Origin of the sequence: Streptomyces sp. NBC_01689 (genome assembly GCF_036250675.1) — a bacterium.
Lineage (GTDB): Bacteria > Actinomycetota > Actinomycetes > Streptomycetales > Streptomycetaceae > Streptomyces.
In genome coordinates this window covers 3,741,999-3,855,957 of sequence record NZ_CP109592.1, presented here as the reverse complement: position 1 = coordinate 3,855,957, position 113,959 = coordinate 3,741,999, and the positions used below count along the sequence as shown (strand labels likewise).

106 protein-coding genes, 1 tRNA gene and 2 pseudogenes (1 of these 109 running past the window's edge) are annotated in these 113,959 nt (G+C 71.2%); 58 read left to right on the top strand and 51 right to left on the bottom strand.

Going from position 1 to position 113,959, the window contains the following annotated elements:
* Window positions 1–11: 11 nt before the first annotated feature.
* Genes OG776_RS16215 through OG776_RS16205 form a run of 3 tightly spaced genes read left to right on the top strand, consistent with a single transcriptional unit; the run spans window position 12 to window position 3,408 of the window.
* Complete coding sequence (locus OG776_RS16215) at window positions 12–998, top strand: carbohydrate ABC transporter permease (protein ID WP_148010393.1); 987 nt, start codon at window positions 12–14, stop codon at window positions 996–998.
* Window positions 995–1,852 (top strand): carbohydrate ABC transporter permease, encoded by an 858-nt coding sequence (locus OG776_RS16210; protein ID WP_148010394.1) that lies wholly within the window; start codon window positions 995–997, stop codon window positions 1,850–1,852. The genes OG776_RS16215 and OG776_RS16210 overlap by 4 nt, the downstream gene beginning before the upstream one ends.
* A gap of 8 nt (window positions 1,853–1,860) precedes the next feature.
* Window positions 1,861–3,408 (top strand): glycoside hydrolase family 3 protein, encoded by a 1,548-nt coding sequence (locus tag OG776_RS16205; RefSeq protein ID WP_148010395.1) that lies wholly within the window; start codon window positions 1,861–1,863, stop codon window positions 3,406–3,408.
* 218 nt (window positions 3,409–3,626) lie between these two features.
* Here the strand turns inward: OG776_RS16205 and nagB are convergent, their stop codons facing one another.
* Window positions 3,627–4,412 (bottom strand): glucosamine-6-phosphate deaminase, encoded by a 786-nt coding sequence (gene nagB, locus OG776_RS16200; RefSeq protein WP_148010396.1) that lies wholly within the window; start codon window positions 4,410–4,412, stop codon window positions 3,627–3,629.
* A gap of 392 nt (window positions 4,413–4,804) precedes the next feature.
* On the opposite strand from nagB, the gene OG776_RS16195 reads away from it, so the two are divergent.
* Window positions 4,805–5,875: an SIS domain-containing protein gene (locus tag OG776_RS16195; RefSeq protein WP_148010397.1), complete on the top strand. Its 1,071-nt coding sequence runs from the start codon at window positions 4,805–4,807 to the stop codon at window positions 5,873–5,875.
* 431 nt (window positions 5,876–6,306) lie between these two features.
* Entirely contained in the window at window positions 6,307–7,773 is a 1,467-nt protein-coding gene (locus tag OG776_RS16190; RefSeq protein ID WP_148011046.1) for a sensor histidine kinase, read from the top strand.
* A 242-nt stretch (window positions 7,774–8,015) separates the two neighbouring features.
* Here OG776_RS16190 and OG776_RS16185 read toward each other — a convergent pair whose 3' ends face one another.
* The gene (locus OG776_RS16185; RefSeq protein WP_006380970.1) at window positions 8,016–8,273 is read right to left on the bottom strand and encodes a WhiB family transcriptional regulator; all 258 of its coding nucleotides are present in this window, start codon (window positions 8,271–8,273) and stop codon (window positions 8,016–8,018) included.
* Between the two features lie 317 nt (window positions 8,274–8,590).
* Entirely contained in the window at window positions 8,591–9,559 is a 969-nt protein-coding gene (locus OG776_RS16180) for a diacylglycerol/lipid kinase family protein (protein WP_148010398.1), read from the bottom strand.
* Window positions 9,560–9,754: 195 nt separating this feature from the next.
* On the opposite strand from OG776_RS16180, the gene OG776_RS16175 reads away from it, so the two are divergent.
* Window positions 9,755–10,210 carry a hypothetical protein gene (locus tag OG776_RS16175; protein ID WP_148010399.1) on the top strand — a complete coding sequence of 152 codons (456 nt, stop codon included), beginning with the start codon at window positions 9,755–9,757 and terminating at the stop codon, window positions 10,208–10,210.
* A 244-nt stretch (window positions 10,211–10,454) separates the two neighbouring features.
* Here the strand turns inward: OG776_RS16175 and OG776_RS16170 are convergent, their stop codons facing one another.
* The 3 genes from OG776_RS16170 to OG776_RS16160 form a co-directional block, all read right to left on the bottom strand.
* Window positions 10,455–11,645, bottom strand: coding sequence for an RNA polymerase sigma factor SigF (locus OG776_RS16170; RefSeq protein ID WP_329321317.1), 1,191 nt, complete (start codon window positions 11,643–11,645; stop codon window positions 10,455–10,457).
* Window positions 11,642–12,055, bottom strand: coding sequence for an anti-sigma regulatory factor (locus OG776_RS16165; RefSeq protein ID WP_054228129.1), 414 nt, complete (start codon window positions 12,053–12,055; stop codon window positions 11,642–11,644). Before OG776_RS16165 ends, OG776_RS16170 begins: the two co-directional genes overlap by 4 nt.
* Before the next feature lie 258 nt (window positions 12,056–12,313).
* Window positions 12,314–12,574 (bottom strand): UBP-type zinc finger domain-containing protein, encoded by a 261-nt coding sequence (locus OG776_RS16160; protein WP_148010401.1) that lies wholly within the window; start codon window positions 12,572–12,574, stop codon window positions 12,314–12,316.
* A gap of 61 nt (window positions 12,575–12,635) precedes the next feature.
* Between OG776_RS16160 and OG776_RS16155 the strand changes: the two genes are divergently transcribed.
* Entirely contained in the window at window positions 12,636–14,231 is a 1,596-nt protein-coding gene (locus tag OG776_RS16155; protein ID WP_148010402.1) for a Na+/H+ antiporter, read from the top strand.
* Window positions 14,232–14,256: 25 nt separating this feature from the next.
* Here the strand turns inward: OG776_RS16155 and OG776_RS16150 are convergent, their stop codons facing one another.
* From OG776_RS16150 to OG776_RS16140, 3 genes are all read right to left on the bottom strand, one after another.
* A complete protein-coding gene (locus tag OG776_RS16150) occupies window positions 14,257–15,219 on the bottom strand; it encodes a 1-aminocyclopropane-1-carboxylate deaminase/D-cysteine desulfhydrase (RefSeq protein WP_443077270.1) in 963 nt (320 codons plus the stop codon).
* Window positions 15,220–15,275: 56 nt separating this feature from the next.
* Window positions 15,276–15,866, bottom strand: a complete 591-nt coding sequence (locus OG776_RS16145) for an N-acetylmuramoyl-L-alanine amidase (RefSeq protein ID WP_329321314.1) — start codon at window positions 15,864–15,866, stop codon at window positions 15,276–15,278.
* 148 nt (window positions 15,867–16,014) lie between these two features.
* Window positions 16,015–16,248 (bottom strand): hypothetical protein, encoded by a 234-nt coding sequence (locus tag OG776_RS16140; protein ID WP_148010405.1) that lies wholly within the window; start codon window positions 16,246–16,248, stop codon window positions 16,015–16,017.
* A gap of 287 nt (window positions 16,249–16,535) precedes the next feature.
* Between OG776_RS16140 and OG776_RS16135 the strand changes: the two genes are divergently transcribed.
* The 4 genes from OG776_RS16135 (at window position 16,536) to OG776_RS16120 (ending at window position 20,282) form a co-directional block, all read left to right on the top strand.
* Entirely contained in the window at window positions 16,536–17,942 is a 1,407-nt protein-coding gene (locus tag OG776_RS16135; protein WP_148010406.1) for a family 2B encapsulin nanocompartment shell protein, read from the top strand.
* Between the two features lie 128 nt (window positions 17,943–18,070).
* Complete coding sequence (locus OG776_RS16130) at window positions 18,071–19,117, top strand: family 2 encapsulin nanocompartment cargo protein polyprenyl transferase (protein WP_148010407.1); 1,047 nt, start codon at window positions 18,071–18,073, stop codon at window positions 19,115–19,117.
* A 196-nt stretch (window positions 19,118–19,313) separates the two neighbouring features.
* The gene (locus OG776_RS16125) at window positions 19,314–19,943 is read left to right on the top strand and encodes a GNAT family N-acetyltransferase (protein WP_148010408.1); all 630 of its coding nucleotides are present in this window, start codon (window positions 19,314–19,316) and stop codon (window positions 19,941–19,943) included.
* Window positions 19,944–20,009: 66 nt separating this feature from the next.
* Window positions 20,010–20,282: a hypothetical protein gene (locus tag OG776_RS16120; RefSeq protein WP_148010409.1), complete on the top strand. Its 273-nt coding sequence runs from the start codon at window positions 20,010–20,012 to the stop codon at window positions 20,280–20,282.
* A 148-nt stretch (window positions 20,283–20,430) separates the two neighbouring features.
* On the opposite strand, the gene OG776_RS16115 is transcribed toward OG776_RS16120, so the two are convergent.
* Both OG776_RS16115 and OG776_RS16110 read right to left on the bottom strand, forming a co-directional pair.
* Window positions 20,431–21,204, bottom strand: a complete 774-nt coding sequence (locus OG776_RS16115) for a YoaK family protein (RefSeq protein WP_148010410.1) — start codon at window positions 21,202–21,204, stop codon at window positions 20,431–20,433.
* Window positions 21,205–21,468: 264 nt separating this feature from the next.
* On the bottom strand, window positions 21,469–22,035 hold the full coding sequence (locus OG776_RS16110; protein WP_329321309.1) for a TetR/AcrR family transcriptional regulator: 567 nt from the start codon (window positions 22,033–22,035) through the stop codon (window positions 21,469–21,471).
* An 86-nt stretch (window positions 22,036–22,121) separates the two neighbouring features.
* On the opposite strand from OG776_RS16110, the gene OG776_RS16105 reads away from it, so the two are divergent.
* Together OG776_RS16105 and OG776_RS16100 are read left to right on the top strand one after the other, a co-directional pair.
* The gene (locus OG776_RS16105; RefSeq protein ID WP_148010412.1) at window positions 22,122–23,042 is read left to right on the top strand and encodes an SDR family oxidoreductase; all 921 of its coding nucleotides are present in this window, start codon (window positions 22,122–22,124) and stop codon (window positions 23,040–23,042) included.
* Between the two features lie 187 nt (window positions 23,043–23,229).
* Entirely contained in the window at window positions 23,230–23,562 is a 333-nt protein-coding gene (locus OG776_RS16100; protein ID WP_148010413.1) for a DUF952 domain-containing protein, read from the top strand.
* 46 nt (window positions 23,563–23,608) lie between these two features.
* Here the strand turns inward: OG776_RS16100 and OG776_RS16095 are convergent, their stop codons facing one another.
* The 4 genes from OG776_RS16095 to OG776_RS16080 form a co-directional block, all read right to left on the bottom strand.
* Complete coding sequence (locus OG776_RS16095; RefSeq protein WP_329321306.1) at window positions 23,609–24,424, bottom strand: VOC family protein; 816 nt, start codon at window positions 24,422–24,424, stop codon at window positions 23,609–23,611.
* 109 nt (window positions 24,425–24,533) lie between these two features.
* Window positions 24,534–25,391 carry a hypothetical protein gene (locus tag OG776_RS16090; protein ID WP_329321304.1) on the bottom strand — a complete coding sequence of 286 codons (858 nt, stop codon included), beginning with the start codon at window positions 25,389–25,391 and terminating at the stop codon, window positions 24,534–24,536.
* A gap of 662 nt (window positions 25,392–26,053) precedes the next feature.
* Entirely contained in the window at window positions 26,054–26,470 is a 417-nt protein-coding gene (locus OG776_RS16085) for a VOC family protein (protein WP_148010415.1), read from the bottom strand.
* Window positions 26,471–26,509: 39 nt separating this feature from the next.
* Window positions 26,510–26,938: a helix-turn-helix transcriptional regulator gene (locus OG776_RS16080; protein ID WP_329321302.1), complete on the bottom strand. Its 429-nt coding sequence runs from the start codon at window positions 26,936–26,938 to the stop codon at window positions 26,510–26,512.
* Between the two features lie 130 nt (window positions 26,939–27,068).
* Between OG776_RS16080 and OG776_RS16075 the strand changes: the two genes are divergently transcribed.
* The 4 genes from OG776_RS16075 (at window position 27,069) to OG776_RS16060 (ending at window position 30,679) form a co-directional block, all read left to right on the top strand.
* Complete coding sequence (locus OG776_RS16075; protein ID WP_148010416.1) at window positions 27,069–27,698, top strand: hypothetical protein; 630 nt, start codon at window positions 27,069–27,071, stop codon at window positions 27,696–27,698.
* A gap of 101 nt (window positions 27,699–27,799) precedes the next feature.
* Window positions 27,800–28,039 (top strand): ferredoxin, encoded by a 240-nt coding sequence (locus OG776_RS16070; RefSeq protein WP_148010417.1) that lies wholly within the window; start codon window positions 27,800–27,802, stop codon window positions 28,037–28,039.
* Complete coding sequence (locus OG776_RS16065; protein WP_329321299.1) at window positions 28,029–29,423, top strand: NAD(P)/FAD-dependent oxidoreductase; 1,395 nt, start codon at window positions 28,029–28,031, stop codon at window positions 29,421–29,423. Before OG776_RS16070 ends, OG776_RS16065 begins: the two co-directional genes overlap by 11 nt.
* 23 nt (window positions 29,424–29,446) lie before the next feature.
* Window positions 29,447–30,679, top strand: a complete 1,233-nt coding sequence (locus tag OG776_RS16060; RefSeq protein ID WP_329321297.1) for a cytochrome P450 — start codon at window positions 29,447–29,449, stop codon at window positions 30,677–30,679.
* A gap of 209 nt (window positions 30,680–30,888) precedes the next feature.
* On the opposite strand, the gene sodN is transcribed toward OG776_RS16060, so the two are convergent.
* On the bottom strand, window positions 30,889–31,284 hold the full coding sequence (gene sodN / locus OG776_RS16055) for a superoxide dismutase, Ni (protein ID WP_023546844.1): 396 nt from the start codon (window positions 31,282–31,284) through the stop codon (window positions 30,889–30,891).
* A gap of 144 nt (window positions 31,285–31,428) precedes the next feature.
* Between sodN and sodX the strand changes: the two genes are divergently transcribed.
* Window positions 31,429–31,863, top strand: coding sequence for a nickel-type superoxide dismutase maturation protease (gene sodX / locus OG776_RS16050; protein ID WP_148010420.1), 435 nt, complete (start codon window positions 31,429–31,431; stop codon window positions 31,861–31,863).
* Here the strand turns inward: sodX and OG776_RS16045 are convergent.
* Window positions 31,767–32,396 carry a CGNR zinc finger domain-containing protein gene (locus OG776_RS16045; RefSeq protein ID WP_148010421.1) on the bottom strand — a complete coding sequence of 210 codons (630 nt, stop codon included), beginning with the start codon at window positions 32,394–32,396 and terminating at the stop codon, window positions 31,767–31,769. The genes sodX and OG776_RS16045 overlap by 97 nt on opposite strands.
* 110 nt (window positions 32,397–32,506) lie before the next feature.
* On the opposite strand from OG776_RS16045, the gene OG776_RS16040 reads away from it, so the two are divergent.
* Window positions 32,507–33,295, top strand: a complete 789-nt coding sequence (locus OG776_RS16040) for a class I SAM-dependent methyltransferase (RefSeq protein ID WP_148010422.1) — start codon at window positions 32,507–32,509, stop codon at window positions 33,293–33,295.
* 248 nt (window positions 33,296–33,543) lie between these two features.
* On the opposite strand, the gene OG776_RS16035 is transcribed toward OG776_RS16040, so the two are convergent.
* From OG776_RS16035 to OG776_RS16025, 3 genes are read right to left on the bottom strand one after another with little or no spacing between them, the layout of a single operon-like run.
* Window positions 33,544–34,305: an amino acid ABC transporter ATP-binding protein gene (locus OG776_RS16035; protein WP_148010423.1), complete on the bottom strand. Its 762-nt coding sequence runs from the start codon at window positions 34,303–34,305 to the stop codon at window positions 33,544–33,546.
* Window positions 34,302–35,267 carry an amino acid ABC transporter permease gene (locus OG776_RS16030; RefSeq protein ID WP_148010424.1) on the bottom strand — a complete coding sequence of 322 codons (966 nt, stop codon included), beginning with the start codon at window positions 35,265–35,267 and terminating at the stop codon, window positions 34,302–34,304. The genes OG776_RS16035 and OG776_RS16030 overlap by 4 nt, the downstream gene beginning before the upstream one ends.
* Window positions 35,268–35,295: 28 nt before the next feature.
* On the bottom strand, window positions 35,296–36,255 hold the full coding sequence (locus tag OG776_RS16025) for an ABC transporter substrate-binding protein (RefSeq protein WP_148010425.1): 960 nt from the start codon (window positions 36,253–36,255) through the stop codon (window positions 35,296–35,298).
* Between the two features lie 539 nt (window positions 36,256–36,794).
* On the opposite strand from OG776_RS16025, the gene OG776_RS16020 reads away from it, so the two are divergent.
* The 4 genes from OG776_RS16020 (at window position 36,795) to OG776_RS16005 (ending at window position 40,199) form a co-directional block, all read left to right on the top strand.
* The gene (locus tag OG776_RS16020) at window positions 36,795–38,042 is read left to right on the top strand and encodes an NAD(P)-dependent malic enzyme (RefSeq protein WP_148010427.1); all 1,248 of its coding nucleotides are present in this window, start codon (window positions 36,795–36,797) and stop codon (window positions 38,040–38,042) included.
* Between the two features lie 281 nt (window positions 38,043–38,323).
* On the top strand, window positions 38,324–39,289 hold the full coding sequence (locus tag OG776_RS16015; RefSeq protein ID WP_148010428.1) for a zinc-binding dehydrogenase: 966 nt from the start codon (window positions 38,324–38,326) through the stop codon (window positions 39,287–39,289).
* A 134-nt stretch (window positions 39,290–39,423) separates the two neighbouring features.
* Window positions 39,424–39,633, top strand: coding sequence for a helix-turn-helix domain-containing protein (locus tag OG776_RS16010; RefSeq protein ID WP_148010429.1), 210 nt, complete (start codon window positions 39,424–39,426; stop codon window positions 39,631–39,633).
* Window positions 39,633–40,199 carry a Clp protease N-terminal domain-containing protein gene (locus tag OG776_RS16005; RefSeq protein ID WP_148010430.1) on the top strand — a complete coding sequence of 189 codons (567 nt, stop codon included), beginning with the start codon at window positions 39,633–39,635 and terminating at the stop codon, window positions 40,197–40,199. The genes OG776_RS16010 and OG776_RS16005 overlap by 1 nt, the downstream gene beginning before the upstream one ends.
* 131 nt (window positions 40,200–40,330) lie before the next feature.
* Here the strand turns inward: OG776_RS16005 and OG776_RS16000 are convergent, their stop codons facing one another.
* From OG776_RS16000 to OG776_RS15970, 7 genes are all read right to left on the bottom strand, one after another.
* The gene (locus tag OG776_RS16000) at window positions 40,331–41,422 is read right to left on the bottom strand and encodes a PadR family transcriptional regulator (RefSeq protein WP_148010431.1); all 1,092 of its coding nucleotides are present in this window, start codon (window positions 41,420–41,422) and stop codon (window positions 40,331–40,333) included.
* A 1-nt stretch (window position 41,423) separates the two neighbouring features.
* The gene (locus tag OG776_RS15995) at window positions 41,424–42,326 is read right to left on the bottom strand and encodes a DUF4097 family beta strand repeat-containing protein (RefSeq protein ID WP_187285692.1); all 903 of its coding nucleotides are present in this window, start codon (window positions 42,324–42,326) and stop codon (window positions 41,424–41,426) included.
* 386 nt (window positions 42,327–42,712) lie between these two features.
* The gene (locus tag OG776_RS15990) at window positions 42,713–42,898 is read right to left on the bottom strand and encodes a DUF6104 family protein (protein WP_010061466.1); all 186 of its coding nucleotides are present in this window, start codon (window positions 42,896–42,898) and stop codon (window positions 42,713–42,715) included.
* A 137-nt stretch (window positions 42,899–43,035) separates the two neighbouring features.
* Window positions 43,036–46,857 (bottom strand): multifunctional oxoglutarate decarboxylase/oxoglutarate dehydrogenase thiamine pyrophosphate-binding subunit/dihydrolipoyllysine-residue succinyltransferase subunit, encoded by a 3,822-nt coding sequence (locus OG776_RS15985; RefSeq protein ID WP_148010433.1) that lies wholly within the window; start codon window positions 46,855–46,857, stop codon window positions 43,036–43,038.
* Window positions 46,858–47,139: 282 nt separating this feature from the next.
* Window positions 47,140–48,240, bottom strand: a complete 1,101-nt coding sequence (locus OG776_RS15980) for a HAMP domain-containing sensor histidine kinase (RefSeq protein WP_148010435.1) — start codon at window positions 48,238–48,240, stop codon at window positions 47,140–47,142.
* 40 nt (window positions 48,241–48,280) lie between these two features.
* Window positions 48,281–49,018 (bottom strand): response regulator transcription factor, encoded by a 738-nt coding sequence (locus OG776_RS15975; RefSeq protein ID WP_148010436.1) that lies wholly within the window; start codon window positions 49,016–49,018, stop codon window positions 48,281–48,283.
* A gap of 113 nt (window positions 49,019–49,131) precedes the next feature.
* Window positions 49,132–49,809 carry a spermidine synthase gene (locus OG776_RS15970; RefSeq protein ID WP_148010437.1) on the bottom strand — a complete coding sequence of 226 codons (678 nt, stop codon included), beginning with the start codon at window positions 49,807–49,809 and terminating at the stop codon, window positions 49,132–49,134.
* 397 nt (window positions 49,810–50,206) lie between these two features.
* Here OG776_RS15970 and OG776_RS15965 point away from each other — a divergent pair, with 397 nt between their 5' ends.
* From OG776_RS15965 to OG776_RS15955, 3 genes are all read left to right on the top strand, one after another.
* The gene (locus OG776_RS15965; RefSeq protein WP_315986907.1) at window positions 50,207–51,211 is read left to right on the top strand and encodes a rhomboid-like protein; all 1,005 of its coding nucleotides are present in this window, start codon (window positions 50,207–50,209) and stop codon (window positions 51,209–51,211) included.
* Between the two features lie 327 nt (window positions 51,212–51,538).
* Window positions 51,539–53,962: an endopeptidase La gene (gene lon / locus OG776_RS15960; RefSeq protein ID WP_329321276.1), complete on the top strand. Its 2,424-nt coding sequence runs from the start codon at window positions 51,539–51,541 to the stop codon at window positions 53,960–53,962.
* 382 nt (window positions 53,963–54,344) lie between these two features.
* Window positions 54,345–54,836 carry a MarR family winged helix-turn-helix transcriptional regulator gene (locus tag OG776_RS15955; protein WP_329321274.1) on the top strand — a complete coding sequence of 164 codons (492 nt, stop codon included), beginning with the start codon at window positions 54,345–54,347 and terminating at the stop codon, window positions 54,834–54,836.
* A gap of 759 nt (window positions 54,837–55,595) precedes the next feature.
* Here OG776_RS15955 and OG776_RS15950 read toward each other — a convergent pair.
* Window positions 55,596–56,384, bottom strand: a complete 789-nt coding sequence (locus OG776_RS15950) for a protein phosphatase 2C domain-containing protein (protein WP_148010440.1) — start codon at window positions 56,382–56,384, stop codon at window positions 55,596–55,598.
* 393 nt (window positions 56,385–56,777) lie between these two features.
* Here OG776_RS15950 and OG776_RS15945 point away from each other — a divergent pair, with 393 nt between their 5' ends.
* From OG776_RS15945 to OG776_RS15920, 6 genes are all read left to right on the top strand, one after another.
* Complete coding sequence (locus tag OG776_RS15945; RefSeq protein ID WP_329321272.1) at window positions 56,778–59,738, top strand: sensor histidine kinase; 2,961 nt, start codon at window positions 56,778–56,780, stop codon at window positions 59,736–59,738.
* Window positions 59,735–60,238 (top strand): roadblock/LC7 domain-containing protein, encoded by a 504-nt coding sequence (locus OG776_RS15940; protein ID WP_187285693.1) that lies wholly within the window; start codon window positions 59,735–59,737, stop codon window positions 60,236–60,238. Before OG776_RS15945 ends, OG776_RS15940 begins: the two co-directional genes overlap by 4 nt.
* Entirely contained in the window at window positions 60,235–60,642 is a 408-nt protein-coding gene (locus OG776_RS15935) for a DUF742 domain-containing protein (protein ID WP_148010441.1), read from the top strand. The genes OG776_RS15940 and OG776_RS15935 overlap by 4 nt, the downstream gene beginning before the upstream one ends.
* Window positions 60,623–61,303: a GTP-binding protein gene (locus OG776_RS15930; RefSeq protein WP_261994638.1), complete on the top strand. Its 681-nt coding sequence runs from the start codon at window positions 60,623–60,625 to the stop codon at window positions 61,301–61,303. Before OG776_RS15935 ends, OG776_RS15930 begins: the two co-directional genes overlap by 20 nt.
* 24 nt (window positions 61,304–61,327) lie before the next feature.
* Entirely contained in the window at window positions 61,328–62,581 is a 1,254-nt protein-coding gene (locus OG776_RS15925; protein WP_148010442.1) for a styrene monooxygenase/indole monooxygenase family protein, read from the top strand.
* A 263-nt stretch (window positions 62,582–62,844) separates the two neighbouring features.
* Window positions 62,845–64,485 carry a multicopper oxidase family protein gene (locus OG776_RS15920; protein ID WP_329321268.1) on the top strand — a complete coding sequence of 547 codons (1,641 nt, stop codon included), beginning with the start codon at window positions 62,845–62,847 and terminating at the stop codon, window positions 64,483–64,485.
* 103 nt (window positions 64,486–64,588) lie between these two features.
* On the opposite strand, the gene OG776_RS15915 is transcribed toward OG776_RS15920, so the two are convergent.
* The 4 genes from OG776_RS15915 to OG776_RS15900 all read right to left on the bottom strand — a co-directional run bounded on the left by OG776_RS15915 (window position 64,589) and on the right by OG776_RS15900 (window position 68,214).
* Entirely contained in the window at window positions 64,589–65,914 is a 1,326-nt protein-coding gene (locus OG776_RS15915) for a C40 family peptidase (protein WP_329321266.1), read from the bottom strand.
* Window positions 65,915–66,016: 102 nt separating this feature from the next.
* Window positions 66,017–66,325, bottom strand: a complete 309-nt coding sequence (locus tag OG776_RS15910; protein WP_148010444.1) for a hypothetical protein — start codon at window positions 66,323–66,325, stop codon at window positions 66,017–66,019.
* A gap of 25 nt (window positions 66,326–66,350) precedes the next feature.
* The gene (locus OG776_RS15905; protein ID WP_148010445.1) at window positions 66,351–67,076 is read right to left on the bottom strand and encodes a TetR/AcrR family transcriptional regulator; all 726 of its coding nucleotides are present in this window, start codon (window positions 67,074–67,076) and stop codon (window positions 66,351–66,353) included.
* A gap of 193 nt (window positions 67,077–67,269) precedes the next feature.
* Complete coding sequence (locus OG776_RS15900; protein WP_148010446.1) at window positions 67,270–68,214, bottom strand: AurF N-oxygenase family protein; 945 nt, start codon at window positions 68,212–68,214, stop codon at window positions 67,270–67,272.
* A 138-nt stretch (window positions 68,215–68,352) separates the two neighbouring features.
* Here OG776_RS15900 and OG776_RS15895 point away from each other — a divergent pair, with 138 nt between their 5' ends.
* Together OG776_RS15895 and OG776_RS15890 are read left to right on the top strand one after the other, a co-directional pair.
* Window positions 68,353–69,459, top strand: a complete 1,107-nt coding sequence (locus OG776_RS15895) for a ferritin-like domain-containing protein (RefSeq protein WP_148010447.1) — start codon at window positions 68,353–68,355, stop codon at window positions 69,457–69,459.
* A gap of 129 nt (window positions 69,460–69,588) precedes the next feature.
* Window positions 69,589–69,820 (top strand): annotated as a pseudogene (locus OG776_RS15890) (ADP-ribosylglycohydrolase family protein); the annotation flags it as partial.
* Window positions 69,821–69,920: 100 nt separating this feature from the next.
* Here the strand turns inward: OG776_RS15890 and OG776_RS15885 are convergent.
* The 7 genes from OG776_RS15885 to OG776_RS15855 form a co-directional block, all read right to left on the bottom strand.
* Window positions 69,921–70,718, bottom strand: a complete 798-nt coding sequence (locus OG776_RS15885) for a TIGR03943 family putative permease subunit (protein WP_329321263.1) — start codon at window positions 70,716–70,718, stop codon at window positions 69,921–69,923.
* A complete protein-coding gene (locus OG776_RS15880) occupies window positions 70,715–71,785 on the bottom strand; it encodes a permease (RefSeq protein ID WP_261994640.1) in 1,071 nt (356 codons plus the stop codon). Before OG776_RS15880 ends, OG776_RS15885 begins: the two co-directional genes overlap by 4 nt.
* Window positions 71,786–71,934: 149 nt before the next feature.
* The gene (locus tag OG776_RS15875) at window positions 71,935–73,392 is read right to left on the bottom strand and encodes a penicillin-binding transpeptidase domain-containing protein (protein ID WP_148010448.1); all 1,458 of its coding nucleotides are present in this window, start codon (window positions 73,390–73,392) and stop codon (window positions 71,935–71,937) included.
* A 19-nt stretch (window positions 73,393–73,411) separates the two neighbouring features.
* Window positions 73,412–74,884 (bottom strand): FtsW/RodA/SpoVE family cell cycle protein, encoded by a 1,473-nt coding sequence (locus OG776_RS15870; protein WP_329321261.1) that lies wholly within the window; start codon window positions 74,882–74,884, stop codon window positions 73,412–73,414.
* Between the two features lie 108 nt (window positions 74,885–74,992).
* The gene (locus OG776_RS15865; RefSeq protein ID WP_187285694.1) at window positions 74,993–76,378 is read right to left on the bottom strand and encodes an ATP-binding protein; all 1,386 of its coding nucleotides are present in this window, start codon (window positions 76,376–76,378) and stop codon (window positions 74,993–74,995) included.
* 143 nt (window positions 76,379–76,521) lie between these two features.
* Window positions 76,522–77,343: a hypothetical protein gene (locus OG776_RS15860; RefSeq protein WP_329321259.1), complete on the bottom strand. Its 822-nt coding sequence runs from the start codon at window positions 77,341–77,343 to the stop codon at window positions 76,522–76,524.
* 211 nt (window positions 77,344–77,554) lie between these two features.
* Entirely contained in the window at window positions 77,555–78,061 is a 507-nt protein-coding gene (locus tag OG776_RS15855) for a protein-tyrosine phosphatase family protein (protein WP_148009840.1), read from the bottom strand.
* Window positions 78,062–78,158: 97 nt separating this feature from the next.
* On the opposite strand from OG776_RS15855, the gene OG776_RS15850 reads away from it, so the two are divergent.
* Window positions 78,159–78,962: an NERD domain-containing protein gene (locus OG776_RS15850; RefSeq protein WP_329321257.1), complete on the top strand. Its 804-nt coding sequence runs from the start codon at window positions 78,159–78,161 to the stop codon at window positions 78,960–78,962.
* A gap of 58 nt (window positions 78,963–79,020) precedes the next feature.
* Here OG776_RS15850 and OG776_RS15845 read toward each other — a convergent pair whose 3' ends face one another.
* Window positions 79,021–80,298: an ATP-binding protein gene (locus OG776_RS15845; RefSeq protein WP_148009842.1), complete on the bottom strand. Its 1,278-nt coding sequence runs from the start codon at window positions 80,296–80,298 to the stop codon at window positions 79,021–79,023.
* A gap of 482 nt (window positions 80,299–80,780) precedes the next feature.
* Window positions 80,781–81,662: a non-homologous end-joining DNA ligase gene (gene ligD, locus OG776_RS15840; protein ID WP_329321254.1), complete on the bottom strand. Its 882-nt coding sequence runs from the start codon at window positions 81,660–81,662 to the stop codon at window positions 80,781–80,783.
* A gap of 156 nt (window positions 81,663–81,818) precedes the next feature.
* Between ligD and ku the strand changes: the two genes are divergently transcribed.
* Complete coding sequence (gene ku / locus OG776_RS15835; protein WP_443077269.1) at window positions 81,819–82,991, top strand: non-homologous end joining protein Ku; 1,173 nt, start codon at window positions 81,819–81,821, stop codon at window positions 82,989–82,991.
* An 88-nt stretch (window positions 82,992–83,079) separates the two neighbouring features.
* On the opposite strand, the gene OG776_RS15830 is transcribed toward ku, so the two are convergent.
* On the bottom strand, window positions 83,080–84,843 hold the full coding sequence (locus OG776_RS15830) for a beta-ketoacyl-[acyl-carrier-protein] synthase family protein (RefSeq protein WP_329321250.1): 1,764 nt from the start codon (window positions 84,841–84,843) through the stop codon (window positions 83,080–83,082).
* 1,496 nt (window positions 84,844–86,339) lie between these two features.
* A complete protein-coding gene (locus OG776_RS15825) occupies window positions 86,340–86,741 on the bottom strand; it encodes a PPOX class F420-dependent oxidoreductase (RefSeq protein ID WP_261994642.1) in 402 nt (133 codons plus the stop codon).
* Window positions 86,742–87,111: 370 nt separating this feature from the next.
* Between OG776_RS15825 and OG776_RS15820 the strand changes: the two genes are divergently transcribed.
* Window positions 87,112–87,474 (top strand): hypothetical protein, encoded by a 363-nt coding sequence (locus OG776_RS15820; protein ID WP_410093204.1) that lies wholly within the window; start codon window positions 87,112–87,114, stop codon window positions 87,472–87,474.
* 139 nt (window positions 87,475–87,613) lie between these two features.
* Here OG776_RS15820 and OG776_RS15815 read toward each other — a convergent pair whose 3' ends face one another.
* Window positions 87,614–87,850, bottom strand: coding sequence for a hypothetical protein (locus tag OG776_RS15815; RefSeq protein WP_148010451.1), 237 nt, complete (start codon window positions 87,848–87,850; stop codon window positions 87,614–87,616).
* 1,166 nt (window positions 87,851–89,016) lie between these two features.
* Here OG776_RS15815 and OG776_RS15810 point away from each other — a divergent pair.
* On the top strand, window positions 89,017–90,702 hold the full coding sequence (locus tag OG776_RS15810; protein WP_329326446.1) for an AIPR family protein: 1,686 nt from the start codon (window positions 89,017–89,019) through the stop codon (window positions 90,700–90,702).
* A 429-nt stretch (window positions 90,703–91,131) separates the two neighbouring features.
* Here the strand turns inward: OG776_RS15810 and OG776_RS15805 are convergent, their stop codons facing one another.
* Complete coding sequence (locus tag OG776_RS15805) at window positions 91,132–91,962, bottom strand: DUF7687 domain-containing protein (RefSeq protein ID WP_329326445.1); 831 nt, start codon at window positions 91,960–91,962, stop codon at window positions 91,132–91,134.
* 68 nt (window positions 91,963–92,030) lie between these two features.
* Complete coding sequence (locus tag OG776_RS15800; RefSeq protein WP_329326444.1) at window positions 92,031–92,255, bottom strand: helix-turn-helix transcriptional regulator; 225 nt, start codon at window positions 92,253–92,255, stop codon at window positions 92,031–92,033.
* 29 nt (window positions 92,256–92,284) lie between these two features.
* Here OG776_RS15800 and OG776_RS15795 point away from each other — a divergent pair, with 29 nt between their 5' ends.
* Entirely contained in the window at window positions 92,285–93,166 is an 882-nt protein-coding gene (locus OG776_RS15795; protein ID WP_329326636.1) for a DNA adenine methylase, read from the top strand.
* A 383-nt stretch (window positions 93,167–93,549) separates the two neighbouring features.
* Here the strand turns inward: OG776_RS15795 and OG776_RS15790 are convergent, their stop codons facing one another.
* From OG776_RS15790 to OG776_RS15775, 4 genes are read right to left on the bottom strand one after another with little or no spacing between them, the layout of a single operon-like run.
* Window positions 93,550–93,927, bottom strand: coding sequence for a hypothetical protein (locus tag OG776_RS15790; RefSeq protein WP_329326443.1), 378 nt, complete (start codon window positions 93,925–93,927; stop codon window positions 93,550–93,552).
* Window positions 93,924–94,277 (bottom strand): hypothetical protein, encoded by a 354-nt coding sequence (locus tag OG776_RS15785; RefSeq protein ID WP_329326442.1) that lies wholly within the window; start codon window positions 94,275–94,277, stop codon window positions 93,924–93,926. The genes OG776_RS15790 and OG776_RS15785 overlap by 4 nt, the downstream gene beginning before the upstream one ends.
* Window positions 94,271–94,699 carry an ATP-binding protein gene (locus OG776_RS15780; RefSeq protein ID WP_329326441.1) on the bottom strand — a complete coding sequence of 143 codons (429 nt, stop codon included), beginning with the start codon at window positions 94,697–94,699 and terminating at the stop codon, window positions 94,271–94,273. The genes OG776_RS15785 and OG776_RS15780 overlap by 7 nt, the downstream gene beginning before the upstream one ends.
* Before the next feature lie 46 nt (window positions 94,700–94,745).
* Entirely contained in the window at window positions 94,746–95,153 is a 408-nt protein-coding gene (locus OG776_RS15775; RefSeq protein WP_329326440.1) for an NUDIX hydrolase, read from the bottom strand.
* Between the two features lie 107 nt (window positions 95,154–95,260).
* Between OG776_RS15775 and OG776_RS15770 the strand changes: the two genes are divergently transcribed.
* The 12 genes from OG776_RS15770 (at window position 95,261) to OG776_RS15715 (ending at window position 103,868) form a co-directional block, all read left to right on the top strand.
* Window positions 95,261–96,046 carry a GntR family transcriptional regulator gene (locus OG776_RS15770; RefSeq protein WP_129813870.1) on the top strand — a complete coding sequence of 262 codons (786 nt, stop codon included), beginning with the start codon at window positions 95,261–95,263 and terminating at the stop codon, window positions 96,044–96,046.
* 156 nt (window positions 96,047–96,202) lie between these two features.
* Window positions 96,203–96,559 carry an SCO3933 family regulatory protein gene (locus OG776_RS15765; protein ID WP_329326438.1) on the top strand — a complete coding sequence of 119 codons (357 nt, stop codon included), beginning with the start codon at window positions 96,203–96,205 and terminating at the stop codon, window positions 96,557–96,559.
* On the top strand, window positions 96,559–97,935 hold the full coding sequence (locus tag OG776_RS15760) for an FtsK/SpoIIIE domain-containing protein (protein ID WP_329326436.1): 1,377 nt from the start codon (window positions 96,559–96,561) through the stop codon (window positions 97,933–97,935). The genes OG776_RS15765 and OG776_RS15760 overlap by 1 nt, the downstream gene beginning before the upstream one ends.
* A gap of 84 nt (window positions 97,936–98,019) precedes the next feature.
* A complete protein-coding gene (locus OG776_RS15755; RefSeq protein WP_329326435.1) occupies window positions 98,020–98,640 on the top strand; it encodes a DUF2637 domain-containing protein in 621 nt (206 codons plus the stop codon).
* Between the two features lie 12 nt (window positions 98,641–98,652).
* A complete protein-coding gene (locus OG776_RS15750; RefSeq protein WP_030673588.1) occupies window positions 98,653–98,844 on the top strand; it encodes a mobile element transfer protein in 192 nt (63 codons plus the stop codon).
* A 15-nt stretch (window positions 98,845–98,859) separates the two neighbouring features.
* Window positions 98,860–99,054: a hypothetical protein gene (locus tag OG776_RS15745; RefSeq protein ID WP_329326434.1), complete on the top strand. Its 195-nt coding sequence runs from the start codon at window positions 98,860–98,862 to the stop codon at window positions 99,052–99,054.
* Window positions 99,055–99,079: 25 nt separating this feature from the next.
* Complete coding sequence (locus OG776_RS15740) at window positions 99,080–99,325, top strand: SpdD protein (RefSeq protein WP_329326432.1); 246 nt, start codon at window positions 99,080–99,082, stop codon at window positions 99,323–99,325.
* A gap of 162 nt (window positions 99,326–99,487) precedes the next feature.
* Window positions 99,488–100,780 (top strand): replication initiator, encoded by a 1,293-nt coding sequence (locus tag OG776_RS15735; RefSeq protein ID WP_329326430.1) that lies wholly within the window; start codon window positions 99,488–99,490, stop codon window positions 100,778–100,780.
* Window positions 100,777–100,971 (top strand): helix-turn-helix transcriptional regulator, encoded by a 195-nt coding sequence (locus OG776_RS15730; protein ID WP_329326429.1) that lies wholly within the window; start codon window positions 100,777–100,779, stop codon window positions 100,969–100,971. Before OG776_RS15735 ends, OG776_RS15730 begins: the two co-directional genes overlap by 4 nt.
* Complete coding sequence (locus OG776_RS15725; protein WP_329326428.1) at window positions 100,968–102,341, top strand: tyrosine-type recombinase/integrase; 1,374 nt, start codon at window positions 100,968–100,970, stop codon at window positions 102,339–102,341. The genes OG776_RS15730 and OG776_RS15725 overlap by 4 nt, the downstream gene beginning before the upstream one ends.
* A 109-nt stretch (window positions 102,342–102,450) precedes the next feature.
* Window positions 102,451–103,311 (top strand): nuclease-related domain-containing protein, encoded by an 861-nt coding sequence (locus OG776_RS15720; protein WP_329326427.1) that lies wholly within the window; start codon window positions 102,451–102,453, stop codon window positions 103,309–103,311.
* A 110-nt stretch (window positions 103,312–103,421) separates the two neighbouring features.
* A complete protein-coding gene (locus OG776_RS15715) occupies window positions 103,422–103,868 on the top strand; it encodes a hypothetical protein (protein ID WP_329326425.1) in 447 nt (148 codons plus the stop codon).
* A gap of 219 nt (window positions 103,869–104,087) precedes the next feature.
* Here the strand turns inward: OG776_RS15715 and OG776_RS15710 are convergent.
* Window positions 104,088–104,159 (bottom strand) — tRNA-Arg (locus tag OG776_RS15710).
* A gap of 233 nt (window positions 104,160–104,392) precedes the next feature.
* On the opposite strand from OG776_RS15710, the pseudogene OG776_RS15705 reads away from it, so the two are divergent.
* The 7 genes and pseudogenes from OG776_RS15705 to rho form a co-directional block, all read left to right on the top strand.
* Window positions 104,393–104,836, top strand: a pseudogene (locus OG776_RS15705) (response regulator); the annotation flags it as partial.
* Between the two features lie 698 nt (window positions 104,837–105,534).
* Window positions 105,535–106,677, top strand: a complete 1,143-nt coding sequence (nrtL, locus tag OG776_RS15700; RefSeq protein ID WP_329321212.1) for an ArgS-related anticodon-binding protein NrtL — start codon at window positions 105,535–105,537, stop codon at window positions 106,675–106,677.
* 7 nt (window positions 106,678–106,684) lie between these two features.
* Window positions 106,685–108,076, top strand: a complete 1,392-nt coding sequence (lysA, locus tag OG776_RS15695; protein ID WP_148010468.1) for a diaminopimelate decarboxylase — start codon at window positions 106,685–106,687, stop codon at window positions 108,074–108,076.
* A 408-nt stretch (window positions 108,077–108,484) separates the two neighbouring features.
* Entirely contained in the window at window positions 108,485–109,783 is a 1,299-nt protein-coding gene (locus tag OG776_RS15690; protein WP_148011057.1) for a homoserine dehydrogenase, read from the top strand.
* 6 nt (window positions 109,784–109,789) lie between these two features.
* Complete coding sequence (gene thrC, locus OG776_RS15685; protein WP_329321209.1) at window positions 109,790–110,848, top strand: threonine synthase; 1,059 nt, start codon at window positions 109,790–109,792, stop codon at window positions 110,846–110,848.
* 390 nt (window positions 110,849–111,238) lie between these two features.
* Window positions 111,239–112,168, top strand: coding sequence for a homoserine kinase (gene thrB / locus OG776_RS15680; RefSeq protein ID WP_329321207.1), 930 nt, complete (start codon window positions 111,239–111,241; stop codon window positions 112,166–112,168).
* A 388-nt stretch (window positions 112,169–112,556) separates the two neighbouring features.
* A protein-coding gene (gene rho / locus OG776_RS15675) for a transcription termination factor Rho (protein WP_329321205.1) crosses the window boundary here: on the top strand, window positions 112,557–113,959 show its 5' portion. The gene runs 676 nt beyond the window's last position; only the first 1,403 of its 2,079 coding nucleotides appear in the window; the start codon lies at window positions 112,557–112,559; its stop codon lies beyond the right edge, outside the window.

Genomic DNA, 113,959 nt, shown 5'->3' with positions numbered 1-113,959 from the left:
AGGAGCGCGCGATGAGTGCCGCAGAGACGACCACCCCGACCAAGGCGCCACCGGCGCGGCAGGCATCGCCACCGGCGGCCCCCACGGCGCCACGCAGGAGGCGGGCTCCCGGCGGATCCGCCACCCCCTGGGCCCTGCTCGCCCCCTGTCTGCTGATTCTCGCGCTGGTCATGGGCTACCCCCTGGTCCGGCTCGTCACCCTGTCCTTCCAGAAGTTCGGCCAGTCCCAGCTCTGGGGCTTCCAGCCGGCCGAGTCGGTCGGCTTCGACAACTTCACCAAGGTGCTCGGCGACGGCGAGTTCTGGACGGTCGTCCTCCGTACGATCGTCTTCGCCGCCGGGTCCGTGATCCTCACGATGGTCGCGGGCATGCTCATCGCGCTGCTCCTCCAGCGCGTCTCCGGCTGGGTCAAGGCGCTCGTCAACATCGTGCTCGTGGCCAGCTGGGGCATGCCGATCATCGTGGCCACCACGGTCTTCAAGTGGCTCTTCGACTCGGACTACGGCGTCTTCAACGCCCTGCTGAGCAAGCTGCCGGGCGTCGACATGGTCGGCCACAACTGGTTCGCCAGCGGACCGCAGGGCCTGGCCGTGATCATGCTGCTGGTGGTGTGGGGCGCGGTGCCCTTCGTCGTCATCACCCTCAGCGCGGGACTCACCCAGGTGCCCAAGGAGCTGGAGGAGGCAGCCCGCCTGGACGGCGCCGGCCCCTGGGGGGTCTTCCGGTTCGTGACGCTCCCCATCCTCAAGCCGATCGTCGTGATGCTGACGACGCTCTCCGTCATCTGGGACATGGGCGTGTTCCCGCAGGTCTTCGTGATGCGCGGCGGCCACCCCGAGGCCGAGTTCCAGCTGCTCACCACCTACTCCTACGACCGCGCCTTCGTGGTCAACGACTATGCCCAGGGGTCGGCGATCGCCCTGCTGACCGTCCTGCTCCTGCTCGGCGTGGTCGCCGTCTACATGCGCCAGATGCTCAAGATCGGAGAGGTCGAATGAGCGCCGTCGCCCCGTCGAGGCGTACGTCCCCCGGACCCCGCAGGTCCAAGCTCGGCTGGAACGTCCTCGGCCTGCTCGTCTTCGTCACCGCGGGCTTCCCGGTCTACTGGATGCTGAACACCGCGTTCAAGCCCGCGAAGGACGCCATCGACCCGGATCCGAGCCTGTTCCCCACCGGGCTGACGCTCGACAACTTCCGCCGCGCGCTGGACATCGCGGACTTCTGGGGCCCGGTCGGCCGCAGCCTCGTCGTGTCCCTCGCGGTCGTCGTCATCGGTGTCGTGGTCGGCATGCTCGCGGCGCTGGCCATCTCCCGCTTCGCCTTCCGCGGCCGCAAGATCGTGATCGTCGGCATCCTGGCCGTCCAGATGATCCCGCTGGTCGCCATGATCATCCCGGTCTTCCTGCTGCTCAACGACCTCGATCAGTACGACAAGCTTTCCGGCCTGATCATCACCTATCTGACCTTCATCCTGCCGTTCACGGTGTGGACGCTGCGCGGCTTCATCGTCAACATCCCGAAGGAGCTGGAGGAGGCGGCCATGGTCGACGGCTGCTCCCGCACCGGCGCCTTCGTGCGGGTGGTCTTCCCGCTCCTGGCCCCCGGCATGGTCGCCACCTCGGTGTACGCCTTCATCCAGGCGTGGAACGAGTACCTGTACGCCCTCATGCTGATGAGCCAGAAGAACCAGACCGCCACTGTCTGGCTCGGCAACTTCACCACCAAGCACGGCACCGAGTACGCCCCGATGATGGCCGGTGCCACCATGATGGCGGTACCGATCGTCGTGCTCTTCCTCATCGTCCAGCGCAAGATGGCCGCGGGGCTGACCGCGGGCGCCGTGAAGGGATAACGCCCCCGATGACGACACTCGCCAGCGGAACAGCCGCGTCCAACGCGGACAAGGATGACCTCGCACGCGACGCGCTGACCGTCCTGCAGCCGGGCTTCACGGGGACCACGGCCCCCGACTGGCTGCTGCGCCGGCTCGGGGAAGGCCTGAACTCCGTCGGCCTCTTCGGCCGGAACATCGTCTCGCCCGGACAGCTGGCCGCCCTGACGGCCCAGTTGCGCGCGGAGCGCGACGACGTCCTCGTGGCCATCGACGAGGAGGGCGGCGACGTCACGCGGCTGGAGGTCCGGACCGGCTCCTCCTATCCCGGCAACCACGCGCTGGGCGCGGTGGACGACGTGGAGCTGACCCGCGAGGTGGCCTCGGCGCTCGGCCGGCGCCTGGCGGCCTGCGGGGTGAACCTCAACTGGGCCCCGTCCGCGGACGTGAACTCCAATCCCGGCAACCCGGTCATCGGCGTACGGTCGTTCGGCGCCGACACCGATCTGGTGGCCCGGCACACCGCCGCCTACGTCACCGGCCTGCAGTCCGCCGGCGTCGCGGCCTGCACCAAGCACTTTCCCGGGCACGGCGACACGGCGGTCGACTCGCACCACGCCCTGCCCCGCATCGACGCGGACCTCCCGGTCCTGCAGGCACGCGAGCTCGCCCCGTTCCGGGCCGCGATCGCCGCGGGCACCCGGGCGGTGATGAGCGCGCACATCCTGGTCCCGGCGCTGGACCCGGACCGCCCGGCCACGCTCTCCCGCCGCATCCTCACCGGTCTGCTCCGCGAGGAACTGGGCTACGAGGGACTCATCGTCACCGACGGCATGGAGATGCAGGCCATCGCCGCGACGTACGGCATCGAGCGGGGCAGCGTCCTCGCCATCGCGGCCGGCGCGGACGCGATCTGCGTGGGCGGCGGCCTCGCGGACGACGAGACGGTACGACGGCTGCGCGACGCGCTCGTCTCGGCGGTCCGCACCGGCGAACTGGCCGAGGAGCGCCTCGCGGACGCGGCGGCCCGGGTGCGGGCACTGGCCCGCTGGACGAGCGCCGCGTCGGGCCGGGACGCGCGGGGCGCGGGTGCCGCGGGCGGGACGCAGGACGTGAGCCGCGAGGACGACACCGCCGGGATCGGCCTCATCGCCGCCCGCCGCGCGCTGCGGGTCACCTCCTCCGCACCGTACGTCCCGCTCGACGGCGCCCCCTACGTGGCCGCGCTCACGCCGGTCGCGAACATCGCGGTCGGGGACGAGACGCCCTGGGGCGTCGCCGCCGAACTGGCCCGGCTGGTGCCCGGAACCGAGACCGGCGGCTTCACCGGCGACGACACGGCCGCCCGGGTCCTGGCCGCCGCGGGTTCCCGGCGGATCGTCACCGTCGTCCGTGACGAACACCGGCACCCGTGGATGGCGACGGCCCTCGACACCCTGCTCGCCGCCCGCCCCGACACCGTTGTCGTGGAGATGGGCGTGCCGCAGGCGCCGCCCCGGGGCGCCCCGCACATCGCGACCTACGGCGCGGCCCGCGTCTGCGGACGGGCCGCGGCGGAGGTCATCGCCGGGGCGTAGGGCCTTTCTTCCGGCTCGGGCCCACGGCGTCTTTCCGGGCGGCCCGAGCGGGGTCCGGCGACCCCGGCACGATCCGGAAGACGGGCCCTCGGGCCGCCGCGGGGGAGCGGCCGGCCCCGGCCCGCGCACATGAAGGCGCCGGGCCCCTGTTGTCGGACAGGGGCCCGGCGCCTTCGAGTGCCGGGCAGACGAGACTTTGCGGATACGGCCTAAGGCCCCTAGATGCCCTGCCAGTCCGGCTTGTTCGCGAAGGTGTGCCGGAAGTAGTCCGCGAGCTTCAGCTCGGACGCCGCCGCCTCGTCCACGACGACCGTGGCGTGCGGGTGGAGCTGGAGCGCCGAGGCGGGGCACACCGCGGCGACCGGACCCTCCACGGTCGCGGCGACCGCGTCCGCCTTGCCCTCGCCGGTGGCGAGCAGCACCAGGTGCCGGGCCTCCAGGATCGTGCCGATGCCCTGCGTGATGACGTGGTGCGGCACCTGCTCGATGTCGCCGTCGAAGAACCGGGCGTTGTCGACCCGGGTCTGCTCGGTCAGCGTCTTGATCCGGGTCCGCGAGGCGAGCGAGGAGCACGGTTCGTTGAAGCCGATGTGCCCGTCCGTCCCGATGCCGAGGATCTGCAGGTCGACACCGCCGGCCGAGGCCAGCGCCCTGTCGTAGGCCTCGCAGGCGGCCTGGACGTCCTGTGCCGCGCCGTCCGGTCCCATGAACGCGGCCATGTCCAGGCCGAGCGGCTCCAGCACCTCGCGGCGCAGCACCGACCGGTAGGACTCGGGGTGGTCGGCGGGGAGCCCCACGTACTCGTCGAGCTGGGCGATCCGGGCCCGCGAGGCGTCCACGGCGCCGGAGCCGACACGCGCCGCGAGCGCCTCGTAGATGGGCAGCGGGGTCGATCCGGTGGCCACGCCGAGCAGGGCGTCGGGCTTGCGCAGCAGCAGATGCGCGATGGCCTCGGCGATCAGCTCGCCGCCCGCCTTGGCGTCCGGGACGATGACAACTTCCACGCTGGGCCTGCCGATCTGGGGAGGGGCTCGCCGGGAACCGAAGGGAACACGTGTGGTGTAGACCAATCTAGCAAAGATGACCCGCCCATGGTCGTGGGCGGGCGCGCGTGGCCGCACCGCCGACACGCGGGCCGCCGGGACCGCACCCGCCCGGCGCGCGGACGCGCCCAACACACCAGGCCCGCCCGGCCGATCCGCCCCGGTCCGCGATGAGATGCTGACACCGGACCGCGGTCACGCCACCACCCCGGTGACGGACACCGCACCCACGACGGCACCGGGACGCACGTCCCGGCACTCCCGCACCCCGTCACTCCGTCGGTCCCGCTCCGCGCCCGCCCCGCGCACCGGCCCCGGTCGACCCGTACGGCCGGACGTCCTCAGGAGGCACCATGACCGCCCCCGTCCCGGACTCCCCGACCGACCTCCCGGGTCGGATCATGGCCCGGGAGATGGCCGAACAGCCCGCCGTGCTGCGCCGCATCCTGGAGACCGGCGCGCCGCGCATCCAGGAGGTGGCCCGGCTGGTCGCCGCCCGCGCGCCGCGCTTCGTGCTGCTCACCGCCCGCGGCACCTCGGACAACGCGGCCCTCTACGCCAAGTACCTGCTGGAGATCCGGCTCGGCCTGCCGTGCGGGCTCACCTCGATGTCGACGACCACCGCGTACGGCGCGCGGCCCGATCTCACCGACGTCCTGGTGATCACCGTCAGCCAGTCCGGCGGCTCCCCGGACCTGGTGGCCTCGACCCGGGCCGCCCGCGAGGCCGGCGCCGTCACGGTCGCGGTGACCAACAACCCGGACTCCGCGCTGGCCGGAGTCGCCGAGTACCACGTCGACATCATGGCCGGACCCGAGAAGGCCCTGCCCGCCACGAAGACGTACACGGCCTCCCTCCTCGCCCTCTATCTGTTCGTCGAAGGACTGCGCGGCGGCGACGGAGCGGCGGCGGAGGTGCTGCCCGGCCACGCGGCCCGGCTGCTCGCCAGGCAGGACGAGATCAGGACCCTCGCCTCCCGCTACCGGTTCGCCGACCGCATGGTGATCACCTCCCGCGGATACGGGTATCCGACCGCGAAGGAGGCCGCCCTCAAACTGATGGAGACCAGCTACATCCCGGCCCTGTCCTACTCGGGTGCCGACCTGCTGCACGGCCCCCTCGCCATGGTGGACAACATCTCCCCGGTCATCGCGGTGGTCACCGACGGCAGGGGCGGCGAGGCGCTGCAGCCCGTCCTCGACCGGCTGCGGGCACGCGGCGCCGACCTCGTCGTCATCGGCCCCGCCGCCCAGGTGGAGCAGGCCTCGGCCGGGTTCGTGCTGCCCACCGAGTCGGTGGCCGAGGAGGTCCAGCCGATCCTGGAGATCCTTCCGCTCCAGCTCCTGGCCTACGAGGTGACCATCGCCCGTGGCCAGGACCCCGACGCCCCGAGGGCCCTCGCGAAGGTGACGGAGACCCACTGAACCGCCGGCCCGGCCCGGTCCCCGCATGCGCCGAAGCGGCCCCCGCCGGGGGCGGAAGCGGGCTACGCTGCGGGGTGGACGCTGTGGGAAGTCCGACGAGGTGACACGAACAAACATCCGTCGGCTCATGGACGCGAGAACGTGGTCTAGTCCACAATGTTCGGGTAGGGCGTCCGCCGCTCGCGGCGTCACGCCGTCAACTGAAAATGCCTCCGTCTTCCCCGCACAGGAAGACGGACCGAGGAACCGGTGCTCTCTGCCCTGACTGCTCCGGGTCCTCTCCATCGGCCGACCGGGACCGCACACCCCGTGGCCGTTGCTGCTCCGGGCTGCGGTGCCGGGAGGGTTGAGGGTCCCTCCCAGGCGCCGCGGCCCGCGGGTGTCTTCGGGCCCCGGCCGGGCCCACGGGTACGCTCGCACCTGTGCCCTCCATGAACGACCTCGTACGCCAGCACACCGCTCTCGGTGCCTCCGATCTCGAGTGGCTGCATCTGCTGGTCTCGGAGTGGCAGCTGCTCTCCGACCTCTCCTTCGCCGACCTCGTCCTGTGGGTCCCCACCCGGGACGGCACCCGCTATGTCTCGGTCGCGCAGATGCGTCCCAACACCGGCCCGACCTCGTACCAGGACGACATGGTGGGCCATCTGGTCCCGCGGGGCCGCCGTCCGCTGCTGGACGCCGCGCTCGACGAGGGCCGCATCGTGCGCGAGGGCGACCCCGAATGGCGGGAGGAGGTGCCGGTGCGGGTCGAGTCCATTCCGGTGCGAAGGGAGGGACGCGTCCTCGGGGTCATCGCGCGCAACACCAATCTCCTCACCGTGCGTACGCCGAGCCGGCTGGAGCTGACGTACCTCCAGAGCGCCTCCGACCTCGCCCAGATGATCGCGGCCGGCTCCTTCCCGTTCCCCGACCAGCAGGTCGACATGGACGCCTCGCCGCGCGTGGGCGACGGACTGATCCGCCTGGACGCGGAGGGCATCGTGCAGTACGCGTCGCCGAACGCGCTGTCCGCCTACCACCGGCTGGGGCTCGCCTCCGACCTGGTGGGCCACAACCTCGGCACCACCACCTCCGAACTCGCCCCGTCCCGCGGGCCGGTGGACGAGGCGCTGGCCAAGGTCGCGAGCGGCTGGGCACCCCGGGAGTTCGAGATCGAGAGCGCCGAGGGAGTGATCCAGCTGCGGGCGATCCCGCTGAAGCCCAAGGGCACCCGGGTCGGTTCCCTCGTGCTGCTCCGCGACGTCACCGAACTGCGCCGCCGCGAAAGGGAGTTGATCACCAAGGACGCGACCATCCGGGAGATCCACCACCGGGTGAAGAACAACCTCCAGACGGTGGCCGCGCTGCTGCGGTTGCAGGCCCGGCGCATCGAGTCGGAGCGCGGCCGGGAGGCCCTGGAGGAAGCCGTCCGGCGGGTCGGATCGATCGCGATCGTGCATGAGACGCTGTCTCAGAACCTGGACGAGCGGGTGGAGTTCGACGAGATCGCCGACCGGGTGCTCGCGATGGTCGCCGAGATCTCGCCGGGCAAGGTCACCGGCCGTCGCACCGGGCGCTTCGGGGTCCTCGACGCGGAGGTGGCGACACCGCTCTCCATGGTCCTCACCGAGATTCTGCAGAACGCGCTGGAGCACGGCTTCCGTGAGGGCGACCGGGGCACGGTCGAGGTCTCGGCGGTCCGGGGCGGCACCACGAAGGAGACCCGTCTGCTGGTCACCGTCCAGGACGACGGGGTCGGTCTGCCGGAGGGCTTCGACCCGCACCGCTCGGGCAACCTCGGCCTCCAGATCGTACGGACCCTGGTGGAGGGCGAGTTGGGCGGCACGTTCGACATGGTGCCGGCCCCGGAGCGCGGCACCCAGGTCATCCTGGACATCCCGGTGCGGGCGGCCAAGTAGGACGCGGTCCGCATCCCGGCGGCGCGGCGGCCGGCCGCGGGCCGGGGCGCAGCGCGCGCGACAGAGGCCCCGGACCTTGCGGTCCGGGGCCTCTGCTCACGTTGCGATGGGGGTACCCCCTGCTCGAACACGGTCGAGGGTACGGGGGGAGCATCGGGGGTACTGCGCGCTGCGGCTCGGGGGCGGGAGATGCGTACGCGCTGTACGCGCCGCCAAGCTCAGGCTCGTTGCGGGGTGGGGTGTCAGGCGGTGGCCTGACGAGCCCGGTTGCGGGCGGCGCGGCGCTTCATCGCACGACGCTCGTCCTCGCTGAGGCCACCCCAGACGCCGGAGTCCTGGCCGGACTCGAGCGCCCACTGCAGGCACTGCTCCATGACGGGGCAGCGGCGGCAGACGGCCTTGGCTTCCTCGATCTGCAGCAGCGCAGGACCGGTGTTGCCGATGGGGAAGAAGAGCTCGGGGTCTTCCTCGCGGCAAACGGCGTTGTGACGCCAGTCCATGGCTGCTACCTCTCCTTGGTATTACATGCACGGTGCTTGTGAATGTGAACGCTTTCACGAATCCCTCAACAAGTGAAGGGCCGACTACCAGACGCACTGGTGTGGTCCTTGATTTGAGGAGGGGTTCTGGCGCTCTGTGGGGCCGATGTTGCGGGCCGTCCCGAGCGCCACGTAGAGACTCGCAAACCTCAGCGGCGGATACAACCCCTTCCGGAAAGTTTTTTTTGATTCCTCGGTGTCGACTAGGTCACAGCCGTACTTCCATGGGGTGGACCCTGGTCTAAACGTTCGAGTGAAAGGACTTTGAGCCCTTCCACTCACACAATCACACGCAGTGCACGGCGTACGCCTGTGAACGTCACGCTCGTACGCAGTCCCAGGTGGTCGCCGTCCATCTGGAGGGGGAGCGGCACCTTCGAATGCAAGGTGAAGTCGGTCAGGTCATGCAGGGACAAGGCGTGCTTTCCCCGTGGGCCGCGCTCGGGGGACGAAGTGAGCAACTGGGTGGCATACCGGGCGACCGCGCTCGTCGACATCCGGCTGAGGCCCAGTACGTCGAGCCCGGTATCGAACGAGGCCTTAGGCGAGGCGTACACCGGACGATTGCCGAGAAACGTCCAGGGCGAGGTGTTGCAGATGATGGACAGGACGAGATCGGTGACCGGGTCCTCGCCGGGGCGGTCCAGGGTGATCGTTCCGTGCCTGCGGTGAGGTTCGTCCAGAAACTGACGTACCACCTGGCGCAAATACAGCGCGTGCGTGGAGCGCTTGCCGCGTTCCCGCTGCTGCTCGACCCGGCCGATCACCCCGGCGTCGAAGCCGAGCCCCGCACAGAACGTGAACCACCGGGAGGGGACGGACTCGTCCTCGGTGCCGGGGGTTCCCGCGGCGAGACCGAGGCCGACCGTGCGCTCGCGGCTCTCCCGCAGCGCGTCCAGGAGGGCGCCGGTCGCCTCGACCGCGTCGTTGGGGAGGCCGAGGGCGCGGGCGAAGACGTTGGTGGAGCCGCCGGGGACCACGGCGAGGCGGGGGAGGCGCTCCAGCTCGGGCCCGTTGTGCAGCAGTCCGTTCACCACTTCGTTCACGGTGCCGTCGCCGCCGAGGGCGACGACCAGTTCTATGTCCTCGCCCTCCGCGGCCTGCCGGCCCAGGTCCCGGGCGTGCCCGCGGTACTCGGTCGTGACCACTTCGAGCTTCATCTCGCTCGCCAACGCGTGGATCAGGACATCGCGCGTGCGCGCACTTGTGGTGGTTGCCGCCGGATTGACCACGAGAAGTGCACGCATGCGATGCAGCGTACCTACCGTGCGGTACTCGTCCCAGACCGAGGTAGGGATCGGGTAAGAGATGAGGGCGTGAGTCTCGACACGGAGAGGGAACGCGGAAACGGGGTACGGAGGTGCGGGCGGGGCGACGCCGACGGGGCGCCGGACGGTCCGGGGGCCGGTCGTGCGCAGGAGGCCGGCGGCTACCCTTCAGAGGTGAGCGCTGAGCAGACCCCCGCCCCCGACGCGTCGACCGAGCAGTCCCGTCCCGGACGGCTGACCGCCGCGGCGGCGCTGGCCGCGCTGGAGGGACTCGCCCTCGCCGCGGGCGGTGTCTACCTGTTGGCGCAGGGGCTCACCGGGTCACCGGACGACCGGCGGGGCGCCGTCACGGGAGGCGTGACGCTGATCGTGCTCGCGCTGCTGCCGCTGCTGGCGGCGCGCGGACTGCTGCTGCGCCGCAGATGGAGCCGGGGCCCCGCGGTCATCACCCAGATCCTGGCCCTGCCCGTCGCCTACAACCTGCTCCAGGCCGACAGTGTCGCGATTCCGGCGGGCATCGTCCTTGCGGTGGTCGCGGTCGCGGGCCTGGTCCTGCTGGTCAGTCCGTCGACGACGGCGGCACTCGGCATCCGCGGCCCCGGCGGCGCGGAGGAGCCCCCGCGGCGCTGACGGCCCGCGGCCCGCGCGGGAGGTGTTCCTCCATGTCGGTGCGGGCGGCGGTGGTGCCGGGCGCGTCCATCGGGCGGTGCCCCCCTCGGACGGCGGCCCCGGGGCGTGCTCCGGTCCCGCGGCGGGGCCGGTCCGTTCGGCGGTGCCGCGGCTGACGCCGGGAGCCCGGCGCCACTGGTTGGCCGGGCACCGGGTGGTGCCGGGAGGCCGCGGCGCGGCAGGCCGCCCCGCGGGGCGGGCCGGCCTACTCCTCCACCAGCAGCTTTTCGCGGAGTTGCGCGAGGGTGCGGGCCAGGAGGCGGGAGACGTGCATCTGGGAGATGCCCACCTCCTGGGCGATCTGCGACTGCGTCATGTTGCCGAAGAAGCGAAGAAGCAGGATCCGCTTCTCCCGCGGCGGAAGGTCCTCCAGCAGCGGCTTCAGCGACTCCCGGTACTCGACACCCTCCAGCGCCTCGTCCTCGGCGCCGAGCGTGTCGGCGACCGCCGGCGACTCGTCGTCCGTGTCGGGAACGTCCAGCGAGAGCGTGGAGTACGCGTTCGCGGACTCCAGCCCCTCCAGGACCTCTTCCTCGGAGATGGCCAGCTTCTCGGCGAGCTCGTGGACCGTGGGTGAACGCCCGTGCTGCTGGGAGAGTTCCGCGGTCGCCGTGGTGAGCGCGAGCCGCAGTTCCTGCAGCCGGCGCGGCACACGGACCGCCCACCCCTTGTCCCGGAAGTGCCGCTTGATCTCACCGACCACCGTCGGGGTCGCGTACGTCGAGAACTCGACGCCGCGCTCCGGGTCGAACCGGTCGACCGACTTGATCAGGCCGATGGTGGCGACCTGGGTCAGGTCGTCCAGCGGCTCCCCGCGGTTGCGGAAGCGGCGCGCGAGGTGCTCGACGAGCGGAAGGTGCATGCGGACCAGCTGGTTGCGCAGCTCCGCGTACTCGGCGCTGCCGTCCGGCAGCTTGCGCAGCTCGATGAACATCGCCCGCGCCCCGCTGCGGTCCTGCGGGTCCTTCGGGTCGTGCTGGATCTGCTGGACGCTCGGTCCGTGCTGAGTGGCCTGCCCGCTCTGCGCGTTCTGCGCAGCCGACTTGTCGTGTTGTTCTTGCTCGCTCATAGTCCCGCCCGTCACCAGCCGCCGCCCTTCCGAGGACGTGCTCCGCGCGGCACCCTCCGGATCCCGTTGCCCGTCGTCCCGGCCGGGGAGCTGCTCCTGTCCGTCCCCGTCGACCGGCGCGTCCCCCGCGTTCCCGGCTTCGTCCGGGCCGGGGGGATCCCCGGCCCGGGAGGCTGTGCCGTCGTCCGGGTGCGGCCGGGCCTGCTCGGGGATGCCGTCGGCGCCCTCCGCCACGCGCCGGGGCGCGTCGAGGCCGTCGGCGCGCCCGGCGGGAAGCCCCCGTGTGCCGCGCTCTTCGTCCCGCACCGGCCCGTCCCCGTCCTTCACGCCGGCCCGGGTCCCGCGCCGCGCTGTTTGTAGAGGCTGATCGAAACGGTCTTGTCCTCGGCGACGGTGGAGTCGACCTTGCCCGCGAGCGCCGAGAGCACGGTCCACGCGAACGTGTCCCGTGACGGAGCGTGACCGTCGGTGGTCGGAGCGGAGACCGTCACCTCGAGCGAGTCGTCGATGAGCCGGAAGACGCAACTGAGCACCGAACCGGGAACGGCCTGCTGCAGCAGGATCGCGCAGGCCTCGTCCACCGCGATGCGCAGGTCCTCGATCTCGTCGAGGGTGAAGTCCAAACGGGCCGCGAGGCCGGCCGTGGCCGTGCGCAGCACCGACAGGTAGGCACCCGCGGCGGGCAGCCGGACTTCCACGAAGTCCTTCGTCGCGGGCTCGCCTGCGATCTGGGACACCCTCACCTCCAAGGTGGTACAAGCTCATTCGAGCTCTTTCGGGGCCGAGGGTCGCCCCCCGGGGTAACGCGCCAGGTGTTCAGCGGTGACGCTACCGCGCTCCCGACTTTCCTGTCCTGGGGACCCCACCCCTTGCTGTCACTCATAGTAAGCCTATGAGTACGGACAGTGGCTAGGGGTCTGCGGGCCCAAATAGGAAGAGCGCGCGCCGGGTTGACGTACCCAGGCGTCAGACGGTCGAACCGTCCCGACGGCGGGTCACGCCAGTACGTGGTCGACGAAGCACCAGCGCCAGCTCTCACCGGGCTCGAACGTTCGCATCACGGGGTGTCCCGTCTCCTTGAAATGCTCTGTCGCGTGCCGCAGCGGCGAGGAGTCGCAGCAGCTGAGGTGCCCGCATTCCAGGCACAGGCGCAGCTGTACCGGATGTGTGCCCGCGGCGAGACACTCCAGGCACGTGTCGCTCGTGGGATCGGGTTCGGGGTGCGGCAGCGCGTCGGCATGCGTGCACTGTTTCATGATTGCCAGGTTACGTCGGGCGTGCGGGATGCCGCGCGAAAACGAGGGCGGGCGGACGAGGATGCACGTATTGCCACTGCTGTTGCTGGTCGCGGGAAGCGCCGCGGTCGCCGGGGCGGCCCGGCGCACTCCGGTGCCGGCGCCGCTGCTGCTCGTCGCCGCCGGCCTCGTCGTCGCCTACGTCCCCGGGGTGCCCGGATACGAACTCGACCCCGATGTCGTCCTCCCGCTGCTGCTGCCCCCGCTGCTGTACACGGCCGCCACCGACAGTTCGTACCTCGACCTGCGGGCGCATCTGCGGCCCATCGCGCTGCTGTCGGTCGGGTACGTGCTCTTCGCGACGCTGGCCGTCGGCTGGGTCACCTATCTGATCGTGCCGGGTCTGCCGCTGCCCGCGGCGCTGGTGTTCGGGGCGGTGGTGGCGCCGCCGGACGCGGTCGCTGCCACCGCGGTGGCGCGCCGGGTGGGGCTGCCCTCGAAGATCACCACGATTCTGCAGGGCGAGTCGCTGGTCAACGACGCGACCGCGATCACCGCCTACAAGGTGGCCCTGGCGGCCGCCGTCGGCGAGGGCGCGACGTGGACGGGCGGCATCCGTGAGTTCCTGGTCGCGGCGGTCGGCGGCGTGCTCGTCGGCCTCGTGCTGATGATGCCGATCCACTGGCTGCGCACGCACCTGAGCGAGGCGCTCCTGCAGAACACCCTCTCCCTGCTGATCCCCTTCGTCGCGTACGGGATCGCCGAGCAGGTGCACGCGTCCGGGGTGCTCGCCGTGGTCGTCGTCGCGCTCTACCTCGGACACCGGGCCTGGGAGGTCGACTTCGCGACCCGGCTCCAGGAGGAGGCCGTCTGGAAGATGGTCGCGTTCGTCCTGGAGTCGGCCGTGTTCGCGCTGATCGGCCTGCAACTCCCGGTCGTCCTCAAGGGCCTCGGCCCGTACGAGGGGCTCAGCGCCGCCTGGTACGCGGTGGCCGTCTTCCTGGTGGTGGTGGCGGCCCGGTTCGTATGGGTGTATCCCGCCACCTTCCTGCCGCGGATCCTCTCCTCGCGCGTCCGGGAGCGGGAGGAGAACCCCACCTGGAAGGCTCCCTTCGTCATCGGCTGGGCCGGGATGCGGGGCGTGGTGTCGCTCGCCATCGCCTTCTCGATCCCGCTCACGGTGGACGGCGGCGAGCACTTCCCCGAGCGCAACCTCCTGCTCTTCCTCACCTTCACGACCGTCATCGCCACCCTGGTCGTCCAGGGGCTGAGCCTGCCGCCGCTGATCCGCCTCCTGAAACTGCCCGGCCGCGACCCCCAGGCCGAGACGCTCGCCGAGGCCAACGCCCAGGCCCAGGCGTCCCGGGCCGCCGAACAGCGCCTCGACGAGCTGCTCGCCGACGAGCGCAACGCCCTGCCGCCGCCGCTCGCCGACCGGCTCCGCTCGGTCCTGGAGCGCCGCCGCAACGCGGTCTGGGAGCGGCTCGGCGCGGTCAACCCGGTGACCGGTGAGACCGCCGACGACACCTACCGCAGGCTGTCCCGCAAGATGATCAGCGCCGAGCGCGAGGTCTTCGTGCGGCTGCGCGACCACCGCTACATCGACGACGAGATGCTGCGCACGCTGCTGAGACGGCTGGACCTGGAGGAGGCGGCGGCCTACCGGGAGGCGGCGTGAGGCCTCCGCGGCGCCCGTGCCCGGGTCACCCCGGCGGCGCCCCGGTGATCACCGCCGCGACGGTCGTGCCCGGTGCGAACGCCCCCTCCTCGGCCAGGGCGACAAGTCCGTACAGCATCTTGGCGACATAGAGACGTTCGACGGGCAGACCGTGGCGCCGCTCGAAGTCCTCGGCGAAGAGGTCGAGTTCGGACGTGGTGCGCGCGTAACCGCCGAAGTGGAAGCGGTCGTCGAGGGACCAGGTGCCGCGGCGGCCGCCGAAGGCGGCTTCCTGGAGGGCCTGTACCTCCGCTTCCAGGAAGCCGCCCTTGAGGACGGGGACGCCCAGCGCCCGCTGGTCGCCCGCGAGACCGGCGGCCAGGCCCGCGAGGGTGCCGCCCGTCCCGCAGGCGAGGGCGACGACATCGGCGCGGCCGCGCAGTTCCGTGCCGAGCTTCCGGCAGCCGTGCACGGCGAGGGCGTTGCTGCCGCCCTCGGGGACGACGTAGGCGTCCCGGGCGTCCGCGGCGCGCAGGATCGCGGCCAGGGTCCGCGGCTCGGCCTTCCGGCGGTAGGTCGGCCTGTCGACGAAGTGCAGCCGCATCCCGTCCGCGGCGCACCGGGCGAGGGAGGGGTTGAGGGGGCGGCGGGCCAGTTCGTCGCCCCGGACCACGCCGACGGTCGGCAGTCCGAGGAGACGGCCCGCGGCGGCGGTGGCCCGGAGATGGTTCGAGTACGCGCCGCCGAAGGTCAGCAGGGTGCGGCCGGCCGCGGCGCGCAGGTTCGGTGCCAGCTTGCGCCACTTGTTGCCGATCAGCTCCGGGTGGATCAGATCGTCCCGTTTGAGCAGCAGCCGGACGCCGTGGCGCGCGAAGCGTCCGTCCGCGACCGGGCGCAGCGGCGAGGGCAGCCGGGGCCGCAGTCCGGCCGGGTCGGGCGTTTCCGGGACGTCCGGGACGCCGGGCACGGTGGGGGCGCCCGGAACGCCGGGGCCGTCGGGGCTGGTCACCCCACCATTGTCGGACAGCCGTACGGGAATCCGGGCGACCGGCGAACGCGTGTGCGTCATTTCAGGCGGTCGCGGACCCGCGCTCTCATCGAGGCCATCGTGAAACCGCGCGGATCGATCTTGCCCGGCTGCCACTCCAGGTGGCCGATGACCGAGCGCTCCGTCCAGCCGTGGTGGCGGCAGATCGCGGCCGCGACCTTCTCGATCGCCTCCAGCTGGACCTCGGGCCAGGGGTCCTTGCCGTTGCCCAGGTTCTCGCACTCGAAGCCGTAGAAGTGACGGTTGCCGTCGGTGTTCGCCTCGTTGTCCACCGGGAGCGCCTTCTCGGCGATCACGGCACGCAGCACGTCGTCGTCGCCCAGGCCCGCGTGGTTGACCCGCCCGTAGCCCACGAGGTGCACGACGCCGTCCTTGGTGATGACGCCGTGACACAGCGGGCCCGGCAGGTCGGCCCGACCCGCGCGGCAGAGGCCGATGGTGCGCTCGTCGCCCGCGGACGCCGTGTGGTGGATCATCACCCCGTACACCGGGCCCCACGGCCCCTTGTGGTTGCGGTTGTGCTGTTCCCACTCGCCGACCTCGACGACGGTGAGGCCTTCCCTCCTGAGCCGGTCCAGGAAACCGGCCGCGGACATGGGTGGAGCCATGACCGCCTCCTTCGCGCTGTACGCCGGCCACCGGACGCGGCCGTCTCGTACCGCCGCTTCTACCCGGAAGCGGAGGGTCCGGGTGAGCCGTTCGTACAGCGTGCGAGCCGATCCGGTCAGGGCCGGGCGCGCACCGGGGAAGCGCCGTTCAGGAGCGCAGGAACGCGTCCCCGTTCGCCGCGATGTGGCTCTCCAGGGCCTGGAGGGCCTGCTGCGTCGCCTCGGGGGACCCGCTGCCGCGCCGCTCCGCGTAGTACGCCGCGCCGAGTCTCTTGAGGAGGTCGGCACCCGCGCGCTGCGCCTGCACCTCGTCCAGCTTCTGCTTGCCCTGCGTGAGCCCCCGCTGCGCCTGTTCCTTGGCGCGGTCCAGGAAGCCTGCCATCGCCGTCTCCTGTCGTCGTCCGTCGAAATGTCAAACGGTTGGCCTGAATGCGGAGTTCCCGGACACGGCGACGCGAGGCTGTTCGACGGTGCGGGCCCCGTTGTTCGAGAACGCGGCACCGCCGATCCGGAGGTCAGGGCTCCGCCCGGTTCGCCCGCTCGGCAAAGTGCGCGTCTCTGCCCAATCGGACGTGATCCATTCCCCCTCATTCGTGTAATAGCACCGGCACGCTCCGTGATGGAAGGCTGAGCGACGCAGATCAGCGCATGACCGGGAGGGCAATTTTCATGTCGGTAGGCGAAGAGGTCCGTTCGGGTCAGGGCAGGCCGCAGCAGAGTCTCGGCACATCGGCCGCGCGGAACCTGGCCACCACCACCAAGTCCGCACCCCAGATGCAGGAGATCAGTTCACGGTGGCTGCTGCGCATGCTCCCGTGGGTGAACGTGCAGGGTGGCACGTACCGCGTGAACCGGCGGCTCAGCTACTCCGTGGGTGACGGCAGGGTGACGTTCGTGAAGACGGGTGACCGCGTCCAGGTCATCCCCGCCGAGCTCGGCGAGCTGACCGTCCTGCGGTCCTACGAGGATCAGGAGGTGCTCGGCGAGCTCGCCCAGCGCTGCCAGCAGCGGGAGTTCGCGCCGGGGGAGGTGCTCGCCTCGTTCGGCAGTCCGTCCGACGAGGTGTTCCTGCTCGCGCACGGCAAGGTCGAGAAGATCGGTACGGGGCCCTACGGCGACGACGCGGTCCTCGGTGTCCTCGCCGACGGCGCGTACTTCGGCGAGCAGGCGCTCATCGACCCGGACGCCATCTGGGAGTACACGGCCCGCGCCGTCACCGCGGTCACCGTGCTCGCGCTGCCCCGTCAGGACCTGGAGCAGGTCGCGGAGCGCTCCGAGTCGCTGCGCACCCACCTCCAGCAACTGCGGTCGATCCCGGAGCAGCGCACCAACAGGTACGGCGAGAAGGAGATCGACCTCGCCGCCGGCCACACCGGAGAGGAGGACATCCCCGGCACCTTCGTGGACTACGAGGCCGCCCCGCGCGAGTACGAACTGAGCATCGCCCAGACGGTACTGCGCCTGCACACACGGGTCGCGGACCTCTACAACCAGCCGATGAACCAGACCGAGCAGCAACTCCGCCTGACCGTCGAGGCGCTGAAGGAGCGCCAGGAGCACGAACTCATCAACAACCGGGAGTTCGGACTGCTCAACAACTGCGAGTACGACCAGCGGCTGCAGCCGCACGACGGCGTCCCGAGCCCCGACGACCTCGACGAACTGCTCAGCCGCCGCCGCGGCACCAAGCTGCTGCTCGCCCACCCGCGCGCGATCTCCGCGTTCGGCCGCGAGTGCAACAAGCGCGGGCTCGTGCCGGAGAGCGTCGAGGTCGCGGGCAACCGCATCCCGACCTGGCGCGGCATCCCGATCTTCCCGTGCAACAAGATCCCGGTCAGCGACGCCCGTACGACCTCGATCATCGCCCTGCGCACCGGGGAGGCCGAGCAGGGCGTCATCGGGCTCCAGCAGGCCGGCATCCCGGACGAGATCGAGCCGAGCATGTCGGTGCGCTTCATGGGCATCAACGAACAGGCGATCATCTCCTACCTGGTGACGGCGTACTACTCGGCAGCGGTCCTCGTCCCGGACGCGCTCGGCATCCTGGAGAACGTCGAGATCGGCCGCTGGCGGTGACCTCCCCGACCCCGGCCACCGTGTTCACGCCCGACCGGACGGGCAGACCCGGGAGACCGAAGCACCAGCAAGGCGCGGCCGGGTCGCCCGACGGGCGGAGTTCTCCCGGCTCCACGGACGGGAGGCCCATGCGACAACAGGCTCCGCCGACCACGCCCGACGGGCCGGAGGCGGCGGGCATCCTGGAGCGCGCGCGGGCGTCCGTCGACCCCGAGCTGCGCGGGGCCGTCGACTCGCTGCCGGGTTCGATGCGCCGGGTCGCGCTCTACCACTTCGGCTGGGAGCACGCGGACGGCACCCCGGCGGCGGGGAACGCGGGGAAGGCGATCCGCCCCGCGCTCGTCCTCACCGCCGCGGGGGCGCTCGGCGGGCAGCAGGCACCGGCCCTGCGGGCCGCCGCCGCCGTGGAGCTGATCCACAACTTCACCCTGCTGCACGACGACGTCATGGACCGGGACACCACCCGCAGACACCGGCCCACCGCGTGGACCGTGTTCGGCGACGCCGCCGCGATCCTCACGGGGGACGCCCTGCAGGCGCTCGGCCAGCGGCTGCTCGCCGAGGACCCGCATCCGGCGTCGCGGGCGGCCTCCGCGCGGCTCGCGGCCTGCGTCGTGGAGCTGTGCGAGGGGCAGTGCACCGACACGGCCATGGAGAGCCGTGCCCCCGGCGAGGTCACCCTGGACGAGTGTCTCGCCATGGCCGAGGCGAAGACGGGCGCGTTGCTCGGCTGCGCCTGCGCGATCGGAGGGCTCTACGCGGGAGCGGACGAGGAGGACGTCGAGGCGCTGGACGCGTTCGGCCGGGAGGCCGGGCTCGCCTTCCAGCTGATCGACGACGTGATCGGGATCTGGGGGGACCCGGGCCGTACCGGCAAGCCGGCCGGCGCGGACCTCATCTCCCGCAAGAAGTCCCTGCCCGTGGTGGCCGCGCTCGGCTCCGGCACCCCGGCGGCGACGGAACTCGCCGAGCTGTACGGAGTTCCCTACGAGGAAGGGGAGTTGGAGCGCACGGTGCTGGCAGTGGAGCGGGCGGGGGGCCGCGACTGGGCCCAGCTCCAGGCCGCCGACCGGATGTCCCGGGCGATGCACGAACTCTCCCGGGCGATTCCCGACCCGGAGGCCGCGGGCGGTCTCCTGGCCCTGGCGGAGTTCGTCACGCGGCGCAGTAACTGAAGGCGCCTCGGGACGGTTGAAGACCCCGGGGCCACCGGGACCGTACGGCACCTGACCTCCGTACGGTCCCGGGCCCCGGCCGGGGCGGATCCCGCGCATCCCCACGGTGCGCGGGGTCCGCCCCTCTGCCGTGCGTGATCCCCGCTAGGCTGCGACGGCTGTACGGCCAGGGGCGGTCGAGGCGAAGGGGCGGGACATGGGAGTGGCGATACGGACGGCGGGCGAGGGCGATCGCGAACGGGTCGTCCACCTGCTCCACGAGGCGTTCCGGGACGACCCGGTGAGCCGCTGGGTCTTTCCGGACGCGGCGCACCGCGAGGAACGGCACCCCCGGCTGATGGCGGCGTTCGCCGACATCGTGTTCGCCGAGGGCCGTGTCGACATCACGGAGGACGGTGCGGCCTGCGCGCTGTGGCTGTCGGTGCCCGCCGCGGACGAGCACACCGGGGGCGACCCCGCGGAGGACGACGGTCCGGTCCAGCTGCGCGAGGCCGTGGACCCCGACAACGTACGGGTCGAACTGGTGGGCAGGCTCACCGCCGGCGTCCACCCCGTGGGCGGTGCCCACGAGTACCTCTGGATGATCTCGGTGGCACCGGAGCGCCAGGGCGAGGGCCTCGGCGGCGCGCTCGTCGGGTCCGTCCTCGACCGCTGCGACGAGGAGGGCCTCCCCGCCTACCTGGAGGCCAGCAACGAGCGCAGCCGCGCGCTCTACGCGCGGCTCGGGTTCGGTGACCTGGGCCGCCCCCTCGAACTGCCGGACGGTCCCCGCATGTGGCCGATGTGGCGGGAGCCGGGGGCGGGGCGAGCGGCCACGGGGGCGTAGCCCGCGAGGCCACGGCCGCGCGGCCGTGCGTGGGCGCGCGGCCGGGTCGCGTCCTACCCTGAAGGCATGGGCACCGATGAGCATGTCTGCCCCTCCTGCGGGCAGCCGGTCGCCACGGTCGTGCGGCGCCACAAGACACTGGGCGCGGTCGTCCCCGTCTGGGGTCCCGGCCCGTGCCGCAACCCGCGGTGCGAGGCGTGCGCGGAGTCCGTGTCCGACCCGCGGACACGCGAGGTCCGTGACGCCGGCACGTCCCGGTGGCCCCGCGATCCCCGCGATCCCGGGCAGAGCGCCGGACTCCGGCGGGCGGCGGCGGAGCGGACCACGGAGAACTCCTGACCCGTGCGGGCACGTGGACCTGAGGATCAGGCCGACCGGGGCGCCGGGCCGTGCCCGGACCACGGCTGAGGAACGCTGGGGGACCGGAACGCCGCCGTGTCCCGCCGTCCTCCATGTCCCCGGCGGGCCCGCGGCGGTGCCGCTTCCGTCAGGAGGGAGGCGGCGCGGGAGACCGGCGCCGGAGCGGTCCGTCATGGACACCCGACAGCGCCAGTGCCATGACCACCGCCGCCACGGCGAGGAACGCGCAACCTGTGCCCCACCGCGCCGCGAGCGTGCCCAGGGTCCCGCCGACGAACATGCCGCCGATGGTCGCGGTGAGGCGGGTGCGCGCGAGCCGTCGCAGCCGGCCTTGCTCGCCGTCCGGAACGCGTGGCGCGGTGGCCACGTCCGCGACCAGCTGGACCAGGGACATCTGGAGGAGGAGCGTCGGCATACCCGGCACCGCCACACGCAGCACGACGGCGGACCTCACCCCCATGGCGAGGGCGACCAGCGCGAGGGCGACCAGATCGGGACCGTGGGCGGACGGGCCGGTGCCGCGCCGCAGCAGGGACTGGGTCCCCGCGACGGCGAGGAGGACGCCTTCGGTGGCCAGCGCGGCCGGGAACCAACGGCGTCCCCGTGCGAGGAGCGCCCGGATCCCGTAGGCGGCCGTGGCCACGCCGAAGGCGAACGTCACGAGCGCGACGGCCGGCCGGACCACCGAGACCGGCCCGGACCCGGCCAACGCGAAGGTCAGGAACAGCACGTTGCCGGTCTCCAGCGCGGCGAACACATGGCCCATGGTCAGGAAGGTGATCGCGTCGACCGCTCCCGCGACCACGGTGAGCACCGTCATGATCACGGTCGTGCGGAGCTCGGCGCGGTCGACGGGTACGGGCGCGGAGGCGGACGCGGGGCCGGAGGAGCTTTCGGACATGGGCAAGTCTCAGCAGATTCGTGGCCCGAGAGGTCGGCCCCGACGCGACACGCGGGGGAGTCCCGCCGTCTGCCGCAGCCGCAGGCGTGGGCGAAGCCGCAGCCGTGGGTCGGGGCGGGGGTGAAGCCGAAGTCGGCGACGGGGGCGCCGGCACCCCGGCACCCAGGCGGTGCGCTCCCGGCCGAGGCCGGTCAGGAGGCGAGTCGGCCGGCAGGCCGTGGCCCGATCCCGACGGGAGGGTCTGCCCGATCTCGACGGGAGGGTCTAGCGGCCCGCGGTCACGGCCTTCAGCTCGGCCAGCGACTCCCGTAGCAGCGGAGCCATCCCGCGTTCCTCGCCGGCGACGATCCAGCGCTCGAAGCCGACCTTGAAGACGGCGACCCCGGCCTCGGCGGTCAGGCTCGCGGCGGGCTCCGTGACGCCGCGCCCGCGCAGGGCACCGGCGAGCGCGGCTGCCATCGAGGCGAGCTTGATCAGCTCACGCTCCCGGAGTTCCGGGTTGGCCATGATCACCGCGTGTCGTGCGCGCGCGAAGTCGCGGCGGTCGGCGAACGTCCCGGCGAGCGCGTCGAGCCCCGCCGACAGCGCGTCGATGGGCGGGGCGGCCTCCGGGGCGTCGGCGACCGCCCGGACGAACAGCTCCTGCAGCTCGCCGGAGCCGGCGAACAGCACCTCGCGCTTGTCGGCGTAGTGACGGAAGAAGGTGCGTTCCGTGAGCCCGGCCCGCCGGGCGATCTCGGCGACCGTGGTCTGTTCGAAGCCGCGCTCGCTGTAGAGCTCCAAGGCCGCCCCCGCCAGGCGTCCGCGCGCGTTCGGCTCCCATCTACCCATGCGCAGATCCTACGTGATGACAGCAACTGACATCGGGTGTTAGCGTTGATGACAGTAACTGACATCAATGGGTCTGGGGTTTCTCCATGCGTATCTTCGTGACCGGCGCGTCCGGCTGGATCGGTTCCGCCGTCGTTCCCGAGCTGACCGGCGCGGGACATCAGGTCGTCGGGCTCGCCCGCTCCGAGGCCTCCGCCGACGCGCTCACCGCGGCCGGCGCCGAGGCCGTCCGCGGCACCCTCGACGATCTCGACGTACTGCGCGAGACGGCCGCGGCGTCGGACGGGGTGATCCATCTGGCCTTCAAGCACGACGTCGCCTTCAGCGGCAGTTTCCAGGAGGCCGCCGAGGCCGACCGCCGCGCCGTCGACGCCCTGGGCGACGCCCTCGCGGGCACCGACCGGCCCTTCGTCCTGGCCTCCGGAGTGGTCGGCCTCGCCGCCGGGCGGACGGCCACCGAGCGGGACATGCCGCCCATCGACGGCTCCCCGATCTCGATCCGGATGGCCACCTCCCAGGCGGTGCTCGCCCTGGCCTCGCGGGGGGTGCGCTCGTCCGTGGTGCGGCTCTCCCCGACCTGCCACGGGGACGGCGACAACGGTTTCATGGCGGCCCTGGTCGCCATCGCCCGTGCCAAGGGCGTGTCCGGCTACCTCGGTGACGGCACCAACCGCTGGCCGGCCGTCCACCGGCTGGACGCGGCACGGCTGTTCCGCCTGGCGGTCGAGAAGGCCCCGGCCGGATCGGTGCTGCACGGTGTCGCGGAGCAGGGCGTGGAGCTCCGGGCCGTCGCGGAGGTGATCGGCCGTCACCTCGGCCTGCCGGTGACCGCCGTGGCGCCCGGGGACGCGGCCGGGCACTTCACCTGGCTGGCGTCCTTCCTGGGCGTCGACTCGCCCGCCTCCCACGCCCTCACCAGCGAGCTGGTCGGCTGGGAGCCGGTCCACCCCGGCCTCCTGGAGGACCTCGACAAGGGCCACTACTTCGCCGCCGCCACCCCCGCCTGACCGGCCGTGCGCTTGTCGGTCGCGTGCCTGACCGGCCGAGCGCCTGACCGGTCGCGCGGGTGCGGGCCCCGGCACGGCGGGCGTGCGGCGCCGTGCCGGGGAACGCGTCCGAGGGGGCCGGGTGCGGGCCGGCCGGCGGACGTGAGGTGGAGCCGGGGGCGCGGGCCGGACGCCGTAGCGTGGGGGCATGTCAGAACCCCTGTTGCACCTCACCGAGCGCTCGCTGTGGGACGCGGCCCGGACGTCCGGCGCGTACGAGATGTCGACGCGCGGCCGCACCCTCGCGGAGGAGGGCTTCATCCACTGTTCGACGCGGGCCCAACTCCCGCGGGTCGCCTCCTTTCTGTACGGGACCTACGAGGGCCCCGACGACCTGGTCGTCCTGGTCGTGGACGCCGGACGGCTGGAGGTCCCGGTGCGGTACGAGGCGGTGAAGCCCGGCGGGGAGGAGTACCCGCACGTCTACGGGCCGATCCCGGTCCCGGCGGTGGTGGACGTGGAGGTGTGGCGGTCGGCCTAGACGTCCCGGCGTCCAGGTGGTCACGGCGTCCTGGCCGTCGAGGTGTTCAGGACGCTGCCGGCGTACCGGGTCCGTCCTGGCCGGGAGCGGTGGTCCGGACGGGGAGCCCGCCGGTGTGCGGGTCGCGGCCCGTCAGGCAGTAGACGCCGCCGGCCGGGTCCCGCATCACGGTCCAGCGCGTGCCACGGCCGACAGGAGTGGCGCCGAGACTCTCGTGGTGGGCGCGGACGGCCTCGACGTCCGAGCAGGCGAGGTCGAGATGGGCCGAGGTGGGGCGCTCGGTACCGAGGCGCTGCACGAGGACGCGGACGGGCAGCGTGGCGGGCGGCCCGATCACATGGAACTCCGGCAGCGAGCCGGGGTGCGAGTCCCATCCGGTGAGCCCGCTCCAGAAGGCGACCTCCGCCTCGTAGCGCGAGGGCGCCACGTCGACGCACACCTGGTCGAGGCGGCTGGTCACGCCGCCGTGCCCCTCGACCACGGGCGGCCGTACCGCTTCCCCCTGCCAGGGGACCGCGCAGAACGGCAGTCCGCCGGGGGAGCGCAGCACGGCCCATCCGCCTGCGTCGGCGGTCCCGTGGTCGGCCACGGTCCGCGCGCCGAGCCGCAGGGCCGACGCCACCAGCGCCGCGACGTCCCCGACGGCCAGGTCGAGGTGCGCGCCGCCCGCGCCCTCCTCGACGCCCTGCGCCTTGAGGCAGGCGTCGGACCCGCCCGGCAGCAGGGTCACGAACTCGTCCTGGCCGCCGCGCGGCGCGGACGGCACGGTTCCGGTGACGGAGGTCCAGAAGTCGAGGGCCGGTCCGAAGTCCTTCGTGGGCCGGTCGATGAAGGCGTGGGTCCAGCGGATCGGTTCGGGCATGCTGCGGTTCCCCTGTCGGACGGCACGGACTCGCGCGGACGGTCGGGAGGGCACGGAGGGTCAGGGCACGGGGGGTCAGGGCACGGACGGTTCCGGCGCTCGGAGCGGCTCAGCCGGTACCGGCGGCGCCCGGCGCGGTCTCCCGCCCGATGAGTCCGCGCAGCGACGTCGTCATCCGGGCGACGAAGGCATCTCGCGCGGCGGGGGCCAGGACGTCCAGCGAGAGATACGGGTTGAGGTCCTCCAGTTCGACGAGGAGCAGCTCGCCGTCCGGTGCCCGGCAGGCGTCGACGCGCTGGATGCCGTACGCGATGTCGTTCCAGTCGACGAAACGCTGCGCGAACTCCCGGTCCCGCTCGGTCGCCTCGTACGGCTCCAGGTCCCACCGCCGGTCCGGGCAGGGTGCGTACAGGGCGTACTGGAAGGTGCGGTCGACGAAGTAGAAGGACACCTCGTAGCGGAAGTCGACACGGGGCTGGACGAGACGGTCCTCGTACGACAGTCCGGCGAGCCGGTCGCGCGTCACGAACTCCAGGCCTATCGAGTCCGCCCCCAGCTTCGGCTTCACCACGTACGTGCCGACGTCCGGCAGCCGGTGCAGGTCCGCCGCGCGGTCGACGGTGGGGATGACCGGGAATCCGGCCGCGGTGAGGTCGAGCAGGTACTGCTTGCCGGCCATGTCCCCCTTGCCGGTGAGCTGGTTGTAGACGCGCACGCCGTCCGCGAGCGCCCGGTGCCGGAAGGCGTCGTAGGCCGCCTGGTGATGCAGCACCGGCCCGCTGTTGCGCACGACCACGGCGTCGAAGCCGGCCATCAGCGCGGCCGCGTCCAGCGGATGGCACACGGCGATGTCGAAGTCCTCGCGCAGCCGGGAGGTGAGGAACACGTCCTCGTCGCCGTACCGCCGTCCCTTGGCCGGGTAGGCCAGGTCGCTGACGTAGAGGACGCGGGAGCGCGCGGACGGCATGGATGTCTCCTGACGGGCGGGACGACGTGGCCGACGCAACGGTAACCGGAGCTGGATTCCCCGTCCCGGGGCCCCTGGACGGGCCCCGTCCCGGACCCCGGGATGGGTCCCCGGACCGGCCCCGGCCACGGGAATCAGGGCTGTGCGCCGGCCGCGTGCATCCGGATACGTGCATCCGGGCCGTGCGCGGTCGCGGGCAAACCGGTCACGGCCGTCGGGGCTGTGCGCCCTGCCGCGGGCCCCCGGTCACAGGCTCCGGCCATGGGCATCCGGCTGCACCCGGCCCCGGATGTCCGGGCCGTACTCCTAGCCGCGGGTACCCGGGGCACGGGCATCCGGTCGCGGGCATCCGGGCCACGTGCCCGGTCAGGGGCGAGCCGGTCGACGGCACTCGGCCACCGGCATGCGGGCCCCACCCGGCCCCGGATGTCCGGGCCGTGCGCCCAGCCACGGGCCCCAGGATGCGGGCATCCGGGCCGTGCAGCCGGCCACCGTGCCCCCGGCTCAGGGTGCCCGAGGACAGGCCCCGGGCCAGAGGTACCCCGGGGCACGCAGCCCCCGGGCGCGGGCACCGGCTCCCCGGGCAGAGGCACAGCCACCGGCACCGGAAGCCGCGAGGCGGGACCCCGCCCGTCCGCGGTGAGCCGGGTGCGGTGCCGTGGTCAGGCCGCGGGGCGTTCCTTGAAGCGGAGGAGGTTGCCCGCCGGGTCGCGGAACGCGCAGTCGCGGGCGCCCCACGGCTGGTCGGTCGGCTCCTGGAGGACCTCCGCGCCGGACGAGCGGACCCGCTCGTAGAGGGCGTCGCAGTCGGTGGTCGAGAAGATGACCCCGCGCAGGATGCCCTTGGCGAGCATCTCGATCATGGCCTGTTTGTCGGCGGGGGAGGCGTCCGGGCTCGCGTCCGGCGGCTCCAGGACGATCTCCACGTCCGGCTGGAGCGGCGAGGACAGGGTCACCCAGCGCATCCCCTCGAACCCGACGTCGTTGCGGACTTCCAGGCCCAGGACGTCCCGGTAGAAGGCGAGTGCCTTGTCGTGGTCGTCCACGGCGATGAAGCACTGGGAAAGTTTCAGGTCCATGCGCTCAGGCTATAAGCGCCGGCCGCCGGGTGGAGGGGTCTACAGGCGCGTCGCCGGTTCGCCCGCGTCCGGCGTCCGGCGGCGGGAGGGGCGGGTCAGGCGGCGCACCACGCAGGGCGGGACGGGGGCGCCGTGGTCGTGCGGGCGGGCCCGGTACGCGCTGGGCGTCTCCCCTACCAGCTCCGTGAACCGGGAGCTGAAGGAGCCGAGCGAGGTGCAGCCCACGGCGAGGCAGACCTCCGTGACCGTCAGGTCGCCGCGTCGCAGCAGGGCCTTGGCCCGCTCGATCCGGCGGGTCATCAGATAGGCGTACGGCGTCTCCCCGTACGCCGCGCGGAAGCTGCGCTGGAAGTGGCCGGGGGACATCAGCGCCGTACGGGCGAGCGCGGCGATGTCCAGCGGCTCCGCGTACTCACGGTCCATCCGGTCGCGTGTCCGGCGCAGCCGGACCAGGTCCTCGACGGTCACCCCTTCAGGATGGCACGGCCCACCGACAGCGGACAGGGCCGTCACCCCCGCGGGGTGCCCCCGGTGGCGGGCGGGCACGCGCGCCTGCTTGCTGGACCGAGAGGGGAACCCGGAAGGAGCGCGGGCGACGATGGAGCCGAAGGAAGAGCGGCTGCGGACACCGCGGGCCGCCGGCATGGCCGGCGCGGTGTTCGCGGTGCTGCTGGCGACGGCGATCGTGCTGGTGCGGATCTCGGTCCCCACCGGGAACCCGCCCGGCCCGCGGATCGACCCGGACAAGCGGTGGGCGGTGCAGGCGGCGCTGGAGATCCTGCCCTTCGCGGGCATCTTCTTCCTGTGGTTCATGGGCGCCGTGCGCGCGCATGTCGCCGAAGGCGAGGACAGGTTCGTCGCCACCGTCTTCCTGGGCAGCGGGCTGATCTTCGTCGCGACGATGTTCGGAGCCGGTGCGGCGGCGGGCACCGTCCTGGACGACGTCCGGTCCGACTTCGGGCGCTACTTCGCGTACACGATGATGACGACGTACGCGCTCCGGGTGGCGGCCGTGTTCGTCTTCACCACCTCCACCATCGGACACCGCCTCGGCGTCCTGCCACGGCCCCTCGCCTACCTGGGCTATCTCGTGGGCCTGGTCCTGCTCGTCACGGCATCCTCCGTGCCCTGGACCGAACTGGTCTTCCCGGCCTGGGCGCTGATCGTCAGTCTCCACATCCTCCGCGTCGGCCTGCGCGAACCGCGCGGCCCGGGAAACCCACGGTGACCCCCGTCGTCCCGTCGGACGCCCCGGCGAGCGGGTCCGCGCCCTCTCGCGCATGCTGAGTGTCGAGGGGGCGGACGGGGTCACGGAAAGGCTGTTCCTCGGTGAGACTTGTCGTCGATCTCAACCGCTGCCAGGGCTACGCGCAGTGCGCGTTCCTCGCTCCCGACGTGTTCGCCATGCACGGCGACGAAGCGCTGCTCTACGACCCGCACGCCGAGGAGGAGCGGCGCGAGGACGTGGCGCGTGCCGTCGCGGCCTGCCCCGTCCAGGCCATCGTCGTGGACGCGGACGACCGGGACGAGACGCCCCGAGCCGTACGGGAGGCCACCGGTGAGCGGTGACGGATCCCTCGACCGGCTCAAGCGCGACGGCCGTGTCGTCGTCGTGGGCGCCTCGCTCGCGGGGCTGCGGGCCGCGGAGACCCTGCGCGAGAAGGGCTTCGCCGGCTCCCTGACGATGGTCGGGGACGAGCCCTACGAGCCCTACGACCGGCCCCCGCTGTCCAAGCAGGTCCTGCTGGGGCGGGCGACGCCGGACCACACGTCCCTGCCCCGGCGCCGCGCGCTCGACGCGCGGTGGCGTCTCGGGGTCGCCGCCAGCGGTCTCGACATGGCGGCCCGCCGGGTACGGCTGGCCGACGGCGACGAGGTGGAGTACGACCGGCTGCTGATCGCCACCGGCGTGCGGGCCAGACCCTGGCCGAAGGAGAGCGAGGCGGAGCTCGACGGCGTCTTCGTCCTGCGCACCCGCGACGACGCGGCCGGACTGGAGCGCGCGCTCGCGCGAAACCCCCGCCGGGTGCTCGTCGTCGGAGCCGGGTTCACCGGCTCCGAGATCGCCTCCGCCTGCCGGGAGCGGGGGATCGCGGTGACCGTGGCCGAACGGGCCGCCGCTCCCCTGGTCGGCGCGCTCGGCGGCGTCGTCGGCCAGGTCGCCGCCGAGCTGCAGCGCGAGCACGGGGTCGACCTGCGATGCGGGATCATGGTGACCGGCCTGGAGGGCGACACCGGGAACCGGGTCCGCGCGGCCCATCTCTCCGACGGGAACACCGTCGAGGTCGATGTCGTGGTCGTGTGCCTCGGCGCCCTGCGCAACACCGAGTGGCTCGCGGGGTCCGGACTGGGCGCGGGCCCCCGGGGCATCGCCTGCGACGCCGGCTGCCGCGCCTTCGACATCCGGGGCATCGTCACCGACGACGTCTATGTGGCCGGCGACGTGGCCCGTTCCCCGCACCCGCTGTTCGGCTACCAGTTCCTGTCCCTGGAGCACTGGGGCAACGCCGTCGCACAGGCCGAGACCGCGGCGCACAACATGATGAGCGAGAGCGTGGACCGCCGCCCCCACATCTGGGTGCCCGCCTTCTGGTCCTCGCAGTTCGGCGTGAACATCAAGTCCGTGGGGGTGCCGTCGATGGGGACGGAGATCCTCATCGCGCAGGGCGCCCTGGGCGAGCGCAGATTCACCGGCGTGTACGGGTACCAGGGGCGCGTCATCGGCGCCGTCACCTTCGACCAGACGAAGTGGCTGCAGTTCTACCAGCAGCTGATCGAGACCACGGCGCCCTTCCCGCCGTCCTTCCCGACCGTGGACCGCCGCCCCGAGGGGCAGCGGCCGGTGGACGCGGACTTCCCCGACCCGTCGGTGCCCACGAGCGGTCCCACCGTCACCCTCACCGGCTACTCGCCGGCCGACCGGCGGATGACGTTCACGCCCGCCGGGCACTGATCCGACGCTCACGAGGACGCATCATGACGCAAGCCATCCTGCGGCAGATCATCGACTACTCGCACCGCGCGAACCCGTACCCGCTGTACGAGGAGCTGCGCGAGACCCCGGTGTACCACGACGCGGACGGGCCGTACGTCGTCAGCAGGTACTACGACATCCAGAGCCTGCTGCACGATCCGCGGATCAGCTCGGACGCGCGCAACCTGAAGGCGACGGCCGGCGATCCGCTGGGCGACACGGAGGAGGAGTCGGCGCTGCCGCCCGCGTTCCTGCGTCTCGACCCGCCGGAGCACGACCGGCTGCGGCGCATGACGAACCGTCCTTTCGGACCCCCGCACTCCTCGCGGCGCGTCCACGAGATGCACGGCGAGCTGCGGGACATCGTGTCCGGGCTCATCGACGGCATCGGCGACCCGGAACGGATCGACCTGGTCGACCAGTTCTCGTACCCCTTCCCGGTCACCGTGATCTGCCGGCTCCTCGGTGTGCCGCGCGAGGACGAGCCCCGCTTCCACACCTGGGCGGACATCCTCGCCGCGAGCCTGGACCCCGTCCCGGGCGCCGACGCCGCCGAGCGTGCCAAGGTCTCCAACAACGCCCGTACGGAACTGGGCATGTACCTGGCCGGGCTGATCGAGGAGCGCCGCAGGAAGCCGGGCGAGGACATGCTGTCGCAACTGGCCACCGCGCAGGGGCCGGACGGCGCCATGACGACGATGGAGGTCATGAGCACCGCGGCGCTGCTGCTGATCGCCGGCCACGAGACCACGGTCAACCTCATCACCAACGGCATGCTGACCCTGCTGCGTCACCCGGAGATCCTGGAACGGCTGCGCCAGGAACCGAAGTTGGCCGTTCCCGTGGTCGAGGAGCTGCTCCGGTTCGAGCCGCCGGTGCAGTTGCTGCCGCAGCGCAGCACGCTCGCCGACATCGAGGTCCGCGGCGTGACCATCCCCAAGGGCTCGTCGCTGTGGCTGGTGCTCGCGGCGGGCAACCGTGACCCCGACCGGTTCGAGAACCCCGACCGGTTCGACCCGGACCGCGGGGACATCCAGCACCTGGGCTTCGGCAGCGGCATCCACAGCTGCTTCGGCGCTCCGCTGGCCCGGCTCGAGGCGCAGCTCGCGCTCGGCGAACTGGCCCGCAGGCTGGAGAACCCCCGCCTGGTGGAGGACCCGCCGCCCTACCGGCAGAACGCGGTGCTGCGCGGCCCCCGCCACCTGTCGATCGCCTGCGACGGCATCCGTCCGTAGCCCCGCGGCACCGCCTCGCCCCACGACGGCGCGAGTGCCTCCGCGTCGGGTGGTCCCCGGGGCCGGAGACCGCCCCGCACCCGTCCGCAGACCGCACTCCGCACACCCGAAGGGGCCCGGCCGGAACGGATTTCCGGCCGGGCCCCTTCGGGGCGCCCGTGGACCTGCGAGGGTGCACCGCTCGCCGGTCCCGGCGAACGAGGCCCGGATCAGGCCTTCTTGGTCTCCCAGAAGATCTTGTCGATCTGGGCGATGTAGTCCAGCGCCTTCTGGCCCGTGGCCGGGTCCGTGGACGCCTTGGCGGCCGAGAGGGCCTTCAGGGCGTCGTTGACCAGCTGGTGCAGCTCGGGGTACTTCTCGAAGTGCGGGGGCTTGAAGTAGTCGCTCCACAGCACCGACACGTGGTGCTTCGCGAGTTCGGCGCGCTGCTCCTTGATGACGGTGGCGCGGGCCTGGAAGTGCGGGTCGTCGTTGCCGGCCATCTTTTCCTGGACGGCCTTCACCGACTCCGCCTCGATGCGGGCCTGGGCAGGGTCGTACACGCCGCAGGGCAGGTCACAGTGCGCGCTGACCTTCACCTTGGGGGCAAACAGGCGGGAGAGCATGGAGCTGTCCTTCCTCGTGATCGTCTTCTCAGGTGGGACATTACTCCGTGGGAGACGTCTTTTCGCGAGTGCCCCCATGGGCTTACGTCAAAAGTCCAGGGTGAGACTGGGACTGGTGGAGGATGGACCGGGGAGGTGCCGGTGATGCCGGAGCTGTCGCAGGAGAGCGAACGTGGAAAGGCCGTGCTGCCGTTCGGGGCGGCCGAGGTGCGGGGGCCCTCGATGGTGCCCACGCTCCAGCACGGGGATCGGCTGGTCGTGCAGTACGGGGCCCGGGTCAGGCCAGGTGACGTCGTCGTGCTCCGGCATCCGTTCCAGCAGGACCTGCTGGTGGTGAAGCGGGCGGCACACCGGCGGGAGGCCGGCTGGTGGGTGCTGGGCGACAACGCCTTCGCCGGAGGGGACAGCACCGACTACGGCACCGTGCCCGAGGAGCTCGTCCTCGGGAAGGTGCGGTTGCGGTACCGGCCCCTCGGGGAAGGTCAGCGGTCGCCGCTCGCGCTGGTCCGCTGGGCGCTGTCGGCCGTCAGGCCGGTGCTCTCCGACCGGTCCGCCTCCAGGCGCTTGCGGGCCCGGTAGGCGGCCACGTTGGCGCGGGTCGCGCAGCGGTCCGAGCAGTAGCGCCGGGAGCGGTTCGTCGACGTGTCCAGATAGGCGTTGCGGCACGGCGCCGCCTCGCACAGGCCCAGCCGGTCCACACCGTACGAGGTGAGGTGGAAGGCGAGACCCATGGCGGCGATCGCCGCGTAGCCCGCGGTGACGTTGGACGGGTGGTCCGCGAGGTGCATGTGCCACAGCGGGCGTCCGTCGTCGTCCCGGAAGTCGTGTCCCGAGATCTGCGGGCTGACGGGGAACTCCAGGAGCAGCGAGTTCAGCAGGTCGACCGCGAGGGTCTCGTCGCCGCCGTCCGCGGCCTCGAACACGGCGCGCAGCCTGGCGCGCACCGAACGGAAGCGCGTCACGTCGGCGTCCGTGGCGCGGCGCGCCGCCGAGGCGTTGCCCACGAAGAGGTCGCGGACGGCCTCGACCGAGGTGAGCGCGTCCTTGCCCCGGATCGGCTCCTCGCTGTTGACGAGGCGGACCGCGTAGTCCGAGTAATAGGCCAGTTCCACTTGTAGTCCTTACGGGGGCGCTCTATCGTCATGCGTGCGGTCAGGTAACAGCTGATTGCGTATCCAGGGTATTACGCGGGTGAGTGAAGACGTGTGAAGAAGGGGCTTCCATGACCGTCAGCACCGGAACCGGCCACACCGGGACGCAGGGCACCGGAACCGACTGGCAGGCCTGGCAGGAGAGCTGGGACCGGCAGCAGGAGTGGTACATGCCGGACCGCGAGGAGCGCTTCCGGGTGATGCTCGACATGGTCGAGGCCCTGGTCGGCCCCGCGCCGCGCGTCCTCGACCTGGCCTGCGGCACCGGCACCATCACCGCGCGGCTGCTGGCCCGGCTCCCGCGCGCCACCAGCACCGGCGTCGACCTCGACCCCGCGCTGCTCACCATCGCCGAGGGCACCTTCGAAGGCGACGACCGGGTCTCCTTCGTCACGGCCGACCTCAAGGACCCCCGGTGGACGGCCCGGCTGCCGTACGAGTCCTACGACGCCGTGCTGACGGCCACGGCTCTGCACTGGCTGCACAGGGAACCCCTCGCCGCCCTCTACGGCCGGATCGCGGGGATCGTCCGCGACGGCGGTGTCTTCATGAACGCCGACCACATGATCGACGAGTCCACGCCCCTGATCAACGCGGCCGACCGCGCGCAGCGGCACGCCCGTATGGACCGGGCGAAGGAGAGCGGCGTGCTCGACTGGGCCGCGTGGTGGGAGCTGGCCGCCCAGGACCCGGTCCTCGCCGGCCCGACCGCCCGCCGCTTCGAGATCTACGGCGAACACGCCGACGGCGACACCCCGTCCGCCGACTGGCACGCCCGCGTCCTGCGCGAGAAGGGCTTCGCGGAGGCGAGGACGGTGTGGCGCTCCCCGTCCGACGCGCTGGTGCTGGCGGTCAGGTAGCGCGCCGGGCGGCGGTGCGGGCACCCCGCACCGGCCCCGCCGGGACCGGGACGCTCCGCCGCCGCGACGGCCCGCGCGGTCGTGACGGCCGCCGGACCGGTCACGGCGCCCGCGGAACGGTCCGGCACCGGGTGTCCGCTCGCCGCGCGGACCGCGCCCGCCGCGGACCCCGGCCGGATCGGGCGCGGCCCGGAACGCCGGATGCCGCCCACCCGGAAGGGGTGGGCGGCATCCGGCGTTCGGAACGCTCAGAGCACCTTCGAGAGGAACGACTTGGTGCGCTCGTGCTGCGGGTCCGTCAGGACGTCGCGCGGGTTGCCCGCCTCGACGACGACACCGCCGTCCATGAAGACCAGGCTGTCGCCGACCTCGCGGGCGAAGCCCATCTCGTGGGTGACGACGACCATCGTCATACCGGACTCGGCGAGGTCGCGCATGACGTCGAGGACGTCTCCGACCAGCTCCGGGTCGAGGGCCGAGGTCGGCTCGTCGAAGAGCATCAGCTTCGGGTCCATCGCCAGGGCCCGGGCGATGGCCACACGCTGCTGCTGGCCCCCGGAGAGCTGCGAGGGGTAACTGCGCGCCTTGTCGGCCAGGCCGACGCGTTCGAGCAGCTCCATCGCGCGGTTCTGGGCGTCGGACTTCTTGGCGCCCTTCACCTGGATCGGCGCCTCCATGACGTTCTCCATGGCCGTCATGTGCGGGAACAGGTTGAAACGCTGGAAGACCATGCCGATGTCCCGGCGCTTCAGCGCGACCTCGCTGTCCTTGAGCTCGTACAGCTTGTCGCCCTTCTGGCGGTAGCCGACCAGCTCGCCGTCGACGTACAGACGCCCGGCGTTGATCTTCTCCAGGTGGTTGATGCACCGCAGGAAGGTCGACTTGCCGGAACCGGACGGGCCGATCAGGCAGAACACCTCACCGGTGTTCACCTCCAGGTCGATGCCCTTGAGGACCTCCACCGGACCGAAGGACTTGTGGACGCCCTCGGACTTCACCATCGCGGTCATGCGGTGCCCCTCTCACGGCCGAGGCCGAGCATGTTCGCCCTGATCTTCTGGAAGACGGTCGGCGGCAGGCTGCGGCTGGAACCGCGCGCGTAGTAGCGCTCCAGGTAGTACTGGAAGACGCTGAACACGCTGGTCATGGCCAGGTACCAGATGGAGGCGACGAACAGCATCTCCATCACGGCGTACGACGTGGAGCCGATCGCCGAGGTGGAGCGGAGCAGTTCGTTGTACGTGACCGCGTACACCAGCGACGAGGTCTTCAGCATGTTGATGAACTCGTTGCCCGTCGGCGGCACGATGACGCGCATCGCCTGCGGGATCACGATCCGGGCGAGCGTCTTGGTGTGGCTCATGCCCAGCGCGTGCGCGGCCTCCGTCTGTCCCTCGTCCACGGCCAGCAGGCCGGCGCGGCAGATCTCGGCCATGTAGGCGGCCTCGTTCAGACCGAGACCCAGCAGGGCGCACATGAACGGAGTCATGACGTCCGTCATCTCGTTCTTGTAGATCGGACCGAGGTTCAGGACCGGGAAGATCAGCGCCAGGTTGAACCAGAGCAGCAGCTGGACGTAGACCGGGGTGCCGCGGAAGAACCAGATGTACAGCCACGCGACCGTGCTGGTCACCGGGTTCTTCGAGAGCCGCATCACCGCGAGGACGACGCCCAGCACCACACCCACGACCATGGCGAGCACGCTGATCAGCAGCGTACGGCCGGCGCCCTGGACGACGCTGGAGACGAACAGCTCGTCGCCCACCGTGTGCCACTGGATGTTGCCCTGCGAGAACGCGTAGGCGAGCGCCACGAGCAGCGCCAGGACGATGACTCCGCTGACCCACCGGCCGTAGTGCCGGACGGGGATCGCCTTGATGGCCTCCGGCGCCGGCCCGGCGGCCGTGGCCCCGGTCACCGTGGCGCCGGGGGGAGAGGAGTCCGCGGGGGACTTGTCGAATTTCTCAGTCACGTGACTGCCCTTCAGTGGTGCGCTCGGCTCACTTGCCGCCGTTGATCGCGGACTGCTCGATCGCGCCGGACTGGGCGCCCCACTTCTCCAGCACCTTCTGGTACGAGCCGTCCTTGATGATCGCGTCGACGGCTTCCTTCAGAACGTCACGGAGCTCGGTGTTCTTCTTGCTCAGCACGATGCCGAACGGGCCGGCGTCGTACTGCTTGTTGATGACCTCGAAGGCCTTGCCGCCGTCGGCCTTGTTGGCCAGGTCGACCGCCACCGGGTAGTCGTTGATGCCGGCCACCGCACCGCCGGACTTCACACGGGTCTGGGCCTCCGTGTCGTTCTCGAACGACTCGATGTCGATGGCCTTCTTGCCGCCGTCCGTGCACTTCTTGGACTGGTCCTTGAGGGCCGTCTCGTAGGTGGTGCCGCGCTGCACGGCCGCCGTCCGCCCACAGAGGTCCTCGATGCCCTTGATGCCCTCGGGGTTGCCCTTCTTCACGTAGATGGCCGTACCGGCCGTGAAGTAGTCGACGAAGTCGACGCCCTCGCCGAGCTTCTTGCCCTTGTCGTCCAGGCCCTCCTGGCGCTGCTTGTTGTCCGTGATGGACGACATCGCGATGTCGTAGCGGCCGGAGTTGACGGCGGTGATGAGACCGTCGAAGGAACCCGAGGTGAAGGTGAACTTCACGCCGAGCTGCTTGGCGAGCGCGTCCGCCAGGTCCGGGTCGACGCCGACGATCTTGCCGCCGTCGGTCGACTCCATGGGGGCGTACTCGGCGTTCGTGCCGACCTTGATGACGCCCGCGTCCTGGATCTTCTTGGGCAGCTTGGAGAACAGCGGCGCACTGTTGGACTTGGCCGTCTCCGAGGAGCTGCCGCCCTTGTCCGTCTGGTCACCGCAGCCGGTGAGGACGAGGGCGCCGACGACCGCGATCGCACCGACCGCTGCTATCCGGGACTGCGCGGCGGTCGTACGACGGGTGGTGCGAGCGGTCATGAGGGTCCTCCGGCGGATGAGGGAGTAGCCGACAGGTCGACGAGAACACACACCTTTGGGTGTCGCGACCTCGTGTGATGACGGCATCTTGCCATTCGGATTGCGCCGTTCAGAGGACCCGCTATGTCAAAATCGGATAACGGGTGACCCTCGGACCAACACTGGGTGCCCCGGTCGTGCCGGATCCTGTGCGGGAATCCACCTCTTCTGCCGGAAGATCTTCGGCGCATCTCCGGATGCGGACCGCCGCGACTCCGCGCTTGCGGCGACATGACGTCAAATCCTGGACTTGTCCACATATTCGGGTATGAGTCATGTCACCGGCGTGTGAGCTTCGCGTTATGGGCTCGTCCTCGGCACAGTCCGTCCGGTAAGAAGGTTCTTTACACCCCTCATCCGGGGCTCAGGGCGCGTGTGCGGCGCGCCCGTCGCGTATCCGCCCGTACGCAACCACGGCGGCAGGGCATACGCGGTGCCCGCCCACCCCTCAACCAGGAGTGGTCACCCTCAATCTCTGAAGACTTAAGGGGTAAGACAAAGTGGCAGCGGAGATCGTCAATCCTCGCAGCGACAGCAGTACGGGTCCCGAAGGCGACGCGGAGCCGGTGAATTCCGACGGCTCCGTGGACTCCCTGGCGTTCGACCCGGCGTTCGCATTGCACCGTGGCGGGAAGATGGCCGTGCAGGCCACCGTGCCCGTGCGTGACAAGGACGACCTGTCCCTGGCGTACACACCCGGCGTCGCGAAGGTGTGCAGCGCCATCGCCGAACAGCCCGACCTGGTCAACGACTACACGTGGAAGTCGAACGTGGTCGCGGTGGTGACCGACGGCACGGCCGTGCTCGGCCTCGGCGACATCGGTCCGGAGGCCTCGCTCCCCGTGATGGAGGGCAAGGCGATCCTGTTCAAGCAGTTCGGCGGCGTGGACGCCGTGCCGATCGCGCTGGACTGCACGGGCGTCGACGAGATCGTCGAGACCGTGGCCCGTCTCGCGCCGTCCTTCGGCGGCGTCAACCTGGAGGACATCTCGGCGCCCCGGTGCTTCGAGATCGAACGGAAGCTCCAGGAGCGCCTGGACATTCCCGTCTTCCACGACGACCAGCACGGGACGGCCGTGGTGACCCTGGCGGCGCTGCGGAACGCGGCGAAGCTCACCGGGCGCTCGCTCGGCGAGCTGCGCGCGGTGATCTCCGGCGCGGGCGCGGCGGGCATCGCCATCGCCAAGTTCCTGCTGGAGGCGGGCATCGGCGACGTGGCCGTCGCGGACCGCAAGGGCGTCGTCTCCTCCGACCGGGACGACCTCACGGACGTCAAGCGGGAGCTCGCCGGCCTCAGCAACAAGGCGGGGCTGTCCGGGTCGCTGGACGCGGCGCTGGCGGGCGCGGACGTCTTCATCGGCGTCTCCGGGGGCACGGTTCCGGAGCCCGCGGTGGCCTCGATGGCCGAGGGCGCGTTCGTCTTCGCCATGGCCAACCCGAACCCGGAGGTGCATCCGGAGATCGCCCACAAGTACGCGGCGGTGGTCGCCACCGGGCGGTCCGACTTCCCGAACCAGATCAACAACGTGCTCGCGTTCCCCGGGATCTTCGCCGGGGCGCTGCAGGTGCGGGCGTCCCGGATCACGGAGGGCATGAAGATCGCGGCGGCCGACGCGCTGGCCGCGGTCGTCGGGGACGACCTCGCCGCCGACTACGTGATCCCCTCGCCGTTCGACGAGCGGGTGGCTCCCGCGGTGACCGCGGCGGTGGCCGCGGCCGCCCGGGCCGAAGGGGTCGCGCGCCGGTGAGCTGAGCGGTCCGGCACCCGCGTGCCGGAGAACGGTTCGCGGGCCGCGTGAGAGCGGTTCGAGGACGGCTTCAGGCGCCGGGGGACCGTCCGGACACGGATGTGGTGGCCTCGCCGGGGTGGTTCCCCGGCGGGGCCGTTTTCTTTGCGCGGGCGCTGGGCCGTACGGATGGTCCGCGGGCGTACCCGCACCGGATGTGAGGTGGGCCGCGGAGCGGCCGGGACGCGTGTCACAGCGCGACGTGGTTCCGCGGCGTGGGGGCGGAGCCTATCGTCAAGGTCATGTTCGCTGCCTACGCCGCTCGTATCGACCGTGACCAGCCGCTGAACGGCCTGGAGTTGGGGGAGCGCCCGGCCCCCGGACAGAGGCCCGGCTGGACGACCGTGAACGTCAGGGCCGCGTCCCTGAACCACCACGACCTGTGGTCCCTCCGGGGAGTGGGCCTGGCGGAGGACAAGCTGCCGATGATCCTCGGGTGCGACGCGGCGGGCGTCGACGAGGACGGCAACGAGGTCGTCCTTCACTCCGTCATCGGGCAGACCGGGCACGGGGTGGGCCCCGCGGAGCCCCGGTCGATCCTCACCGAGCGCTACCAGGGAACCTTCGCCGAGCAGGTCGCGGTACCGGCGTGGAACGTCCTGCCGAAGCCCAAGGACCTCTCCTTCGAGGAGGCCGCCTGCCTGCCGACCGCGTGGCTGACGGCGTATCGCATGCTCTTCACCAACGCCGGGGTACGGCCGGGCGACTCGGTCCTCGTGCAGGGGGCGGGCGGCGGCGTCGCGACCGCGGCGATCGTCCTCGGCAAGGCCGCCGGGCTGCGGGTCTTCGCGACGAGCCGCGACGAGGCCCGGCGCAAGCGGGCCGTCGAACTCGGGGCGGTGGAGGCGCTGGAGTCCGGCGCGCGCCTGCCGCAGCGGGTCGACGCGGTCATCGAGACGGTGGGCGCGGCCACCTGGTCGCACAGCATCAAGTCCCTGCGGCCCGGCGGCACGCTGGTGATCTCGGGCGCGACGAGCGGGGACCGTCCCGCGCACGCCGAGCTGACTCGGATCTTCTTCCTGGAGCTCAAGGTCGTCGGCTCCACCATGGGCACCAAGGACGAGCTGGAGGATCTGCTGTCCTTCTGCGCCGCCACCGGGGTGCGGCCCGTCATCGACGAGGTGCTGCCGCTCGACCGGGCCCGCGAGGGGTTCGAGCGGATCGAGGCGGGCGACCAGTTCGGGAAGGTCGTCCTCACGGTGGGCTGAGCCGCGCCCGGCCGTGCGGGCCGGGGGTGGGACGCGACGACCGCGGCGGGTCCGGGACTGTCCGGACCCGCCGTTTCCGCATCCGGGTGTCAATGTTGGTTGACCGGCCGGGGCTGTCAATGTAGGTTGACGCCATGACCGAAGCGACGGATCTCGCCGAGCGGGCGGGTGACCGTGATCCACGGATCGGGCTGCGGGCGGTCTCCGCGCTGCGGAGGCTGCTGGAGCAGCTGGAGGCGGTACAGGTGCGCAGCGCGCGCCATCAGGGGTGGTCGTGGCAGGAGATCGCCGCGGAACTCGGAGTGAGCAGGCAGGCCGTGCACAAGAAGTACGGGAGGCAGTGATGTTCGAGCGCTTCACGAAGGATGCCCGGGCGGTGGTCGAGGGCGCGGTCGGTTACTCCGAGCGGGCGGGGGCCGAGGCGGTGGACGAGGAGCACATGCTCCTGGCCCTGCTGGACCGGGAGGGCAGCCGCGGCTCGTTCGCGCTCGCCTCGCTCGGCGCGGTCGGACGCAGGGACTCGGTGGAACGGGCGCTGGCCGAGACGCGCCGTCGGGCCGGGCTCTCCCGCGCCGAGACGGAGGCGCTGTCCGGGCTCGGCATCGACGTCTCGGAGGTCGTCTCCCGGGTGGAGGAGACGCACGGGGCCGGGGCGCTGGAGGCGGGGAGACGAGCTGGAAGCGGCGGCCGGTCCGGGCGCCGGCCTTTCACCCGGGGGGCCAAGGAGACGCTGACCCAGTCCCTCCGCCTGGCGCTCGCCCGTCAGGACCGGCACATCGGTGACGAGCATCTGCTGATGGCGCTGACCGTCCGGCCGGGTGTGCCCGCGGAGGTGCTCGCCGATCACGGGGTCACGTTCGAGTCGGTGACGCGCGTGCTCTACGGGGACGGGGAGGCCAAGGCGGGATGAAACCCCCGCGGGGCCCTCCGGGGCTTTCGCGAGGGGCCGTCGCCGGGGCCTTCGGGAGGGTGTGTCCCGAAGGCCCCGGCCGGTGCGCCGGGCCCTGTCCTGTCCCGGTGATTCCCCGGCGCCGGTGACCGTCAGTTCTTCGGGGTGTGCAGCGCGGCCCCGATGTGCGCCGCCGCCATCGACAGATGGCGACGGGTCGCGCGGAGCTGGTCCTCCGTCACCCCGTGGTCGCGGGCCGCGTCACGGATGTCGTCCCGGAACCGGTCCAGGAGACGGTCGAGGTCACGGGCGGGATCGCCGGTGGAGCTCTCGTGTGCCCAGGAGGGTTCGTAGTCGGCGGGGAAGTCCTCGGGAGTGTCGGAGTAGTCGGGCTCCCGGGCGGTGGCCGGGCCGGATTCCGCCGTGCCCGGCCGGCCCGGGCCGGTGTCCTTCCCGAAGGACTTGCCGAAGTCGGCCCCGAAGGTCTTGCCGAAGTCACCGAACTCCTTGGCGAGTTCGGTGAGACCCTCGCGGACCCCGGTCGGCCAGTCCCCGCGCGCGAAGTGGTCCTGGACCTGTTCCTGGACCCGCCTGGCCATGCGCTGCATCTCTTCCTGAGCCTGGGCGCGGACCCTCTCCTGCGCCTCCTTGGCCTGCCGGCGCGCCCGCTGTGCCTCGTCGCGGGCCCGGCGGCTCTCGTCCTTCGCGCGCCGCGCCTGTTCCTTCCACTCCTGCTTGACGCGCCGCATCTCCTCCTTCGCGGCCCGCCACGACTCCTTGTCGCGGTGGTCCCCGAAGTCCCCGAAGCCCGCCGGGCCCTCGTGCTCCGCGCCGCCGCCCGCACGGCCGTTGCCGCGCCGGGCCTCCGTGGCCGCCGCGCGCATCTCGCGCCGCAGGTCGCCCGCGGCACCCCGCACGTCGGCGCGGATCTCCGCGGCGAGCTCGGCGACCGACTCGCGGATCTCCAGCTCCAGATCGGCCAGTTCACCGCCGCGGTCGGCCAGTTCGGCGCGGCCCGCGTCGGTGATCGCGTACACCTTGCGGCCGCCCTCGGTGGTGTGGGTGACCAGTCCCTCGGCCTCCAGCTTGGACAGGCGCGGGTAGACGGTGCCCGCCGAGGGGGCGTACAGCCCCTGGAAACGCTCCTCCAGGAGGCGGATGACCTCGTATCCGTGTCGCGGGGCCTCGTCCAGCAGCTTCAGCAGGTAGAGGCGCAGGCGGCCGTGGGCGAAGACGGGAGGCATCTCAGAGCACCTTCTTGTCGGTCGGGCCGTCCGTGGAGTCGTCGGCCGGGCCGGCCTGCGCGTGCGTGGCGGGAGCCGGCCCGGGCGGCTCGTCCTCCACCGGTGGCCTGCGGAGCAGGGCGATGGAACCGGAGGCGGTCACGGCCCTCAGCTTGCCGTTGCCCGCGCCCAGCCGGCCGGTGATCTTCTTGGCGCCCCACTGGCCGCTGACCCGGAGGTCCTCGAAGGCGCTGGAGACGGTGCCGCTCGCGGTGTTGGCCTCCACGTCCGCGTCCGCCGGGTGCGGGAGGCGGATGGCGATCTCGCCGGAGACGTTCGTCAGACGCACGTCGGTGGGGGTTCCCGTGGGGTCGAGGTCCACGATCATCGAACCGCTCACCGAGTCGGCGCGGACGGAGGAGCCCGAGGCCTCGACCACGGTCAGGTCGCCGGAGACGGAGTTGAAACGGAGGTCGCCGGTGACCGCCTGGGCCTCCAGGCTGCCGGAGACGGTGTCCACCCGGACGGGGCCGGAGAGGCGCACGAGCGTCGTGTCGCCGGTGACGCCCTTCACCTCGACGGGGCCCTCCACACCGGAGACCACGGCGGCGGCGCCGACCACGCCCACCTCGACCCGCGTGCCGGCCGGGACGGCGAGGGAGACCACCGCGCTGCGGCGCCAGCCCTTACTGTCGAGCCACTTGAGGAAGCCCTTCCAGGGCAGGTCCTCGTACGCCACGGTGAGCGTGCCGTCCCGCTGGGTCACCTGGAGCGGGGGGCCCTCCAGCTGGGAGACCTGGAGCCTCGCGGAACCTTCGTCGGTGCCCACGACGTTCACTGTTCCGTTGACGACGCGTACGTGCAGCGCCGTCACGGGGTCGTCGAAGGTGAGCTTCTTCGGCTCTGCGACGGACCACTCGGACATGGTGCAGACCTCCAGACGACCCGGTCCCGGACGGGCTCGGACAGGGAATCGACGCGCCATATCGCGTCTCCCGTATTCACGATATATCGCGGATACGGAAAGTCAAGACACCCCGTTCCGGCGCGATGCGGGGAGAGGCGTGCACGACGGGGACGCGCGCCCCGTGCCGCACGCCCGCACGCTTCCGGGAAGCGCGCCCGCACGCCTCTGTGACGCGCGCCCGCACGCGTCCGTGACGCACGCCCGTACGCCTCCGCCGCACCCGCCCGCACGACTCCGCGACACCGCGAGCAGGCACGACAAAACGGCCGCGCACGACGCGTACGCCGCACACGGCCGGGAGGAACGCGGCGGCCGGGCCGGACCCGGCCGCCGCGGGCCGGGACCTACTCGTCCTCGTCGTCCTCGTCGTCCAGCCGTGCCAGCCACGTGGCCAGCCGCTCCACCGGGACCTCGAAGTCCGGGTTGAGGTCGACGAACGTGCGCAGCTGCTCGGCGAGCCACTCGAAGGTGACCTCCTCCTCGCCGCGTCGCTTCTCCAGCTCCTCGATGCCACGGTCGGTGAAGTACATGGTCGGTGCTCCGGTCGGTGAAGGGGGAACGGACGGGGAATCGTGAACGGGATCGGAAAGGGGCGGGCGGGGGACGCCGCGGGCCCGGCCCCCGAGAGGGAGCCGGGCCCGCGACGACCTAGGAGGCAGTCCGAGGCCTAGGCCTCGAACACCTCACGCACCAGCTGCTCCTGCTCGGCCTGGTGACGCTTGGCCGAACCCACGGCCGGCGACGAGGACGCCGGGCGCGAGATGCGGCGCAGCCGCTCACCGTGCGGGACGTCGGCGCCGACGGCGAGGTCCAGGTGGTCGATCAGGTTGAGGGCGATGAAGGGCCACGCGCCCTGGTTCGCCGGCTCCTCCTGGGCCCACAGGTACTTCTCGGCGTTCGGGTACTTGGCGATCTCCGCCTGGAGCTCCGCGCCCGCGAGGGGGTACAGACGCTCGATGCGGATGATGGCCGTGTCCGTGCTGCCGCGCTTCTGCCGCTCGGCCTCGAGGTCGTAGTACAGCTTGCCGGCGCAGAAGACGACCCTGCGGACCGCCGCGGCCTCGACCGAGTCGTCGCCGATGACCGGACGGAAGGCGCCCGTCGTGAACTCCTCCGCCTTCGACGCGGCGGCCTTGAGACGCAGCATCGACTTCGGCGTGAAGACCACCAGCGGCTTGTGGTGTGGGTTGTGCACCTGCCACCGCAGGAGGTGGAAGTAGTTCGACGGGAGCGTCGGCTGGGCGACCGTCATGTTGTTCTGGGCGCACAGCTGCAGGAAGCGCTCGATGCGGGCCGAGGAGTGGTCCGGGCCCTGGCCCTCGTAGCCGTGCGGCAGGAGCAGGGTGACGCCGGACGTCTGGCCCCACTTCTGCTCGGCGGCCGAGATGTACTCGTCCACGACCGTCTGCGCGCCGTTGACGAAGTCGCCGAACTGCGCCTCCCACATCACGAGGGCGTCCGGGCGGGCCAGCGAGTAGCCGTACTCGAAGCCCATGACCGCGTACTCGGAGAGCAGCGAGTCGTAGACGTTGTAACGGGCCTGGTCGTCGGAGAGGTACTGCAGCGGGGTGAAGTCCTCGCCCGTGACCCGGTCGATCAGGACCGCGTGCCGCTGGCCGAAGGTGCCGCGGCGGGAGTCCTGGCCCGACAGCCGGACCGGGGTGCCCTCCAGGAGGAGGGAGCCGATGGCGAGGGTCTCGCCCATGCCCCAGTCGATCGTGCCGTCCTCGATCATCGCCGCACGACGCTGCAGCTGCGGCAGCAGACGCGGGTGGACGGTCACGTTGTCCGGGATGTTGACCTGGGACTCGGCGATCCGCTTGACGACCTCCTGGGAGACCGCGGTCTGCACGGCGACGGGGAACTGCGCCTGCGGGTCCGAGATCTGCACCTCCGCGCCCTGCGAGACGGCCTCGCGGACCTCGGTGAAGACCTTCTCCAGCTGGCCCTGGAAGTCCTGCAGCGCCTGCTCGGCCTCTTCGAGGGTGATGTCGCCGCGGCCGATCAGGGACTCGGTGTAGAGCTTGCGCACCGAGCGCTTCTTGTCGATCAGGTCGTACATCAGCGGCTGCGTGAACGCCGGGTTGTCGGACTCGTTGTGTCCGCGGCGGCGGTAGCAGATGAGGTCGATGACGACGTCCTTGTTGAACGCCTGGCGGAACTCGAAGGCCAGGCGGGCGACGCGGACGACGGCCTCGGGGTCGTCACCGTTCACGTGGAAGATCGGCGCCTCGATCATGCGGGCCACGTCGGTGGCGTACATGGAGGAGCGCGACGACTCCGGGGCGGCGGTGAAGCCGACCTGGTTGTTGATGACGATGTGCACCGTGCCGCCGGTGCGGTAGCCGCGCAGCTGCGACATGTTGAGCGTCTCGGCGACGACACCCTGACCCGCGAAGGCCGCGTCACCGTGCAGGGCGACCGGCAGGACGGTGAAGTCCGTGCCGCCCTTGTTGATGATGTCCTGCTTGGCGCGGGCGATGCCCTCGATGACCGGGTCGACCGTCTCCAGGTGGGAGGGGTTCGCGGCCAGCGAGACCTTGATCTGCTCGCCGTCCAGGCCGGTGAAGGTCCCCTGGGCGCCCAGGTGGTACTTCACGTCGCCGGAGCCGTGCATCGACTTCGGGTCGAGGTTGCCCTCGAACTCGCGGAAGATCTGCGCGTACGACTTGCCGACGATGTTGGCGAGGACGTTCAGCCGGCCGCGGTGGGCCATGCCGATGACGACCTCGTCCAGGCGGGACTCCGCGGCGCTGTCGATGACGGCGTCGAGGAGCGGGATGACGGACTCGCCGCCCTCCAGGGAGAAGCGCTTCTGGCCGACGTACTTCGTCTGCAGGAAGGTCTCGAAGGCCTCCGCCGCGTTCAGCCGACGCAGGATGCGCAGCTGCTCCTCGCGCTCCGGCTTGGAGTGCGGGCGCTCGACGCGGTCCTGGATCCACTTGCGCTGCTTCGGGTCCTGGATGTGCATGAACTCGATGCCGGTGGTGCGGCAGTACGAGTCGCGCAGCACGCCGAGGATGTCGCGCAGCTTCATCATCGACTTGCCGGAGAAGCCGCCGACCGCGAACTCGCGCTCCAGGTCCCACAGGGTGAGGCCGTGCTCGGTGATGTCGAGGTCGGGGTGCTTGCGCTGGCGGTACTCCAGCGGGTCGGTGTCGGCCATGACGTGGCCGCGGACCCGGTAGGAGTGGATCAGCTCGAAGACGCGGGCGGCCTTCGTGACGTCGTCGTCGTGGCTGGCGTCGATGTCCTTGAGCCAGCGGACCGGCTCGTAGGGGATGCGCAGCGCCTCGAAGATCTCGTCGAAGAAGCCGTTCTCGCCGAGGAGGAGGTTGGCGACGATGCGGAGGAACTCGCCGGAGGCGGCGCCCTGGATCACCCGGTGGTCGTAGGTCGACGTGAGCGTCATGACCTTCGAGATGCCGAGCTTGTTCAGGGTGTCCTGGGAGGTGCCCTGGAACTCCGCCGGGTAGTCCATGGAGCCGACGCCCATGATGACCGACTGTCCGGGCATCAGGCGCGGGACCGAGTGGACGGTGCCGAGGCCGCCGGGGTTGGTCAGGGAGACCGTGACACCGGTGAAGTCGTCCATCGTCAGCTTGCCGTCGCGGGCGCGGCGGACGATGTCCTCGTAGGCCTGCCAGAACTCGAAGAAGTTCAGCGTCTCGGCCTTCTTGATGCCGGCGACGACGAGCTGGCGGTCGCCGTTGGGCTTCACCAGGTCGATGGCGAGACCGAAGTTCACGTGCTCCGGCTTGACCAGGGTCGGCTTGCCGTCCTTCTCCGCGAAGGAGTGGTTCATGGTCGGCATGGCCTTGATGGCCTGCACCATCGCGTAGCCGATGAGGTGGGTGAAGGAGATCTTCCCGCCCCGGGCACGCTTCAGGTGGTTGTTGATGACGATGCGGTTGTCGAAGAGCAGCTTGACCGGGACCGCGCGCACGGACGTGGCCGTGGGCACCTCGATCGAGGCGTTCATGTTCTTCGCGACCGCGGCGGCGGGGCCGCGCAGCGTCACGAACTCGGGACCGGCCGGAGCCTCGGCCGCGGGCGCCGCCTTCGGCTGCGCGGCGGCCGGAGCGGCCTTCGCGGGCGCCGGGGCGGCGGCGGGCTTCGGCGCCGGGGGAGCGGCGGCCGGGGCGGGCGCCGGGGCCGCAGGGGCCGCAGGAGCGGCCTGGGCCGGGGTCCTGGGCGCCGCGGGCGCGGCAGGGGCTGCCGGAGCGGCAGACGCGGTCGCGGCCGGCGTGGTGGTGGTCCCTGCGGCCCCCGCGGCCGCAGTACCCGCCGGAGCCGAGGCGGCCGGGGCCCCTGGCTTGTAGTCGGCGAAGAAGTCCCACCAGGCTCGGTCTACCGAATTCGGGTCCTGGAGGTACTGCTGATAGATCTCGTCGACGAGCCACTCATTGGGACCGAACGCAGCGGCGGGGTTCTTCCCGGCTTGGTCTTCGGTCGAAGTGCTCGAGTTACTGGGGGACTGTGGCGACACGGCGGCAACCGCCCTCTTCCGCTTCACAAGGTGATGGACAGCGGGAATAAAGGCTACGCCTCCCTGGCCGGGAAGGTCAGGCCGGGCCCGTCCAACGTCGCGCAAGTCACATCGGAAAGCGTGTTTCGGTGAGGGAAATGGCGGGAAACAAGCGGGGTTCCGGACCGGAGTGGGTACGTCGATCCGGGGTCGCGGCACGACTCACGCGGCCCTGTGCCTGATCACACGTGTCCACGAGCGGCGGGCACGGATGGATCTTGTGGCTCCGGTTCGAACTTTACGTCAACTTGGCAGAGAAGGAAGGCCCGGAAGGGTGACCTGGATCCGGCAGCCCCGCTGGGATTCGGCCACGCCGATCCGGCCGCCGTGCAGATCGACCGCCCAGCGGGCGATGGCGAGCCCCAGACCCGTGCCGCCGTCGCTGCCGGGCCCGTGCGGCGCGGGCACCCCGCCGCGGTTGAAGCGCTCGAAGACGCGGTGCCACTCCGACTGGGGGATGCCGGGGCCCTCGTCCAGGACCTCCAGGGCCAGCGACTCGGGAAGGTCGCCGCGACGGGCCTTCACGGTGACCCGGCCGTGCGGCGGGCTGTGCTTGACCGCGTTGTCGATGAGGTTGGCGACGACCTGGTGGATCCGCTCCGGGTCGGCGTGCGCGGTCAGCTCCGGCGGGGAGACGTCGAGGTGCAGATGGACGTCGGTGCGGGTGTGGCTGCCGGAGCCCGAGGCGAGGCCCCCGCGCGCGGAGGCGACCATGTTGGCCTCCTTCAGGACGCCCGACAGGTAGGGCCACACCTCGAAACGGCGCTTGCGCAGCGGTACGACGCCGTTGTCGAGCCGGGAGAGGTCCAGCAGGGTCTCGACCAGCCGCCCCAGCCGCTCCGTCTGCTTCAGGGCCGTACGCATGGTCTCGGGGTCGGCGGCGGAGACGCCGTCCACGACGTTCTCCAGGACCGCGCGCAGGGCCGCGATCGGGGTGCGCAGCTCGTGGGAGACGTTCGCCACGAGTTCCTTGCGCTGGCGGTCCTGGGCCTCCAGCTCGTCGGCCATGAGGTTGATCGTCTGGGCGAGGTCGCCCAGCTCGTCCCGGCGGCTGTCGCTGACCCGGCGCGTGTAGTCGCCGTGCGAGATGGACCGGGCGACCGTGTTCATCTCGTCCAGCGGCGCGGTGAGCGAATGCGCGACGAACTGGGTGATCAGCAGGGTGGCGATCATCGAGAAGACCGTGATGAAGCGCAGTTCCGTCTCGGTGCGCACGGCGATCATCAGCAGGCCGGTGGTGATGAAGACCGAGACCACGACCAGCGTGCCCAGCTTGGTCTTGATCGAGAAGGGGCGCACGGAGCCCCAGGGCCCGGTGTTCCCGCGCTCTCCCGGTCCGCTCATGAGATCAGCCCCCTCCGACAGGTCCTCGCGAGGACCCCGCTCAGGGAGTCGGGGTCTCCAGCGCATAGCCCACACCGTGCACGGTGCGGATGCGCTCGGCGCCGATCTTCCGGCGCAGCGCCTTGATGTGGCTGTCCACGGTCCGGGTTCCCGAAGCGTCCGCCCAGTCCCAGACCTCGGCCAGCAACTGCTCGCGGGAGAGTACCGCGCGCGGCGTGTTGGCCAGGCACACCAGCAGGTCGAACTCGGTGGGGGTGAGGTGCACGTCCTCCGAACGCACCCGCACCCGGCGCTGGGCGTGGTCGATCTCCAGCTCGCCGAGGCGCAGTATGCCGCTGCGCGGCGTCGAGGCCGCCACCACGGCCCGCTCGACCCGCCGCAGCAGGACGTGCACGCGCGCGGCCAGCTCGCGCATCGAGAACGGCTTCGTCATGTAGTCGTCGGCGCCCACGCCGAGCCCGACCAGCATGTCGGTCTCGTCGTCGCGCGCGGTGAGCATCAGCACCGGCACCGGGCGCTGGGCCTGGACCCGCCGGCACACCTCCAGGCCGTCGAAGCCGGGCAGCATGATGTCGAGGATCAGCAGGTCGGGCTGCCAGGCCTCCGCCGTGTCGACGGCGGCCGGACCGTCGCCCGCGGTTTGCACGAGGAACCCCTCGGCCCGCAGACGGGCCGCGATGGCGTCGACGATCGTCGGGTCGTCCTCGACCACCAGCACCCGGCGCTGAGCGCCCTGCGTCGCCGCCGTGCCGTTGTGGGATGTGTGGGTCTGCTCCATCGCCCGCCCCTGATGTGTGCTTTCCGGAATCCGTGGGGTGATCCCATGACTGCGCTTGACGCTTGAATGATCCGCGCCAGGGGAGCAGCGTAAGGGCAGTCGACCGCGCTCGGCTATCCAGGCCCTGTCGCGAGGTGGACGACGTCCGGAACGCCCCGGGCAACGGGGATCTCTTCGGTACGCACCTGTCGGAATCCGGCATTCCGCAAGGTTCCTTCAAATTCCGGAGAGGGCTGGGCCGACCACACGGCGAGCACCCCGCCGGGCCTCAACACCCGCGCGCAGTCGGCGAGTCCGGCCGGTCCGTACAGGCTGTCGTTGTCCTCGGTGACGGTCCAGTCGGGGCCGTTGTCGATGTCCAGGCAGAGCGCGTCGTACGTGGCGGATGTCTCACGCAGGTGAGCGCACAGGTCGGCCTCCACGACCTCGGTGCGCGGATCGGCGAACGCCGGTGCGGAGAGCGCGGCCAGCGGACCGGCACGGTGCCAGCCGACGATGGCCGGCTCACGTTCGACGACGGTGATGCGTCCCCACCGGGGGTCGGCGGCCGCGTGGGCGAGCGAGAACCCGACACCGAGTCCGCCGATCAGCACGTCCGGCTCCGGGCGTCCGTCGAGGGCGTCGTACGCGGCGTCGACGAGCAGCCGCTCCGAGCGGCCGTCCGAGGTGTCCATGAGGAAGCACCCGTTGGCGATGATCTGCAGCAGTGCTCCGTGGCGCCGCAACACGACCTCGCCGTACGGGCCTTCCCTGCGGTCGATGACTACGGGGATGTCGTACGGAGCCGTCATGACCGCCATCCTGGCACTTCCGCCCGGACGGGCGGACGGGGTGATCCCCGGTGCGCGGACCGCCGGCACGGCGGGGAGCCGGTCGCGCGTGAGGGGGCCGGCAGCCCTTCCCTTTCCCCCTGCCCGCTGCTCGCTCCCCTCCTTCCTGTTCCTCGTGTTCCTCCTGTACTTCCTGGTCCCCCCTTGCACCTCCCCCTTGCCGCTCCCCCGCCTCTCTCCTTCGTCTTTCCCTCCTTACATACGGCAGGCCTGCGGCGACCGGTGCGGGCGTGCGACGGGGCGGGGGCGGCGTCGCCGGATGTCGGTTCGCTGTGAATCGCCCCGCGGGTGGCGTCGGTCATAGACAGTGACGCGCGGGACACCCAAGGGTGGGCGGGGACGGAAGGAGCCCATCCCCTTGGACCGGAGCACGACCGCGGCGGCCACGGCCTCCCCGTCCGACGCGACGCCGGAGACGCCGGGCGACCCGCGGGAACCCGAGGACGCGGAAGCGGGCGCGTCCGTGCTGGAGGGCATGCCGCGGCAGCGGGGCGAAGCGGCCCCGGAGCCGTCCGTGCCCCGTCCTCCCGTCTCCCGCCCCCGTGCGCTCGCCCGTGCGCTCGCCCGTGCGCTCGCCCGCGCGCTCGCTCCGGCCCGGTCGCGTGCGCCGCGGGCGTGGCGACTGCTCCCCACCCCCACCGGTACGCCCTTCACCTTCGGGTACGCGGCCCTGCTCGCCGTCGTCTCGACGACCGCCGGCCACGCGCCCCCCTCCCTCGTCCACGCCCTGCAGCAGGGCTCCAGCACGGACGTGGCGCACCTCGTACGCCATCCGGTGCTGGTGCTGCTGGCCAGCGCCCTGTGGATCGCGGGCGGCTTCGCGTCGATGTACGCCGCCGGGTTCGTGCTCGTGCTGACGGCGCTCGAGCGGCGGGCGGGAGGGCTGCGGACGGCGGGTGTCTTCCTCCTCGGGCACGTCGTGGCCACGCTCGCCACCGAGGTGCCCGTGGGGCTGTCGGTGCTGACGGGACACCTGCCCGGCAGTTCCCTGCACCGTCTCGACTACGGCATCAGTTTCGGCGTCGCCGCGAGCGTCGGCGCGCTCGCCGGGCTGCTGGGCCCGTGGCTGCGCTGGCCGGTGCTGATCGGCTTCGCGGCGGTGCTGGTCGGCGACCTGATCGCGTTCACGGATCCGTTGACGGACTGGGGGCACCTGCTGTCCCTGGCGATCGGTGTGTCGACCTGGCCGCTCGTGCGCCGCCGGCAACGGTCCGGACCCGGAGGTCCCGGAGGTCCCGGCGGTCCCGGCGGGCGCGGCGGGCGCGGTGGGGCAACCGGGGGCCGCCGGGAGAGGGACCCCGGTGTCCGGACCCCGGGCCAGGCGGCCGGGACCGCCGCCGTCCAGGTCCCTCGGTCCTCGTGACCGAGCCGCGCCGGGCCCCGGGGGCCGGGTCCCGGGGTGTCGTCAGTGGCGCCGGGGGCCGCCGTGCAGGGGCCTCGGGGGACTCGGGGGCGTCGTGCGGGTCTCCGGGAACAGCGGGCGTCGTCCGCTGGTTCCTCCCGTAGACGCCCGGAGGGACGCGGTCGCGCCGACCGTCTCACCCCGTGCGAACCGCTCTGACCTGTGGGGACGTGTCCCGCCCTGACGAGTGGCGGAGTGATCGCCCAGAGCGAACAGGCTCGGGGGAACAATCGGGGACTCACGTGCATTGAGTCGGTGTAACTCAACTTGCATGCCGAAGGGAAGATCATGGCTTCGACGTCCACAACGCTCACTCTGCCCGTGCTGCCGCTCGACGACGAGGTTGTGCTGCCCGGCATGGTGGTTCCGCTGGACCTGAACGACGCCGATGTACGCGCCGCCGTGGAGGCCGCCCAGGCCGCCGCGCGGTCGGAGCCCGGCAAGCCGCGGGTCCTGCTGGTGCCACGCATCGACGGGGCGTACCCGGGCACCGGTGTGCTCGGCACCGTCGAGCAGGTCGGCCGACTGGCCGACGGCGACCCGGGCGCGCTGATCCGCGGCCGTGGACGCGTGAAGATCGGCGCCGGGACGACCGGTCCGGGTGCCGCGCTCTGGGTCGAGGGCACCCGGATCGACGAGACCGTGCCCGACCCGCTGCCCGGTCACGTCACCGAGCTGGTCAAGGAGTACAAGGCCCTCGCCACCAGCTGGCTGCGCAAGCGCGCCGCCTGGCAGGTCGTGGACCGGGTACAGGCCATCGACGACGTGTCCGCGCTGGCCGACAACTCCGGATACTCCCCCTTCCTCAGCACCGAGCAGAAGGTCACGCTGCTGGAGACCGCCGACCCGGTGGCCCGGCTGAAGCTCGCCACCGAGCAGCTGCGTGAGCACCTCGCCGAGCAGGATGTCGCCGAGTCCATCGCCAAGGACGTCCAGGAGGGCGTCGACAAGCAGCAGCGCGAGTTCCTGCTGCGGCGCCAGCTGGAGGCCGTCCGCAAGGAGCTGCGCGAGCTGAACGGCGACGCCAAGGAGGGCGAGGAGTCCGACGACTACCGCGCCCGCGTCGAGGCCGCCGACCTTCCCGAGAACGTCCGCGAGGCCGCGCTCAAGGAGGTCGACAAGCTGGAGCGGTCCAGTGACCAGTCGCCCGAGGGCTCCTGGATCCGGACCTGGCTCGACACGGTGCTGGAACTGCCGTGGAACGAGCGGACCGACGACACCGGCGCGTACGACATCCAGGGCGCCAAGGCCGTCCTGGACGCCGAGCACGCCGGACTCGACGACGTGAAGGAACGCATCACCGAGTACCTCGCGGTGCGCAAGCGCCGCTCCGAGCGCGGGCTCGGCGTGGTCGGCGGGCGGCGCGGCGGTGCCGTGCTCGCGCTGGTCGGGCCGCCCGGTGTCGGCAAGACCTCGCTCGGCGAGTCCGTCGCGCACGCGATGGGCCGGAAGTTCGTCCGGGTCGCCCTCGGCGGTGTCCGGGACGAGGCGGAGATCCGCGGTCACCGGCGTACGTACGTCGGTGCCCTGCCCGGCCGTATCGTGCGCGCCATCAAGGAGGCCGGGTCGATGAACCCGGTGGTCCTGCTGGACGAGATCGACAAGGTGGGCTCCGACTTCCGGGGCGACCCGGCCGCGGCCCTGCTGGAGGTCCTCGACCCCGCGCAGAACCACACCTTCCGGGACCACTACCTGGAGGTCGAACTCGACCTCAGCGACGTGGTGTTCCTGGCGACGGCCAACGTGCTCGAAGCCATCCCGGAGGCCCTGCTCGACCGTATGGAGCTGGTCAGGCTCGACGGCTACACGGAGGACGAGAAGGTCGTCATCGCCCGGGACCACCTGCTGCCGCGCCAGCTGGAGCGGGCGGGTCTGGCGAAGGACGAGGTCACGCTCGACGAGAGCGCGCTGCGCAAGCTCGCCGGGGAGTACACCCGGGAGGCGGGCGTCCGCAACCTCGAGCGGGGTGTCGCCCGGCTGCTGCGCAAGATCGCGGCGCAGCACGAGCTGGGTGAGCGGGAACTGCCGTTCACGGTGACCGACACCGATCTGCGCGGGCTCATCGGGCGTCCGCACCACGTGCCCGAGTCCGCCCAGGACCCGGCCGAGCGCCGTACCGCGGTGCCCGGTGTCGCCACCGGTCTGGCCGTCACGGGAGCGGGCGGTGACGTCCTCTACGTGGAGGCGTCGCTCGCCGATCCGGAGACGGGCGCGGCGGGGCTGACCCTGACCGGCCAGCTGGGTGACGTGATGAAGGAGTCGGCGCAGATCGCGCTGAGCTTCCTGCGGTCGCACGGAGCCGAGCTGGAACTGCCGGTGGGCGACCTGAAGGACCGGGGCGTGCACATCCACTTCCCGGCGGGCGCCGTTCCCAAGGACGGTCCGAGCGCGGGCGTGACCATGACGACGGCTCTCGCGTCGCTGCTCAGCGGACGGCCCGTGCGCACCGACGTGGCCATGACCGGTGAGGTCTCGCTGACCGGCCGGGTGCTGCCGATCGGCGGCGTCAAGCAGAAGCTGCTGGCCGCCCACCGGGCCGGGGTGACGACGGTCGTCATCCCGAAGCGCAACGAGCCCGACCTGGACGACGTCCCCGCGGAGGTCCTGGAGAAGCTCGACGTCCACGCCGTCACGGACGTACGGCAGGTGCTGGAGCTGGCGCTGACCCCGGCGACCAGCGGCGCGACCCCGGAGGTGCCGGTGGCGGCGTGACGGACGCCGCCGGTCCGTCCGGACGGGGAAGGCCCGGGCCCGTGAGGGAGCCCGGGCCTTCCCCTGTCCCGGGCGGGCGCCGGGGACGGCGGGATCGCGCCCGCCGGCCGTGGGGCGGGGTCCCGGCGATCCTGTGATGGTGTGCGCATGCCAGTATTTGTCCGTCCATGGAGCCGGCTCGCGGAAGGCCGCCGGGAAGCTCCGGGGAAGCCCTGGGAAGCCCTGGGAAGCCCTGGGAAGCCCTGGGAAGGCCCGGGGAGGGCCGCGGGAGGGGGCCGGAGGCTGCCGTCGGACCGCGCCTGCGAAATACTGGCGGAGCTGCGGAAACGCCGACTTTCGGCAGAAACTTTCAGGATCGGGAAACCGGGTCAGGGGTGCTGACGTGCACGAGGGCGCAAACGGCGACGGACGCCGTGTCGGATCCGACGCGTCGGACCATGGGGTGGACCAGGAATTCCCGGCACTCGAACGGGAGTTGACCGTCTTCCTGCGCCGTGCCCGGGCCAGTTCCGGCGAGATGGCCCGCGAGGTCCACCCGGATCTGGAGTCGTCGGCCTACGGACTCCTCTTCCGTCTGGAGGAGTGCGGCCGGCAGCGCGCCACGGAACTGGCCGCCTACATCGGCGTCGGCAAGGCCACGATGTCCCGTCAGCTGCGGGCCCTGGAGGAACTGGGCCTCGTCGCCCGCGAACCCGACCCGGCCGACGGGCGCGCCTGGCTCGTCCATCTCACCGAGGGGGGCCGGGACCGCTTCCGCCGGGTCCGGGAGGCGCGACGCGCACGGTACGTCCGCGAACTCGCGGGCTGGGACCCGCACGAGGTCGCCGAACTCGCCCGGCTGCTGCACCAGCTGAACCAGGGCATGGAGAAGTGACGGGCCGCTCCGCGGGCGGACCGGGGGCCCGCGTGGCCGCCCGCCACGGGGGCGGGGCGTCCGCGCCGTCCGCACCCGGCGGCCCACGCCGTACGACGGGACGGGCCCCCGCCGTGCCGTAACCCGGGGCCGGGATCCACGTGACCCGCGCGGGCCCGTGACCGGCCCGGTGCGATCCGTCCGCCCGTGCGCCCGGCGCCCGTGCGCCCGGCGCCCGTGCGTCCGGGGCGTGCCCGTATGAGCCGCACGGGTCTCGGGTACCGGGTCGCGCGGACGCTGCGTGCGGCGGCCCGTGTGCTCGTGGTCGGTGTCGGTCCGAGACCGGCCGGGTGGGCACCGTCGGCCTGTGCCGGTCTGTGCGTACGCCCGGGGGAGTGCCCTGCATGAGCCGCGCGGGTCTCGGGTCGCGCGGACGCTGCGTGCCGCGGCCCGTGTGCTCGTGGTCGGTGTCGGTCCGAGACCGGCCGAGTGCGCCCCGACGGTCCCTGCCGGGCTCTGTCCCCGGCCTGGGCGCGCCCTGTCCGGAGAAGCGTGCTCGCTCCCCGTCGCGCCGTGTGCCGCACGCCGGGTGGCACGGGCGCGCGCCTGAGTGGCACCATCCGCAGCCTCGCGGCACCGGTCGGCCGACATCACGAACGGCCGGGTGCGCCCGCCCCTGGCCGAGGCAGGCCGGCGGGTCCCCTCCCGCCGCGCCACCGTCACGTCGGACGGCGGGGGCGCGCCCGAGCGCGCTCCCGCCCGCGTGCGCGCCGCCCCCGTTCAGAACTCCGCGAAGACCACCGTCGCGTCGTCGTGCGTCTTGCTCCGGCGCAGGCGGACCCGGCGCTCCGCGTCCTCGCGCTCCAGATTCCGTACGCGGTCGACGAGGGACTGCGCGCCCTCCTTGCGGACGAGCGTGAACAGGTCGCCCCAGCCGCCCTCCTCGAACTTCTCGACCCAGCGGGTCGCGCCGTCCGTGAGAGCGGCCAGCGCGCGGACCTCCGCACGCGGCAGCACACCCGTCACGGCCCGTGCCGCCACCGACGGGTCCGCGGCCGCCGTGAAGAAGCCGCCCTCCTTGTTGCGGGCCGTCGTGTCGGCTATCGCGTCCGTGGCGAGCCAGGCGCGCGGGACGAGGTCGAGACGGTTGTCCAGGACCGCGGTCACCTCCCCGGTGGGGGACTCCACCAGCAGGGCCGAGTCCGACAGGACCAGGTACTCGACCAGGTCGGCGGACCACCGCGCGACCACCACGGTTGCCTGTGGCGTGCGCGGGTGAGAAAGGTCACAGGACCCGGCGTGGGCCTCGGCGGTGCGCCGGATCGCCCGGGAAAGGATCTCCGTCAGGGGCAGATCCCGGCGGGAAAGGGACAGTTCGGCCAGTGATCCGCCGAGCCGTGCCGAGAACCAGGCCACGGAATGAAGACATCCGTCGTCGTCCGGCGGTGGTGTGACGCCGTCGAGGAGGACCAGTGAACCCCCCTGTCCCGAGGCCGGAAGTCCGACCGATGCGAAGTCCTCATTGGGGCGGCCCGGGTCGCCCGGTTCGGAAACGAGTTCGGTGCGCATCCAGCCAGTCTGCACGAGCTCTTCACAAGGCCCACGAAAGGCTGGCAACGGGCGCCGAACGGGTACGGACCAGCAGCTCAGCCGCCTGGTTTGGCATGGAATGATCGACTCCGGGAACGCGTGGCGGCGAATACTGCCAAAGGCGCTCGCCCACGTCCAACCGGCCCGCCGCGCAAGGGGGGCGCACGCGCCAGAGGAACTTGCCCGCCAACTCCCGTCCGGGGTTCACTCCTTCGGGTGGCGGGTCAGATGATGCGGGACCACTGCCCACCGGCACTGGGAGGGTCGGGAGCCGATGGGGGCAGCCCCTGCGCACGCCGGGACAACGGCGCGCGGAGGGTGACACCTTCGTCGACGGAGCGTCACCCGGGCCCTTGGGTACACGAGTCAGGAATGCGAGCACCGGTGCAGAAGATGCGGTCTCGGCGCACAGGCAGGCAGTCGGCCCCCGCAGGGGGCGTGGAACGCACGCCGGGGGCCGCGGGGGACACCTCCGCGGGCAAGGGCCGCGCCGCTCACGTACGTAATCGGCTGATCGTCGCCGTGGCGGTCGTCGCGGCCGCCATCGCGGGCGCCGGAGCCCCCGCGGTCATGACGGCCTCCGGACAACTCAACGACACGCAGAACCTGGTGACGCTCGCGCAGCGGACCCAGGAGGCACTGACACTCGCCCACGCGCTCGCCGACGAGCGCGACGACGTCACCGCCTACATCGCCGCGGGCCGCCCCAAGTCCAAGGCGCCCTCCGAGCAGCGCAGCGCCCGCGTCGACCGGCAGGTGACGGAGCTGCGGGCGGACGAGGACGCGCCCCCGGTCCTCCTCGACGACCTGGACGGCATCGGCGCGGTCCGCCGGGCGGCGCTCACCGGCAAGAGCGACGCCCTCGAGACGCACGAGGCCTACTCCGCGGTCATCACCGCACTGCACGGCCTCGCCGAGGATCTCGCCGAGCGGCTGCCGCCCCGGGCGGGCTCCGGCGCGCACTCCCTCGCCGAGCTCGACTCCGCCGTCCAGCAGTCCGCCGCCGCCCGCGGGCTGCTCCTCGCGGCGCTCAGCGTCCCGCGCACCACCAGCACGGTCTTCGACCCGGTCACCGGCCTGTCGACCACCACGAGCAGTTCGTCGACGGCGGGCACCAAGCAGCGTGACGCGCTCACCGCCGCCGCCCAGCAGGCGCGACTGCGCTCGGACGCGGCCGTCGCCGACTTCCGCGAGACCGCGCCCAAGGCCGCCAAGGCCTCCTACGACTCGACGGTCACCGGACCGGACGTCAACGCCGCCGACAAGTTCCTCGCCGGCCTCACCGACCAGCCGACGCTCTCCGACGGCGAACTCGGCACCAGCACGAAGAAGGCGGACGCCGCGCTCTCGGCCCGGGTCGAGCTGATGCGCGGCGCGGAGGCCTCCCTCTACGAGCACCGCACCAAGGACCTCGAACTGCTGCGGGACGACGACGTCACCGCGCTGGAGGTCCGGATCGCCCTGATCGGCGCCCTGATGCTGGTCGCGGTCGGCGTCTCCATGGCGATGGCCCGCACCCTCACCCGCCCGCTCGCCGTGCTGCGCATCGGATCGGCCCGCCTCGCCGCCGACCCGGGGGCGGCGGAGCCGGTCAAGTTCACCGGCCGCAACGACGAGTTCGCCCAGGTCGTCCGCTCCGTCAACGCCCTGCACGCGCACGCCGCCGCACTGCACGAACGGCTCGCCACACTGGAGGGCGACCGCAAGCACCTGATCGGCCGGCGCCAGCTGGCGGCCGACGAACGGGACCGGCTGCGAGCCGAACTCGCCCAGGCCGCCTCCCACTTGGAGCAGGTGCGCGGCACCATCCACAGCACCTTCGTCAACCTCGCACTGCGCACGCTCGGCCTGGTCGAGCGTCAACTCGGGGTCATCGAGGGGCTGGAGGAGCGCGAGCAGGACCCGGAGCGGCTGGGCACGCTCTTCAAGCTCGACCACTTCGCCACCGTGATGCGGCGCCACAGCGAGAACCTGCTGGTCCTCGCCGGCCACGAGCACGTCCAGCACCACGCGGGCCCGGTCCCGCTGGTCGACGTCGTGCGCGCCGCGGTCAGCGAGATCGAGCGGTACGAGCGGGTGCGGATCGCGGCGCTGCCGCCGCACGCCCACCTCGCCGGCTTCGCCGCGGACGACCTCTCCCACCTGCTGGCCGAACTCCTGGAGAACGCCACGTCGTTCTCGCCGCCCGACCTCCCCGTCGAGGTCTCCGGCTGGCTGCTGGAGAGCGGCGAGGTGATGCTCTCCGTACAGGACGAGGGCATCGGCATGGCGGCCGAGCGGATGACCCAGCTCAACGCCCGCCTCGCCGCGTTCGACCCGGACGACGCCTACGACCAGGAGAGCGGAGAGGGGCTCGGCCTCGGCCTGTACGTCGTGGCCCGCCTCGCCCACCGGCACGGTGTACGGGTACAGCTGCGCGAGCAGAAGCAGGGCGGGACCGCCGCGGTGGTCGTCCTGCCGAAGACGCTGCTGTCCGCGTCCCCCGCGGGCACGGTCCCCTCGGCCACCCCGGTCCCCGGCGGCGCCCCCTCGGTGACCCTTCCCGGGGCCGCCGCCGAGGCCAACTCCAACGTGCTGCGCGGGCGTTCGGCCCTCAGGGCAGCCATTCCCGGCGCCGCGGCCGCCGATGAGGACCCCTTGATAGCCGCGGCGGAAGAGGCCGTACGGGACGCCGGGACGCAGGACCCGCCCGTCCCCGGCCCGTCCGCCGCCGAGACCACGATGGAACTCCTGGCGCCCGTGCCACCGGCCGACGCGCCCGTACCGCCACCGCGCGGCCCGGTCGCACGGACCGACGGCCCGATGGCCCCCGCGGACGGCCCGCCCGCGCCCTCGGGCGGACGCACGGCCGCGGCGGACGTCCCGGCGGCGCCCCGGGACGGTTCCACGACGTCTCCGACGGCCGGGCCCGCGCAGGCGACGGACGGACCCGGGGCGGCCGACGCGCCCCCCGCCCCGTACACCGTGCCCGCCCCCCGGTCCGCCGCCGACCCCTACGCCATCGGACCCGACGTCCACGACCGCGCACCGGACGACGAGCCGGAGCGGGTCACCGACAAGGGCCTGCCCAAGCGCACACCGAAGATCTCCGCGCCCGCGCCCGCCCCCCGGGCGCGTGTCGGCGGGGTGGACGCCGAGGCGCTGCGGCGCAGGCTCGGCGGCTTCCACCGGGGTGCGACGGAGGGCCGCCGCGACGTCGAGGCGGAGATCGCCGAACACACGGCACAGACACGTACCCCCGGGACGCCGGACGGCCCGGGCAGCGCACCACCGCACCAGGCACCGGACGCAGTAGACGCATCGGGGGGCACAGTCGAGGAGGCAAGCAGTTGACCGCGCCCAGTACCTTCGGCCTGAGCAGTGAAGCCCGCAATCTGCACTGGCTGCTGACCAACCTCGTCGAGGAGGTGCCCGGACTGCTGTCGGTCGCGGTCGTCTCCTCCGACGGCCTGCTGCTCCTGTCCTCCGACCCCGGCCGCAACGCCGAGGCCCGCACCGGCACGGAGCAGCGCCCCACCGGGCCCAAGGGGTCCGCCGCGGACCTCGCCACCATCGTCTCCGGCATCGGCAGCCTGACCATCGGCGCCGCGAAGCTGATGGAGGCGGGCGGCGTCAAACAGACCATGGTCGCGATGGACGACGGCAGTCTCTTCGTGATGTCGATCAGCGACGGCTCGCTGCTCGGAGTGCACGGCGCCCCGGACTGCGACATGAGCGTGGTGGCGTACCACATGGCGCTCTTCGTCGGCCGCGCCGGCCATGTGCTGACCCCCGAACTCCGCAGCGAACTACGCCAGTCACTGGAAGCCAAGCCGACGGGGAGTGCCCGGTGAGTTCTTCCTCCACGCCCAAGCTCCCCATACGCGGCGGCGATCGCAAACCGGCCCGGGTCCGCCCCTACTCGCTCACCGGGGGCCGTACCCGCTTCGGGCACGTGCTGCTCGTCGAGACCTTCGTGGCGGCGCTCGACGCCCCCGAGGAGCGCCGCGAACTGACCAACGGGTCGCTCGAGACCCGGGTGATGCCCGAGATGCGGGCCATCGTCGAACTCTGCCGCCGGATGCGTACCGTGGCCGAGATCGCCGCCCTGCTCAGGATGCCGCTGGGCGTGGTCCGCGTGCTCCTGAGCGACCTGGCGGACCAGGGAAAGATCCGTGTGTACGGAACAGGTCACGGCCCGGGACAGCCGGACCGCGCTCTGCTGGAAAGGGTGCTGAATGGACTCCGTCGTCTCTGAGGGCGCGCCGAGGAGCGCCTTCCCCGCCACGGCGCCGTCGCCGCTCGCCCCGGTGCCGCCGTCCGAGGCGGAGTCCGACGAGAACCTGCACGCCTGGCAGACCGACCGCAGCCGGGCCCCGATCGCCACCAAGATCGTGGTCGCGGGCGGATTCGGCGTGGGCAAGACCACGCTGGTCACGGCGGTCTCCGAGATCACGCCCCTCCAGACGGAGGCGCTGATGACGCAGGCCAGCGAGGACACCGACGACCTCAGCGCGACCCCGGAGAAACTGACCACCACCGTGGCCATGGACTTCGGCCGCATCACGCTCGACGACGACCTGGTGCTCTACCTCTTCGGCACGCCGGGGCAGCAGCGGTTCTGGTTCATGTGGGACGACCTGGTGCGCGGCGCGATCGGCGCGGTGGTCCTCGCCGACACCCGTCGCCTCAAGGACTGCTTCCCGGCGCTCGACTACTTCGAGAGCTGCGGACTTCCGTACGTCGTCGCGGTCAACCACTTCGACGGCAGTGAGCCGTTCGACGCCGCCGACGTCCGTGAGGCCCTCACGGTGCCTCCGCACATACCTGTCATGATCATGGATGCCAGGCGCCGGATCTCGGTCGTCGAGACGCTTCTCGCGCTGGTGGGGCACGCGCTCGACGTGAGCCCCGAATAAGACGTACGCAGAGTAAGGACGCCCATGCGGAAGATACTCGTCGTCGGAGCCGGTCAGTCCGGTCTCCAGCTCGCCCTCGGCCTCCAGTCGAACGGGTACGAGGTCACCCTGATGTCGAACCGGACGGCGGACGAGATCCGCACGGGCCGGGTCATGTCGACGCAGTGCATGTTCCACACGGCACTCCAGCACGAGCGCGACCTCCAGCTGAACTTCTGGGAGTCCCAGGCCCCGAGGATCGAGGGACTCGGCGTCTCGGTCGCCGCCCCCGGCTCCTTCGACCCGGGCCCCTCGCAGCGCGCGATCGACTGGGTCGGCAGGCTCGACGGCTACGCCCAGTCCGTCGACCAGCGGGTGAAGATGGCCGGCTGGATGGAGACCTTCGCCCAGCGCGGCGGCCAGCTGGTGATACACGGCGCCGCCGTCTCCGACCTGGACTACTTCTCCCGCACCTACGACCTCGTGCTGGTCTCCGCGGGCAAGGGCGAACTGGTGTCCATGTTCGGCCGGGACGCCTCCCGTTCCCCGTACGCGCAGCCGCAGCGGGCACTCGCCGTCGCCTATGTGCACGGCCTGGGCCCGCGCCCGGAGCACCCGGACTACGACGCCGTCCGCTGCAACCTGGTCCCGGGTGTCGGCGAACTGTTCGTGATGCCGACGCTCACCACCTCCGGCCGCGCCGACATCCTCTTCTGGGAGGGCGTACCCGGCGGTCCCGCCGACGTTTTCAACGGGATCAAGGACCCGGCCGAGCACCTCTCCCTGACGCTGGAGCTGATGGAGCGGTTCGTGCCGTGGGAGTACGCGCGCGCCACCAAGGTCGAACTGACCGACGCCAACGCGACGCTGTCCGGCCGTTACGCGCCCACCGTCCGCAACCCCGTCGGCCGCCTCCCCGGCGGCGGCCTGGTCCTCGGCGTCGCCGACGTCGTCGTGGCGAACGACCCGATCACCGGCCAGGGCTCCAACTCCGCCTCGAAGTGCGCGGCGGCATACCTCGCCTCCATCCTGGAGCACGGCGAGAAGGAGTTCGACGAGACCTGGATGCGCGCCACCTTCGACCGTTACTGGGACACGGCCCAGCACGTGACGAAGTGGACGAACGCCATGCTGGGCGTCCCGCCTGAGCACGTCCTCAAGCTGATCGGCGCGGGCACCCAACTCGAGCCGGTGGCTCACCGCTTCGCCAACGGGTTCGACAACCCGGCGGACTTCGAGAACTTCTTCTATGAACCGGAGAAGACGGAGGCGTACCTCGCGTCGGTCGCGGGGGCCTGAACCCAGCCCTGGTCGCGGGAGCCTGAACGTCTCCCCGGTCGTGGGCCCGATGCTCCTTCCGGTCCCGAGGCCCTCCCGGTCCCGGGGTCCGATCCCCCTCCTGGTGTGGGCCGAGTGTGCCCGGCCGTGCGGTTCCCGGCGCTCCTTCGTGGAGCGCCGGCGCCCGCGAGGGCAGGGGGAGTAACGATTCTTCACCACCCTGGTGCGAGGACACGCCGCTCCAGTTCTCGCACACATGCGGACAAGACGTGTGTTATTCATCCATGCACACATATAAGCGTCGTACCGTGCTGGGTGCCTCGATCGCGGCTGTCGGCTCAGGAGTCCTGGCAGGCTGCTCCGGCTCCGGCTCCGGCTCCGACTCGGGAACCGGTTCGCGCCCGGGGGCCGGGGCCGCGGGCAACGGGGGCGGCGGCTTCGTCCCCGGCGGGCCCGGCGGCTATGTGAACCCCTCCGATCCAGAGGTCCTCGCCAGCGAGCGCAGACGCGGCACCGGACCGGTCCGGGAGTTCCGGCTCACCGCCGCCGAGACCACCCTCGACCTGGGCGGACGCACCGTCAGGTCGTGGGCGTACGGCGACGCGCTGCCCGGCAAGGAGGTCCGGATCACCAAGGGCGACATCCTCGCCCTCACGGTCGCCAACCACCTGCCGACGGACACGACGCTCCACTCGCACGGGATCCGGATGCGCTGCGACATGGACGGCGTGCCGGGGCTGACCCAGAACTCCATCAGGCCCGGCGCGGACTTCACCTACCGCTTCGCCGTGGCGCACGCGGGCACCTACTGGCTGCACTCGCACAGCGGCATGCAGCTCGACCGCGGCCTGTACGCCCCCCTGATCGTCGAGGACCCCAGGGAGCCCCTGTCCTACGACAAGGAGTGGGTCGTCGTCCTGGACGACTGGGTCGACGGCGTGGGCGGCTCCACCCCGGACGGAGTCCTCTCCCAGCTGCGCGGGGGCAGGAGCGCGCCGATGGACATGGGGGAGGGCGGCGCGCACGGCGGGGCCGGCCACGGCGCCGCCGCCGGCCCGCAGTCCCCGGGCCACGGTCGCTCCACGGGTCCCTCACGCATGCTGCACGGCCCCCGCAGCCGCATCCTGCGCAGCGAGGGCGGCAACGTCGACTACCCGTACTACCTGGTCAACGGCCGTATCCCGCAGGCCCCTTCGGTCTTCCGGGCCAAGCCGGGGGACCGCATCCGGCTGCGGATCATCAACGCAGGCGGTGACACGGCCTTCCGGGTGGCGCTCGGCGGCCACCGGATGACGGTGACCCACACGGACGGCTACCCGGTCCAGCCCAAGGACACGGACGCGCTGCTGATCGGCATGGCCGAGCGCTACGACGTGCTGATCACCGCCAGGGACGGGGTGTTCCCGCTGGTCGCGCTCGCCGAGGGCAAGAAAGCCCAGGCCCTCGCGGTCCTGCGGACCTCCGGCGGTGCCATGCCCGGGCCCTCCGTGTACCCGCGCGAGCTCGACGGCATGGTGGTCCCGGCCCGCCGGATGCGGCCGCACGAGTCCGTGGAGCTCAACGACTCCTACCCGGACCGCCAGCTGCGCGTGAAACTGACCGGCGGCATGCGGAGGTTCGACTGGGCCTTCGACCACGAGCCGTACTCGCTCCAGCGCCGCCACCCGATCCACGAGGGCGAACGGGTCCGCCTGAGTCTCATCAACGCCACCCACATGTGGCACCCCCTGCACCTGCACGGCCACACCTTCGCCCTGACCGGCCTGGGGGCGCTCGGGGCGCGCAAGGACACGGCGGTGGTCCTGCCGCACCGCAAGATCGTCGTGGACTTCTACGCCGACAACCCGGGGCTGTGGATGCTCCACTGCCACAACCAGTACCACTCCGAGTCCGGCATGATGACCATCCTCGGCTACCGCAGGTGAGAGCGGCCCCGCCCTGCCGGACGAGGGGCCGCGCCCGTGCCGGGCGGAGGCCGCGTCCGTGCCGGGCGGGACGCGACGCCCGCGCCGGGCGCGACGACCGCCCTCAGCGGGCGTTCCCGTCCCGCACGTCGGTGGCCGCCGCGGCCGTCGCCGGCGGTGTGTACCGCCGGACGGGTTTCGCGGCCGGGTCGGGCCGTACGGCCCCCAGGACCGGGTTGGCGGCGATCGGTGAGACCTTGATCCTCGTCCCGGGCCGGGGTGCCTGCACCACCTTCCCGTCCCCCACGTACAGGGCGACGTGGGTGGCCTCCGGGAAGTAGACGACCAGGTCACCGGGGCGCAGCTCGGACAGCGGGATCCGCGGCAGCCGCGCCCACTGCTCCTGGCTGGTGCGCGGAATGGGCTGCCCGGCGTGGCCCCAGGCCTGCGAGGTGAGCCCCGAGCAGTCGTACGACTTCGGTCCCGCACCACCCCACTGGTACGGCTTGCCGAGCTGTCGCACGGCGTACTCCACCGCCTCCTGACCCTGCGGAGAGGGGGCCCGTACGCCGCTCAGCGCCCCGGACGTCACCAGTTTCCGCTGGGCCGTCTCGGTGCCCCGCTTCTCCAGCGCGTCGAGAGCGGAGAGCTGCCGCGCGGTGAGCGAGGCGAGCAGCTTCTCGACCTTCTTCAGCCGGTCCTGGACCTGGTCGCGCTCCTTGCGCTGCCGTGCTGCGAGGCTGAGCCGGTCGTCGAGGGCCTTGCGCGCCCGCCGGGCCAGCCCGGCGGCGTGCCGCTCGCTCCCGGCCAGCCGGTCCATGGTCCTGGCCCGCTCCCGGGACACCTGCCTGATCACCTGTCCCTCGTCCAGCGCGCGCTGGAGATCACGGGTGAGGAGCAGCCGTACGTACGAGGAGACCCCGCTGCTGCTCCGGTACTGCTGCCGGGCGAGCCGCCCGGCCGCGCCGCGGCTGTCGCGCAGGGAGAGGCGGGCCCTGACGAGTTTCCCGTCGAGCCTCGCGACCTCGGCCCGCTGTCTCCCGAGCTTCTCCGTCGTCGCGTTGTACGCCTCGGTGGCGCGCTCGGCGTCCCGGTACCGCTGCTGGAGGTCGGTCAGCAACCGTGCCGCGGACCGCGCCGCGGGGCCGGCCGCACCCGCGCCGGCCGCCGAGGACGCGGAGGGTCCGGGGCGCGCGGCGGATCCCGCGGACACGGGGGAGCCGGGGGAGCCGGGGGAGCCGGGGGAGCCGGCCTCCGCGCCGCTGGGCGCGGTCACGGAAGCGCCGGGGTCCGTGCCGTTCCCCGCGGTCACGGAGGGCCCGGGACGCGGGGCCGCTTCCGTGGACGCGGCGGGGCCGCCGTACGGGGCGGCCACGGCGGGGACGGGCGCGAGCAGCGCTCCGGTCACCACCGCCACCGTGCAGACCAGGCGCAGGACGCGTCCTGACACTTCTTCACCTCCCGTGCCGCGGTGGGAGGTCCACCCCGCACCGGAAGCATCCGGCGGCCGTGTCCCGGGCGCGCCCCCGGTGGGCGGTTCGGCCCAACGAGGTCACTCGTCGGCGTGGGACTCCGGCGTGGCGCCGCCGCTCCCGGCCCGCGGTCCGGACCAGGGCCACCTCGGACCGCCGCCCGCGCGGCCCCCGGGGTCGTAGGCGTACTTCCATCCCTGGTGCAGTCCCAGGCGCTTGCTGCGGCCCGACTGGACGCGGCGGTAGACGAGGACGGTCGGCGGGCCGCCGGCCGCGTCCGGCACCGGTACCCGGTACACCTTCGGCGGGTGTCCGGTCAGACCGAGCAGGACGGGCAGCACACGCCCGTCCAGCGGGCCTCCCTCGAAGGGGGTGTCTTGGCTCTTCACCGCACCAGTGTCACAAACGCGCCGCTCAAAGGAGGCGCGCGGCGTCACCGAGCAGGGGGACGACCCGGCGGGCCAGCGCTCCGACCGCGCCCTCCGGCGGCTCCAGGGCGAGCGCCGCGCGCAGGACGTCGGCGGTCTGCGGATCGCGCCCCGCGCTCGCGACCAGCATCGCCACGAACTGCTCCACCAGCCAGTCCCGCAGCTCGTCCAGCGGCGGTTCCTTGCCCCCGTCGAGCCAGCTGAGCGAGGCGCCCTCGACGGCGGTGATCCACATCCGTACGGTCATCCGCAGGCGCGGTCCCGCGTCCCGTACGGCGAGATGGTCGACGATGTGGTCGGCGGCGGCCCGCCGCACCCCGTCCACTATGGCGGTGGTCCGGGAGGTCTCGACGACGCTGCCGCCCTGCAGCAGCGCGCTGAAGCCCGCGTCGTGCTGGTCGACGAAGGCGAGATAGCGGTCCAGGGCCCGCGACAGCCGTTCGCTCAGCGGGCCCCGAGGCGGCTCCGCGAAGCAGTGCTCCAGCTCCTCCGCGGCGGAGCGCAGCGCGGCCTCGTACAACTGCTGCTTGCCGCCCGGGAAGTACCGGTAGACGAGGGGCCGCGACACCCCCGCGGCCTCCGCCACGTCGTCCAGCGAGACCTCCTCGGGTGCCCGGTGGGCGAAGAGGGACAGGGCCGCCTCGAGAAGCTGCGAGCGCCGTTCCTCGACACTCAGCCGGCGGTATGCGGGGGTGGGGGCCGCGGAGGTCATGTCGGCAGCGTAACCCGTGGGTTCACCCCCGCCGCCCCGCGCGCGCCCGCCCCGCGGGGCGGCGGCACGCGACCGTGATCGGCTGCCGTGGTCCGTGGTCCGTGGTCCGTGATCGGCCGTGGCCGTCCGCGGTTCGCGACCGCGGCCCGCGGGTCCGGTCCGGGTCCCGCGACGGGACGGGCGCTCCGGTCTCTCAGGCCAGCAGCCCCGACGACTTCCACAGCCGCCGTCCGACCCCCCGCAGCACGCCGATGTCGTCCAGGAAGTCGGTCAGACGTTTCGCCCCGGTCTGCATCACCTCGCTGCGGTGCCCGCTCGCCCGCACCTGTGCCACGGCCTCCCGCCGGTCCAGGCCGACGTTCGTGTAGACCTCGGGATTGACGAAGGCGACGGAGAAGACCCGGGCGAACTCGCCGGAGGTGACGCGGGTGAACTCCTGGGACCAGCGGGGCGCGGTCAGCATCTGGCGGCGCAGCTCCTCCCGCGCGTACCGCACATGGCGGGCCTCCTCGACGACGTGGATGCGGGTGACCCCGCGCACCAGGGTCTGGACCCGCTCGTCCGGGAAGGTCAGCCGCTGCATCCAGTCCAGGATCTCCTCGCCGAGCAGGGTGGCGGTGAACGAGCCGGGCGTGGTCGAGACGGTCTTGAAGAGCCGGCCGAGGTTCAGATGGGCCCGGCTGACCGGGTAGTGCGGGGTCCCGCCGCGCGAGATCAGCCGGGCGAACATCTTCGAGTGCCGGCACTCGTCCTCGATCTCGGTGAGCGCGTACCGCACGTGCGCGCTCGTGGCCGCCTTGTCGTAGATGTGACGCACCAGCAGCTGCATCAGGATGATCTCGAACCAGATCCCGAGGGAGGCGAGCGCCGCCGCCTCGTGCTGCGAGAGCAGGATCCGCTGCTCCTCGCCCATCCGCTTCCACAGCGGGGTGCCGTAGAGCGACACCAGCTCGGGCGGCCAGAACCACTTGCCCTCCTCGAAGGGCGCCTCCCAGTCCAGCTCCTCGTCCGGGTCGAAGGAGTGCTTGGCGGAAGAGTCGAGCAGCCGCTCGGCCACCTGTTCCCGGTCCTTGAGCAGGCCGAGCGCGTCGCGGAGCCCGTCGAGCTCGTCGCGTCCGTCTTCCGTCACCGTGGTCATGGCTGTTCCCACCTCGTCGTACGGGATCTTCAAGGGTTACCGGCGGTCACTTCTTATGAGACTGCCCGTCAGCAAGTGCGTCAATCCCTTGTGCGCGACTTGTTGACGACTCGTCTACCCCGTGTGAGCCTGCGAGGTATGCCGACGCACGAGCTCTACGCCAAGGACCCGGGAGACCCCCTCTGGCAGGTGCCGGCCTCGGGGGCGGCACGCTTCAGCTGGGAGTACGACGACGGTCGCGACCGGCTCCTCGCCCTCTACCAGAAGGGCAAGGACAGACAGTGGGACGGGCAGCGGCGCATCGACTGGGACATCGAGGTCGATCCGTACGATCCGCTCGGCACCCCCGACGAGGCGATGACCCTGTACGGGACACCGCACTGGGCGAAGATGACCGACCGGGACAAGGGCGAACTGCGCCGGCACTACAGCGCCTGGCAGTTCAGCCAGTTCCTGCACGGCGAGCAGGGCGCGATGGTCTGCGCGGCACGCATCGTGGAGTCCGTACCCGACCTCGACGCCAAGTTCTACTCGGCGACCCAGACCATGGACGAGGCCCGGCACGCGGAGATCTACGGGCGCTTCCTGCACGAGAAGATCGGGATGCTCTACCCGGTCGACGACAACCTGCAGTCCCTGCTCGGCGACACCCTCCGCGACTCCCGCTGGGACATGCCCTACCTCGGGATGCAGGTCCTGATCGAGGGACTGGCGCTCGCCGCCTTCGGCATGATCCGCGACACCACGGACAAGCCCCTGCCCCAGCAGATCCTGGCCTACGTGATGCAGGACGAGGCCCGCCATGTCGCGTTCGGCCGGATGGCGCTGCGCGACTACTACCGGCAGCTCTCCGACGCCGAACTGCGCGAACGCGAGGAGTTCGTCATCGAGGGCTGCTACCTGATGCGGGACCGGCTGCGCGGAGTCGAGGTGCTGGAGAACTTCGGCGTCCCCAGGGCCGAGGCCGAGCGATACAGCGAGCAGTCCGAATTCCTCCACCTCTTCCGCCGGTTGCTCTTCAGCCGGATCGTCCCCTGTGTCAAGGACATCGGCCTGTGGGGCGAACGCCTCCAGCGGGCCTACCTCGACATGGGCGTCTTCGAGATGGGTGACTCCAACCTCGATCTGCTGATGGCCCAGGACGAGGAGATCGCGGAGCGGCTGGACGCGCGACGGTTCGCGGCGGAGGAGAAGGAGCGGGTGGCCGAGGTCGAGGAGATGATCGAGTCGGGCACGGACTCCTGAGGGCGCCGTGCGCGAACGGGGGTGCGGGGCCCGCCGGTTCGCCGGACGCGGCCTCGGTGCGGTCCCGCGCCGACGGGGCCCGGGCGGTGGCCCGGAATGGCGCGGGAGCTCTTCGACGGTGAGGGCAGCCTCGGCAACGGACAGCGCGTCCGCGCCGACGACACCGTCCCGTTCGCCGTCTGGTGCGCCACCCCGCCACCCCGGCGACCTGGTCCCCGCCCTGTGGACCACCGCGGAGGGCTTCGGCGACGTCGACACGACCTGCGCCGTCGTGGGCGGGATCGTCGCCGCCCGCACGGGCGTCGACGCCGTGCCGGAGGAGTGGCTGAGCCGCCGGGAGGCGCTGCCCGGCGCCGCCTGAACGGCCCGGACGGCCCGGACGGCCCGGACGGCCCGGACGGCCCGGACGGCCCGCCGTACGGCCGGTGGGCCGACACGTCCGGGTGGCCCGGGAACCCGGTTCAGTTGTTCCAGCTCTCGTCGTACGGGTCGTGCGGGACCGGGACCGGCCTGGCCTCGGTGACGTCGAGGAACGGGATGACAACGCCGTTGACCGGGTCCTTGGTCCGCTTGCCCGAGTAGGTGCCGGTGACCCGCAGCCAGGCGTCGGGCTGGAGGACGGGCGGGATGTGCCCGGTCAGGCCGATCTTGACCGGCTGCGCGTCCGCGGCACAGCAGTTGAGGGCCATCCGCACCAGGTACGGGGTGCCGTCGTGGCCGAGGGCGACGAAGCCGGTGACCTCGACCCGGCGGTGTCCCAGGGTGCGGCCGTGACCGTACGCGGCGCGCCCCGCGTAGTCGACGACGCTGAGCGGCAGCGGGTCGGTGGCCGGCAGACGCGGATAGGCGAGCGGCGCCTGCAGCGCCGTACCGGTGTGCAGGGCGCTGTACGAGCCGAGCGCGGGCGGCGCGACCAGGATGAGGGCGAACAAGGGCAGGACCATGAGCCAGGAGACCCGGGGCTCCCGGTGCGCGTGCCCGTGTCCGTGTCCGTCCCCTTTTTCGGCTACATCGGCCATCTCGGGTTTCTCGGCGTGGCGCCCCGCGCCCCTCCCGTGTTCGTGCCCGTCCGTGCCCCGCGCGGAACGCCGGTCGTACCAGACCGTGGCCAGTGCCGCGAGGATCAGGACGACACCGGCGGCCAGCAGCAGGGGCCGCAGTCCGGCCTTGACGTAGCGCAGATAGAGATCGGTGAGGCCGGCGTGCAGCACCGCCGCTCCGACCAGGAACATGACCGCGGCCTGCGCCTGCCGGTTCACAGGAGCACCGTCCCGACGAGCACCGATCCGAGGACGGCCAGCACGAAGGTGGCGGGCGCGAACCGCAGGGCGAAGCCGCGGCCGAACGTGCCCGCCTGCATGGCGAAGAGCTTCAGGTCGATCATCGGTCCCACCACGAGGAAGGCCAGCCGCGCGGTCAGCGAGAACTGGGTCAGGGACGAGACGACGAACGCGTCGGCCTCGGAGCAGATGGACAGCAGCACCGCCAGCACGGCCAGGGCGAGGACGGCCACCACCGGGTTGCCGGCCGCGGCGTGCAGCCAGCTCGCCGGTACGACGGCCTTGAGCGTGGCCGCCGCCATCGCCCCGATGACGAGGAAGCCGCCCGCGTGCATCACGTCGTGCCGTACGGACCCCCAGAAAGCGGCCCCCTTGCCGAGCCCCTCGTGCGAGGGGCGGGCCGGCGGCCGCAGCCAGTCGGTACGGCCGAGCCGCTGCCACAGCCACCCCATCGAGCACGCCACCAGCAGACTCGCCACGAAACGGGCCACGACCATCCCGGGGTCGCGAGGGAACGCGACGGCGGTGGCCGTCAGCACGATCGGGTTGATCGCCGGGGCCGACAGCAGGAACGCCAGCGCCGCCGCCGGGGTCACCCCCCGGCGCACCAGCGCCCCGGCCACCGGCACCGACGCGCACTCGCAGCCCGGCAGCACCGCCCCGGCCATCCCGGCCACCGGTACGGCCAGCGCGGGCCGCTTCGGCAGCGCCCGGGCGAAGAACGCGGGCGGGACGAACACCGCGATGGCCGCCGACAGCAGCACCCCGAGGACGAGGAAGGGCAGCGCCTGGAGGACCACCGCGACGAACACGGTCATCCAGCTCTGCATCACGGGCGCGGACAGGGCGCCGCGGACCGGGCCCTGCGCCAGCACCAGGACGACCAGCACCATGACCAGGGCCAGCGGCGAGCTGAACTGCCAGCCCTGCCGGTCGCCGGCGCGCGGTCCTCCCGCCCCGGCCGGCGGTCCGGCCGCGTCCTCGGTCCGCGGTGCGTCCGGGTCGTGGTGGCCGGACCCGGGCGGGGCCGCTCTGGTGATGCTCACGGGCGAGGTACCTCCGGCAGGACAGGGCGGGGGCCTTGTGGTGGGGAGCCCTCCCCATCAGTACGCCGATCGCGGCCGGATGTCTCATTCCGGCCCGAACCGGCCTCCGCCACGGCCCTCCACGGTCCCGGCCCGCTCCCCGCGCCCCCTCAGAACTTGAGCACCGCCTTCATCACCGCCCTCGCGATCGGCGCCGCGTCGCCGCCCCCGCTGATGTCGCCGCGGTCCGCCGCCGCGTCCTCCACGACGACCGCGACCGCCACCGCGGGCTCCAGGGCGTCGTCCGCCTGGGCCCAGGAGACGAACCAGGCGTACGGCAGCCCCAGATTGTCGATGCCGTGCTGGGCGGTCCCGGTCTTGCCGCCGACGATCGCCCCCGGGATCGCCGCGTTCCCGCCGGTGCCGTCCGTCACCACGTCCGTCATCAGCCGGCGCATCCGCGCGGCCGTCGCCGGGCTCATCGCCTGACGGAGCGTGCGCGGCCCGGTCCGCGAAACGGTGGCGCCGTCCAGCCCCTTCCTCCGTTCCACCAGATAGGGCGCCTTGACGGACCCGCCGCCCGCCACCGCCGCCGCGACCATCGCCATCTGGAGCGGCGTGGCCCGGGTGTCGAACTGGCCGATCGAGGAGAGCGCCAGCTGCGAGTCGTCGAGGCGGGTGTCGAAGTTGCTGGGCGCGGCCAGGAACGGGATCCGCAGCCGCTTGTCGTTGAAGCCGAAGCCGGTCGCCGTGCGGGTCATGTCACGCAGCCCCACGTCCACGGCGAGCTTCGCGAAGACCGTGTTGCACGACCACTCGAAGGCGTACCGCAGCGACGCGTCCTCGCAGCCCTCGGTCTCGTTCGTCAGCCAGGTCCTGGTGCCGGGCAGCCGGTACGGGTCGGGGGAGTCGGTGAAGTCGTCGACGTCCGTCACCACACCGGCCTCCAGCGCCGCCGCGGCCGTCACCACCTTGAACGTCGACCCCGGCGGATAGGTCTGCCGGATCGCCCGGTTGAGCATCGGCTTGTCCGGCGCCGCGTTCAGCCGCCGCCACGCCTCCGTCACCGCCTCGCCCGTCCCCGACAGCAGTCCGGGGTCGTAGGAGGGCGTCGAGACCAGCGCCAGGATCCTGCCGGTGGACGGCTGGACGGCGGCGACCGCGCCCCGGCGCCGGCCGAGTCCGTCGAAGGCGGCCTGCTGCGCGGCCGGATCCAGGGTCGTGACGATCTGGCCGCCGGGGTTGCGGGCATGCGTGACGTCGTTCCACAGCGGGAGCGGGGAGAGCAGCGGATCGGTGCCCGAGAGAATGCCGTCCTCCGTGCTCTCCAGCGATGTCCTGCCGTACACCTGCGAGGCGAAGCCGGTCACGGGCGCGTACAGCGGACCGTCCGTGTAGGTGCGTTCGTAGCGGAGCTGCTCGCCGGTGTCCCGGGAGCCGGTGACGGGCCGGCCGCCGACCAGGATGTCCCCGCGCGGCTGCCCGTAACGGGCGATCGACTGACGGCGGTTGGCCGGGTTGTCGTCGTACGTCCCGCCCCGGACGACCTGGACACGGGCGGCGTTCACGAGGAGGGCGACGAGCAGCAGGGCACACAGGGCGGCGGCCCTGCGGATGTACTTGGTCATGGTGCGTCCTTCCGGCGGCTCACGGCGCGGCCGTCCCGTCGTACTGACTGCGGGCCGAGTCGCTGATCCGGATCAGCAGCGCGACGATGATCCAGTTGGTGACGACCGAGGAGCCGCCCTGGGCGAGGAACGGCATCGCCATCCCGGTCAGCGGGATCAGCCCGGTCACCCCGCCCGCGATCACGAAGACCTGGAGCGCCACGATCGAGGCGAGACCGATCGCGAGGAGCCGGCCGAAGGGGTCGCGCAGGGCGAGGCCGGCCCGGTAGCCGCGCTCCACGAGGAGCGCGTAGAGGAGGAAGATCGCCGAGAGCCCGGACAGGCCCAGCTCCTCGCCCGCCGTCGCGAGGATGAAGTCCGACTTGGCGGCGAAGCCGATCAGGATGGAGTGGCCGAGACCGAGACCGGTGCCGAGCACCCCTCCGGCGGCGAACGCGAAGAGGGACTGCGCGAGCTGGTTGGGTCCGAGCCCCGCGTCGATCGACGCGAAGGGGTGCAGCCAGTCCTGCACCCGCCCGTGGACGTGCGGTTCCATCCGGCCCACGGCCGTCGCGCCCGCACAGGCGAGCAGCAGGCCGACCGCGATCCAGCCGGTGCGGCCGGTGGCGATGTACAGCAGGATCACGAACAGGCCGAAGAACAGCAGCGACGTCCCCAGGTCCCGTTCCAGGACGAGCACCAGGACGCTCAGCAGCCACACGGTGACGATCGGGCCGACGACGCGGCCGGTGGGCAGCTGCAGCCGGATGAAGCCGAGGATCGGGCGGCCCGCGTGGGTGAGCGCGTTGCGGTTGGCCGCGAGGTAGCCGGCGAAGAAGACCGCGAGCAGCACCTTCGCGAACTCGCCCGGCTGGATGGAGAATCCGGCGATCCTGATCCAGATCCGGGCGCCGTTCACGGCGGGGAAGAGGATCGGCAGGAGCAGCAGCGCGAGCGCGGTGACGACCGAGACGTAGGTGTAGCGCTGCAGGACGCGGTGGTCGCGCAGGAAGAACACGACCACGATGAAGAGCGCGACACCGAGGGTCGACCAGATGAGCTGGATCGGGGCGGCCGGGTCGTCGGGCGTCTCCAGGTCGAGCCGGTAGATCAGCACCAGGCCGAGACCGTTGAGCAGGACGGCGATGGGCAGCAGCAGCGGATCGGCGTACGGCGCCCGCAGCCGCACCGCGAGGTGCGCGAGCAGCGCCAGCACGCCGAGCCCCGCGCCGTAACCGGCGGCACCGGGCGGGACGGTGCCGTGCCGCGCGAGCCCGACCGCGCAGTAGCCGTACACGGAGAGCAGCACGGCGACGACGATGAGGGTGAACTCGATGCCGCGGCGCCGGGCGAGGCGTGCGGCGGGGAGCGGCGGGGGCGGGTCCGCCACCGACGCCGTACCGGTGGGTCCCGCGGGTCCCGTAGGTCCCGCGGGTCCCGTGGTACCGGCCGTACCGGTTGGTCCGGCCGTTCCGCTCTTTCCGTCCGAACCGGGCATTCCGGGCTGGATCATGTCCGGAACGTAGCAAGTGGTACGGGCGATGTCCCGTCATGTGGTGACGAACGGTCCGATTCGGTGTACCGCACGCGGGTTCGTCGAGTCCGGGAGCGAGCTGAGGGGTCAGGAGCCGCTTCCCTTGTTCCCGTCCTGTTCCCCGTTCCCGTCCCGTTCCCCGCGCCCGTCCCGCGCCTCGGGCTCGTCCCGCGCCTCTGGCTCGTCCTCCTTCGCGTGCCCGTCCCGTGCCTCGGGGCCGATCCCGTCGGTCCTTTCCTCCGTGGCGCCCTGAGGGAGCGTCAAGGTGGCGAGCGCACCGCCGTCGGATGCGTTGGTGAAGACCAGGCGCGCGCCCAGCACCTCCGCCTGGCCGAGCGCGATCGTCAGACCGAGGCCGTGCCCTTTGGTGCCGCCCTCGGTGCGGAACCGCTGCGGGCCGTGCTCCAGCAGATAGTCCGGATAGCCGTCACCGTGGTCCCGCACGGTCACCACCGGGCCGTCGACGGTCAGCGCCACCGGCGCCCTGCCGTGCTTGTGCGCGTTGGCCACCAGATTCCCGAGCACCCGCTCCAGCCGGCGGCGGTCGGTCTCCACCCTGGTGTCGCGCAGGACGCGGACCTCGGTCCCGGTGCCGGAGGCCCACACCACCCGCCCGGCGAGCGGGCCCAGCGGTTCCGAGTCGAGTTCGAGCCGCTCCCGTCCGGCGTCCAGGCGGGAGATCTCCAGCAGGTCCTCGGTGAGCGTGCGCAGCGTGGCGACCCGGTCGCGCACCAGCTCGGTCGGGCGGCCCGGTGGCAGCAGCTCGGCCGCCGCGTGCAGTCCGGTGAGCGGGGTGCGCAGTTCGTGCGCCACGTCCGCGGTGAAGCGCTGCTCGCTCAGCAGCTTGCCCTGCAGCGAGGCCGCCATCGTGTCGAGCGCCCCGGCGACCGCGGCCACCTCGTCCTGGGGCCGCGGCGGGCGCTGCGCACGGGGGTCGGCGCCGGCGCGGGCGTCCTGGACGGCACGGGTGTCCTGGACGGTACGGGGATCGTTGACGCGCGCGTCCAGGTCGCCGGCGCTGATCCGCCGGGCCACCCGCGCGGTCGCGTGCAGCCGCCTGGTCACCCGGGTCACGGCGAACGCCCCCACCAGCAGCGTGGCGCCGATCGCCAGCGCCGAGGACCACACGATGGCCCGGTCCAGGGCGTCGATGGCGTGGGCTCCCTGCGCGTAGTCGAACTGCACGGCGAGCGCGCGCCCGCGGTCGGCGGGTCCCGCCGCCCACATGGTCGGGTGGGTGTCCCGGTCGCCGACCATCGTGCCGCGCACACCATCGGTGGCCAGTGCGCGCAGTGAGGCCGGGAGTCCCGGCAGGTCGACGCCCGCACCCGGCGGGAGCCGGTCGCCGTCCTCGTACGCCGTCGTCACCTCGGTCAGCCGGTCGAGCGCGCGGTCGCGGGCCTCGCCGACGGTCTGGTCGGTCACCGACACATGGACGAGGATGCCGAGCAGGGCGGCGAGACCGCAGCACATCACCGCGAGGAAGGCGGTCGCCTTCCAGGTCAGGGTGGCGGTCCAGTGGGGGACACGGCACAGGGCCCGCAGGGAGCGTACGGCGCGGGGGAGTGCGGCGGCGCGGAGGCGCCGGGCGGGTCGCGGGCGCCGCGGGGGGCGCGTCACGAGCCGCTCGCCGAAGGGGGCGCGGACGGGGACCGGGACGGGGCGGGCGGCGTGAACGGCGGCGCTGACGCGGACGGCGGCGGGACGGGCGCGGGGCCGGTGGTACCGCTGGGGGAGGGAGTGCCGGTCGGGGAGGCCGGGGAGGGAGTGGACACCCGGAGGATCTCGTCGCGGGTCGCCAGCATCGCGTTCTGATGCGGGTCCCAGGTCCACACCGTACGGAACTCGTAGCCCGGCAGTGTCGAGGGCGAACGGATGATCACCTGGCGCCCCGCGAGCTCCACGCTGACCACGCTGTCCGAGGTGCCCATGACCTGGACCAGCCGGTGGTCCAGGAAGGCGTACACGCGCACGGCGAGCTGGTTGCGGGGGAAGCGGATGCCGAGCACCATGTCGTCCTTCCGGTCGCCGGTGAGATCGCGGTAGTACGCCTTCAGGACCGGGCACTTCTCGCCGAGCGCGCCCTTCTTCCCGCAGTCCGCCAGCTGCCGGGCCGTCGCCGCGTGCGAGGCGTGCGCGCCGGAGTACTCGTCCGGGTGCGCGGCGACCTCGGCGCGCACCACGTCGAGCGGGTCCACCTCGTGGATGTCGTCGCCCGGCGCGGTGACGCCCTTGACGACCTCGGTGTCGGCCTCGCCGTAGTCGAGGGCGGGCGTCGACGCGGGCGGCAGCTCCGGCCAGAGCCTGGCGGGGCCGACGGCGGTGGGCGTCTCACCCGCGGCGCGCAGGGCGCCGGAGTCGCCACAGCCGGCCAGGACCGCCGCCAGCGCGAGGGCGAGGACGGCGGGTGCGTGGCGGCTGGGCCGAGTGGGGGTCACTGCTCTCCTGCGTACGGGCCGGCCTCGGTCCGGGGCGGGGGAGGGCCCGGTGCGGGAGGCCGGCGGGCAACCGGTGGAACCGACGCCTCCACCTTATTCGTACGGAAGTCCTTTTTGTCTGCGGGGAGACGGCCCGCCGGGGCACCGGCCGCGGCCGACCGGAGCGCTGGGCTCCGCTCTGCCGGTTCTCCCCGCTCGGCCCCGTCCGGCCCTACTCCGCCAGTTCCTCCAGGAGCCGGGCGGTGGGCAGCCCGGCCCGCAGGTACTCCTCGAACAACTCGTTGTGCAGGGCCCACGGCGAGCGGCGGCTCCGGATCAGCCGGATCGCCTCGTCGGCGCCGTATCCGGCGAGAACCAGCGCGTGCGCCACGACGAGCCCCGAGCGGTTGTACCCGTGGTAGCAGCGGACCAGGACCCGGCGCCCGTCCTCCAGCGCGTCGTCCGCGGCCCGCGCGAGACGGATCACGCCCGCCAGCTGCGTGCCGTCCAGGGGACCGTCCGGGATCGGCCACACATGGTGCTCGACGCCGGGGTCCGGACCGTGCCCCGGCATCCGCAGCAAGGTCAGGACCAGGTCGAACTCATCGTGCACGACGGCGAACTCCGGTTCCCCGGAGGGCCCCGCGAAGGCGTGCCCGCCCATCCACAGGCCGGGCACGATCTCGCTCCACGGATTCTGCGGAGCGGGTACATCGGGCTGCTCTCTGCGAGTCCGCAACGGCGCCTCCCACAACTCCCCCAACTCCTCACAAAGGTAACCGGGTTCTTGCCCCTGGAGCACCCCGCCTGTTCCCATGGTCGTGGGGTGATGGTGCATGAGCGGACTGCGGGTCGTACCGGCCTGGCGCCACGGACAGGAGCGTCTCTACGTGTGCCTGACCGACGGGAGGAACGTCGCCTGGTACGACCGTGACACGGCCCGGGTCAACCTGCTCAGCGAGGACCGCCGGGAGGACGTGCTCGACACGCTCGCACCCTTCCTCACCGGCCCGGTGACCGTGGGGCCGCCCCCGGTGCCCACCCCGGCGGAACTGGCCCGGCTCACCCTCCATCCGGACGACGACCTCGCGCCCAACCGGCCCGGCGAGGCACTGCTCGTCGACCTCGACCGCGACCCCGGGCCGGCCCACCGGCTGCGGCCCGACCCGCGCCGCCGCGCGCTCGCCGCCGAACAGGCCGTCGGTGACGCCCTCGACCGGCTGGAAGGGGCCGGCTGGCACACCGTGCACTCGGTCCCGCTGTCCGGCGCGGACCGTATCCACCACCTGTTCATCGGCCCCGGGGGCCTCTTCGCGATCCGTGCGCTGTACGCCCGTAAACAGCGGGTCCACGTCACCGATCCCATGGTCACGGTCGGCCGCCGCGAGTCCCGTCCCCTGCTCCGGCAGGTCCGCGCCGACGCCGACCGGGCCTCGTACGCCCTGACCGCCGAGGTCCGTCCCGTCCTGGCCCTGGCCGGTCCCGCGGGCCTGGACGTCCTCTCCCCGCTCCGTGAACTGCGCGTGCTCCAGGACACCGAACTGTCCTCCCTGGCCCGGCTGGGCGGGGTCCTGAAACCGGCGGACGTGGCGGCTCTGCACGCGATGGCCCGCGACCGGCACACCTGGCGGAAGGTGTGAGGACCCCCGCCGCGCGCCGTCCGCCGCCGGGGACCCCGGCCGGCCGGGCCGACCGCCGTCACATCCGTACGTGACGCTCGATGTCCTCCTCGAACTCGGTGAGCGCCTGCGCGGTGAGCGTCGGGCGGGTGTCGGCCACGGCCGCCAGATAGTCCTCGGTACCGGCGGGCGTGCCCCGCCGCTCGGCGATCTCGCGCTCGAACGCGGCCTGGGCACCCTTGCGGGCGGCGAACTCGATGTCGGCGGGGGTGAACATCTCACTGGCCGCGACCAGCCGGTGCAGCTCGACCCGGTCGGCGGCGGGCCCGAGATAGCGCCTCCAGATGGCCTCCCGGGCGGCCGGATCGGGTGGCCCGACCGGGATGACGTAGTCGAACCGCCCGGGCCGCAGGAACGCCTGGTCCAGCGAGCGCACGGAGTTGGTCGCGCAGATCAGCAGCCGTTCGTCGTGGTCGCGGAACCCCGGGATCAGTTTCAGCAGCTCGTTGGTGACACCGTGACCGGGAGCGGCGGCCGGCCCGGAGCGGGCGCCCGCGATCTCCTCGACCTCGTCGATGAACAGGACCACCGTCTCCAGCTCCGCCAGCTCGGCGAAGGTGTCCCGCAGCGACGCGGCGAGCCCGTCGGCGCCGGCCGCCAGCCGGGACGGGAAGAGCTCCACGAAGGGCCACTCCAGCCGGGAGGCGACCGCCTTGGCGAAACTGGTCTTCCCGGTGCCCGGGGGACCGAAGAGGATGACCGCCTTCGGCGGCGCCACCCCGTACCGGTCGGCCAGCGCGGGCTCGGCCAGCGGCAGCACGATCCGCCGCTCGATGGCGTCCTTCTCCCGTTCCATGCCGGCGAGCGCGCGCCAGAGCCCCTGCGGCTGCAGCCTCCCGCCGAGCTCCGCGAGCAGGCCCGCCTCGCCCGCGCCGAGATGCTCGACCTTCTCGTAGAGGACCAGCCCGGCGCGCGCCCGGTAGCCGGAGTTCTCCAGAGCCCTCGTCCCGGTGGCCCCCGGTGCGAGCAGCGCCCCGATCCGGCGTACGTCCTGGGTCCGCAGCCGCCGTTCGAGTTCGCCGATCAGGGCGCTGCCGATACCCCGGTCGCGCCACGCGGCGGAGAGCGCCACCAAGGTGATCCAGGCCCGTTCGCCGCGGGCCTGCGCCACCGCCATGCCCACCATGTCGTCCCCGGCCGCGGCGACCACCGCGGTGCCGTCGCCCCGGGCCGCGGCCATGACCTCGGAGACCGGGAACACGGCGACGGCGTCGTCCGCCTGCCGGTTCTGGTCCCACATCTGGATCGCCTGGTCGAGATCATCGTCGTGGAAGTCCCGCAGTCGCCACGTCGGCATCGTCGCCACCTCGCCGGCGGGCCGCCGCCACCCCGGGTGGCGCCCGGCCACCACCTTGCGCCGCCTTCGTCCCGTCGCGTGTGGCCCGGCCCCGTCCCGCCGTACCCGTACGTACTCCGGGCCCGCCGTCGTCCCCGGCCGCGCCCCGGGCCCCGTCCGTCGACCCGGTCCTGCCCATTGTCCGCGCGGGCGGGACGCGGGGCGACCTGGGTGGGGTGGGAGGCGACCTGCGATGCGGGGCGGGGTGGCCGGGGACGCGATGATCCGGGTGCCGGGTGGTTGGGGAGAAGGCGCGGCCCGTGAGCGACGCCCGCGGCAGGCGCCCGTATCCGTACCGCGCCCGCCGCTCACGTACTTCCGCTCACGGATCGTCCGCACCGCGCCCGCCGGTCAAGGGCCGGGGCGTTGCCCCCGCCCGCTGCCCAAGGGCCGTGGCCCACGACGTACCCGCTGTCCGCCGGTCGTCGCCGGAGACCGCCCGCTCAGGGCAGGACGTGCGCGCGGTCCGGGTCGAGGAGGGGGGCCAGCAGATCGCCGTACCGCTCCAGCCGCGGCGCGATGTCCTCGGCGCGGAAGACGAGCCGCTCCGGATCGGCGCAGCCGGCGACCTCGTCCCAGGTGACGGGGGTCGAGACGGTGGGTGTGGCCCGGGCGCGCAGCGTGTACGGGGTCGCCGTCGTCTTGCGTGCCGCGTTCTGACTGTGGTCGACGAAGACCTTCCCCGGCCGCAGGCTCTTGGTCATCCGGTGCGTGACGAGTCCCGGCAGGGCGCGCTCCGCCTCCACGGCGAGCTCCTTCGCGTACGCCCCGGCGTCCTCGGACGCCACCGGCACCAGTGCCGCCAGCAGATGCAGCCCCTTCGCGCCGGACGTCTTGGCGAACGCCGTGATCCCGTCCGCGGCCAGCCGCTCCCGCAGCCACAGCGCGACCCGGCAGCACTCGACCACCGTCGCGGGCGCGCCGGGATCGAGGTCGAGGACCAGCCGGTCCGCCTCACCGGGCCGGTCCGCCCGCCACTGCGGTGTGTGGAACTCGGTGACGAGGTTCGCAGCCCACATGAGCGAGGGGAGGTCCTGGACGAGGACCATCCGGGCGGGCCCCGCCGACCGGGGGACCTCGGCGGTCCCGACCCAGTCGGGTGTGCCGGGCGGCACGTTCTTGGTGAAGAAGACCTGGCCGTCCGGTCCGTCGGGATAGCGGAGGAAGGAGACGGGCCGGTCGCGCAGGTGCGCCAGCAGCGGGGCGGCGGCCGTCGCGCAGTAGTGCAGGACCTCGCCCTTGGTGAAGCCGGTCGCCGGGTAGACGACCTTCTCCAGACGGGTGAGCGTGAGCCGCCGGCCCTCCACCTCGGTGATCGGCGTCATGGGTCGAGCCTCGCACGGAACCGCGGGCGGGGCGCTCGTCGGCCCGTCTGCGGATGTGCTGTCGCGAACGCGCGTCTAGCCTTGCTTCCGACCGCACCTCTCGAAAACCGTGTCGGACCCCTCGCCCTTCGAATCCGTGTCAGGAAGGTGCTGCACGTGCGATCCATCTGGAACGGCGCCATCTCCTTCGGGCTGGTCAGCATCCCGATCAAGCTCGTGAACGCCACGGAGAGCCACTCGATCTCCTTCCGGCAGATCCACCTCGACGACGGGGGCCGCATCCGGTACCGGAAGGTCTGCGAACTGGAGGACCGCGAGGTCACCGGCGCCGAGATCGGCAAGGCGTACGAGGACGGCGACGGCTCGCTGATCCCGGTCACGGACGAGGACCTGGCCTCGCTGCCGATCCCGACCGCCCGGACGATCGAGATCGTGGCCTTCGTGCCGGCCGAGCGGATCGACCCGCTCCAGATGGACACGGCCTACTACCTGTCCGCGAACGGCGTCCCCGCCACCAAGCCGTACGTCCTGCTGCGCGAGGCCCTCAAGCGCAGCCGGAAGGTCGCCATCGCGAAGTTCGCGCTGCGCGGCCGGGAGCGGCTCGGGATGCTGCGGGTGGTGGACGACGTGATCGCGATGCACGGGCTGCTGTGGCCGGACGAGATCCGCGGTACGGACGAGGTGGCGCCGGACGCGGGCGTGACCGTCCGCGACCAGGAGCTCGACCTGGCGGACGCCCTGATGGACACCCTCGGCGAGGTCGACCTCGCGGACCTGCACGACGACTACCGGGACGCCGTGGAGGAACTGATCGCCGCCAAGGCCTCCGGCGAACGGGTGCCGGCCGCGCCCGCCGGGGAGAAACCGGGCGGCAAGGTCCTCGACCTGATGGCCGCCCTGGAGAAGAGCGTGCGCGCGGCCAAGGAGTCCCGGGGCGAGGGGACGGACGGGGCGACGGGCGCGGAGTCCGAGAACGCCGGGAGGGCCGAGGTCACCCCGCTTCCGGCGCGCGGACCGGCGCGTACGGCACCGAAGGCGGTCGGCGGGAAGAAGTCCACGTCGGCCACGAAGAGGACGGCGTCGGACACGACGAGGAAGACGACCGCCAGTACGGCGGCGAAGGCGACGAGGACCACGAAGGCGACGAAGACGACGAAGACGGCGGCGGCGAAGAGGGGCACGGGAAAGTCGCCCTCCGGGTCCACCGCGCGGACGACCGCGAAGTCGACGGCCCAGGGGACCGCCAAGAGCGCGGCGAAGAGGACGACCGCCAAGAAGGACACGGCGACGGCGAAGAAACAGGCCCCGCGCAAGCGCGCCTCGGCGTGAACGTACGTACCGGATCGCCCGTCACGGGGGCCGCACCACCAGGAGCCGTCCCCCGGCCACCTTCCCGCCCCGCCCCCGATGTCCGTGGTCACGCCGGTCGGCGGCGGAAGGCCACCACCGCGTTGTGCCCCCCGAACCCGAACGAGTTGCTGAGGGCGAGGTCTCCGGAGGAGGGGAGGGGGCGGGGGCTCTTGGTCACCACGTCCAGGCCGATGGCGTCGTCCGGGACGTCGCAGCCGATGGTGGGCGGGATCAGGCCGTGATGGAGGGTGAGCACCGTGGCGACGGCCTCCACACCGCCCGCCGCCCCCTGGAGATGGCCGAGGTGCCCCTTGAGCGCGGTGACCGGCACCCGCGCGCCGAACACGGCCCGCAGCGCGCCCGCTTCGGCGAGATCGCCGTCGACGGTGGCGGTGGCGTGCGCGTTGACATGGACGACGTCGACGACATGGGCGCCCGCGTCCTCGACGGCGCGGCGCAGCGCCAGGGCGATACCCCGGCCGGACGGGTCGGGCGCGGCCATGTGGTGGGCGTCCGCGGACAGACCCCAGCCCGCGGCCTCGCAGTAGACGCGCGCCCCGCGGGCCCGTGCGTGGTCCTCGGCCTCGAGGAGCAGGAACCCGGCGCCCTCACCGTTCACGAAGCCGTCGCGGTCGCCGGCGAACGGCCGGGAGGGGCTGGTGAGCCCGACCGGGTGGGCCGAGAGCGCGCGCATCGCGGCGAAGGAGGCCATGATCGCCGGGGTGACCACCGCCTCGGCGCCGCCGGCGAGGGCGACGTCGACCCGCCCGTGGCGGATGCGGTCGACGGCCTGCCCGACGGCCTCGGTGCCGGAGGCGCACGCGCTCGTGACGGTACGGGCCTCACCGGTGATGTGCAGGGCGAGCGACACCTGCGACGCGGCCTGCGAGGGCACGGTCATCGGCGTGGTCAGCGGGGAGACGGCGCGGGGCCCGCGCTCGCGCAGCGCGCGGTCGCCGCCGACGAGGACGGAGGCGTCACCGAGGATGGAGCCGACCGAGACCCCGACCCGCTCGGGTGAGAGACCGCTCTCCTCCGTGCCGGCCGGGTCGAGCCCGGCGTCCTCCCAGGCCTCGCGGGCGGCGAGCACGGCGAACCGGGCGGCCCGGTTCATGCGACGGGCCTGCGGCCGGGGCAGCAGTCGGGCGGGGTCGACGGGCACGGTCCCCGCGATCCGCACGGGCAACCCGGCGAACTCCTCGCCCTCCAACTCCCTTATCCCACACCGTCCTTCCAGCAGCCCCCGCCACAGTTCCCCGACTCCGACGCCGAGGGGCGTCACGGCGCCGAGCCCGGTGACGACGACCCGCCGCGCCGCACGGACCTCGGCGGACCGCCGCGGACGAGGACGATGCCGTACGAGGTGCTCCCGACGGAGGTCTCGGGCGCCCCGCTCCCGCAACTCCCCGTCGGAGAGGGATTCCTGTTCCCCGCAGTCCGGATCCCGGTACCACCGCCCCCACTTACGGGTGTACGACTCCTCGACGGCCCGGGGATCCACCACACGCAGTGAACCGACCCGGTCTCCGTCCCGGAATTCGACGGCGCCGAGATCGGACGAGTCGAGCTCGGGAATGCCCGAGAGGTCCACCCGACGACAGCTGACGCTCACCCGAATCCCGCGTTCGAGAACCACGTCACGGTCTCTCCCGCCGAGCGGCGGCCGCAACGTGAGCCGAACGGCACCCGGAGCTTCCGCCAGGGTGCGCATCACCACGTACCAGGCGTTCTCCGCCAGATCCTGCTCGGAGAGAGCGAGAAGATCACCGGCAGCGACTTCGGCGACGACGAGGGCGTGGGGTTCCAGGGGAACGTCGAACGAATAGCGCATACGAGCGATTACTTTCTCTGGTGCTTTCCCTCTTCAACTCTCGACGAGAAAACCCCCATTGCATAGATGCCCGCACCATTCACCTGCCGACACCCTGCATTCCCCGAAGCGGAAAAGAGCCCCACCCTTCCCGCCCCCGCGCCGGCGCACGCCGGGCCCGAAAGAACGCCGGCTCCCACGCGGGGGCGCACCGTCCGGGGTCGGGGCCGGCCCGGCCGAGGGTCGGAGAGCACGCGGAAGACGTCGGAAGTACACGCACACGGCCGCCGCCGGAGAGGCAGTCGCACTCACCAAGGACGACGGACCACTCGGCGCCGGGAGAGGGCCAGAACACGGGGCAGGCCCACTCGAGGCCCGTCAACGAGCCCAGGAGGTGGGCGCAGGCCGCGTGGGGCGATCGATGGGTGCAAGGCCCTGAGGGTCTTCGCCGGTGAGCCGAACAGGGCGGGACACCTGTTCAGCGCAGACCACTTGGAGATACCCGACGCCGTAGGGCCGACGCGTACGGACCCTGATGGAATCGACCAGTCAGCGGCATCCGCCGCCCCATACCCAACGGCTCACAGCGGGAGACCTCGTTCCCGACCCGGGCAAGGAGCCACAACGGCGCCGAACGGACAGCGCCTTGACGACCGCAGCCGGGACGAGGAACCGCCCCAGCAGGGATCCCGAGCCACGCGGCCCCACGGCGCCCAGCAGCCCCGGGCCACCTTCTGCCGTAGCGGTACGGGAGGTGGAACTACGTCCCTCCGCTCATCCGGACGATCCAGGCACGCGACGGCCCGAGCGCGATCCGCCTGCACATACGCGAAGACCCCGGCCGCCGCGTTTCCGCTGGTGACGGGGTCTCTGTGCACCTCATAAGGGGTGCCCCGGCAGGATTCGAACCTGCGCACACGGCTACGGAGCACCATCGGAGTTCGGCTTGCAGATGGGCTCTGGTCAGCCGTTTCCTTGATCCCGGGAGCTGTGGGCTGTCCTCCTGTATCGCGGTGCGCAGGAGGCAGACAGCGGCGGACCACCCGCTGCGCGGCTGTCGGGGCGACGTCGGCGGGCTCGACAGGCGGATGGTGGTCCTGCCGCGCATCGGCTGATCCTCGTCGCGGGGCGTTGGATCAGACGGCCAACCTATGCGGGGGTGCCCGCGCCGCCGCACCCTACGGCGGCGGGAGGATCGAGTCGGGCCGGTTGCGACAAGTGGGCTGCGTCTTCCCCGGCGCAGTCACAGCGGCAGCGATCCGCTCAGGAGCGGTTCCACCGGCCTGCAGGGTGCCGCCCAAGACGGCCACCGCCGCGGCCTGGGTGTGGGCCACCGAGACCGTCGTCGTCATCGCACTGATGGTCGCCGGCTACTGGTACTCCGGTCGTCCCCGTCCGCCGCCGCGCCGCGGGCGCCGCCGTTCCGGCGGCCGCCGGAACGGAGCCGGTCCAGGTGTGAGGCCGCGCGGCGCGGCGGTTCCCCGCCGCGCCGCGGACCCCGGCCTCGTGACACGAGCTCAGCCGCGGGGGCTGGTGATCCGCTCGGGCAGGATCACGTAGATCACCCGGACCTGGTCGCGACCGCCGAACCATGGGTAGGGCCGGCCGAGGTACTTCTGCGCGAGCGCCTCGATGTGCTCGACCGCTCCCTCGGTGGTCACCCGCACCACACGGCCGCGGATCTGGACGTAGGAGGACGGTTCCGAGGGGTCGGAGACCGCTAGGGCCACCCGCGGGTCGCGTGCGATGTTCCGGGTCTTCTGATGCGACTCCACGCTGTTGATCAGGACGTGTTCGCCGTCGGTGTCGACCCATGTCTGGGTGAGCTGGGGCGAACCGTCGGGCATCGTCGTGGCGATGTAGCAGGTGCTGGGGCGCCGCAGCATCGCCAGCACGTTCTCGCCGAGGGATACGGGCACGGGTCTCCAGGAGTAGGGCCGGTGGATGCCGGGTCCACGGTAGCCACGCGTACGGACCGGCCCTCGCCCAGCCCACGGAACCGCTCACCGGCCGGGCTCAGAGTTCGCGGTACTTCGCCTTGGGCGTGACCACGTGACGGTCGTCCGTCATGCCTGCCGGGGCCTCGAAGTCGCGCCACCGGAGCGGGAGTGCGGGGGAGACCGGGCCCGTCTTCATCTCACGGACACAGACCGGGGCACACCGACGCTCCGGGACACGCGTCCCGTCTCTGGTGAGCAGTGGACCGATTCCGGGGAACGGCACGACCGCCGCGGGCTGACAGCACGGGAGGCCAAGAGCGACCGGCCGGTCCCCATTCCGCCCGTCCTGGTGGCGATCCTGCGGGCGCACCTGGACGGGTACGGCACGGCCAAGGAGGGGCGCGCGTTCGGCAACGAGCGTGGGGGAGCGGTCGGCTCTTCTGCCTACTGGCGGGTGTGGGAGGAGACGCGGGAATATGCGCTCCCGCCCGAGCGCGTCGACTCACGGTTGGCCGGGCGCCCCTACGACCTGTGGCACGCATGCGTCACGCGGTGGTTGAACGCGGGGGTGCCGATCGCTGAGGTTGCCCGGCGGGCCGGCAACTCTCCCGAGGTGATCCACCGGCGCTGTCACGGCTGCATCGACGGCCACGAGGAAGCCGCCAACGCGAAGATCACAAGCGCATTGGAAGAGGACGGAGGCGCTGCATAGCGCTCCGTGTCATCGCGCCGCGAGGGCGGTCCGGGAGATTCGGACCGCCCTTATGGGTCGGCACCTACCTGCGGCTCTCCCGGCCACGGCTCGCCTGGGAGCGCCCCGCAGCGCGTGGCTGCGGGGCGCCTGGTGGGGGTTAGTCGACATCCTGCCCGTCGAACTTGCCGCCCTTGCAGATCGGGAGCTTGGCCGCGGACGTGCGCGACCGATCGACCATTCCGCCGCCCTGCTCGCACTCACCCGGGGTGAGGCTGGCGGGGGTGGCGGTTGTGGCGGTTGTGGTCGTGGCGGTGGCGGTGGCGGCGCCTGTGATGCCGAGTCCGGAGAGGGCTGCCGTCGCGATGACGGCGGCGAGGATTCGTCGAATGCGCATTTGGTTCGCCTTTCACGGAATACCTCGGTTGGGACACCACTCAGCTTGATGTTCATCCATGTGGGTGACACGTCATGTTAGGCCGTTCGGGTGACATCCCTGTCGGGAGCGGAGTCGGTGACGCGACCCGCCGGACCGGTCGCTAGAGGTGCAACAGTGTCCAAAAGCCCTGTTGGCCCGCGCTATCGGCTCAGGTATCGCCTAGCGCCGCCCGGTACGCCTCGTATCGAACCCGGGCGTTATCGAACATCTCGATCGCGGCTGGGATGGCACCGCACTCTTCGAGGCGTGCTGCCCGACCGCTCCTTCCGTGAGGTCCGGTCGGGATGATTAGCGCCATCGCCGATGCCACTCTTTCGATCGGTTTAGGTCATTGAGAAAACCTCAACCACGCTGTGAAGCTCTTCGGTTTGGGCATGTCCACATGCTTCCGCAGAGTCCTCCGACGTCGGCAGGGGTGCCCTGTTCGTGAGGACCGCGTGAGCGTGTCGGAGGTGTGTCGCATGTACCGCGGATGGTGCGCGGACAGTGAGAGACGACAAGAGAGGGCGGGAGTCAGTGAGACTGACTCCCGCCCTCTTCTCTCGGCATCCGCCCTGGTCAGCGCTTTATTCTTGCTGATCTACGGCGAGTGCCCCCGGCAGGATTCGAACCTGCGCACACGGCTCCGGAGGCCGATGCGATGCACTGGGTCGGTGCAGGTCTGAGCCTCTTCACCGTGCTGGAGAGCCGGACTTGTCCACAGGTGGTCCACGACTCAGACTCCCCGACCGCTGGCATCGGGGAACTGCAACGGCTGTAAAGTCTGGACCGCATCTGGGACAAAGCAAGCCGTCAGATAGACGACAACAGTCGCTGGCAGCAGTCAACCGCCATGTTGGTGAGCCCGCGCGCTCGACGAGGATCCCATGACACTCGATGGCTACCTACACGAGGGCAGGGCTGTAGCTGAGGATCGAGCGTCATAGGCAGCCGGCGATCGCTGCGGTAACGACCCCTACCTCCTTCAACCGCCATGGTTTGTTCACGCGCCCGTAGCTGAGGCTGGTCCGTAGGGTTCGAACAAGTCCGCTGCGGCACGAATCTTCGTACGACCACCCCTGGATGCCGCAACTGCTACTACTCTTAGCCTCCCCTGGTAGGCGATCGATTGAGGCCGAGGACACATGGGACTGCTGCAACTCACTCAAATTCAGCGCCGTGTTGAGGAGACAACCTTCCCCTTTGTTGATGTAAGCGACCTCGCGGCTCACGAACCCGCGCACGTATACGTAAATCACCTGAGTCGCGCGCTGGCCGCCTTCGTAATTGCTAAGCGAGGAGGATTGGACTGGGAGTCGGCTTCTGCAACAGTGACTGACGGATCTGGGGATAATGGGATTGATGCCATTGCGCTCAACTTGGAGCAAGATCGACTATTGGTTGTCCAGTCCAAGTGGTCGCAGGACGGTCGAGGAAGTCTTGCACTTGACGACTTCATCAAGTTTCGCGAGGGTATCTCAGACCTAGTGCAACTTAGGTGGGAGAGGTTTAACGAGAAGGTTCGCGTTCGCCAGAAGGAAATCGAAAAGGCGCTACTAGATCCCAAGATGCAGATCGAGATCATCGTGGCTCATAGTGGCGTAAGCGATTGCTCTTCGGATATACGTGACCGCATGGAAACGTTTCTTGATGAGACGTTCAACACGCCGGATGAAGTAGCATCTTTCAACTACCTAGGCCAGTCGGGGATTCACAAGCTACTCCTGGACGATCACCAATTGCCGAAGATTGATCTCTCGGTTGAGCTGGCAGACTGGGGGCAGTTCGCGGGAGAGCCGGTAGCCTATTACGGTCAAGTCTCCGCGGCGCAAGTTGCAGAGTGGCACAGGGAGCACGGCACTGCTCTTTTTAGCAAGAATGTTCGTGTCGTGCTAAATAATTCGGAAGTCAACGAAACGCTGATCGATACTCTCCGCGAGAGTCCCGCAGAATTCTGGTACTACAATAACGGAATTACGATCCTCTGCGAGAAAATCTCTAAGTCGCCTGCCTATGGAGCGGATCGAAGGATCGGCGCATTCACATTTTCCGGGGCGGATGTCGTAAATGGAGCACAGACAGTAGGTTCGATCGCAAAGGCCGCGCGACTAGGTGTCGATCTCGGTAAAGCGAAAGTGACCGTACGCTTCATTTCCCTCGAAGGAGCAGAGTCCGAATTCGCGAATAGTGTTACGCGAGCTACGAATACTCAAAACAGAATCACCGGGCGAGATTTTTTGGCTCTCGATCCGGAACAATCTCGTATCAAGAACGAGTTTCTCGTGGAGGGTCTGACATACATCTATAAGTCCGGAGAGGCGGACCCCGCCCCAGAAACCGGATGCAGTGTCACTGAAGCTACAATCGCTCTCTCATGCGCGAATCCTGACGTAAGCCTGTCAACGCAAGCTAAGCGTGAGATCAGCCGGTTGTGGGATACCGGGGACCGGGGCGCGTATAAAAAGCTCTTCAACCCCTCGATAACCTATCAGCGTATTTGGCGATCAGTTCGTGTCATGCGACAAGTTGAAGAGTTGCTAGGGGACACCCTGCAGTCTCTCGAGGGGCGTGCTCGCGGAATGGCTGTCCACGGAAACCGCTTCATCCTGCATCTGGTTTTCCGCCAGCTAGACACGAAGAGTATTGATGACCCTCGCTTCGACTGGAATAGCCAGGCTCGTCAAGTTCCGGGACTAGTGGCCAAGACGCTGACAGTGGTAACTGATGTGGCTGATGCCGACTATCCAGGATACCCCGCTAGCCTTTTCAAGAATGCAACTAAGTGTGCAGGGCTTGCACGAAGCGCCCTGACGAAGCTGCGCGATAGCTAGAGCAGGTGGGCCTGCGCTCAGACCACCGAGCGACAGCTTCCCATTGGCGACTGGGACTGATCGCAGAATGCCCGGCCGAGCCGCAGGTCAGCCTTGACTGATCGTGTTGAGCGTTGAGCAGCTTGTTGATACTGCTGCTGGAACTGGAGGAGCTGAGCTGGCTCCTCCAGTTCCATATGATCTACACGCCACTTAGCTGAAGTCACACCTTATCGGGCATGCGGAGGGCCGTGGAGTGTGCTGAAAAAGTATCGCTCGTCACGGTGTGACGAGCGATACTTTCAGACCTGTGCCTTGGCGCAGCCGGCTGACCGAGGACACTGCGTGCCATGTGAGCACATGTCGACTATTCGGTACCCTGTAATCAGGGCGCTTACAATTGGGGACCCGAGTTCAGTCGATTCTTCTCTGCCGAGAAGCGAGTCTGACTTAACCGAGTTCTGGGAACAGAGAGTCAGCGACAGCCTGCCTCGGCACCCTAGGTGTGTCGGCACGCTCAGCGCGACGGATGTTCTCCATAACAATTCGCGGCCACTCGGATATTACTTCGCTACCCACAACGACTTCATCGAGCAACCCCATGTATAGAAGGTCAACCGTACGCCGGACGTCGGATTTCCTTGCGCGCCACTGTTCCAGACCATCGAGGATGGCGTAGTGGTTTACGTGAACTCCGAACTCGGCCTCGAACATGCGCAACTCGAGTCCGACCAGGTGCAGTTCATAGATGGCATCAGACATCTTTGAACCGCCGCCTGTCTTTCCCCAGTACTCTTTAATCTCCCATAGCGCAACTGGGTTCAGAAGGTCAGGGAGAGCGCCGTCAAGGCGTCTTGGGGAAACCCAGATATGCTCATCGGACAAAAGGGCGGCGCGACTCTGCGGATTGGTATTTACGGGAACATTTGCCTTTTTGCATTCCCGGTAAATAACCGCGTCTACAGTGTTGACGAGAACCTTCGGTGATGCGTGATAGCCGGCGAGTTGTACGCCGTAGCTTTGCAGGACCTGATCGGAGACGGTTGCGTAGTCTCTCTTGGCTTCCTCCTCAGTCCGCATGAGGCTGAAAGCCGTTTCAGACACTTCGCGCCGCTTGCTCCAATATGAAGACAGGCGCTGCAATGCGTCCTCCCGCTTCTGGAGGTACAGAGCCAATGCGTCTGCTGCGGGCGTGCCTGCCGAACGAAGGAGATCCATGATTTGGCTTGGCGAAATTGCATCGGCGTATCTACGCTGTGCCGCCGGCTGATCGGCGAGCATTCGCACAACGTGCCAGAATGGATCATCCCAGCGTGGAGCGGCGAAACCGTCTTGGCGTCTCACTTCGTCTATCCCTCGTCGTCAGGTAGCAAATGCCTTGAGCTGACACCAAGCGCTTCCGCGAGTCGGTAAATATTCACCAGACTAATATTGCGCTCACCACGTTCCACGCTCCCGATGTAGGTGCGGTGAAGGCGTGCAATGTCTGCCAATTGCTCTTGCGATAGCCCGGCCTCGACGCGGAGCTTCCTAACGTTTTGGCCAAACCTGACCAAGACCGAACGATCATCCACAAGGGCTGTATACTGCCCGAGTGACGACGATGGGTCTACAGACTATGAGTAGCAGTCGCCTCGCTGAGGGGCGTTCATTCCTGAAGTGGGTCGGCGGGAAGACGCGGTATGCGGATCAGCTCGTAGCCCTCGCGCCTGCGTTCGAAGGGCGGTATTTTGAACCCTTTATGGGGAGTGCTGCAGTTTTCTTCGAGCTGGGTCCGAGTGAGGCATCTCTCTCAGATGCGAACCCTGAGTTGGTTATCTGCTTTCAGCAGGTTGCGCATGACCCAGAGAAGGTCATGGCGCTGCTCGATGAAATGCCAAATAACCGGGAGTTCTATAATGAGCTTCGATCGAAGGACGTCCGTGAGATGTCTGATGTCGATCGTGCAGCGCGCGTAGTCTTTCTAAATAAGACCGGATTTCGTGGGCTCTGGCGGGTCAATAAGAAGGGTCAATTCAACGTCCCTTATGGCGAGTATGACCGCCCATATTACAATCGAAAGACCCTGCTTGCTGCCGCTGAAGCGCTTCAAGGTGTAGAGATTCAGCATCGAGATTTCGCCAATGCATTGAGGGAGGCGCAAGCTGGGGATTGGGTCTACCTTGACCCTCCATATGTCCCCCTTGGGGGCTGGGCCGACTTTAAGCGGTATACTCCCGAACAATTCGGGGAAGAAGATCAGCACCGGTTGGCGACAGGGATGCTAGAGGCCGCGGATCGCGGTGTTTTTGTAACCATGTCGAACAGCGAGACTCCGCTCACCAGGGAGATCTTCAAGAGTTTTCACGTCACGTCAATGGCTACGCGCCGTGACATTAATCTGAAGTCACAGAAGCGCGGCAGTCAAGATCTCGTTTTCACGTCATACGAGATCCCCGATGGTGGATTGAATGAACAGCAGCAGAGCTTGACTCTCTTCGATTGACGAATGTGTCGTCGGTGGATTGGTGGCGAGTGCTGCCGAGGTCGGCGGAGCGGCTTTGGGGTGGCGCTGCTTTGGTGCGAGTGATCATGGCCCCGTAAGCTTCCGGCGCGTCGGGCAGTCTGTGGACCTGCCCGGTAAAGCACGACGTTGGGGGCCATGATCTTCGAGGCTCGCGCCAAAGTGGCTCCGTAAAGCCGTGGAGCCGACCGCCCCAGCCACGACGTACCCCTCCTCTTGCCTCAAGCGGCCTGATTGTTCCGAGCGCGGTACGGGCGCCGGCCGGGCTGGAGCGGGGCGGAGACAGGAGCGCAGGCCCGGCCGGGGGCCGTACCGCGCGCGGGGAGCGGAGCGAGCCGCCTTGAACCAGTAGAGAAAGTTGTAACTCAGTCGGTCGCATGGGGCTTGAAGTCATATGCGCAGGACGGAAGTTCAAGGCCCCGCCTGTGTGCCAGGGGCAGGAAGAGCGCTGGTCGGGCCGTCCAAGAGATGCGTATGCCGCCCTGGTTGATCGTGACTGTACAGAGCTCCGAGCGCAGGAGAGCTCTCCTCGTCTGGATGCGGCCCTCGTACAGCCACTCCCAGGCCTCGTCGGACGCCCTGGAGTCCAGCGCTGGCGTGATGGTGCGGAGTGCGATCGCTATCCAGCGGTCTGCCTGGCTGGCCGAGTACGCGTCGAACGAACTGTGAAGGGCCGGCTGCTCTGCCCTGGTGAGGTCTTCGGTCCAGCATTCGCACCAGAAGCCGCGGATGTATCCGTTCACGAGGTCGCTCCGGGCGGGTAGGTCACGAGGACGTAGCGCGTGTTCTCGTCGTGCAGGGTGAGTTGGTAGGCCGTGCCCGTGATCAGGTAGCTAAGGGCTCGTTCGTGTTCGCGCTCGTCCCTTAGCCAGTAGCGGCCCGGCTGGGCGTATGCCGTGTCGAGCTGGTCCGTGACGTTCCTCGTGCGTTCACGTAGCCACCGCAGGGCCAGGCGGGGACTCGTCGCATCGTGCGATCCCAGGAGGATCGAGCTGGTCTCGTGCAGCGGGTATGCCACGGCCCAGCAGCGGTAGGTGCCACCCTGTCCCGGCCCCGCTTCGGCTAATTCCTCGGGAGTTGTCGACGTCAGCACCGGTGACCTCCCGGTTGGGCACCCGTGAAGAGTTCCACGGTGACCGTGTGGCCGGCCTGGCTGTCGTGGATCACGACCCGGTGGGCGATCAAGCTGACCATGCCCAGGCCCCGCCCGTGTGTGGCGTCCTGGTCGGCGTGCTCGGCCTTCGGCGCTGTCCCGGTGCCGCCGTCGTCTGTGACCGATAGAGCGACCACCTGGGAAGAGACCGCGAGAGCCAGATGGAAGCTGCCCGACCGCCGTCCGCTGGCGGTGTGGAGGATCGCGTTGGCGCTCAGCTCGCTCACGATCAACTCGGCGTCCTCGGCCAACGGCGACCCACGCAGGATGTCCCGTGTCCAGCGGCGGGCCCTGCTCACCTCTTCCGGAAATCCTGGGCAAGTGAGGCCCCAGACCCGCGCAGTGCTCGTATACTCGTGCATACAAGTTCCTTCGTGCTGGTAGGCCGCCATGTGCAGCGGGTTCGGGCTAGACGAGTTTCACGCCATCATGGGCGCGGACAGCCGGCGGGGATGCCGCGTCGAGAGCGTCCAGGACGCGGATCGCGTACGCCTCATCGGCGAGGTCGGTGACTTCTTCGCGGGTGGCCCAACGCAGTGCGCGGGTCTCGTCCCCGGTGGTGGGCGAGCCATCGGCGGCTTCACAGCGGAAGACAAGAGAGACGATCAAGCCCGTCATGTTCTTGTAGACGCCGGTGAGGGTCGCGGGAAGCGCGATCTTGATGCCGGTTTCTTCGAGGACTTCGCGTTGGAGTGCCTCGGGGAGGGTTTCCTCCCGCTCGACAACGCCACCCGGAGGTTCCCACTGGCCGTTGTCGCGCCGCTGGATCAAGAGGGCCCGGCCCTGGTCGTCGACGATGACTCCGGCAACGCTCACGGAGTGGGGACGGTCAGTGCTCACGTTCCTCGGCCCTCTCAGATCGCTAGGCTCTCCACCGTAGCAACAACACTCGCCCACTCGTCTAGATACCTAAAGGAGTACTCGTGACCTCACTTCCGTCCCTGCTCGGCGATCTGGACCCCACGAGCGATCGTGCGGTGTTCCGGCAGATCGCTGACCAGCTGCGCGAGGCCATCGACCGTGGGCGATTCAAGGAGGGCGAGAAACTCCCCTCGGAAGCTGAGCTCGTCGAGCACTACGGCGTATCCCGGATGACCGTCCGCAACTCCTTCTCCATCCTCCAGGGTGAGGGCCTGGTCGCCGCCGAACATGGGAAGGGCGTCTTCGTCCGGCCGCGTCCGCCCGTCCGCCGGCTGGCCTCCGACCGGTTCGCCCGACGCCACCGCGAACAGGGGAAGTCCGCGTTCATCGTCGAGGCGGACGCTGCGGGCAGTCACCCCCAGGTCGACAGCCTTGAGGTCAAGGAGGAGAAGGCCAGTCAGGACATCTCCACTCGGCTCGGCTCCGTACGGCGCGTGCTCGCCCGCCGGCGCCGGTACCTGCTCGACGGCCGACCGGTCGAGTTCGCCACGTCGTACCTCCCGCTCGACATCGCGCGCGGCACGCAGATCGCCGAACCCAACCCCGGCCCCGGCGGCATCTACGCCCGACTTGAGGAGCTGGGACACCACCTCGACCACTTCGAGGAGGAGATCCGCGCCCGGATGCCCGCGCCGTCCGAGGTCAAGACACTCCGGCTGGCTTCTGGTGTGCCGGTGATTCACCTGATCCGCACCGCGTACGACACGGAGGGACGGGCCGTCGAGGTCTGCGACACCGTCATGGCGGCGGACGCGTACGTCCTCTCCTACCAGCTCCCGGCGACCTGACAGGCGGTGCGCGAGGCCACTTCTTCGGACTCGTACACGCCAACAGGCATACTCGTATAGACGAGTGGGCAAGTTGTGTGGCAGGGTGGTCCGCGTTCCCGGAGAGATCGGGTTCGAAGGCCGCATCTTGTATAGACGAGTAGATAGGAAGAACTCTTGCGCACCATCCGTGTGGAGACCTCGGCCGCGACGATCCTGCTGACCGAGGCACCCGAGCCCAAGGTCCGTGACCGTCAGACCGGCGAGATCGCCAAGGACGTCAACACCGGTGAGGCACTGATGACGATCGGCGTCGTCTACATCGAGGAAGGGGAGTCCTCTCTGATCAAGGTCACTGTGCCCGAGAGCGGGGTGTCCGAGGGACTCGCGCTCGGCGCACCGATCTCGCTGCCGGGTCTCGTGGCCCGGCCGTGGGAGAGCGTGTTCAACGGCCAGCAGCGGCACGGCATCGCCTACCGCTCCGCCGCCGTCACCCCGGCCATGTTCCCGGCCGCCATGGGGGCCACGGCCTGATGACCGACCTGACAACGCTCCTGGAGGTGGGTGGTCCTGTCGCCGCACTCGGCGGCGGGGCTGCCTACACCCGGGCCAGGCATCCCGGCGTCTACTGGTCCACGGTCGGCCTCCCGATATCCACGGCCCGGCTCCTCGGCTCGTACAGCTCGGTCATGGAGGCGTGCGGCCTGACTGTGGCTCCGTCCCGGCTGCGGGTCTTGGCGGTCAAGGCCACCACCCGCCGTGAAGTTCGGCCCGTACCACCGCGGCGGGGCATCATCCGGCCAACCTCGACCGGGTTACGCATTCGCCTTCGGCTCGCGCCCGGTCAGGAGCCGGCAGACGTCGCCGCCTCGGCGGAACGGCTCCGGCACGCCTGGGGGGTTCACGCCGTGTACGTCACGACCGTCAAGCCGGGCGTGGTCGAACTGCGGCTCGTCGGCTTCGACGTACTGCGGCGTGTGCGTATGCCTCGCAAGGTCGCGTCCGGGCTTCTCGAAGTGCCCGTGGCCCTGCGGGAGGACGCCACCCCGTTCGTACGCGACTACCGCACCGTTCCCCATCAACTCACCCTCGGAGCAACGCTCTCCGGCAAGTCCATGTATCTGCGTCACCTCGTTGCCGGACTCGCCCCGCAACCCGTCGCCCTGGTCGGCATCGACTGCAAGCGCGGCGTGGAACTGTCCCCCTTCGCGGCGAGACTCTCCGCCCTCGCCACCGACCCCGAGCAGGCGGCCGAACTGCTGCCCGCACTCATCCAAGAGATGGAGGACCGGTACGAACTGATCAAGGCACGCCAAGGTCTTGCCCCGGGCACGCCCGACGAGGAGATCACCTCGGACGTCTGGGGGCTTCCCGAGGACGAACGCCCCGTCCCCATCGTCTTGTTCGTCGACGAGGTGGCCGAACTCTTCCTCGTGGCCACGCGCAAGGACGAGGACCGGCGGGATGAGATGGTCACCCAGCTCATCCGGCTCGCCCAGCTCGGCCGTGCTGCCGGTATCTACCTGGAGGTGTGCGGGCAGCGCTTCGGCGCCGAACTCGGCAAGGGAGCGACCATGCTCCGGGCCCAGCTGACCGGCCGCGTCTGCCACCGCGTCAACGATGAAGCCTCGGCCAAAATGGCTCTCGGTGACATCGCCCCTGAAGCGGTCTCCGCCGCCTGCGCCATCGCACCCGAGCGGCCCGGTCTCGCCGTCGCGGGCGATTCATCCGGCGGCTGGTCCCGCATCCGCACGCCGTACCTCTCCCTCGGCGATGCCGCGGAGATCTGCCGGGAGTCGGCGCACATGGTGCCTGACCTGCCCGCGCTCAAGCCCTTTCGACCCGACGTGCCCGTACGGCCCGTCGAGTCTGCGGCCCCGGTTGTCCAGCCTCGCCCTGTGACCGACTGATTCCTTTCCCTCCACTCCGGCCGGCGTGACCTCTCGCGCCACGTCCCTACCCCTGCCATGCCTGAATCCGGAAGGAGCCGCAGCATGCGCGCCCAACTGGCCCGTGTCGACGCGGTGCTCGTCCAAGCGGTCATCGCTGCCGCGCTGTCCTTCGCCCACCTGCACGACGTCGCCTCGGCGGCTGGTCAGGACGGGTGGAAGGCATGGGCGTATCCCATCTCGGTCGACCTACTGCTCGTCGCCGCATGGCGCCGACTGCGGGCCGGTGACGCGAAGGCGGCCGGGTGGTGCTGGTTCGTCATCGCGCTGGTCGCCTCCCTCGGCGCGAACGTCGCCACTGCCGGGCTCCTCGACCTGGACCAGGTCCCGGCCTGGCTCCGCATCCTCGTCGCGGGCTGGCCCGCGGTCGCCTTCCTCGGCGGAACGCTCCTCGCCCACTCGGCACCGTCACCGCACGAGGACACCGAGACCATCGAGGCCCAGGTGGACGCGTCCGAACTCGTTCCGGCGCTCCCCGCGCAACCGGTGCCCGAACCGACCCCCGCTCCGCCCGTCGTGTCCGTCCCGGCCGCCTTGGTCGAGCACGCCCGAAAGGTCGCCGCGGAACACCGGACGCGGACCGGAGAGGCCATCGACACCCCGACCCTCCGCGCCCGACTCGGCGTCCCCGCACCCATGGCCGACGCCATCGCCGCTCAGCTCTGAAAGGAGATCCGCGTGACCGCCAACCGCCGCTTCCGCTCCGTCACCCGCATCGGCCCCGTTCAGGTCGGCACGTCCTACGACGGCCGGGGCCGTGAGAAGCACACCGCCGCCTGCACAGCGCCGCGCTGCGGATTCTCCGCGGACTACGACAGCCGCGCCGCCGCCGAACTCGCCGCCCGCACCCACCGCTGCCCTGTCCGCTGAAAGGACCTGACCTCCGTGACCGTCAGCCTGCCACTCGTTCTCGTGCTCGGCCTAATCGCCTGGGGAGCGGTCAAGTTCCTCGGCGTCCGCACCTGGATCGTCGTCGTGATCGCTCTGTTCGGCTTCCTGCTCTCGCGCACCTTCATGGCCCCGGCCATCGACTCCGGCACGCGCTCCGGCGTGGACGTCATAAACGGCTCACATAACTAGACGAGTAGATAAGGAGACCTTCGCTGTGTTCCTGCCCAAGTACCCCGACAACCCGACCCCGCCGCCCGCTCACACCCACACTCCGGCCGACCCGGTACCCGTACGTCCTGCGGCACCGCAGATCTCCATCAGCACGGGAGCGGTCGCGGCCGTCCTCGCCGGCGGAGTCGTACTGACCGCGCTCCTGGCCGCCGTCGCCGTCACAGCCATCTCCGTGGCCATCGCCGCCGTGGTCCTGCGCTCGATGCTCCGCGACCAGCACCGCCGCTGAGCCGCTGCACGCCAGACCCCCGGGACGGCCTTGATACCGCCAAGCATCCGCCGCCCCGGGGGCCCTACCCCTCCTGACCGAAGCCAGAAGGAGAAACCCATCATCACCCGCGCCACCCCGCCCCCGCTCACCGAACTCGGAGAGCTGGCCGCGCTCGGCACCATGCCCGCACTCCTGCGCCAGCTCTCCAGCCTCGGCGGTTGCACGAACCCCATCCGCCTCGACGGCCACCGCACCGAATACGACGTGAACACCCGTACGGGAGAGGTCGGCAAACTCCTCCACCGCCTCGACTCCACTGAGCTCCCGGCGGGTCACCTCCTGGTCCGCTGCAACAACCGCCGCACGACGCGCTGTGCTGCCTGCGCCGAGGTCTACCGCCGCGACACCTTCCACCTGATCACCTCAGGACTGCGTGGAGGCAAGGGCATCCCGGAGCGCGTCGCCGCGCACCCCCGTGTCTTCGCCACCTTCACCGCACCGAGCTTCGGCCCGGTCCATAACCGCCCCACCGGCCCGGCCGGTTCGGTCCGCCGCTGTCGCTGCGGCGTCCTCCACGACCAGGCCGATGCCGCACTCGGTACCCCGCTCGATCCGGACACCTACGACTACGAAGCCGCTGTGCTCTGGAACGCGCACGCCGGTCCGCTCTGGCGGCGCTTTTCCACCTACCTCCGCCGGGAGGTCGCCAAGCGGGCCAGACTGTCACAGCGCGCGTTCCGGCAGTACGCCCGGGTGTCCTTTGCCAAGGTCGCCGAGTACCAGAAGCGCGGCGCCGTCCACTTTCACGCCGTCATCCGCATTGATGGCCCCGAGGGCGGCGACATTGCGCCGCCGGCTTGGGCCACCGCCGAACTGCTCACCGACGCCATCGGTGCCGCCGCTGCTCACGTGCGCGTGGACGGCCCGGTCATCGACGGGCGCCCGCACACCTTCACCTTCGGTCGTCAGCTCGACGTACGCACCATCCGATCCGCGGACTTCGACGGCGGCCGGGAGCTGACCGAGCGGGCTGTCGCCTCCTACATCGCCAAGTACGCGACCAAGGGCGCCGAGACTGCGACGGGAGCTCTCGACCGCCCGCTGAAGTTCCTCGCCGAGCTGGCCCAGCTCGACATCAGCGAGCATGCCCGCCGGCTGATCCGAACGGCCTGGACGCTCGGAGCCCGCAAGGAGTTAGAAGAGCTCCGGCTGCGGGCCTGGGCTCACATGCTCGGCTTCCGCGGCCACTTCTCCACCAAGTCCCGCCGATACTCCACCACCCTCGGCGCCCTCCGCACGGCCCGCGCGGACTGGCGCCGTGCTCAAGCGGCGTCCGCACAGCCCGAGCGCGAGCCCGAGACGACGTACATCCTCGCGCACTGGGCCTTCGCCGGAACCGGTCTCTCGGCCGCCGAAGCCTGGCTGTCCGCGTCGCTCGAACCCGCCCTCGGTACGGAAGGAGAACCGACATGAACTCGCAGCACGACGAGCTGATGACCGTGCGGCAGGTGCTGGATGAGCTGGGTGGGGTTTCTCGCCGGACGTTCTATCGCTGGCGTGAGCTGGGGCATGGGCCGGCCGCATTCAAGCTGCCCAACGGGGAGCTCCGGGTGTGGCGAAGTGATTTCTCCACGTGGTTGCGAGAGCTGGAGGCCGCGGCGTGAAGTCTCTTGACGTGAAGGTCTGGGCCGTTCGGAAGCGTGACACGAAGACGCCCTCTTACGGCGTTCGGTGGTTCGTGGCGGGCAATGTCTTCTCCGACTCGTTCCGGACGAAGGCACTCGCCGATCACTACCGCTCGAAGCTGATGCGGGCGATGCGCGACGGCGAGGAGTTCGACCAGGCGTCCGGGCTTCCGGACTCGATGGAACCGAAGAAGTCGGCTGTGTCCTGGTACGACTTCGCCCTCCGGTACCTCGCCATGAAATGGCCACACGCCGCTCCCAATACGCGCGACGGCATCAACGAATCGCTCACCAGTGTGACCGTGGAGCTCCTCGACGAGCGGGCTGGACGGCCGTCCGATCAGGCCATTCGCCAGGCGCTCCGCAACTGGGCCTTCGTCCTGCCGGGGCCTGATGACCGAGACGTTCCGGACGGCGTGCAGAACGTCCTTCACTGGGTGTCGAAGGCGTCGCGACCGCTCGCCGATCTCGCTGAACCTGCCACGGCCCGCGCGGTGCTGGACGCGCTGAAACTCAAGCTCGACGGCACGGCCGCGGCAGCCGAGACCGTGCGGCGTAAGCGGCGGACCCTTGTCAACGCTGCCAACTATGCGGTCGACCTGGGGGAGCTGCGCGAGAACCCGATCACGGCCGTCCGATGGCAGAAGCCGAAGGTTTCCAACCAGGTCGATCCTCGAGTTGTCGCGAACCCCGAGCAGGCTCGGAATCTCCTGGCGGCCGTCTCCTACGTGGGCGGCTATCGGCGGGCCCGTGGTCGGCGCCTGGTGGGTCTCTTCGCTGCGATGTACTTCGGTGGTCTCCGTCCGGCTGAAGCGATCGGCCTCGTCGAGACGGACCTGAGCCTTCCCGAACAGGGCTGGGGAGTGGCGCTGCTTCACCGGACTCGTCCGTCGGTCGGCAAGCAGTGGACCGACTCGGGGGAGACTCACGACGACCGCGGTCTGAAGAACCGGCCGGTTGAGGACGTCAGGCGGGTGCCGATCCCGCCCCATCTCGTGGTCGCGCTTCGCGAGCACCTGGCTACCTTCGGCACTGCGGACGACGGGCGCCTCTTCTTCAGCGAGAAGGGTTCGGTAGTCCCGTCCTCGACCTACTACCGGGTTTGGCAGGAGGCCCGTCTCCTCGCGCTCCCGCCGTCCGTCGCGGCCTCGCCGCTCGCGAGTCGGCCGTACGACCTGCGGCACTCGGCGCTGTCGACGTGGCTCAACGCGGGGGTCGACCCCACAGAGGTGGCCGAGCGCGCCGGCAACAGCGTTGAGGTCCTGCTGACCCGCTACGCGAAGTGTCTCGACGGACGGCAGGACGTCGCCAACCGGCGTATCGAGGATCTGCTCCGCGAATACGAGTGAGAGACCCTGCACACCCCACCGAGGCCCCGGGCAACTTGTCCGGGGCCTCTCTCGTCATGAGCCCTACCTGTTGCGACGCTTCGAGCTGAGAGCGAACGAGGGGGGACTCGTGGAGCTGAAGGTCACGCGTTGGAAGCGGTACGGACATGATCGCCTGTACGCGAACCTGCCTGATGGCAGGGCGGTCGGCTGGGCAGATGTGAAGACGGGGGACATCACGGTCCTGGTGGCCGAGTATCGCGACGACGTGATCGCCATCCTGACAGACCACTTACGGAACAACCCCGAACCGGCCCAGCCGCAGAAGACACTCGGGACACCCCAGGCTGAGGCTGAGGTTCCCCCGTTGCTGCCGCCCCTGACGGCGGCCGATGACCTGTCGGCCAACCGTCCCGGCGAGTCTCTGCTCGATAAATCCGGGCCGGGCCTGATCAAGCGGGTCGTCTCGCAACTCCTGCGGCGCCCCGCCGAATGGGACTCCTGGCGCAAGGGCCTTGCGGGGGAGCGGCGGGTGGGAGCCGAACTGAACCGATTGGAGCGGCACGGCTGGCGTGTCCTGCATTCCATCCCCTTGGCAGACAAGGTGGATGTGGATCACCTACTGATCGGGCCTGGCGGCGTATTCAGCATTAATACGAAGAAGCATCAAAAAAGGTCGGTATGGGTCGGCGATGACTCAGTCAAGGTCGATCACGGAAAGCCGGCACCCTATGCGCGCAAAAGCCGGGCTGAGGCCAAGCGGGTAGCTCGCGTGCTTGAGCATTATTGCGGCTTCCCCGTACCGGTGGAACCCGTGCTCGTCTTCGTCGGTGTGACCGATTTGAACGTGGTCGCCACGCAGCTCAGCGTACGCGTGTACAGGGAGCGTGAAGTGGCGGCACTGGCGCCGCTTTCCGGGGTGCTGACGGCCGAGCAGGTCGAGCGGGTGTACGGCGTCGCTCGCCATCGGCAGGCTTGGATCCGGGCATGAGCCGGTGCGTCCCAGCGAGGTGCCGGCCTCCCTGCGTGATCTGTGGGTGACCACCGGCTGGGCGAGATGACCTGTCAGTGCCATCTCCTACACTCCGCTTTCGATCAAGCATGTCGAACGGAGAGGGGACACGGATGGGCGGCGACGAATGGGCCCGCACGGGCCCGTATCAGCGTGATCTGTCGGCCGCGTTCCGGCAGGCCCAGGAAGACGAGCTGGCGCGGGACAGCCGCGGCTTCGAGGGACGGTCCGTTGAACAACTCTGGCGCGACCCGGACTGGCAGGAGTACATCTTCACCGGTGGCACGGGAACCGTGCTGGACTTCCCTCTGATGATCGAAGCGGAGGACACGGACGACGGTCCGTTCATGCGGCCGCTCACCGATGGCGAGGTGTGCGCGTGGGCTCCTCACGGCCGGCCCACCTACGAGGAGTGGGACGCGGCTCTCGACTCCGGGCGGTTGGAGTTCCCGGGCCGCAGCCAAGGGAATTGCACAGTGCTCTACCGCGACGGCAGGCCCGTGCACATCGGGTACTGGGGCGTCACCACCGACTAGCAGGGGATCAGTAGCGCCTGGCGATGCGGCCCCCGCACCTGTTCCGGGGGTACGTCGATTTGGGGGCCTCACCTGGTGTGATGCCCCAAGATCCCGTCCACGCCTCGTCCACAGACCCCGACATACGGCCGCTTCGGGCGGCATCTGGCTGCACATACGCGAAGACCCCGGCCTCAGCGTTTCCGCTGGTGACGGGGTCTTTGGGCACCTCATAAGGGGTGCCCCCGGCAGGATTCGAACCTGCGCACACGGCTCCGGAGGCCGTTGCTCTATCCCCTGAGCTACGGGGGCGTGTCCGCCGTGGTGTGCGGCGACGGGTAGAACCCTACCAGCTCTTTCGGGGGTGGCCGGCATGGGTTTATGTGGGGGAAGGGCGGTGTGTTGGGGAGGAGGGGGGAGGGGCTTCGGAGGAGGTCGGGGCGGTTCGGGGGTGTCGGCCGGGTGCGGCCGGGCCCGGCCGTCGGAGTCCTGGGTGAGCGGCCGGCGCCAGGGGGCGTCGGCTTCCCGACCCGTCCGGGGTGGAAGTGGGGAAAACCCGGACGCGACGGCGGGGGCGGACCTACTCTCGAGTGGTGTCAGGCGCGTCGGGTCGGGTGCTTGTTGTGGACGACAACAAGGTCATCCGGCAGCTGATCAGGGTCAATCTCGAGCTGGAGGGCATCGAGGTCGTGACCGCGGCCGACGGTGCCGAGTGCCTGGACGTGGTGCATCACGTCCAGCCCGATGTCGTGACGCTCGACGTGGTCATGCCCCGGCTCGACGGATTGCGGACCGCCGCTCGCCTCCGTGCGGATCCGCGGACGCGGCACCTTCCCCTCGCCATCGTCAGCGCCTGCACCCAGTACGAGGTCGAGAGCGGTCTCGACGTGGGCGTCGACGCGTTTCTCGCCAAGCCCTTCGAGCCTGCCGAACTCGTACGACTCGTACGGCAGTTGATGGAGCGGCGAGGGAGCCGGAGCGACGGAGGCGGTGGTGACGACGACCCCGGGTCGCCCTTCCAAGGCGCCTTCGAGCAGGGTTCCTTCGGGCGGACCTCCTTCGAGCAGGGCGCCTTCGAGCAGGGTTCCTTCGGGCGGACCTCCTTCGAGCAGGGCGCCTTCGAGGGTGCGGGCGAGAGTGGGGGCTTCGGCTCCGGAGGGTTCGGTACGGAGCGTCTTCGCACCCATGGGTTCGGCTCCGACGACTTCGGAGCCGGCGAAGCCGAGCGCGCAGGCCGCTCCGGTCACTGACCGGACCGACAGCCGCCCGCTCAGCGCCGGAACCGTCGCCAGGACCACTGCCGGAACCGCCGCCAGGACCACTGCCAGAACCATCGCCAGAGCCCCTGCAACGATCACGATCACGATCACGACCACGGGCATTCCCTGATCACCCACAGTCATGTTCGGTCGGGCGCGGTCCGGATCGCTGAGGCGCCAGTGATCAGCCGGTCGGCCCCGGCCAGGGGTCGGCCCGCTCGCCCGCCCGCCGGTCCCGGTTCGGCCGTTCAGGGCATCCCGCTCACCCCGCTCCCCGTTCCCCGCCCCTCCTCGATTCCTGGCCCGCCCGCCCGCCCACCCGCCCAGCGCCGGCGCCCGTCGGTCTCACGCCCCCACCCCGTCCACATCCCGGACCCCCGGCCGAACCGACTCGCATACCCACCCCCCTCCTCCCCTACGCTGGTCACGTGACCCCCCTCGAGCTCTCCCGTACCGTGCTGAGCGCGGTGCGCCGTGCCGTGGACGCGGGGGAGCTGAGCGTGGCCGTACCGGTGCGGGCGCAGGTGGCGCCGCCGGGGCCCGGCGGCTGCGGGGACTACGCCACGAACATCGCGCTGCAGCTGGCCCGGCCCGCCGGGCGCTCCGCGGCGCAGGTCGCCGAGATCCTGCGGCCCCATCTCGCCGGCGCCGACGGTGTCGCCGACGTCACGATCACCGGGCCCGGCTTCCTCAATATTCGACTCGGTGGCGGGGAGCCGGCCGTCGCCTCCCTCGTACGGGAGATCGAGCGCGGTTCGTACGGCCATGGCGACGCCCTCGCCGGGCAGGTCCTCCCGCTCCGGATCCCGTACGACATCCGGGCCGAGGTCGTCGCCGACACCCTCGTACGGATCATCGCCACGCAGGGTGGGCAGGCCCTCGTCCAGCACGACGGGCCGCGGCCGCCCATGGACCCCGCGCCCATGGACCCCGCGCCCATGGACCTCGCGCTCATGGACCCCCCGTCCACAGGCCCCCGCCCCGCCGACCCCTCACCCGCCGACCCCCCGCCCACAGGCCCCTCGCACACCGGCCTCCCCGCCACCCCCACCCCCGTCACACCCACCCCCACCACCCCCCTCCGCCCCGTCCCCGCCCCCGAAGATCCCACCCCCCTCGGCGCCGACGCCGCTCGCTGGGCGCTGCTGCGGCCCGCCGGGCACGACCGGCCCCGGATCGGTGACGCGCACCTTCTTCAGCGGGAGAGCAACCCGCTCTTCCGCGTCCGGTACGCGCACGCCCGCACCCGGGCTCTCACCCGCAACGCCGCCGCCCTCGGCTTCACCGGCACCCCTGGTGACGTCCCGGAGGCCGACGACCTGCTCGGCGCCCTCGCCGAGTACCCCCGTGTCCTGCGCGTCGCCGCGACCCATCGCGCTCCCGACCGCCTCGCCCGGCACCTCGTCACCACCGCCGACGCCCTGCTCGCCCTCCAGCACCTGGTGCTGCCGCTCGGCGACGAGAAACCCTCGGCCGCCCACCGCGCCCGGCTCGCGCTCGCCGAAGCCACCGGGACGGTGCTGGCCGGCGGCCTGTCCCTGCTCGGCATCAGCGCCCCTGACTATCTGTGAGAGAAGAATGAGCCGTTCCGCACACCCCGCCGGGCCCCGTCACGCCGATGTCCTGCCCGAGGGCCACTACAGCGCCCCGCCCGCCGACCTCAACGCCCTCGACCCCAAGGTCTGGGCCCACACCGTCACCCGCGGCGACGACGGGGTCGTGAGCGTCGGCGGTGTCGAAGTCACCACGCTCGCCGAGGAGTTCGGCACCCCCGCCTACTTCCTCGACGAGTCGGACTTCCGTTCGCGCGCCCGCGCCTGGCGCACCGCCTTCGGACACGACGCCGACGTCTTCTACGCGGGCAAGGCCTTCCTCTCGCGCGCCGTCGTGCGGTGGCTGTACGAGGAGGGGCTGAACCTCGACGTCTGTTCGGGCGGTGAACTGGTCACCGCGCTCTCCGCGGGCATGCCCGCCGACCGCATCGCCTTCCACGGCAACAACAAGTCCGCCGAGGAGATCACCGCCGCCGTCCGCGCCGGCGTCGGACGGATCGTGCTCGACTCCTTCCAGGAGATCGTGCGGGTCGCGCACATCGCCCAGTCCCTCGGCACGCGGCAGCGCGTGCAGATCCGGGTGACGGTCGGCGTGGAGGCGCACACCCACGAGTTCATCGCCACCGCCCACGAGGACCAGAAGTTCGGGATCGCCCTCGCGGACGGGCAGGCCGCGGAGGCCGTCCGCCGCGCGCTCTCCCTCGACGGCCTCGACCTGGTCGGCATCCACTCGCACATCGGCTCGCAGATCTTCGACATGGCCGGGTTCGAGGTCGCCGCCCGGCGCGTCGTGGCGCTGCTCGCCGCCGTCCGGGACGAGCACGGCGTCGAACTGCCCGAGATCGACCTCGGCGGCGGTCTCGGCATCGCGTACACCAGTGACGACGACCCCCGCGAGCCGCACGAGATCGCCAAGGCCCTCAGCGAGATCGTCACCCGGGAGTGCGAGGCCGCGAAGCTGCGCACGCCCCGGATCTCGGTGGAGCCCGGCCGCGCCATCGTCGGGCCGACCGCGTTCACGCTCTACGAGGTCGGCACGATCAAGCCGCTCGAAGGACTGCGGACGTACGTCTCCGTGGACGGCGGCATGTCCGACAACATCCGCACCGCGCTGTACGACGCCGAGTACAGCGTCGCCCTGGTCTCCCGGACCTCCGACGCCGAACCCATGCTCGTACGGGTGGTCGGCAAGCACTGCGAGAGCGGCGACATCGTGGTGAAGGACGCGTTCCTCCCCTCCGACCTGGCCCCCGGCGACCTGATCGCCGTTCCGGCCACCGGCGCCTACTGCCGGTCCATGGCCAGCAACTACAACCACGCCCTGCGGCCGCCGGTCGTCGCGGTCCACGACGGCGAGGCCCGGGTCATCGTCCGCCGCGAGACGGAGGAGGACCTGCTCCGGCTCGACGTGGGATGACCGGCGGACATCGGTCGGCGGCGGTCACCGGCGGCGGACGAGGGGCGGCCGCCGGCAACGACGAGGGCTGGCGGGCGCCCGGTGCCCGCCGGGGGCCCGTGCGCCGGATTCCGTACGGGTGACGGCGGAAGGAAGTCGGTGGCGGCGGGCGGCGACTGCGGGAACAGTGGTCGTCCGGAGAACCGTCCGAAGGTCTCGGGAAAGCCGCCCGGAGTCGGTCCTCGGGCCGGCGCGGAACCGCGTTCCCGGTGTCACCGGCGGTGCTCCGGCGGGCGGCGGAAGATCTTCGGTCCGTCGGCCCGGCGAGAATGAAATAGACATCTCACGATCCGGACGAGGGACAGAAAGCCCCGTCCGGTGAGTGAGACTGGACCCACCGTCGACGGTATGAGGAAACGAGGTCGGATGATGCGTACGCGTCCGCTGAAGGTGGCGCTGCTGGGCTGTGGGGTTGTCGGCTCAGAGGTGGCGCGCATCATGACGACGCACGCCGACGACCTCGCCGCGCGCATCGGCGCCCCGGTCGAGCTGTCCGGCGTCGCGGTGCGCCGGCCCTCCAAGGTCCGCGAGGGCATCGACCCCGCCCTGGTCACGACCGACGCCACCGCCCTCGTCAAACGCGGGGACATCGACGTCGTCGTAGAGGTCATCGGGGGGATCGAGCCCGCCCGCTCACTCATCACGACCGCCTTCGAGCACGGCGCCTCCGTCGTGTCCGCCAACAAGGCGCTGCTGGCCCAGGACGGTGCCGCGCTGCACGCCGCCGCCGAGGAGCACGGCAGGGACCTCTACTACGAGGCCGCCGTCGCCGGCGCCATCCCGCTGATCCGCCCGCTGCGCGAGTCCCTCGCCGGCGACAAGATCAACCGCGTGATGGGGATCGTCAACGGGACCACGAACTTCATCCTCGACAAGATGGACTCCACGGGAGCGGGTTACCAGGAGGCTCTCGACGAGGCCACCGCGCTCGGGTACGCGGAGGCCGACCCGACCGCCGACGTCGAGGGCTTCGACGCCGCCGCCAAGGCCGCCATCCTCGCCGGGATCGCCTTCCACACACGGGTCCGCCTCGACGACGTCTACCGCGAGGGCATGAACGAGGTCACCTCCGCGGACTTCGCCTCGGCGAAGGCGATGGGCTGCACCATCAAACTGCTCGCCATCTGCGAGCGGGCCGCGGACGGCGGCTCGGTGACCGCGCGCGTGCACCCGGCGATGATCCCGCTGAGCCACCCGCTCGCCTCCGTGCGCGGCGCGTACAACGCCGTGTTCGTCGAGTCGGACGCGGCCGGGCAGCTCATGTTCTACGGACCGGGGGCGGGCGGCGCCCCGACCGCCTCCGCGGTCCTCGGCGACCTCGTCGCCGTCTGCCGCAACAAGCTCGGCGGCGCGACCGGCCCCGGCGACTCCGCGTACACCCAGCTGCCCGTGAGCTCCATGGGCGAGGTCGTCACGCGCTACCACATCAGCCTCGACGTGGCCGACAAACCGGGTGTTCTCGCCCAGGTGGCCACGGTCTTCGCCGAGCACGGCGTCTCTATCGACACCGTCCGCCAGCAGGGCCGGCAGGACGGAGGCGGCGAGGCCTCCCTCGTCGTGGTCACCCACCGTGCGTCCGACGCGTCCCTGAACGGGACCGTCGAGGCGCTGCGCAGCCTCGACACCGTGCGGGGTGTCGCCAGCATCATGCGGGTTGAAGGAGAGTAACCAGCAATGACCCACCAGTGGCGCGGAATCATCGAGGAGTACCGGGACCGGCTTCCGGTGTCCGGGGACACGCCGGTCGTGACGCTCCGTGAGGGCGGTACGCCGCTCGTGCCCGCGCAGGTGCTCTCCGAGCGCACGGGCTGCGAGGTCCACCTCAAGGTGGAGGGCGCGAACCCGACCGGTTCCTTCAAGGACCGCGGTATGACGATGGCCATCACCCGGGCGAAGGAGGAGGGCGCCAAGGCGGTCATCTGCGCCTCCACCGGCAACACCTCCGCCTCCGCCGCGGCCTACGCGGTGCGGGCCGGGATGGTCTGCGCGGTCCTCGTGCCGCAGGGGAAGATCGCGCTGGGCAAGATGGGGCAGGCCCTCGTCCACGGCGCGAAGATCCTCCAGGTCGACGGGAACTTCGACGACTGCCTCACGCTGGCGCGCTCCCTGTCCGACAACTATCCGGTGGCGCTGGTCAATTCGGTCAACCCGGTGCGCATCGAGGGGCAGAAGACCGCGGCCTTCGAGATCGTGGACATGCTCGGCGACGCGCCCGACATCCATGTCCTGCCGGTGGGCAACGCGGGCAACATCACCGCGTACTGGAAGGGCTACACCGAGTACGCCACCGACGGCGTCGCCGCGCGGACCCCGCGCATGTGGGGCTTCCAGGCCTCCGGTTCCGCGCCCATCGTGCGCGGCGAGGTGGTCAAGGACCCCTCGACCATCGCGACCGCGATCCGTATCGGCAACCCGGCCTCGTGGCAGTTCGCGCTGGCCGCGCGGGACGAGTCGGGCGGCCTCATCGACGAGGTGACGGACCGTGAGATCCTGCGCGCGTACCGGCTGTTGGCCGCGCAGGAGGGCGTCTTCGTCGAGCCGGCGTCCGCCGCGTCGGTCGCCGGTCTGCTGAAGGCCGCCGAGCAGGGCAAGGTCGACCCCGGCCAGCGGATCGTCTGCACGGTGACCGGGAACGGGCTCAAGGACCCCGACTGGGCCGTCGCCGGCGCGCCGCAGCCCGTCACCGTCCCGGTGGACGCGGTCACGGCGGCGGAGCGGCTCGGCCTGGCGTAGGACCGCCGGGCGCGGACCCCGGCGGCCGACGGGCCCCCGGGGGCGCGTCGGCCCCCGGGGTCGCCTTCGAGGCGGGGAGAGCGTCGGAAAGCGGCGAAAAGCGTCCCCCGTCCGGGCCGGCCCCCGGGTGATCCGGCCGGGGGTGCACGGGGGGCTTACGACACGCATCGTGCGCCTCCTGTGCGCCCTATGTCGCCACAGAACCTTCCTTCGATAGGCTGTACCGAACCCGCCCGCCGCATATGCCGCGGTGCCGCGTCGTCCTCGCGGCCTCAGGGTCCTCCGCAGGCCTCGCAACCGTCGCAGTTCCTCGCAGCAGCCACCGCAGCAGTTCACCGCAGTTCATCGAGAATCTCGCACATCACGCAGCTCAAGGAGAGTCATCGAGCGATGGCCGGTCCAGCGTTCCGCGCCGCCGCCGTCCGGGTGCGCGTCCCCGCCACCAGCGCCAACCTCGGGCCAGGCTTCGACGCCTTCGGTCTGTCACTGGGGCTGTACGACGACGTGGTCGTCCGGGTGGCCGACTCCGGGCTGCACATCGACATCGCGGGTGAGGGCAGCGAGACGCTGCCGCGCGACGAGAACCATCTCCTCGTACGCTCCCTGCGCACCGCCTTCGACCTGCTCGGCGGGCAGCCGCGCGGCCTCGAGATCGTCTGCGCCAACCGCATTCCGCACGGCCGGGGACTCGGGTCCTCCTCGGCCGCCATCTGCGCCGGAATCGTCGCCGCGCGCGCCGTGACCATAGGCGGCGACAGCAGGCTCGACGACTCCGCGCTGCTGGAACTCGCCACCGAGATCGAAGGGCACCCCGACAATGTCGCGGCCTGTCTTCTCGGTGGATTCACGCTCTCCTGGATGGAGGCCGGAGCCGCGCGGGCGATCCGGATGGAACCCGCCGATTCCATCGTTCCGGTGGTTTTCGTACCGGGAAAGCCGGTGCTCACCGAGACCGCGCGCGGTCTGCTGCCGCGCACCGTCCCGCACGTCGACGCCGCCACCAACGCCGGCCGCGCGGCACTGCTCGTCGAGGCCCTCACCAGGCGCCCCGAGCTGCTGCTGCCCGCGACCGAGGACCGTCTGCATCAGGAGTACCGGGCCCCGGCGATGCCGGAGAGCGCCGCACTGGTGGAGCGGCTGCGGGCCGACGGCATTCCCGCGGTGATCTCCGGCGCGGGCCCCACGGTCCTCGCGCTCGCCGACGCGGAATCGGCCGACAAAGTCGCCGACCTCGCAGGTCAGGGCTGGGCCGCCAATCGACTGGACCTCGACGCCACGGGGGCGAGCGTGCTGCCGCTCGCGTCGTCGGGCGTCCATTGAAAGCGCACGGTTGCCGGATTTCGAGAGGGGGAATGTTTGTTGGATCCGGTAGTGTTAACCTCAAGTCTGCACCCGACCCCACCATGGCGAGGTGCATCGTGTCCCCGTCCGGGACAACCTTTCTTCCGGGAGCCTCCCAAACTGCTTTGTGCCATGCATTGGGTGCTATGCGCTGAGCAGTGCTGAGCACGCTCCGGAACCGGCGTGACCGTGCCGATGACACCGCAATTCAGTGCCGCGGCTCCGGAATCGTCATCACCAGATATGTCTTCCGCCGCTTTGGCGGACCACCGCCCCGGCGCGGTCCACACCACAAGGACCAAAGCCGGACAGCACAACCGGTCGCCGAGCCAGACAGGCCGACGTCCGCTCCAGGGAAGGACCCTTCGTGAGCGACACCACCGATCTGATGGGCGCGCGTGTCGAGGAGACCGCTGCCGCGCCCGCCACGGACGCCTCTGCCGCGCCTGCCTCGGGTGCCGGCTCCCGGCGGCGCCGCGGTACCGGCCTCGACGGCATGGTGCTGGCCGAGCTTCAGCAGGTCGCGTCCGGCCTCGGGATCAGGGGCACGGCGCGGATGCGCAAGAGCCAGCTGATCGAGGTCATCAAGGAGGCGCAGGCGGGCGGTGCCCCGGCCCAGGCCGCCGACACCGCCACCGAGGCCAAGCCGAAGCGCCGGGCCACGTCCAAGGCCCGCACCGGCGACGAGGCCGCTCCGGCCGAGAAGAAGGCCGAGAAGGCCGCCGAGAAGGCCGTGGCGCAGCAGCAGATCGAGATCCCCGGCCAGCCCGCCGGCGGCCCCTCCCGCACGAGCGAGGCCGAGCGGGAGGACGCCCCCGCGGAGCGCCGCCGCCGTCGCGCCGTCGCCGAGGCGGGCAGCCCCGAGACGGTCGCCGTCGAGGCGAAGAGCGAGCCGAGGACCGAGACGGCCGGCGAGGCCAAGGGCGACGCCGGTGAGGGCGCCGACGGCCGTCAGGGCCGCCGGGACCGCCGGGACCGCGGCGAGCGCGGTGACCGCGGTGACCGCGGTGACCGCGAGCGTGGCGGGCGCGAGCGCGACCGCCGCGGCGGCAAGGGCGACGAGCAGCAGCAGGGCCAGGCCGGCGGCGGACAGCAGCGCCCCGAGCGCCAGGACCGTCAGGACCGGCAGGACCGTCAGCAGCAGGGCGGCGGCCGTCAGGACCGCCAACAGCGCGACAACGGCCCGCAGGACGACGACGACTTCGACGGCGGGCGCCGCGGTCGACGTGGCCGGTACCGCGACCGCCGTGGCCGCCGGGGCCGCGACGAGTTCGCGACCAACGAGCCGCAGCTCGCGGACGACGACGTCCTGATCCCCGTCGCGGGCATCCTGGACATCCTCGACAACTACGCGTTCATCCGCACCTCGGGCTACCTGCCGGGTCCGAACGACGTGTACGTGTCGCTGGCCCAGGTCCGCAAGAACGGCCTGCGCAAGGGTGACCACGTCACCGGCGCGGTGCGTCAGCCCAAGGACGGCGAGCGCCGCGAGAAGTTCAACGCGCTCGTCCGCCTGGACTCCACCAACGGCATGGCGCCCGACTCGGGCCGCGGCCGGCCGGAGTTCAACAAGCTGACGCCGCTGTACCCGCAGGACCGGCTCCGCCTGGAGACCGACCCGGGGGTGCTGACGACCCGGATCATCGACCTCGTCGCGCCGATCGGCAAGGGCCAGCGCGGTCTGATCGTGGCCCCGCCGAAGACCGGCAAGACCATGATCATGCAGGCGATCGCCAACGCGATCACGCACAACAACCCCGAGTGCCACCT

Bases quoted from the DNA above. Each gene is read 5' to 3' on its own strand.
- OG776_RS16015 (WP_148010428.1), top strand. From the start codon at position 38,324: ATGTTCGCTGCCTACGCCGCTCGTATCGACCGTGACCAGCCGCTGAAC.
- OG776_RS15755 (WP_329326435.1), top strand. From the start codon at position 98,020: ATGCGCGCCCAACTGGCCCGTGTCGACGCGGTGCTCGTCCAAGCGGTC.
- OG776_RS15920 (WP_329321268.1), top strand. From the start codon at position 62,845: ATGCACACATATAAGCGTCGTACCGTGCTGGGTGCCTCGATCGCGGCT.
- OG776_RS15950 (WP_148010440.1), bottom strand. From the start codon at position 56,384: ATGCGCACCGAACTCGTTTCCGAACCGGGCGACCCGGGCCGCCCCAAT.
- OG776_RS16010 (WP_148010429.1), top strand. From the start codon at position 39,424: ATGACCGAAGCGACGGATCTCGCCGAGCGGGCGGGTGACCGTGATCCA.
- OG776_RS15730 (WP_329326429.1), top strand. From the start codon at position 100,777: ATGAACTCGCAGCACGACGAGCTGATGACCGTGCGGCAGGTGCTGGAT.
- OG776_RS16130 (WP_148010407.1), top strand. From the start codon at position 18,071: ATGCGACAACAGGCTCCGCCGACCACGCCCGACGGGCCGGAGGCGGCG.
- OG776_RS16035 (WP_148010423.1), bottom strand. From the start codon at position 34,305: ATGACCGCGATGGTGAAGTCCGAGGGCGTCCACAAGTCCTTCGGTCCG.
- OG776_RS16160 (WP_148010401.1), bottom strand. From the start codon at position 12,574: ATGAAACAGTGCACGCATGCCGACGCGCTGCCGCACCCCGAACCCGAT.
- thrC (WP_329321209.1), top strand. From the start codon at position 109,790: ATGACCCACCAGTGGCGCGGAATCATCGAGGAGTACCGGGACCGGCTT.
- OG776_RS16135 (WP_148010406.1), top strand. From the start codon at position 16,536: ATGTCGGTAGGCGAAGAGGTCCGTTCGGGTCAGGGCAGGCCGCAGCAG.
- OG776_RS16195 (WP_148010397.1), top strand. From the start codon at position 4,805: ATGACCGCCCCCGTCCCGGACTCCCCGACCGACCTCCCGGGTCGGATC.
- OG776_RS16145 (WP_329321314.1), bottom strand. From the start codon at position 15,866: ATGGCTCCACCCATGTCCGCGGCCGGTTTCCTGGACCGGCTCAGGAGG.
- OG776_RS15990 (WP_010061466.1), bottom strand. From the start codon at position 42,898: ATGTACTTCACCGACCGTGGCATCGAGGAGCTGGAGAAGCGACGCGGC.
- sodX (WP_148010420.1), top strand. From the start codon at position 31,429: ATGCCGGAGCTGTCGCAGGAGAGCGAACGTGGAAAGGCCGTGCTGCCG.
- OG776_RS15900 (WP_148010446.1), bottom strand. From the start codon at position 68,214: ATGACCACGGTGACGGAAGACGGACGCGACGAGCTCGACGGGCTCCGC.
- OG776_RS15865 (WP_187285694.1), bottom strand. From the start codon at position 76,378: ATGTGCTGCGGTCTCGCCGCCCTGCTCGGCATCCTCGTCCATGTGTCG.
- lon (WP_329321276.1), top strand. From the start codon at position 51,539: ATGGCTTCGACGTCCACAACGCTCACTCTGCCCGTGCTGCCGCTCGAC.
- OG776_RS15930 (WP_261994638.1), top strand. From the start codon at position 60,623: ATGGACTCCGTCGTCTCTGAGGGCGCGCCGAGGAGCGCCTTCCCCGCC.
- OG776_RS15945 (WP_329321272.1), top strand. From the start codon at position 56,778: ATGCGAGCACCGGTGCAGAAGATGCGGTCTCGGCGCACAGGCAGGCAG.
- lysA (WP_148010468.1), top strand. From the start codon at position 106,685: ATGAGCCGTTCCGCACACCCCGCCGGGCCCCGTCACGCCGATGTCCTG.
- OG776_RS15975 (WP_148010436.1), bottom strand. From the start codon at position 49,018: ATGGAGCAGACCCACACATCCCACAACGGCACGGCGGCGACGCAGGGC.
- OG776_RS15875 (WP_148010448.1), bottom strand. From the start codon at position 73,392: ATGACCAAGTACATCCGCAGGGCCGCCGCCCTGTGTGCCCTGCTGCTC.
- OG776_RS16005 (WP_148010430.1), top strand. From the start codon at position 39,633: ATGTTCGAGCGCTTCACGAAGGATGCCCGGGCGGTGGTCGAGGGCGCG.
- OG776_RS16205 (WP_148010395.1), top strand. From the start codon at position 1,861: ATGACGACACTCGCCAGCGGAACAGCCGCGTCCAACGCGGACAAGGAT.
- OG776_RS16075 (WP_148010416.1), top strand. From the start codon at position 27,069: ATGGAGCCGAAGGAAGAGCGGCTGCGGACACCGCGGGCCGCCGGCATG.
- OG776_RS15815 (WP_148010451.1), bottom strand. From the start codon at position 87,850: ATGCGCATTCGACGAATCCTCGCCGCCGTCATCGCGACGGCAGCCCTC.
- OG776_RS15845 (WP_148009842.1), bottom strand. From the start codon at position 80,298: ATGCCGACGTGGCGACTGCGGGACTTCCACGACGATGATCTCGACCAG.
- OG776_RS15690 (WP_148011057.1), top strand. From the start codon at position 108,485: ATGCGTACGCGTCCGCTGAAGGTGGCGCTGCTGGGCTGTGGGGTTGTC.
- ligD (WP_329321254.1), bottom strand. From the start codon at position 81,662: ATGACGCCGATCACCGAGGTGGAGGGCCGGCGGCTCACGCTCACCCGT.
- OG776_RS15850 (WP_329321257.1), top strand. From the start codon at position 78,159: ATGAGCGGACTGCGGGTCGTACCGGCCTGGCGCCACGGACAGGAGCGT.
- OG776_RS16105 (WP_148010412.1), top strand. From the start codon at position 22,122: ATGCGTATCTTCGTGACCGGCGCGTCCGGCTGGATCGGTTCCGCCGTC.
- OG776_RS15780 (WP_329326441.1), bottom strand. From the start codon at position 94,699: ATGCACGAGTATACGAGCACTGCGCGGGTCTGGGGCCTCACTTGCCCA.
- OG776_RS16090 (WP_329321304.1), bottom strand. From the start codon at position 25,391: ATGCCGTCCGCGCGCTCCCGCGTCCTCTACGTCAGCGACCTGGCCTAC.
- OG776_RS15715 (WP_329326425.1), top strand. From the start codon at position 103,422: ATGTCGAACGGAGAGGGGACACGGATGGGCGGCGACGAATGGGCCCGC.
- OG776_RS16155 (WP_148010402.1), top strand. From the start codon at position 12,636: ATGCACGTATTGCCACTGCTGTTGCTGGTCGCGGGAAGCGCCGCGGTC.
- OG776_RS16115 (WP_148010410.1), bottom strand. From the start codon at position 21,204: ATGTCCGAAAGCTCCTCCGGCCCCGCGTCCGCCTCCGCGCCCGTACCC.
- OG776_RS16210 (WP_148010394.1), top strand. From the start codon at position 995: ATGAGCGCCGTCGCCCCGTCGAGGCGTACGTCCCCCGGACCCCGCAGG.
- OG776_RS16190 (WP_148011046.1), top strand. From the start codon at position 6,307: ATGAACGACCTCGTACGCCAGCACACCGCTCTCGGTGCCTCCGATCTC.
- sodN (WP_023546844.1), bottom strand. From the start codon at position 31,284: ATGCTCTCCCGCCTGTTTGCCCCCAAGGTGAAGGTCAGCGCGCACTGT.
- OG776_RS16000 (WP_148010431.1), bottom strand. From the start codon at position 41,422: ATGCCTCCCGTCTTCGCCCACGGCCGCCTGCGCCTCTACCTGCTGAAG.
- OG776_RS16215 (WP_148010393.1), top strand. From the start codon at position 12: ATGAGTGCCGCAGAGACGACCACCCCGACCAAGGCGCCACCGGCGCGG.
- OG776_RS16040 (WP_148010422.1), top strand. From the start codon at position 32,507: ATGACCGTCAGCACCGGAACCGGCCACACCGGGACGCAGGGCACCGGA.
- OG776_RS16110 (WP_329321309.1), bottom strand. From the start codon at position 22,035: ATGGGTAGATGGGAGCCGAACGCGCGCGGACGCCTGGCGGGGGCGGCC.
- OG776_RS15970 (WP_148010437.1), bottom strand. From the start codon at position 49,809: ATGACGGCTCCGTACGACATCCCCGTAGTCATCGACCGCAGGGAAGGC.
- OG776_RS16120 (WP_148010409.1), top strand. From the start codon at position 20,010: ATGGGCACCGATGAGCATGTCTGCCCCTCCTGCGGGCAGCCGGTCGCC.
- OG776_RS16140 (WP_148010405.1), bottom strand. From the start codon at position 16,248: ATGGCAGGCTTCCTGGACCGCGCCAAGGAACAGGCGCAGCGGGGGCTC.
- OG776_RS16060 (WP_329321297.1), top strand. From the start codon at position 29,447: ATGACGCAAGCCATCCTGCGGCAGATCATCGACTACTCGCACCGCGCG.
- OG776_RS15810 (WP_329326446.1), top strand. From the start codon at position 89,017: ATGGGACTGCTGCAACTCACTCAAATTCAGCGCCGTGTTGAGGAGACA.
- OG776_RS15925 (WP_148010442.1), top strand. From the start codon at position 61,328: ATGCGGAAGATACTCGTCGTCGGAGCCGGTCAGTCCGGTCTCCAGCTC.
- OG776_RS16025 (WP_148010425.1), bottom strand. From the start codon at position 36,255: ATGACCGCTCGCACCACCCGTCGTACGACCGCCGCGCAGTCCCGGATA.
- OG776_RS15795 (WP_329326636.1), top strand. From the start codon at position 92,285: ATGGGTCTACAGACTATGAGTAGCAGTCGCCTCGCTGAGGGGCGTTCA.
- OG776_RS15870 (WP_329321261.1), bottom strand. From the start codon at position 74,884: ATGATCCAGCCCGGAATGCCCGGTTCGGACGGAAAGAGCGGAACGGCC.
- OG776_RS15895 (WP_148010447.1), top strand. From the start codon at position 68,353: ATGCCGACGCACGAGCTCTACGCCAAGGACCCGGGAGACCCCCTCTGG.
- OG776_RS15905 (WP_148010445.1), bottom strand. From the start codon at position 67,076: ATGACCTCCGCGGCCCCCACCCCCGCATACCGCCGGCTGAGTGTCGAG.
- OG776_RS15980 (WP_148010435.1), bottom strand. From the start codon at position 48,240: ATGAGCGGACCGGGAGAGCGCGGGAACACCGGGCCCTGGGGCTCCGTG.
- OG776_RS16185 (WP_006380970.1), bottom strand. From the start codon at position 8,273: ATGGACTGGCGTCACAACGCCGTTTGCCGCGAGGAAGACCCCGAGCTC.
- OG776_RS15735 (WP_329326430.1), top strand. From the start codon at position 99,488: ATGCCCGCACTCCTGCGCCAGCTCTCCAGCCTCGGCGGTTGCACGAAC.
- OG776_RS16085 (WP_148010415.1), bottom strand. From the start codon at position 26,470: ATGGACCTGAAACTTTCCCAGTGCTTCATCGCCGTGGACGACCACGAC.
- OG776_RS16100 (WP_148010413.1), top strand. From the start codon at position 23,230: ATGTCAGAACCCCTGTTGCACCTCACCGAGCGCTCGCTGTGGGACGCG.
- OG776_RS16125 (WP_148010408.1), top strand. From the start codon at position 19,314: ATGGGAGTGGCGATACGGACGGCGGGCGAGGGCGATCGCGAACGGGTC.
- OG776_RS15805 (WP_329326445.1), bottom strand. From the start codon at position 91,962: ATGCTCGCCGATCAGCCGGCGGCACAGCGTAGATACGCCGATGCAATT.
- OG776_RS15995 (WP_187285692.1), bottom strand. From the start codon at position 42,326: ATGTCCGAGTGGTCCGTCGCAGAGCCGAAGAAGCTCACCTTCGACGAC.
- OG776_RS15830 (WP_329321250.1), bottom strand. From the start codon at position 84,843: ATGCGCTATTCGTTCGACGTTCCCCTGGAACCCCACGCCCTCGTCGTC.
- OG776_RS16180 (WP_148010398.1), bottom strand. From the start codon at position 9,559: ATGCGTGCACTTCTCGTGGTCAATCCGGCGGCAACCACCACAAGTGCG.
- OG776_RS16095 (WP_329321306.1), bottom strand. From the start codon at position 24,424: ATGCCCGAACCGATCCGCTGGACCCACGCCTTCATCGACCGGCCCACG.
- OG776_RS15760 (WP_329326436.1), top strand. From the start codon at position 96,559: ATGACCGACCTGACAACGCTCCTGGAGGTGGGTGGTCCTGTCGCCGCA.
- thrB (WP_329321207.1), top strand. From the start codon at position 111,239: ATGGCCGGTCCAGCGTTCCGCGCCGCCGCCGTCCGGGTGCGCGTCCCC.